General features: G+C 44.5%; 121 protein-coding genes and 1 tRNA gene (2 of these 122 cut by a window edge). 56 read left to right on the top strand and 66 right to left on the bottom strand.

All coding sequences use genetic code 11. The annotated features are described in order from the left end of the window. From E7X57_RS03565 to E7X57_RS03555, 3 genes are all read right to left on the bottom strand, one after another. Positions 1-320, bottom strand: partial view of a coenzyme F420-0:L-glutamate ligase gene (locus tag E7X57_RS03565; protein ID WP_371413155.1) — the start only. The gene continues 448 nt to the left of window position 1, outside the view; the window shows 320 of its 768 coding nt (coding positions 1-320); its start codon is at positions 318-320; the stop codon falls past the left edge of the window. 167 nt (positions 321-487) lie between these two features. Further along, positions 488-949, bottom strand: coding sequence for an Hsp20/alpha crystallin family protein (locus E7X57_RS03560; RefSeq protein ID WP_135610631.1), 462 nt, complete (start codon positions 947-949; stop codon positions 488-490). An 86-nt stretch (positions 950-1,035) separates the two neighbouring features. Next, positions 1,036-2,241: a cofactor-independent phosphoglycerate mutase gene (locus E7X57_RS03555; protein WP_135610629.1), complete on the bottom strand. Its 1,206-nt coding sequence runs from the start codon at positions 2,239-2,241 to the stop codon at positions 1,036-1,038. Between the two features lie 118 nt (positions 2,242-2,359). Here E7X57_RS03555 and E7X57_RS03550 point away from each other — a divergent pair, with 118 nt between their 5' ends. From E7X57_RS03550 to E7X57_RS03535, 4 genes are all read left to right on the top strand, one after another. Beyond that, complete coding sequence (locus E7X57_RS03550) at positions 2,360-3,565, top strand: S-layer protein domain-containing protein (protein WP_135610627.1); 1,206 nt, start codon at positions 2,360-2,362, stop codon at positions 3,563-3,565. Positions 3,566-3,694: 129 nt separating this feature from the next. Then, entirely contained in the window at positions 3,695-5,107 is a 1,413-nt protein-coding gene (locus E7X57_RS03545; RefSeq protein WP_135610625.1) for an aspartate kinase, read from the top strand. A gap of 16 nt (positions 5,108-5,123) precedes the next feature. Then, positions 5,124-6,125, top strand: a complete 1,002-nt coding sequence (purM, locus tag E7X57_RS03540) for a phosphoribosylformylglycinamidine cyclo-ligase (protein WP_135610623.1) — start codon at positions 5,124-5,126, stop codon at positions 6,123-6,125. A 1-nt stretch (position 6,126) separates the two neighbouring features. Further along, positions 6,127-6,405: a DUF1894 domain-containing protein gene (locus tag E7X57_RS03535; protein WP_135610621.1), complete on the top strand. Its 279-nt coding sequence runs from the start codon at positions 6,127-6,129 to the stop codon at positions 6,403-6,405. Here E7X57_RS03535 and E7X57_RS03530 read toward each other — a convergent pair whose 3' ends face one another. The 5 genes from E7X57_RS03530 to E7X57_RS12370 all read right to left on the bottom strand — a co-directional run bounded on the left by E7X57_RS03530 (position 6,406) and on the right by E7X57_RS12370 (position 11,354). Continuing rightward, a complete protein-coding gene (locus E7X57_RS03530) occupies positions 6,406-6,972 on the bottom strand; it encodes a hypothetical protein (protein WP_135610619.1) in 567 nt (188 codons plus the stop codon). It lies immediately after the preceding gene. A 170-nt stretch (positions 6,973-7,142) separates the two neighbouring features. Continuing rightward, positions 7,143-8,471, bottom strand: a complete 1,329-nt coding sequence (gene glnA / locus E7X57_RS03525; protein ID WP_135610617.1) for a type I glutamate--ammonia ligase — start codon at positions 8,469-8,471, stop codon at positions 7,143-7,145. 347 nt (positions 8,472-8,818) lie between these two features. Next, positions 8,819-9,547, bottom strand: a complete 729-nt coding sequence (locus tag E7X57_RS03520; protein ID WP_135610615.1) for an NAD(P)-binding domain-containing protein — start codon at positions 9,545-9,547, stop codon at positions 8,819-8,821. 134 nt (positions 9,548-9,681) lie between these two features. Beyond that, positions 9,682-10,932 carry a Glu/Leu/Phe/Val dehydrogenase gene (locus E7X57_RS03515; RefSeq protein ID WP_135610613.1) on the bottom strand — a complete coding sequence of 417 codons (1,251 nt, stop codon included), beginning with the start codon at positions 10,930-10,932 and terminating at the stop codon, positions 9,682-9,684. 248 nt (positions 10,933-11,180) lie between these two features. Then, complete coding sequence (locus tag E7X57_RS12370; protein ID WP_167880875.1) at positions 11,181-11,354, bottom strand: hypothetical protein; 174 nt, start codon at positions 11,352-11,354, stop codon at positions 11,181-11,183. Between the two features lie 258 nt (positions 11,355-11,612). Here E7X57_RS12370 and E7X57_RS03510 point away from each other — a divergent pair, with 258 nt between their 5' ends. The 5 genes from E7X57_RS03510 to E7X57_RS03490 all read left to right on the top strand — a co-directional run bounded on the left by E7X57_RS03510 (position 11,613) and on the right by E7X57_RS03490 (position 15,753). Further along, positions 11,613-11,930: a DUF167 domain-containing protein gene (locus tag E7X57_RS03510; protein ID WP_135610611.1), complete on the top strand. Its 318-nt coding sequence runs from the start codon at positions 11,613-11,615 to the stop codon at positions 11,928-11,930. A 64-nt stretch (positions 11,931-11,994) separates the two neighbouring features. Beyond that, positions 11,995-12,618, top strand: a complete 624-nt coding sequence (locus E7X57_RS03505; protein ID WP_135610609.1) for a YIP1 family protein — start codon at positions 11,995-11,997, stop codon at positions 12,616-12,618. Between the two features lies 1 nt (position 12,619). After that, entirely contained in the window at positions 12,620-13,906 is a 1,287-nt protein-coding gene (locus tag E7X57_RS03500; RefSeq protein ID WP_244603580.1) for a hypothetical protein, read from the top strand. Beyond that, entirely contained in the window at positions 13,890-14,603 is a 714-nt protein-coding gene (locus tag E7X57_RS03495) for an ABC transporter ATP-binding protein (RefSeq protein WP_244603579.1), read from the top strand. The genes E7X57_RS03500 and E7X57_RS03495 overlap by 17 nt, the downstream gene beginning before the upstream one ends. Next, positions 14,590-15,753, top strand: coding sequence for an ABC transporter permease (locus E7X57_RS03490; protein ID WP_167880874.1), 1,164 nt, complete (start codon positions 14,590-14,592; stop codon positions 15,751-15,753). Before E7X57_RS03495 ends, E7X57_RS03490 begins: the two co-directional genes overlap by 14 nt. 99 nt (positions 15,754-15,852) lie before the next feature. Here E7X57_RS03490 and E7X57_RS03485 read toward each other — a convergent pair whose 3' ends face one another. Next, complete coding sequence (locus tag E7X57_RS03485) at positions 15,853-16,164, bottom strand: hypothetical protein (protein WP_135610607.1); 312 nt, start codon at positions 16,162-16,164, stop codon at positions 15,853-15,855. 4 nt (positions 16,165-16,168) lie between these two features. Next, positions 16,169-16,960: a hypothetical protein gene (locus E7X57_RS03480; protein WP_135610605.1), complete on the bottom strand. Its 792-nt coding sequence runs from the start codon at positions 16,958-16,960 to the stop codon at positions 16,169-16,171. A 182-nt stretch (positions 16,961-17,142) separates the two neighbouring features. On the opposite strand from E7X57_RS03480, the gene E7X57_RS03475 reads away from it, so the two are divergent. Continuing rightward, positions 17,143-17,700 carry a YdeI family protein gene (locus E7X57_RS03475; RefSeq protein ID WP_135610603.1) on the top strand — a complete coding sequence of 186 codons (558 nt, stop codon included), beginning with the start codon at positions 17,143-17,145 and terminating at the stop codon, positions 17,698-17,700. A gap of 43 nt (positions 17,701-17,743) precedes the next feature. Here E7X57_RS03475 and E7X57_RS03470 read toward each other — a convergent pair whose 3' ends face one another. Next, the gene (locus tag E7X57_RS03470) at positions 17,744-18,883 is read right to left on the bottom strand and encodes a class II fructose-bisphosphate aldolase (RefSeq protein ID WP_135610600.1); all 1,140 of its coding nucleotides are present in this window, start codon (positions 18,881-18,883) and stop codon (positions 17,744-17,746) included. A 167-nt stretch (positions 18,884-19,050) separates the two neighbouring features. Here E7X57_RS03470 and E7X57_RS03465 point away from each other — a divergent pair, with 167 nt between their 5' ends. Continuing rightward, positions 19,051-19,233 carry a hypothetical protein gene (locus E7X57_RS03465; protein WP_091689327.1) on the top strand — a complete coding sequence of 61 codons (183 nt, stop codon included), beginning with the start codon at positions 19,051-19,053 and terminating at the stop codon, positions 19,231-19,233. 57 nt (positions 19,234-19,290) lie between these two features. Here the strand turns inward: E7X57_RS03465 and E7X57_RS12365 are convergent, their stop codons facing one another. Together E7X57_RS12365 and E7X57_RS03460 are read right to left on the bottom strand one after the other, a co-directional pair. Further along, positions 19,291-19,437 carry a hypothetical protein gene (locus E7X57_RS12365; RefSeq protein WP_167880873.1) on the bottom strand — a complete coding sequence of 49 codons (147 nt, stop codon included), beginning with the start codon at positions 19,435-19,437 and terminating at the stop codon, positions 19,291-19,293. A 185-nt stretch (positions 19,438-19,622) separates the two neighbouring features. Further along, positions 19,623-21,554 (bottom strand): hydantoinase/oxoprolinase N-terminal domain-containing protein, encoded by a 1,932-nt coding sequence (locus tag E7X57_RS03460; RefSeq protein WP_135610598.1) that lies wholly within the window; start codon positions 21,552-21,554, stop codon positions 19,623-19,625. A 549-nt stretch (positions 21,555-22,103) separates the two neighbouring features. Between E7X57_RS03460 and E7X57_RS03455 the strand changes: the two genes are divergently transcribed. Further along, positions 22,104-22,337: a hypothetical protein gene (locus tag E7X57_RS03455; RefSeq protein WP_135610596.1), complete on the top strand. Its 234-nt coding sequence runs from the start codon at positions 22,104-22,106 to the stop codon at positions 22,335-22,337. Between the two features lie 241 nt (positions 22,338-22,578). After that, entirely contained in the window at positions 22,579-22,806 is a 228-nt protein-coding gene (locus E7X57_RS03450; protein ID WP_135610594.1) for a hypothetical protein, read from the top strand. A gap of 19 nt (positions 22,807-22,825) precedes the next feature. Here E7X57_RS03450 and E7X57_RS03445 read toward each other — a convergent pair whose 3' ends face one another. The 8 genes from E7X57_RS03445 to E7X57_RS03410 all read right to left on the bottom strand — a co-directional run bounded on the left by E7X57_RS03445 (position 22,826) and on the right by E7X57_RS03410 (position 29,571). Beyond that, entirely contained in the window at positions 22,826-23,944 is a 1,119-nt protein-coding gene (locus E7X57_RS03445; protein WP_135610592.1) for an SO_0444 family Cu/Zn efflux transporter, read from the bottom strand. After that, the gene (locus E7X57_RS03440) at positions 23,941-24,297 is read right to left on the bottom strand and encodes a metalloregulator ArsR/SmtB family transcription factor (protein WP_135610590.1); all 357 of its coding nucleotides are present in this window, start codon (positions 24,295-24,297) and stop codon (positions 23,941-23,943) included. Before E7X57_RS03440 ends, E7X57_RS03445 begins: the two co-directional genes overlap by 4 nt. 18 nt (positions 24,298-24,315) lie before the next feature. After that, complete coding sequence (locus E7X57_RS03435; protein ID WP_135610588.1) at positions 24,316-25,086, bottom strand: energy-coupling factor transporter transmembrane protein EcfT; 771 nt, start codon at positions 25,084-25,086, stop codon at positions 24,316-24,318. Then, a complete protein-coding gene (locus E7X57_RS03430) occupies positions 25,086-25,910 on the bottom strand; it encodes an ATP-binding cassette domain-containing protein (protein WP_244603578.1) in 825 nt (274 codons plus the stop codon). The genes E7X57_RS03435 and E7X57_RS03430 overlap by 1 nt, the downstream gene beginning before the upstream one ends. Continuing rightward, on the bottom strand, positions 25,895-26,704 hold the full coding sequence (locus E7X57_RS03425) for an ATP-binding cassette domain-containing protein (protein ID WP_135610586.1): 810 nt from the start codon (positions 26,702-26,704) through the stop codon (positions 25,895-25,897). Before E7X57_RS03425 ends, E7X57_RS03430 begins: the two co-directional genes overlap by 16 nt. A gap of 52 nt (positions 26,705-26,756) precedes the next feature. After that, on the bottom strand, positions 26,757-27,314 hold the full coding sequence (locus E7X57_RS03420) for a biotin transporter BioY (protein WP_135610584.1): 558 nt from the start codon (positions 27,312-27,314) through the stop codon (positions 26,757-26,759). Between the two features lie 190 nt (positions 27,315-27,504). After that, positions 27,505-29,145 (bottom strand): thermosome subunit alpha, encoded by a 1,641-nt coding sequence (thsA, locus tag E7X57_RS03415; protein ID WP_371413161.1) that lies wholly within the window; start codon positions 29,143-29,145, stop codon positions 27,505-27,507. A gap of 354 nt (positions 29,146-29,499) precedes the next feature. Next, a tRNA-Arg gene (locus tag E7X57_RS03410) sits at positions 29,500-29,571 on the bottom strand. Between the two features lie 135 nt (positions 29,572-29,706). Between E7X57_RS03410 and E7X57_RS03405 the strand changes: the two genes are divergently transcribed. Continuing rightward, positions 29,707-30,894: a redox-regulated ATPase YchF gene (locus tag E7X57_RS03405; RefSeq protein ID WP_135610580.1), complete on the top strand. Its 1,188-nt coding sequence runs from the start codon at positions 29,707-29,709 to the stop codon at positions 30,892-30,894. 67 nt (positions 30,895-30,961) lie between these two features. Further along, positions 30,962-31,621, top strand: a complete 660-nt coding sequence (gene uppS, locus E7X57_RS03400) for a polyprenyl diphosphate synthase (protein WP_135610578.1) — start codon at positions 30,962-30,964, stop codon at positions 31,619-31,621. Here uppS and rimI read toward each other — a convergent pair whose 3' ends face one another. Further along, positions 31,622-32,047 (bottom strand): ribosomal protein S18-alanine N-acetyltransferase, encoded by a 426-nt coding sequence (gene rimI, locus E7X57_RS03395; protein WP_135610576.1) that lies wholly within the window; start codon positions 32,045-32,047, stop codon positions 31,622-31,624. Between rimI and E7X57_RS03390 the strand changes: the two genes are divergently transcribed. From E7X57_RS03390 to E7X57_RS03380, 3 genes are all read left to right on the top strand, one after another. Then, positions 32,046-32,636, top strand: coding sequence for a DUF5817 domain-containing protein (locus E7X57_RS03390; RefSeq protein ID WP_167880872.1), 591 nt, complete (start codon positions 32,046-32,048; stop codon positions 32,634-32,636). The two genes, rimI and E7X57_RS03390, sit on opposite strands and share 2 nt — an antisense overlap. Before the next feature lie 236 nt (positions 32,637-32,872). Continuing rightward, on the top strand, positions 32,873-34,165 hold the full coding sequence (locus E7X57_RS03385; RefSeq protein ID WP_135611215.1) for an ATP-binding protein: 1,293 nt from the start codon (positions 32,873-32,875) through the stop codon (positions 34,163-34,165). A 6-nt stretch (positions 34,166-34,171) separates the two neighbouring features. Further along, positions 34,172-34,918, top strand: coding sequence for an MBL fold metallo-hydrolase (locus tag E7X57_RS03380; RefSeq protein ID WP_135610572.1), 747 nt, complete (start codon positions 34,172-34,174; stop codon positions 34,916-34,918). A gap of 42 nt (positions 34,919-34,960) precedes the next feature. On the opposite strand, the gene E7X57_RS03375 is transcribed toward E7X57_RS03380, so the two are convergent. From E7X57_RS03375 to E7X57_RS03365, 3 genes are all read right to left on the bottom strand, one after another. Further along, on the bottom strand, positions 34,961-35,872 hold the full coding sequence (locus E7X57_RS03375; protein ID WP_135610570.1) for a DUF5803 family protein: 912 nt from the start codon (positions 35,870-35,872) through the stop codon (positions 34,961-34,963). A 107-nt stretch (positions 35,873-35,979) separates the two neighbouring features. After that, complete coding sequence (locus E7X57_RS03370; RefSeq protein ID WP_135610568.1) at positions 35,980-37,896, bottom strand: sodium:solute symporter; 1,917 nt, start codon at positions 37,894-37,896, stop codon at positions 35,980-35,982. 260 nt (positions 37,897-38,156) lie between these two features. Next, positions 38,157-39,131 (bottom strand): radical SAM protein, encoded by a 975-nt coding sequence (locus E7X57_RS03365; RefSeq protein ID WP_135610566.1) that lies wholly within the window; start codon positions 39,129-39,131, stop codon positions 38,157-38,159. 326 nt (positions 39,132-39,457) lie between these two features. On the opposite strand from E7X57_RS03365, the gene E7X57_RS03360 reads away from it, so the two are divergent. Together E7X57_RS03360 and E7X57_RS03355 are read left to right on the top strand one after the other, a co-directional pair. Continuing rightward, a complete protein-coding gene (locus E7X57_RS03360; protein WP_135610564.1) occupies positions 39,458-41,056 on the top strand; it encodes a DEAD/DEAH box helicase in 1,599 nt (532 codons plus the stop codon). A 43-nt stretch (positions 41,057-41,099) separates the two neighbouring features. Next, positions 41,100-42,122, top strand: a complete 1,023-nt coding sequence (locus E7X57_RS03355) for a hypothetical protein (protein WP_135610562.1) — start codon at positions 41,100-41,102, stop codon at positions 42,120-42,122. A 201-nt stretch (positions 42,123-42,323) separates the two neighbouring features. On the opposite strand, the gene rpl12p is transcribed toward E7X57_RS03355, so the two are convergent. From rpl12p to E7X57_RS03305, 10 genes are all read right to left on the bottom strand, one after another. Continuing rightward, on the bottom strand, positions 42,324-42,632 hold the full coding sequence (gene rpl12p, locus E7X57_RS03350; RefSeq protein ID WP_135610560.1) for a 50S ribosomal protein P1: 309 nt from the start codon (positions 42,630-42,632) through the stop codon (positions 42,324-42,326). 46 nt (positions 42,633-42,678) lie between these two features. Beyond that, on the bottom strand, positions 42,679-43,704 hold the full coding sequence (locus E7X57_RS03345) for a 50S ribosomal protein L10 (protein WP_135610558.1): 1,026 nt from the start codon (positions 43,702-43,704) through the stop codon (positions 42,679-42,681). After that, complete coding sequence (locus E7X57_RS03340) at positions 43,701-44,342, bottom strand: 50S ribosomal protein L1 (RefSeq protein ID WP_135610556.1); 642 nt, start codon at positions 44,340-44,342, stop codon at positions 43,701-43,703. Before E7X57_RS03340 ends, E7X57_RS03345 begins: the two co-directional genes overlap by 4 nt. 238 nt (positions 44,343-44,580) lie before the next feature. After that, on the bottom strand, positions 44,581-45,066 hold the full coding sequence (locus tag E7X57_RS03335) for a 50S ribosomal protein L11 (protein ID WP_135610553.1): 486 nt from the start codon (positions 45,064-45,066) through the stop codon (positions 44,581-44,583). 66 nt (positions 45,067-45,132) lie between these two features. Further along, positions 45,133-45,591, bottom strand: a complete 459-nt coding sequence (locus E7X57_RS03330; RefSeq protein WP_048193500.1) for a transcription elongation factor Spt5 — start codon at positions 45,589-45,591, stop codon at positions 45,133-45,135. A 4-nt stretch (positions 45,592-45,595) separates the two neighbouring features. After that, positions 45,596-45,793, bottom strand: coding sequence for a protein translocase SEC61 complex subunit gamma (locus E7X57_RS03325; protein ID WP_135610551.1), 198 nt, complete (start codon positions 45,791-45,793; stop codon positions 45,596-45,598). 200 nt (positions 45,794-45,993) lie between these two features. Next, positions 45,994-47,097: a cell division protein FtsZ gene (gene ftsZ / locus E7X57_RS03320; protein ID WP_135610545.1), complete on the bottom strand. Its 1,104-nt coding sequence runs from the start codon at positions 47,095-47,097 to the stop codon at positions 45,994-45,996. A gap of 106 nt (positions 47,098-47,203) precedes the next feature. Beyond that, complete coding sequence (locus E7X57_RS03315) at positions 47,204-48,640, bottom strand: D-aminoacyl-tRNA deacylase (protein WP_135610543.1); 1,437 nt, start codon at positions 48,638-48,640, stop codon at positions 47,204-47,206. A gap of 108 nt (positions 48,641-48,748) precedes the next feature. Further along, positions 48,749-49,543, bottom strand: a complete 795-nt coding sequence (locus E7X57_RS03310; protein WP_135610541.1) for a class I SAM-dependent methyltransferase family protein — start codon at positions 49,541-49,543, stop codon at positions 48,749-48,751. 59 nt (positions 49,544-49,602) lie between these two features. Then, entirely contained in the window at positions 49,603-50,967 is a 1,365-nt protein-coding gene (locus tag E7X57_RS03305; protein ID WP_135610540.1) for an NAD-dependent succinate-semialdehyde dehydrogenase, read from the bottom strand. A 92-nt stretch (positions 50,968-51,059) separates the two neighbouring features. Between E7X57_RS03305 and E7X57_RS03300 the strand changes: the two genes are divergently transcribed. Both E7X57_RS03300 and E7X57_RS03295 read left to right on the top strand, forming a co-directional pair. Further along, a complete protein-coding gene (locus E7X57_RS03300; RefSeq protein WP_135610538.1) occupies positions 51,060-51,461 on the top strand; it encodes a hypothetical protein in 402 nt (133 codons plus the stop codon). Positions 51,462-51,514: 53 nt separating this feature from the next. Then, complete coding sequence (locus E7X57_RS03295; RefSeq protein ID WP_135610536.1) at positions 51,515-52,441, top strand: ribose 1,5-bisphosphate isomerase; 927 nt, start codon at positions 51,515-51,517, stop codon at positions 52,439-52,441. A gap of 115 nt (positions 52,442-52,556) precedes the next feature. On the opposite strand, the gene sppA is transcribed toward E7X57_RS03295, so the two are convergent. Continuing rightward, the gene (gene sppA, locus E7X57_RS03290) at positions 52,557-53,798 is read right to left on the bottom strand and encodes a signal peptide peptidase SppA (protein WP_135610534.1); all 1,242 of its coding nucleotides are present in this window, start codon (positions 53,796-53,798) and stop codon (positions 52,557-52,559) included. A gap of 130 nt (positions 53,799-53,928) precedes the next feature. Between sppA and metG the strand changes: the two genes are divergently transcribed. After that, positions 53,929-55,974 carry a methionine--tRNA ligase gene (metG, locus tag E7X57_RS03285; protein WP_135610532.1) on the top strand — a complete coding sequence of 682 codons (2,046 nt, stop codon included), beginning with the start codon at positions 53,929-53,931 and terminating at the stop codon, positions 55,972-55,974. 942 nt (positions 55,975-56,916) lie between these two features. Here the strand turns inward: metG and cyaB are convergent. From cyaB to E7X57_RS03255, 5 genes are read right to left on the bottom strand one after another with little or no spacing between them, the layout of a single operon-like run. Further along, positions 56,917-57,435 carry a class IV adenylate cyclase gene (gene cyaB / locus E7X57_RS03275; RefSeq protein ID WP_135610528.1) on the bottom strand — a complete coding sequence of 173 codons (519 nt, stop codon included), beginning with the start codon at positions 57,433-57,435 and terminating at the stop codon, positions 56,917-56,919. 1 nt (position 57,436) lies between these two features. Then, positions 57,437-57,826 (bottom strand): Zn-ribbon domain-containing OB-fold protein, encoded by a 390-nt coding sequence (locus E7X57_RS03270; RefSeq protein WP_135610526.1) that lies wholly within the window; start codon positions 57,824-57,826, stop codon positions 57,437-57,439. Between the two features lie 6 nt (positions 57,827-57,832). Continuing rightward, positions 57,833-59,005, bottom strand: coding sequence for a thiolase domain-containing protein (locus E7X57_RS03265; protein ID WP_135610524.1), 1,173 nt, complete (start codon positions 59,003-59,005; stop codon positions 57,833-57,835). Positions 59,006-59,016: 11 nt separating this feature from the next. After that, positions 59,017-60,066, bottom strand: coding sequence for a hydroxymethylglutaryl-CoA synthase (locus E7X57_RS03260; RefSeq protein WP_135610522.1), 1,050 nt, complete (start codon positions 60,064-60,066; stop codon positions 59,017-59,019). Between the two features lie 59 nt (positions 60,067-60,125). Then, a complete protein-coding gene (locus E7X57_RS03255) occupies positions 60,126-60,866 on the bottom strand; it encodes a helix-turn-helix domain-containing protein (protein WP_048193489.1) in 741 nt (246 codons plus the stop codon). Between the two features lie 122 nt (positions 60,867-60,988). Here E7X57_RS03255 and E7X57_RS03250 point away from each other — a divergent pair, with 122 nt between their 5' ends. The 4 genes from E7X57_RS03250 (at position 60,989) to E7X57_RS03235 (ending at position 66,550) form a co-directional block, all read left to right on the top strand. Beyond that, complete coding sequence (locus E7X57_RS03250; RefSeq protein WP_135610520.1) at positions 60,989-61,810, top strand: Dna2/Cas4 domain-containing protein; 822 nt, start codon at positions 60,989-60,991, stop codon at positions 61,808-61,810. A 53-nt stretch (positions 61,811-61,863) separates the two neighbouring features. Then, positions 61,864-63,765: a phosphoadenosine phosphosulfate reductase family protein gene (locus tag E7X57_RS03245; RefSeq protein WP_135610518.1), complete on the top strand. Its 1,902-nt coding sequence runs from the start codon at positions 61,864-61,866 to the stop codon at positions 63,763-63,765. 76 nt (positions 63,766-63,841) lie between these two features. Further along, positions 63,842-65,458 carry a bifunctional phosphoribosylaminoimidazolecarboxamide formyltransferase/IMP cyclohydrolase gene (gene purH, locus E7X57_RS03240; RefSeq protein ID WP_135610515.1) on the top strand — a complete coding sequence of 539 codons (1,617 nt, stop codon included), beginning with the start codon at positions 63,842-63,844 and terminating at the stop codon, positions 65,456-65,458. A 300-nt stretch (positions 65,459-65,758) separates the two neighbouring features. Beyond that, positions 65,759-66,550, top strand: coding sequence for a helix-turn-helix transcriptional regulator (locus E7X57_RS03235; protein WP_371413154.1), 792 nt, complete (start codon positions 65,759-65,761; stop codon positions 66,548-66,550). Here E7X57_RS03235 and E7X57_RS03230 read toward each other — a convergent pair. Then, positions 66,537-67,469: a UbiA family prenyltransferase gene (locus tag E7X57_RS03230; RefSeq protein ID WP_135610513.1), complete on the bottom strand. Its 933-nt coding sequence runs from the start codon at positions 67,467-67,469 to the stop codon at positions 66,537-66,539. The two genes, E7X57_RS03235 and E7X57_RS03230, sit on opposite strands and share 14 nt — an antisense overlap. Positions 67,470-67,720: 251 nt before the next feature. Between E7X57_RS03230 and E7X57_RS03225 the strand changes: the two genes are divergently transcribed. Beyond that, positions 67,721-68,254, top strand: coding sequence for a hypothetical protein (locus E7X57_RS03225; RefSeq protein ID WP_135610511.1), 534 nt, complete (start codon positions 67,721-67,723; stop codon positions 68,252-68,254). A gap of 62 nt (positions 68,255-68,316) precedes the next feature. Next, complete coding sequence (locus E7X57_RS03220) at positions 68,317-69,672, top strand: MATE family efflux transporter (RefSeq protein WP_135610509.1); 1,356 nt, start codon at positions 68,317-68,319, stop codon at positions 69,670-69,672. Positions 69,673-69,696: 24 nt separating this feature from the next. Here E7X57_RS03220 and E7X57_RS03215 read toward each other — a convergent pair whose 3' ends face one another. Both E7X57_RS03215 and E7X57_RS03210 read right to left on the bottom strand, forming a co-directional pair. Further along, entirely contained in the window at positions 69,697-70,539 is an 843-nt protein-coding gene (locus E7X57_RS03215; RefSeq protein WP_135610507.1) for a class I SAM-dependent methyltransferase, read from the bottom strand. Between the two features lie 200 nt (positions 70,540-70,739). Beyond that, positions 70,740-71,732, bottom strand: a complete 993-nt coding sequence (locus E7X57_RS03210) for an aspartate-semialdehyde dehydrogenase (protein ID WP_135610505.1) — start codon at positions 71,730-71,732, stop codon at positions 70,740-70,742. A 261-nt stretch (positions 71,733-71,993) separates the two neighbouring features. Here E7X57_RS03210 and gpmI point away from each other — a divergent pair, with 261 nt between their 5' ends. Continuing rightward, positions 71,994-73,544 carry a 2,3-bisphosphoglycerate-independent phosphoglycerate mutase gene (gpmI, locus tag E7X57_RS03205; RefSeq protein WP_135610503.1) on the top strand — a complete coding sequence of 517 codons (1,551 nt, stop codon included), beginning with the start codon at positions 71,994-71,996 and terminating at the stop codon, positions 73,542-73,544. 64 nt (positions 73,545-73,608) lie between these two features. On the opposite strand, the gene fen is transcribed toward gpmI, so the two are convergent. The 3 genes from fen to E7X57_RS03190 form a co-directional block, all read right to left on the bottom strand. Next, a complete protein-coding gene (gene fen, locus E7X57_RS03200; RefSeq protein WP_135610501.1) occupies positions 73,609-74,625 on the bottom strand; it encodes a flap endonuclease-1 in 1,017 nt (338 codons plus the stop codon). 20 nt (positions 74,626-74,645) lie between these two features. Further along, positions 74,646-74,960: a hypothetical protein gene (locus E7X57_RS03195; RefSeq protein ID WP_135610499.1), complete on the bottom strand. Its 315-nt coding sequence runs from the start codon at positions 74,958-74,960 to the stop codon at positions 74,646-74,648. 169 nt (positions 74,961-75,129) lie between these two features. Next, the gene (locus E7X57_RS03190) at positions 75,130-75,453 is read right to left on the bottom strand and encodes a hypothetical protein (RefSeq protein ID WP_135610496.1); all 324 of its coding nucleotides are present in this window, start codon (positions 75,451-75,453) and stop codon (positions 75,130-75,132) included. Between the two features lie 132 nt (positions 75,454-75,585). Between E7X57_RS03190 and E7X57_RS03185 the strand changes: the two genes are divergently transcribed. Then, on the top strand, positions 75,586-76,485 hold the full coding sequence (locus tag E7X57_RS03185; protein ID WP_135610494.1) for a presenilin family intramembrane aspartyl protease PSH: 900 nt from the start codon (positions 75,586-75,588) through the stop codon (positions 76,483-76,485). 110 nt (positions 76,486-76,595) lie between these two features. On the opposite strand, the gene E7X57_RS03180 is transcribed toward E7X57_RS03185, so the two are convergent. The 10 genes from E7X57_RS03180 to E7X57_RS03135 all read right to left on the bottom strand — a co-directional run bounded on the left by E7X57_RS03180 (position 76,596) and on the right by E7X57_RS03135 (position 85,909). Further along, entirely contained in the window at positions 76,596-77,078 is a 483-nt protein-coding gene (locus tag E7X57_RS03180; RefSeq protein WP_135610492.1) for a carboxymuconolactone decarboxylase family protein, read from the bottom strand. 28 nt (positions 77,079-77,106) lie between these two features. Then, entirely contained in the window at positions 77,107-78,042 is a 936-nt protein-coding gene (locus E7X57_RS03175; protein WP_135610490.1) for a methanogenesis marker 7 protein, read from the bottom strand. After that, positions 78,026-78,637: a methanogenesis marker 17 protein gene (locus tag E7X57_RS03170; RefSeq protein WP_135610488.1), complete on the bottom strand. Its 612-nt coding sequence runs from the start codon at positions 78,635-78,637 to the stop codon at positions 78,026-78,028. The genes E7X57_RS03175 and E7X57_RS03170 overlap by 17 nt, the downstream gene beginning before the upstream one ends. A gap of 5 nt (positions 78,638-78,642) precedes the next feature. Then, entirely contained in the window at positions 78,643-79,884 is a 1,242-nt protein-coding gene (locus tag E7X57_RS03165; protein ID WP_135610486.1) for a methanogenesis marker 15 protein, read from the bottom strand. After that, entirely contained in the window at positions 79,881-80,336 is a 456-nt protein-coding gene (locus E7X57_RS03160) for a methanogenesis marker 5 protein (protein ID WP_135610484.1), read from the bottom strand. Before E7X57_RS03160 ends, E7X57_RS03165 begins: the two co-directional genes overlap by 4 nt. Positions 80,337-80,345: 9 nt before the next feature. Next, entirely contained in the window at positions 80,346-80,780 is a 435-nt protein-coding gene (locus E7X57_RS03155) for a methanogenesis marker 6 protein (RefSeq protein ID WP_135610482.1), read from the bottom strand. Further along, positions 80,780-82,345 carry a methanogenesis marker 3 protein gene (locus tag E7X57_RS03150; protein WP_135611211.1) on the bottom strand — a complete coding sequence of 522 codons (1,566 nt, stop codon included), beginning with the start codon at positions 82,343-82,345 and terminating at the stop codon, positions 80,780-80,782. Before E7X57_RS03150 ends, E7X57_RS03155 begins: the two co-directional genes overlap by 1 nt. Positions 82,346-82,374: 29 nt before the next feature. After that, a complete protein-coding gene (atwA, locus tag E7X57_RS03145; protein ID WP_135610480.1) occupies positions 82,375-83,991 on the bottom strand; it encodes a methyl coenzyme M reductase system, component A2 in 1,617 nt (538 codons plus the stop codon). Positions 83,992-84,261: 270 nt separating this feature from the next. Further along, positions 84,262-85,062: an HAD family hydrolase gene (locus E7X57_RS03140; RefSeq protein WP_135610477.1), complete on the bottom strand. Its 801-nt coding sequence runs from the start codon at positions 85,060-85,062 to the stop codon at positions 84,262-84,264. Positions 85,063-85,126: 64 nt separating this feature from the next. Next, positions 85,127-85,909 carry a thermonuclease family protein gene (locus E7X57_RS03135; RefSeq protein ID WP_135610475.1) on the bottom strand — a complete coding sequence of 261 codons (783 nt, stop codon included), beginning with the start codon at positions 85,907-85,909 and terminating at the stop codon, positions 85,127-85,129. A gap of 206 nt (positions 85,910-86,115) precedes the next feature. On the opposite strand from E7X57_RS03135, the gene E7X57_RS03130 reads away from it, so the two are divergent. The 12 genes from E7X57_RS03130 (at position 86,116) to E7X57_RS03075 (ending at position 95,748) form a co-directional block, all read left to right on the top strand. Beyond that, entirely contained in the window at positions 86,116-87,528 is a 1,413-nt protein-coding gene (locus tag E7X57_RS03130) for a response regulator (protein WP_167880871.1), read from the top strand. A 45-nt stretch (positions 87,529-87,573) separates the two neighbouring features. Further along, positions 87,574-88,275: a matrixin family metalloprotease gene (locus tag E7X57_RS03125; RefSeq protein WP_135610471.1), complete on the top strand. Its 702-nt coding sequence runs from the start codon at positions 87,574-87,576 to the stop codon at positions 88,273-88,275. A gap of 343 nt (positions 88,276-88,618) precedes the next feature. After that, the gene (locus tag E7X57_RS03120) at positions 88,619-89,002 is read left to right on the top strand and encodes a translation initiation factor IF-5A (RefSeq protein WP_135610469.1); all 384 of its coding nucleotides are present in this window, start codon (positions 88,619-88,621) and stop codon (positions 89,000-89,002) included. A gap of 18 nt (positions 89,003-89,020) precedes the next feature. Next, a complete protein-coding gene (gene speB, locus E7X57_RS03115) occupies positions 89,021-89,890 on the top strand; it encodes an agmatinase (protein WP_135610467.1) in 870 nt (289 codons plus the stop codon). A gap of 55 nt (positions 89,891-89,945) precedes the next feature. Beyond that, entirely contained in the window at positions 89,946-90,596 is a 651-nt protein-coding gene (locus tag E7X57_RS03110) for an HVO_0476 family zinc finger protein (protein WP_135610465.1), read from the top strand. Next, on the top strand, positions 90,566-91,204 hold the full coding sequence (locus E7X57_RS03105; protein WP_135610464.1) for a protein-L-isoaspartate O-methyltransferase: 639 nt from the start codon (positions 90,566-90,568) through the stop codon (positions 91,202-91,204). The genes E7X57_RS03110 and E7X57_RS03105 overlap by 31 nt, the downstream gene beginning before the upstream one ends. Positions 91,205-91,326: 122 nt before the next feature. Then, positions 91,327-92,343 (top strand): PhoU domain-containing protein, encoded by a 1,017-nt coding sequence (locus E7X57_RS03100; RefSeq protein ID WP_371413153.1) that lies wholly within the window; start codon positions 91,327-91,329, stop codon positions 92,341-92,343. A gap of 120 nt (positions 92,344-92,463) precedes the next feature. After that, positions 92,464-93,099 (top strand): Era-like GTP-binding protein, encoded by a 636-nt coding sequence (locus E7X57_RS03095; protein WP_135610462.1) that lies wholly within the window; start codon positions 92,464-92,466, stop codon positions 93,097-93,099. Between the two features lie 5 nt (positions 93,100-93,104). Beyond that, complete coding sequence (locus E7X57_RS03090; RefSeq protein WP_135610459.1) at positions 93,105-93,464, top strand: DUF2073 domain-containing protein; 360 nt, start codon at positions 93,105-93,107, stop codon at positions 93,462-93,464. 15 nt (positions 93,465-93,479) lie between these two features. After that, positions 93,480-93,965 (top strand): hypothetical protein, encoded by a 486-nt coding sequence (locus E7X57_RS03085; protein ID WP_135610457.1) that lies wholly within the window; start codon positions 93,480-93,482, stop codon positions 93,963-93,965. Between the two features lie 46 nt (positions 93,966-94,011). Beyond that, a complete protein-coding gene (gene hxlB, locus E7X57_RS03080; protein ID WP_135610455.1) occupies positions 94,012-94,623 on the top strand; it encodes a 6-phospho-3-hexuloisomerase in 612 nt (203 codons plus the stop codon). A 12-nt stretch (positions 94,624-94,635) separates the two neighbouring features. Next, positions 94,636-95,748 (top strand): pyridoxal phosphate-dependent aminotransferase, encoded by a 1,113-nt coding sequence (locus E7X57_RS03075; RefSeq protein WP_135610452.1) that lies wholly within the window; start codon positions 94,636-94,638, stop codon positions 95,746-95,748. On the opposite strand, the gene E7X57_RS03070 is transcribed toward E7X57_RS03075, so the two are convergent. Continuing rightward, positions 95,749-96,741, bottom strand: coding sequence for an NOG1 family protein (locus tag E7X57_RS03070; RefSeq protein ID WP_210409022.1), 993 nt, complete (start codon positions 96,739-96,741; stop codon positions 95,749-95,751). A gap of 149 nt (positions 96,742-96,890) precedes the next feature. Here E7X57_RS03070 and E7X57_RS03065 point away from each other — a divergent pair, with 149 nt between their 5' ends. Beyond that, a complete protein-coding gene (locus tag E7X57_RS03065; protein ID WP_135610448.1) occupies positions 96,891-97,766 on the top strand; it encodes a CBS domain-containing protein in 876 nt (291 codons plus the stop codon). A 7-nt stretch (positions 97,767-97,773) separates the two neighbouring features. On the opposite strand, the gene hisE is transcribed toward E7X57_RS03065, so the two are convergent. After that, positions 97,774-98,073 (bottom strand): phosphoribosyl-ATP diphosphatase, encoded by a 300-nt coding sequence (gene hisE, locus E7X57_RS03060; protein ID WP_135610446.1) that lies wholly within the window; start codon positions 98,071-98,073, stop codon positions 97,774-97,776. Positions 98,074-98,305: 232 nt separating this feature from the next. On the opposite strand from hisE, the gene E7X57_RS03055 reads away from it, so the two are divergent. Continuing rightward, complete coding sequence (locus E7X57_RS03055) at positions 98,306-98,710, top strand: cyclic nucleotide-binding/CBS domain-containing protein (protein WP_244603577.1); 405 nt, start codon at positions 98,306-98,308, stop codon at positions 98,708-98,710. A gap of 187 nt (positions 98,711-98,897) precedes the next feature. Here the strand turns inward: E7X57_RS03055 and E7X57_RS03050 are convergent, their stop codons facing one another. The 3 genes from E7X57_RS03050 to E7X57_RS03040 are packed head-to-tail and all read right to left on the bottom strand — an operon-like array spanning position 98,898 to position 102,466. Beyond that, positions 98,898-100,184: a 3-isopropylmalate dehydratase large subunit gene (locus E7X57_RS03050; RefSeq protein ID WP_210409021.1), complete on the bottom strand. Its 1,287-nt coding sequence runs from the start codon at positions 100,182-100,184 to the stop codon at positions 98,898-98,900. Positions 100,185-100,238: 54 nt separating this feature from the next. After that, complete coding sequence (locus E7X57_RS03045; protein ID WP_167880870.1) at positions 100,239-100,964, bottom strand: YkgJ family cysteine cluster protein; 726 nt, start codon at positions 100,962-100,964, stop codon at positions 100,239-100,241. Positions 100,965-101,017: 53 nt separating this feature from the next. Next, positions 101,018-102,466 (bottom strand): DHH family phosphoesterase, encoded by a 1,449-nt coding sequence (locus E7X57_RS03040; RefSeq protein ID WP_135610440.1) that lies wholly within the window; start codon positions 102,464-102,466, stop codon positions 101,018-101,020. Between the two features lie 197 nt (positions 102,467-102,663). Between E7X57_RS03040 and E7X57_RS03035 the strand changes: the two genes are divergently transcribed. The 7 genes from E7X57_RS03035 (at position 102,664) to E7X57_RS03005 (ending at position 107,808) form a co-directional block, all read left to right on the top strand. Further along, positions 102,664-104,109 carry an NAD(P)H-hydrate dehydratase gene (locus E7X57_RS03035; RefSeq protein ID WP_135610438.1) on the top strand — a complete coding sequence of 482 codons (1,446 nt, stop codon included), beginning with the start codon at positions 102,664-102,666 and terminating at the stop codon, positions 104,107-104,109. A 13-nt stretch (positions 104,110-104,122) separates the two neighbouring features. Further along, positions 104,123-104,302: a hypothetical protein gene (locus E7X57_RS03030; protein WP_048193452.1), complete on the top strand. Its 180-nt coding sequence runs from the start codon at positions 104,123-104,125 to the stop codon at positions 104,300-104,302. A gap of 17 nt (positions 104,303-104,319) precedes the next feature. Beyond that, positions 104,320-104,799 (top strand): cyclic pyranopterin monophosphate synthase MoaC, encoded by a 480-nt coding sequence (gene moaC, locus E7X57_RS03025; RefSeq protein WP_135610436.1) that lies wholly within the window; start codon positions 104,320-104,322, stop codon positions 104,797-104,799. Between the two features lie 87 nt (positions 104,800-104,886). After that, positions 104,887-105,735, top strand: a complete 849-nt coding sequence (locus E7X57_RS03020) for a ribose-phosphate diphosphokinase (RefSeq protein ID WP_135610434.1) — start codon at positions 104,887-104,889, stop codon at positions 105,733-105,735. Between the two features lie 27 nt (positions 105,736-105,762). After that, entirely contained in the window at positions 105,763-106,248 is a 486-nt protein-coding gene (locus tag E7X57_RS03015; protein WP_135610432.1) for a hypothetical protein, read from the top strand. Between the two features lie 137 nt (positions 106,249-106,385). Beyond that, positions 106,386-107,030, top strand: coding sequence for an endonuclease III domain-containing protein (locus E7X57_RS03010; protein WP_135610430.1), 645 nt, complete (start codon positions 106,386-106,388; stop codon positions 107,028-107,030). Then, positions 107,023-107,808 (top strand): C15orf41 family protein, encoded by a 786-nt coding sequence (locus E7X57_RS03005; protein ID WP_135610428.1) that lies wholly within the window; start codon positions 107,023-107,025, stop codon positions 107,806-107,808. The genes E7X57_RS03010 and E7X57_RS03005 overlap by 8 nt, the downstream gene beginning before the upstream one ends. A gap of 21 nt (positions 107,809-107,829) precedes the next feature. On the opposite strand, the gene E7X57_RS03000 is transcribed toward E7X57_RS03005, so the two are convergent. From E7X57_RS03000 to E7X57_RS02985, 4 genes are all read right to left on the bottom strand, one after another. Further along, positions 107,830-108,051, bottom strand: a complete 222-nt coding sequence (locus tag E7X57_RS03000) for a hypothetical protein (protein WP_135610426.1) — start codon at positions 108,049-108,051, stop codon at positions 107,830-107,832. Between the two features lie 76 nt (positions 108,052-108,127). Further along, positions 108,128-110,098 carry a ferrous iron transport protein B gene (feoB, locus tag E7X57_RS02995; protein WP_371413152.1) on the bottom strand — a complete coding sequence of 657 codons (1,971 nt, stop codon included), beginning with the start codon at positions 110,096-110,098 and terminating at the stop codon, positions 108,128-108,130. Continuing rightward, on the bottom strand, positions 110,085-110,765 hold the full coding sequence (locus E7X57_RS02990) for a metal-dependent transcriptional regulator (RefSeq protein ID WP_135610424.1): 681 nt from the start codon (positions 110,763-110,765) through the stop codon (positions 110,085-110,087). The genes feoB and E7X57_RS02990 overlap by 14 nt, the downstream gene beginning before the upstream one ends. A 100-nt stretch (positions 110,766-110,865) precedes the next feature. Then, positions 110,866-111,408: a pyruvoyl-dependent arginine decarboxylase gene (locus tag E7X57_RS02985; protein WP_135610422.1), complete on the bottom strand. Its 543-nt coding sequence runs from the start codon at positions 111,406-111,408 to the stop codon at positions 110,866-110,868. Between the two features lie 248 nt (positions 111,409-111,656). Between E7X57_RS02985 and E7X57_RS12650 the strand changes: the two genes are divergently transcribed. The 4 genes from E7X57_RS12650 to lysS form a co-directional block, all read left to right on the top strand. Further along, positions 111,657-111,923, top strand: a complete 267-nt coding sequence (locus E7X57_RS12650) for a hypothetical protein (protein ID WP_135610420.1) — start codon at positions 111,657-111,659, stop codon at positions 111,921-111,923. Between the two features lie 93 nt (positions 111,924-112,016). Further along, positions 112,017-112,994 (top strand): deoxyhypusine synthase family protein, encoded by a 978-nt coding sequence (locus E7X57_RS02975; RefSeq protein ID WP_135610418.1) that lies wholly within the window; start codon positions 112,017-112,019, stop codon positions 112,992-112,994. Beyond that, positions 112,991-114,043: a decarboxylase gene (locus tag E7X57_RS02970; protein WP_135610416.1), complete on the top strand. Its 1,053-nt coding sequence runs from the start codon at positions 112,991-112,993 to the stop codon at positions 114,041-114,043. The genes E7X57_RS02975 and E7X57_RS02970 overlap by 4 nt, the downstream gene beginning before the upstream one ends. Positions 114,044-114,279: 236 nt before the next feature. Then, positions 114,280-115,343 carry the 5' portion of a lysine--tRNA ligase gene (gene lysS, locus E7X57_RS02965; RefSeq protein WP_135610414.1) on the top strand. The gene runs 529 nt beyond the window's last position, so only the first 1,064 of its 1,593 coding nucleotides appear in the window; its start codon is at positions 114,280-114,282; its stop codon lies beyond the right edge, outside the window.

Here is a 115,343-nt window from a genome sequence, read left to right as displayed (position 1 = left end):
CCCGCATTGATGCTAACGTGCCCGTTTAGGTTCTCCACAAGTAACAAAGGGAATTCCACAATAACATCAGCACTTCTGTCGAGGACCAGCTGCACAAGTACAGGGTCTTTACCGAGCTTCTTTGCAATGCTTATGGCACGTTCAGAAGGCACCACATCACTTTTCAGTACCATTGCCCCTTCGGCCTTTGCCACAATAGTGGAAGCGATGACCACAACATCATGGTCTTCAAGTTCCGTACGTTCGCATACCATAGCCGCAAGGTCATCTCCCTTTTTGATAAGCGGCAAACCATCTACAGTAAACAGTTCCATCCTCAATATGATACCTCGGAAGATGAAATGGCATCAAAAATAAATAATACTATCCATATAGACAAACTCGCGGCGATGATGAGAGTTACCCCGACCGAGCAAAATATGACGAAAAACTCTGACTGATGCCGCAAACAAACCAATGCTCGAAATCAAAAAAGAAGAATGATCGATCACTCGATCATGATCTTCGGCTTTTCTTCGATCTTTGTCTTTGGAAGTGTGATCGTCAGCACACCATTTTCAAGTTTTGCCTTTGCGCCTTCATCAGTAACATTCGATGGAAGAACAGCAGATCTTGAGAAACGACTATAGGTACGCTCCCTCTGAGTATAACCTTCATCCTCAGACTCACTTTCCTTTTTGCACTCTGCACTGATCTCAATGATGTTTTCCTTCACACTTACATCGATATCTTTCTTGTCAACACCTGGAAGGTCAGTAGTAACTATGACATTGTCGCCTTCTTCCCTTATATCCATCAAGGGAGAAAACGATCTTCCCTCTGGCCAGCCTCCGAACGGGGAAACCTCCCTGAATAACTGGTTGAGATGTTCCTGTGTTTGCCGTATCTCTTCAAATGGATCCCAGCGGGATAATCCAGAGGGACCCCTACGCGTTAAACCAAATTTCATGTATTCCACTCCTTGAAATTTAATTAATAAAGTATATGACAAATAAAGTTAAAAAAGTGACGATATAAAACAAAGGAAACAGGGAATTATGCCTGTTTTGCCTTGTTTATCAGCATCTGGACGATATCGCATCCCCGGACAATCCCAAGGGAACCTTCTTTCATAGAATCCTCATCAAATGTTTCCACATTATCCACCTCGTTCTCCAGAGTTGAATAAATGAGGAACGGAACAGGATCAGATGTATGGGTCCTGAGCACGATCGGTGTGGGATGGTCCGGAAGCACGACTATCATGTAATCTTCATCGTCCTCTTTTGCAGCACGCAGAACGGTGCCCACGACCTTCTCATCGAAATCCTCGATCGCCTGCATCTTGGCATTCAGGTCACCCATATGACCTGCTTCATCAGGAGCTTCAACATGGACCACAACAATGTCCCTCTCTTTCAGGGATTCCATTGCATATTCAGCCTTACCCACATAATTGGTGTCAAGGTACCCGGTTGCACCCGGGACATCGATAATGTCAAGACCAGCATATATCCCAAGACCCTTTATCAGGTCCACAGCCGAGATAACGGAACCTGTGAGTCCGTAGAGCTCATCGAATGTACGGAAGGAGGGAGCATAACCCTGGCCCCAGAACCAGATGGCATTTGCAGGACTCTTGCCTTCTTTTACCCTCTGTTCATTGACAGGATGGTTCTCTAGTAGTGGTATCGACTCTTCTATCAGCCTGCACAGGACATCACTGCCTTCACCCTTTGGCATATGATCTTTCATTTCCCCGCCTATCACATCATGTGGTGGAGTACAGTCTGCTTTAGCGCCAAGATCATTGGACGCAACAAGCAGATGCCTGTAACTGATACCCGGATAGAATCTCAGCTCATTGGCACCAAGCTCACGATCAATGGTTTCCATAAGCTCCCGGGCTTCTTCGCTTGTTATGTGGCCTGCACTATGATCTGCAATATTGCCATCTTCTATTGTGATAAGGTTACACCTGAAGGCAACATCGTTCTTCTCCAGAGGAACACCCATGCTGGCTGCCTCAAGTGGAGCGCGGCCTGAATAATAGACATCCGGATCATACCCCATAACTGACATGTTCGCAACATCACTTCCCGGAGGTAGACCTTCAGGAACGTTGATAGCAAGTCCGGCCAGTCCCTTCCTGGCCATATAATCCATGTTCGGAGTGTTGGACTTCTGAAGAACAGTCTTACCACCCAGCTCATCCAGGCAAAAATCTGCCATTCCGTCGCCGATGAGAATAATATATTTCAATGATACACCTCTTTTTGTAATAAACACGGAACCTTCAAATGAAGGTATCGACAAAACTATAAAGATAATATGCTCATTTCTACAATGTTTAAATGTGCTTCGTGAATGGTGAGGTTTAATGAAATATATATATTTTGTACTTCTAGCAATATTTGTCATGCTGTTTGCAGCAACACCGGCAGCATCCCTTGATCCGAGCGAACCGATAATACATTACTCGGATAGTGTGGTGGAAAGGGATACAAAGCTCTCGTTAGCTCAGGGATATACACTTGAGATCGTTGATATCAATGAGGACAACGGGGATGTCTGGGTAGAGATACGACACAATGGGAAACTGGTCGAAGATGGAGAAGGATCCGGAAAGGAAAATGATCCTTTTGAATACATACTGACCATAGAAGCAGAGGATGACGACGATGAGGATGAGGAGTACCTGATCTTCCGTGTTACACCAAAAGAACTTGTTACAAGTGGTACGGACACAGCTACAAAGATAAGGATCGAGCAGTTCCGGGACCCTACCAGGGATACGAAGGATTTCCTGATATATGACAGATCGGATTCAGTCAATATTGGAGATGAGATGGAACTGGAAGAAGGCTACACTCTCTCTGCATCCGACCTTGATGTGGATGAAGAGACCATTACAGTAACGCTGAAAAAGAACGAACATGTTGTGAAAGAAGTAAAGGAAATGGAACCCGGAGATGTGTTCAGCTACTACAAGAACGTAGATGGGGAAGTCCGTACGATCTTCATTGCAAATGTCTATGACTTCTTTGAGAGCAGTGAAACGCATATACTCTTCCTGAAGGAGATCTCACAAAGAGAAGATGTGAACATTGAAAGTACTGTTGAGATCAGCATCCAGGGACTTTCTGGAAACGTTATCAAAGATGGAGAGAAAGCTATCATAGCCTATGAGCTTGATAAGGATGCATCCAAGGTAACGATATCTCTTGATGATGACATTATAGATGCCCGCAATGATGTGGATGCGGGAACCTACCAGACACTTACCGATGAACTGGACAGAGGGACGCATGATGTGATCATCGAAACCGTGTCAACAGATGGAAGTGTATCTTCAAAGGAGACATCATTCACAGTTGACGGAGCGAGTTCGACAGGAGATACCGCATCTGAAGATAACATGTCCGTACAGGATCAGGTTGAGGACATCATCAAGGATGGCGAAAATGCCGGTAGCGAAGTTTCCGATTCAGTTGAAGATATAACAAAGTCCACTGCATTCACCTATATTGTAGTCGCTGCCCTTCTTGCACTTACCGCATTTTTCTTCAAGAGAGAGTTTAGCTGATCAACTCTTTCTTTTAATTATCATAAGGAAAAATAAATACATTGACTCCATCGTTCATAATCTTTATATTACACTGCCGTGTTTATAGCCACATTCCAAATCAAGCCTAATACAGAACGTGATCAGACTATGAGATATGTAATGAAATTTGGCGGTACATCCATTGCTGATGGGAAGAAGATACGTCATGTTGCACAGCTTTTGATCAGTTACAGGGATGCCGGAGATCAGGTAGTTGCCATAACTTCTGCTCTCGGAGGCGTTACTGACGGACTGCTCACCAACGCAGCTGAAGCATCACAAAAAGGGAAGGTAGCCCAGATAAAGGAGTTCATGACAGAACTTGCCAAAAAGCACTATGATGCTATTGGCCATGCAATTGATGATGAGAGGATCGCTGATGATGTTATCGAAACCATCGACAGCCGTATAGATGAACTTGAAAAAGCACTTATCGGAATCTGTTATCTCGGTGAGCTGACACCACGTTCCATTGATTACATCTCATCATACGGAGAACGCCTGGCAGTGCCGATCATCAGTGGAGCAATACGCTCACTTGGAACGGACTCAATGCCGTTTACCGGTGGAGAAGCAGGCATTGTCACAACAAGTGATTACGGAAATGCCCAGCCACTTGAGAAAAGCTATGAGCAGGTGGAGAACAATATATCGACTCGGGTGGAAACCTCTATCCCCGTGATAACCGGTTTCATTGCAGAAGATAAGAAAGGCATCATCACAACCCTTGGACGTGGTGGTTCTGACTTTACGGCATCCATTGTGGGTGCTGCTATCCAGGCAGATGAGATCTGGCTCTGGAAAGAAGTACACGGGATCATGACAACAGATCCGAAGATAGTTCCTGAAGCCTCATGCATTCCGCAGATATCTTACATCGAAGCAATGGAATTGTCATATTTCGGTGCCAAGGTACTTCACCCACGTGCTATCGAACCTGCCATAAGACATGGCATCCCGGTTCGTGTTAAGAATACCTTTGATATAGAATATCCAGGTACACTTATCGTCTCAGACCAGACCCGAAAAGAAGATGTGGTAAAAGCAGTGACACTTATCAGGAAAGTGGCTGCAGTCAACATATCAGGAGCGGGGATGGTAGGAGCTATCGGTACAGCAGCAAGGATCTTTTCCGCACTTGCAAAAGCCGGTGTCAATATCATCATGATCAGCCAGAGCTCATCCGAAGCAAACATGTCCCTTGTTGTCGAGGATGCTCACCTTAAGAAAGCTGTGAAAGCATTAAGATCCGAGTTCAACAAGGGTGTTGTAGGGGAAGTAGCCTATGACAAGGATGTCTGTGTGGTCGCTGTGGTAGGTGCCGGAATGGACGGCATACCAGGCGTCGCAGGAAAAGTATTCGGAGCCCTCGGAAAGGGCAAGATCAACGTAATAATGATTAGCCAGGGTTCATCCCAGCACAACATCTCCTTCGCGATCAGTGAAAAGGATGCAGAGGAGGCAGTAAGAGTACTGCACCAGGAATTCGGTCTCGGATCAAAGAAAACATCCGGACAATAAAAGGAGGCCTTCAAAGTTGAGTGATAAACATCTTACATACGCAGATTCCGGAGTGGATATCGAGAAAGAGGAATCCACCATCAAAGCACTGACAAGTGGAATGACATACAGACGCGAAGGCCTTGGAGCTCCGCTCACTGATATTGGCCACTATGCAGGACTCATTGAATTCGGGGAGTATGCACTGGCAATGGCAACTGATGGCGTTGGTTCAAAGGTGCTCATTGCAAATGAGATGAAACGCTGGAACACGGTTGGTATCGACTGTATCGCCATGAACGTGAACGACCTTCTGGCCATCGGTGCAGAACCGATCAGTTTCGTAGATTACCTTGCACTTGAAGAGCATACTGATGAGTTTGCACGCCAGATCGGAGAAGGACTTACCAGAGGTGCAGAAATATCAAAGATGACCATCGTTGGTGGGGAAACAGCAACCCTTCCGGAAATCATAAATGGATTTGACCTTGCAGGAACCTGCCTTGGAATGGTAAAAAAGGATGAGATCATAACCGGTGAAAAGGTCCAGCTTGGTGATGTCCTTGTAGGAATTCCAAGTAGCGGCGTTCACAGCAATGGCTACACCCTTGTAAGGAATATAGTCGATCGATCAGAACACTCATATCACGACAAGTTCCCGTACAACCCTGAGACCACCATTGGTGACGAACTTCTGATACCGACCCGCATTTACATGGAAGTCCTCGATGTAATAAAAGAATGTGACGTACACGGACTTGCACATATTACCGGAAGCGGACTCCTGAAGCTCAAAAGAGTTACCGACCTTGGATTCGAGTTTACTGACCCCATAGAGCCAGGTAACATCTTTAAGTTCCTTCAGGAAGAAGGAAATGTTGACGAACTTGAGATGTACCGCACATTCAACATGGGAATGGGCTTTTTGATCATCCTTCCTGAAGAGGATGCTGAGAAGGCTGCAGAGATGACGGGCGGGAAGATCGTCGGAAAGATCGTCGAACGCGGAATTCGTGTTGGTGACCTCGAGATCGTATAATATGGCATGTATCAACGATATACCCTATGAGATCCTCCTGAAAGGAGGAACACCAAAACAATGTGAAGATTTCATCCAGAAAGAATGTGATGAGGTCTATCACGTCAAAGGCGGTTACAAGATACGTGGAGTACTCCTCCGCGGAGGGGATTCCATTCCCATAGGGATAAAAGGAAATGATCTCATTTTCCAGTTCATAAAACCATGCAGCGGTCTTTTCATCCTGAGGATCCCGGATGCACAGGATGAGATTGAAAAGATACGCAATGAGATAAAATGATCAGATCTTTGATCTTCTGGCATTGCCCGTGACACAACCAAGGAACCCCGGGGAAGGGAACTCGTGAACTGACGTGGCAATTATCATCCCATCACCCACTTTTTTTACCACCATTACAGCCTGATCATCGTCATTCTTTAAGATGACATTGCCATCTGTTTCAGAGAAGTAACCGTCACAATCCACCATCTGATCAGGATCCTCGACTATGCACTGTGCCTCATGCTCATCCACACTGTGAAGATGTGTTTCCCCGTGTTTTTCTATGTATGTAAGCTGCATTGGTAACCAGCTATGCTCATATTTTGTGACAAGTGCTCCAAAGACAACGAGTGAACCACCGGCACTTACGAACTTTTCAAATGCCTTGCTGTTCCTTTCAATTCCCGGAAGTATCTTCGTATATGCAGAATTGGCAAACCCTGTAGGGACGATGACACATTTACATGCAGGAAGAAAAGGTGTACCAATGGCTGTGGAAAGGACACGCTGGCATTTCAGGCCATTTTCTTCAAACAGTTTTTCAAAGAGAAGCGGATTATCCCAGATCAGCATCACATCTGTCATGAAAGGAACTAAACATTAAAGGCTCTTAAATTTTCCTGCCCGCTGGGGTGTAATCAATATCAATTACTCTTGTGTTGCAAGTATAATTCCACGCCATAAATTGAAAAAACAACAGCAAAAGAAACGAACACACCGAATAAAAAGATGAGAAAATGAGAGTTAAAGTACTCTCATATAGTGTTAAGATACCTTTCGACCTCCCAGTCGTGTACCTGAATACGATATGCATCCCAGTCAGCCCTTGCAAGCCGGAGGACGTTCTCGTGTACGTGCTCACCAAGAGCCTCACGAAGCAGATCGTTCTCGGCAAGGTAGTTTGCAGAATCTTTCAAGGTTGGTGGAAGTGTCTCAATACCAAGATCGCTAAGACCTTTGTCAGAAAGCTCGAAGATGTTCTCTTCCCTGTTCTCCCCCGGATCGATCTTGTTCCTGATACCATCCAGACCTGCTGCAAGGACAGCAGCGAAAGTTATGTATGGATTGCATGAAGGATCTGGGCTTCTGAGCTCCACACGAGTTCCCTTGCCTCTTGCAGCAGGGATACGGATAAGTGAGCTTCTGTTGGCACCGGACCATGCAATGTATACCGGAGCCTCATAGCCTGGTACGAGACGTTTGTATGAGTTAACAAGTGGATTGCAGATAGCTGTAATCGCCTTAACGTGTTTGAGCAATCCGCCAATAAAATAGCGTGCTTCATCACTGATCTGCATGTCCCCATCAGGATCGTAGAACACATTCTCCCCGTTCTTTGAAAGGGAAAGGTTCACATGCATACCAGAACCGTTCTCACCAAAGATAGGTTTTGGCATGAAGGTTGCATGTAATCCATTGAGCTTTGCAATGGTACGGGTAACATACTTGAAGGTCATTACATTGTCAGCAGTGGAAAGTGCACCGCCATACTTGAAATCGATCTCATGCTGACCGAAAGCAACCTCGTGGTGAGATGCCTCGATATCAAATCCAAGCTCCATGAGCGTCAGTACAATATCACGGCGTACATCCTCTGCAAGATCAGCAGGTGCAAACTCAAAGTACCTGCCGAAATCATGAGGTATTGTGGTTGCTTTGCCATTTTCCTTTTCGAACAGGAAGAATTCAAGCTCAGGGCCTACGTTAAGTGTAAAGCCCATATCCCCAGCTTCCTTTATAACTTTCTTGAGGACATATCTGGGATCTCCTACAAAAGGAGTTCCATCGGGCAGATAGACATCACACACCATCCTTGCAACAACGCCCTTAGCTTGATTCCATGGAAGTATTGCAAATGAGGAGACATCGGGCTTCAGGACCATATCCGATTCATTAATACGGACAAAGCCTTCAACAGAAGAGCCGTCAAAGGAAATTCCCGAAACAAGAGCTTTTTCTATTTGCGTCACCGGGATCTCAACATCTTTCACGACACCCTGGATGTCCGTGAACTGCAACCTGATAAACTTAACATTGTTTGCCTCAATGGCCTTGAGTACATCTTCTTTGGTATTAATATTCATTGAATCGCCCACATCAATGGATTGATTTATGCCTAATTGCTTACAGATAATATGATATTATTGTTTAAAACCTACCATTCATATATCATGTTTTTGGTAAAAAAATGGAAATTCCTTTGATATAAAAATGGATGGAACCTTTCATAATAGATATGTAAAAGGATAAGTAAAGGAAGGGAACTGGAGATCCCTATTTGAGGGGATATTTTTGAAATCCAATTATATTGACGGACGGAATCTTTCAGTTTCCCTTATCAGAAGCCAATCTATAATTGACAGGAGTAGGATATATAGTCACTGGTAAAAACCATCAACTTTTACACCATGGACCCCTGTTTAGGATCTTTTTAAACAAAGCGAATTCCTACATCATGCATCTTGTTGCGTATGGCAATGTTTATCACCAGAGGTGTCAGTGACTCCACCATACCGGAGGTCTCGATCGGACCAATATCAAGAGGACGCATATTCGGAATATCCCTTACAAGATCGAAGACTATTTTCTTGGAATGCATGCAGTTTCCACAAACCGCGATATCGTAATCAAGTTCAAGGTCAAGATCTGCAAGCTTCTTTGCAGGAACATTGTGGAAAGCTGACACCAGCTCAATGCTTTGTGGCAAGAGATGTACCATTTCCTCGGCCGCACTGCCTGCAGATGGACTTGTATAACAGAAATAATCAGCATTGTATTCTGAATCCTTCGCATTAATGGTCACAGGGTTATTGCTATGATCATCCTGCCGGATGTAACAGCGATCCTTCTCCATAGGAACTACCACGGAAACTACGATCTGGTCCTTCAGGACAGGAGTTATCAGCTCAATGACAGATGGCACCTGTTCATAGCGTATTGCAAAGAGAATTATATCTGCATCCTCTGCTGCGGACTTATTGTCCTTTCCCACGACAGTTGCATCAATGCCCCTATCACGCAGGATCTGAGTATATTCAGCTGCCACTTCCATAGCTTTTTCTGCACTTCTGGAGCCTATTATCACATCATGTTTAGGACCCCAGCGTAAAGCAAATCCTTTACCAATATTACCAGTTCCACCAAGTATTGCGATCTTCATAACAATCCCATTAATCTTCCAAGTTAGTTATATCTGTTTTGACGAGTAGAAAAGCAATACGGGCAAAAAGAGAGGGGATAAATAAACCCATCTCTTCAAAACCCAAGAGGTATTTTTGAATTCTTAAGCAATGCTTAGAATAACCATCCACGATCTGACATTGACTCAACAACACGGTTGATAGCTACAACGTATGCAGCAGTTCTCATGTTGATGTTGTATTCATTGGATGCATCGAGAACAGAATGGTATGCATTCTTCATCTTAGCATCAAGACGGTTGTGGACACGCTCTTCGCTCCAGCGGTACATGTAGAAGTTCTGGACCATTTCGAAGTAGGACACAGTAACTCCACCACCATTACAGAGGAAGTCAGGGATCAGGTGTACACCATTCTCGTAGAGGATCTCATCTGCTTCAGGTGTTGTTGGACCGTTTGCAAGTTCAGCAACGATCTTTGCTTTGATCTTGTCTGCGTTCTCATGTGTGATCACGTGCTCAAGAGCTGCTGGGATAAGTACATCGACATCAAGCTCAAGGAGATCTTCGTTGGAAATTAGCTCTGTTCCTGCGAGGCCGACAACGGAACCGGTTTCCATCTTGTGTGCATGTGCTGCTTCTGCACTGAGGCCGTCCATGTTCACGACACCGCCCCTGCTGTCACTGACAGCAACGACCTTGCATCCGAAGAGCTCTTCACAAAGAGTGCCTGCGAAGTAACCTGCGTTACCATATCCCTGAATAGCTACGGTTGCACCTTTGAGGTCAAGACCGATAACTTCTGCTGCTTCACGGACAGTGTAGAGACCACCACGAGCTGTTGCGTCGCCACGACCGAGTGAACCACCAATGCTGAGTGGCTTACCGGTGATGACACCAGCCTGGTTCTTTGCGGAGAACTTTGAGAACTCGTCCATCATCCATGCCATCATCTGTGGGTTGGTATAGACATCAGGTGCAGGTACATCTTTGTCAGGACCTACGATCATTGAGATGCTTGAAATGAACTTCCTTGAAAGACGCTCGAGCTCACCATTGGACATTTCCTTAGGGTTGCAGATAACTCCTCCCTTACCTCCACCGAGTGGGATGTCCATAACTGCACATTTCCAGGTCATCCATGCTGCAAGTGCCTTGACTGTGTCGACGGTCTCTTCTGGGTGGAAGCGGATACCACCTTTGGTTGGTCCTCTTGCATCGTTGTACTGTACCCTGAATCCCTGGAATACCTTGATGGAACCATCGTCCATGCGGATAGGAAGGGATACGTGCATCTCCCTCATTGGGTTTCTGAGGATCTCGTGGATACCTTCATCAAGCTCAAGGATGTCTGCGCATTTCTTTAACTGCTTTCTTGCATTTTCAAATGGGTTCTGTTCTGCCATGTGATTTACCTCGCATTTAATTTTAGATAATTATTCTATTTTTTAAAAAGGCCATGGAAAATATATAGCCTTTTTTGTTAACAATTTTTTGTGATCATCTCATTGGTACATATAAAGATGTTATCACCAGTGTGACGACTAGGCTAGCTATTACCGATAGGTAATATATAATGATTTTGGTTTTAAAATACCTCATAATTAATTAAAATAAGAACCGAAAATGCAATGCAGCGACTTTTATTATTAAATTACCTCTTTAAAATTGCCACCATACATTTCAAATTCGTCGTTTTTTCACAGACATTTCCGACAACCATTTCAAGGTCATAATCCAGCCGCATAAATTTTACTGACATACCAACAATATCCAGCAATGCAAACCCGGTCTCCGGAACAAGATCCTGCTGAATTATTACCACCACAGTACGACATCTTTATATTACCCTACCTTGTAGTACTCCATGGCGCATTGTAAGGTCCTTGCACGAGAATATGGCAGAGCCTTTCAGTGAATGTACAGACAACCTCAATGCGGCACATACGATAATGCAACATACGCCTGACACGAGGGAAACCGGAAGGGACAGCGGGGATCCCAATAGGATGATCTTTCGGAGTTAGTGGGCCAGGCTACAGCATTATCGACATCTTCTCGATCATATCACATAAAGGTCACAGACATGTCTTTTGAAAATGCGCTAAAGGATAAAGGAGATAGCATAACCATCGATCTGGAAGTGACACCAGGGTCAAAGAAAGTATGTTTCCCCGGAGGTTACAACCAGTGGAGAGAGCGCATAGAGATAAAGCTCAGATCCGCTGCACAAAAAGGGAAGGCCAACGATGAACTTATAGAAAGCATTGCAGACTTCTTTACAGTAAATACTTCCAGTGTCAGTATAAGGTCAGGTGCAAGAAGCACAAAAAAGACAGTAGAGATTGAAGGCCTTGATTATGATAAAGCGACAAGCATGCTGGAGGATGTTTTGAGCATATAAGATTATACTTGACGAAAAAACGAAACCATTATAAATATATACAATGCCCCGTACATAAATAAGAATGACACTTACTCAAGTTCTTACAAACCCAAACGGCTTTTTTGAAGAGAAAATGAAAACCGAAGTGGAAATGAAAAACCCGCTTCTGATAGTACTTTTCATTGCAATCCTAAGCGCAATTAACGCTGCAATAGTGACGAAACAGATCATGGAAATCCTACCCCCGGAAGCAGCAGCATTTGCAAGTATAGGGGCAATTGCAGGAGCAATAGGTGCATTTATTGGTGAAATCATCAGATGGGTGTTCTATGCCGGCGTATTCTATGCAATCTCATCCATCCTTGGAGGGGAAGGAACTTTCAAACGGGTGCTCGAAGTTGTTGCCTACGGATTAATCCCATTCATTGCAAGTGGTATCATAGGTATCATCGTGATGGCAACATCTTTCTCAGTAGAGAACTTTGACATGCAGAACCCGGAACTTCTGGAACAGGCAATGCTTAATGATCCCACAATGAAAATGTTAGCGATAGTGGGGATACTTTTCACACTATGGAGTGCTAACATCTGGATATTCGGACTTGTCCATGCAAGACACCTAAGCGTGAAGAACGCAGCGATATCCGTACTGGTGCCTGTAGGACTTTATGTATTATACACTGCAAGCAAATTCATAGGTGCATAAAGTGAAACTAAAGACCATTATAAGCATAACACTGTTGCTACTCCTGGCTCTTACAGCCCCGGCAGCAGCCGATACAGATATCAGGCCGACCGTAGTCGTGGACTACTCCATGGAGCCCGCAGTCCTCATGCCCGGAGATACCGGCACCATCACCATATCCATAGAGAATATGGCAAACGGCGAGATATATGTCAAGGAGGATGACAAGACATTCGACATGAATGCCTACATTGCCAGTATAGCTCTTGGAGGTAATGACGATATAGAGATCCTCAACAAAGAGCACACCGATATCGGCCTTCTGGGACCCCGGGACACCATAAAGCTGGCATTTAACATACGTGCAAAAGAAACAGCAGAGAACGGTGTTCACTTCCTGACCATGGAACTTGTAGGTGGCAGTGATATGAACGATCTTAACTACAACATACCGGTCAAGATCGATGGCAGGAACTTAAAGCTTATAATGGCAACAATGCCAACAACGGTGATGAACGAGATCTCAACGATAGAACTCGACATCATCAATACAAGACCAAATGAGGTCAGCAATGTAATTATCAAACCCGAAGGAGAAAATGTCTCTTTCAACCCCGCAGAAATTTTCGTTGGGAACATACCTGCAAGCAACAAATCCACAGTGGAGATCACGCTCAACACCATGGCATCTTCAAGTGGTCCGAAGAACATATCTTTCACAGCCTCATTTTTCAATGGCGATAACTACCATGTTTCCGAAAAGGAAGAAACAGAGATAAACGTGGTAGGCCAGCCATCACTGATCTTCACGAGCATTGAAGTGACAAAGATCGGAAACAGGTATTCATTTATTGGTGACATCAATAATTTCGGCACGACCGATGCAAAGAACGTACTGGTATCAGTCGCCGGATCCGAAGACATCACACCAATGCAGCCTTATGCGAACTACTTCGTAGGAACACTTGAGGCAGATGATTTCAGCAGTTTCGAGCTATCTGCTCGCGTCCTTTCCCCTGACATCAAAGAGATACCCATCCTTATCGAATTCCGCGACACTGATAACGTATATTCATCTGTGACAGGCTACATTGACCTTGAAACCACTTCGGCACCGGAAGGCGGGGATAAGGAGACACCCATATGGATGTGGGGGATCATCGCGATCATAACTATAGCAATTGCCGGAGTTATCGCCTATAGCTGGAAAAACAGGAAGACAGCGGAAGTAGAAGAAGCTGAAGACCCGGATGAAGAAGAATCAGATGATAACGATAATTACGACGAAGCTGATGAAGTCGAAGACTGATGGGGAACCTATGTCCGATCCGATAGTCCAGTTACAGAACGTCAGGAAGACCTATACCCTCGGAACAAGCGAGATACATGCACTCAATGGAGTAAGCATATCCATTGAAAGAGGGGACTTTGTCACGATAATGGGATCATCCGGTTCAGGAAAGTCCACACTTCTCAACATGGTAGGCTGCCTTGATACACCCACATCAGGTAAAGTGAAGATCAATGGAACGAACATAACAAAACTCGACGATGACAAGCTTACAACGATTCGCAGGGACAATATCGGATTTATTTTCCAGCAGTTCAACCTTATACCTACCCTGACTGCGATCGAGAATGTTGAGATCCCCATGATATTCAGCAGGATCACTCCGGCCATGCGGAAAAAGAGGGCCATGCACGCACTGGAACAGGCACAGCTTGATGCTGAATACGCAACCCATCGCCCAAATGAGCTATCGGGAGGACAACAACAAAGAGTTGCCATTGCCCGTGCTCTTGCAAATGAACCACCGATCCTTCTTGCAGATGAACCCACAGGAAACCTTGATTCAAAGACCGGGAAGAGCATCATGGAACTGCTGGTCCGGCTAAATGAAGAGGGTACGACCCTGATAGTCGTCACCCACGACCATAAACTTACTGAATACTCCAACAAGACCATCGTCCTGATGGACGGGGAGGTCTCCAATGATATCTATTAAAGATATCCAGAGCAACATGTACCTGCAGCTTGCAAAGAGAAATCTCAAGCGTCAGACCTTCCGAACGGTCCTTGCAGCCATAGGCATAATCATCGGGGTCATTGCCATCTCATCCATGGGGATCTTGGGAAACAGCCTGAAAATGTCGGTCACAGATTCATTCGGGGATATAGGAGATAAACTACTCATATATCCTGCACCCGGAGAGGACGGAGTGACAGAAAAGCAGATCCTGCAAATGAAAAAGGTGGATGGCATAGATGCCATAATTCCTGCCTATTCAACAGGGGACCGGGTCGAATACAAGAACAGCTATACCTTTGGGTCCATCTATAGCATCGAACGCGAGGATCTGGAAAAGCTGGTAGAGGTGGATGACGGACAGTTCTTCAAATCAGGCTCAACCGATTGTGTTATAGGATCCTCTGTTGCAGACAACCTTGAACTGAGGGTTGGAAGCAAGATCGAGATAGGAGATTCAAGGCTCAGGGTAGTAGGGATCCTGAAAGAACGTGGGATGGGATTCGATATCGATGCAGATACCGGCGTGTTCACATCGGCACAGATGTATGAGAAGATGTACCCCGGAGAGGGGAAAGAATATGACTTCGCAATCGTCCGGGCAGAAGAACTTGACAAGGTTGACGACATAAAAGAGGATATTGAGAAAATGCTGAACAAGCGAGAAGAGGTAGTAACCGTCTTCGCAACCAATATTATCCTCGAAAGTATCAATGAAGCATTTAAGTCCATCTCCCTTTTCCTTATGGGGATCGGTTCGATCTCACTTCTGGTAGCTGGCGTCAGCATATTGAACGTTATGCTTATGTCCACAATGGAACGCACCAAAGAGATCGGGGTGATGAAAGCAGTTGGTGCCTCACGAAAGGATGTGCTCACAATGTTCCTTCTGGAAGCCCTGCTTTTGGGGATCGTTGCAAGCCTTATCGGAGGTTTATTCACCATCGGAGCAGGATATCTTATCCTTTCACTTGTAATAAAGAACACATCGTACCTGTTCTCACTGGCAACCCTGATCTACATAATTGAAGGTATCCTGTTCGGTGTTGCTACAAGCCTTATTGGCGGAATGTACCCTGCATGGAAGGCATCGAATATGAGACCTCTTGATGCATTGCGTTATGAGTGAGAATCGAGCTAGAAACATACGCAGTTTCGTAAAAACACCGTTAAAGGTCGAATGAACACATCTGGGAAAAAGAGATATTAAAAAAAGAAGAAGAGGTGGTCAGTCCTCGGAAAGTCCACCCATGTCTTCGAACTCGAGCCCTTCAAGTTCTTCCTTTAATTTATCGAGCTCTTCCTGTGAGATCGGGGTCGTGTTATCAAGTTCTGTTGATGTACCTTCGTCCTCAGGAATGGCTTCTGCAGTATCATCCACATTTTCATCGATATTCTCATCGACACCCTCTGATCCGTCTGCAGTATCATCCAACACGACGTCATCCATTTCTTCTTCAGCCACAGCCCCATTCTGAGCACAGCCACTAACAAGCAACATTGCAGCTATGATTAAGATCGCAATTATCATTCGCTTCATTTTATCATTCTCCCCTGACGATCAGCCCATATGCCTCATTCAGGTATCCATGTGCTGAGAGCATATTTCCCCTGGCTATCCGGAGATAGTTGTTCCCGTTGGAGAACTTGATCAAGGGTTTCCCGGGAGTGCGTACTTGCTCGTATTCTTCCTCGGCGTTGTTGATGTTTGTTCTTGCATCCTCGATGTCGGCTTTTGCCATATCGAGTTTTTCAAGGATCAGATCATTGTCTTCCATATCCTCAGCCACTTCACGCAGCTTTGCCTCATAGTCCTCAAGAGTATCCGCATGCTCGTTTGCTGTATGGACCCACACAAACCCGCTGTTCCTTGCAACATCGGAAACAAGCTCAAAGTAGCTACCTACCATTTTCAGGAAAACTGCACCAAGCTCGAACCTGTTATCCACACCATCAACATCTGCCCTTAGCTCATCGATCTTCACAAGATTGGTATCGACATCCTCCTGAATTGACTCTTTCAGGTCATCAGGAATATCAGGATTATCTTCCACTTCAAGGTCTTTCCAGATCAGCCATGCTTCCACTTCATCAAGTGCAGCATTCAATGCATCTTTTCCAGTATCGATGACCTTTTGGTTATTTTCCTCGGTCTTGTCTGCTGCCCATTCAAGCTTGGCATCCCTGTGCTCGGCCTGAGCTTCTAAACTTGCCTGTTTTGCATCATGCCATGCCTGTTTTGCATCACCTGATGATAATGCGCTTACAGCTATTGGCTGCAAAAGGAGCATAGCCAGCACAAGTAATGCAATAAAAGATACTTTTTTTAATTTCATGTCCGATCTCCCGTACAATAGATGCATTCATCAGCAATATAACCATTTTGGAGTTTTTCTGACGAAATTATAGAGAATAACGATCACAATCAGAGTAAAAGAGTTGATGTGAATATGAGTGACTGAGAAGGAACTGACACCCCAACAAATGATATAAGTAACTTCTATTAAAAATAATACTGATGAACACCTTGCATGTGGTAAACCGGAAAGAGTGGAGAAAATGGCTGGAAAAACACCATTCCACTGAAAAGGACATCTGGCTGGTCCACTATAAGAAGCACACCGGCAAGCCTGTACTACCATATGATGATGCTGTTGAGGAAGCGATCTGTTTTGGCTGGATAGACACCCTTGTTCGCAAGATCGATGAGGAAAGATATGCCCAGAGATATACATCCCGAACTGAGAGGAGTAAATGGTCGGAAACGAACAAGCAACGGGCACGAAAAATGATAGAACAGGGCAAAATGACAGAGACCGGGTTGCAGAAACTTGGCAATGCACTCAATGAAAAACCAGCGCAACCAGGGATAAAAGCAACCGATATTCCGGCAGATATGAAAGCAGCCTTAAAGACAGATGAGCAGGCCTGGAAGAACTTTTCAGCCTTCGCACCGGGTTATAGAAGAAACTACATCGAGTGGGTGGTAAATGCTAAACGTGAAGAGACACGGATAAGAAGAATAGCCAGCGTTGTGGAAAGAGCACGGGAAAATAAAAAGCCCGGAATGATGTGACCAATAGTATCGATCACATCTCCGTAAATTAAAGATAAGGAACTTAGTTCATCGCACCCCTGACGGTCTGGGCTGTACCCTCACCGTTGAATGCCTTAATGAACAGAAGGGTCTCAGCATAGCACATTGCATCGATAGCAGCTTTTGTATCGTCGGACACAGAATATATCCTGTCAAAGAACTGCTTGACTGCAAACTTGCTGAACTTGCCGAATATCTCAGTGTCGTTCTTACCAGGTGCTTTCTCCTTATAGGTTTCAAGGGTCCAGTTACGGATATCCTGATAGAGTTCAGGCTCGTATACCTTGAAGATATCCCATACGATGTTCTGGTAGAAAGTTGCAACATTTCCTTTGACGATATCGCCATGAGGGAACTTGTTGTGGATAAGGTCACGAGGTGTTCCGGTGATACCGTGCTGTGCGACCCTCACATCCAGACCGTTGTCCTTCAATGCCTGTGCCACTGCAATTGTCTGGTCAATGTCGATGGATACCTGTTCAACAAGATGTCCGTTTGAATCATAGGTGTTGCCGTGTGCACTTCCGTTGGCGATCGCCAAAAAGTGAGGGAAGACACCGCTCTCGTTCAATGCCTTGATGAATGTGACTGCCTCTTCCGGACTGGTGAGCACCCTGCCGTGTTCATCCTCCCTGCCGATCTCGCCGACCTCTACCTCAAGACCATATTCTTTGTCCCCCATATTCTCCTTGATGTGAAGACCGATCTTTGTAGTGGCATCGATGTTGTCAGCAAGCTCTTCGCGCAGGTTGCCGCCCTGGAAGTTGAACAGGTGGGATGCATCAATGGCAAAGGATGTGAATCCTGCATCGATCTGTCCGCTTACAAGGGCCTTTGTGGACTCAATATCCTCATCGGTTCCTTTCTTGATACCGATGTGATCAGCGTGCAAAGCCCACATATCAAAACCTACTTCCTTTGCTGCCTCTCTTGCCATCCTTGAAAGGTCTGATGGCTTCAATCCGGCATATCCACCTTCGAGATTACACTCGGACCTTGCCAGCTCGAAAATGAGAGGAGCATCCATATCCTTAGCAGCACGCATGATACCATTCATGACAAGTGCGATCCTTGGATTAGCGGTCATTATGATAGTATCCTTGTCAAGCAGGCTCTTAAACATTAATGAACTTGGTATTGGCTCAAAATTATTATTGGTCATATTGTTACCTTCAAATTTCTTTCATCTATTTTTGATATATAATACACGTTTCAATTCATAATCATTTCTATTCGAAAATGGAAGCAACAAAATATGAAATAAAACACCAAAAACAATAAATACACAACATCCAATGAGTTTAAGATAAAATAAGGGGGGCTAAGCCAATGAAACATCTCTTGGAACTAGAAAATAAACTTTCAAATATGACAACTGATGAAATTTACAACTACGCAAAAGATAACTACCCGGAAGAACCCAACATGTGGATGGGAAAGAAAAAACTGGTAGTTCGCAGAATAGTCAATTATGAAAGGAACAAAATGAACATTGAAGAAACTACAGAGTAAACTAAGCTCTGCTTTTTTTGATATAGTATACCTCTTCAAATAACTACTTTGTAATATTCAGGAACCAGAGATAGTCTGGATCAACCTGACTATTACAAGTTCATAGATCAAAATACTCAGTATCACAAATACCAGTATAGAGATCAAACCAACTGTTGGACAGGTGATCCTGTCACCTTTATTTTTCTTGTAACACAATTTCATCCGCTTACACCCCACACTTTACAGAAGAAATTAGCATATAAAGATTGAACTTACATCTATTTTAATTTTTATAAGATAGAGGGGAATAAAACAATTTGACGAACCCCTGGAAAAATAAAATCATACAAAAGAAAAAGGAAAGAACAAAGATAAAAATGGAAGAAAAAGAAGAGATATTGTCTTAATTAGCACTCCTCTTCCACAAGACTGCCACCAACTCCCATCACACGTATTCTTGTCTCAAGCGGATGGTCCCAGCCGTCAGGGATGATCTCTTCCTTCTCCACATCGACCTTTACATGTTCAGGATCCAGACCTGCATCGACCATATACTGTATGATCGTTTCCTTTCCTGTCTTCGTGGCATATTCGAGAGCTTCTTCATACTCATAGAAATTCATTCGTCCTTTTTCAGAGAATACATAGAATTCCCAGTCCGGTGCTGCCATTGAGACCGGCCTGACAAGGAAATCCACCCTGCGGATACCTTTTGCTGCCAGCGCACCTGCTGCATTACCAACATTCGAGAATTCAGGAACCACTATATCTGCATCAAGTATTGCCTTGAGGTTATCAAGATAGGCCACCACAGGACCACCTATGAGGACCACCGGCATCTCGACCTTGAATTTTGTCGGAGACTCGATATCAAAGATCTTACGGATCTCTTTCTTGGGCACTCCCTCCAGGAAGAAGGACATAAGATCAGATGCCATGTTCTTGGCAAATTCCTGTTTTACAAACGCAGCAAACTCCTGAGCATCCCTCTTGCACAGGGAACCAAGATATTTTGCACCTATTTGCGCTGCTTCCACAGTGTGCTCTTCATAATCACCAAGCACGTGCAGGGCATCCGTAGGTGTAAAACCGATGGTCTGTATCAGGCGTTTCTGAATCAGAAGATCGATATGTTTGGCTGAAGGATACTTTTTCAGACGATACTTGATCTCCCTCAATGATGTAGGACTTTCAGATATTGCGGCAAGGACCTCTTTTTCCATGTCGGTTATATCTATCGGATCGTATCCGGTCCTGATGAAGAACTTGGTTGGCTGGAAATTCGTACTGATCAACCCTTTCGAAGGCATTGGGTTTGTCTTAAGCTGCTCAAGGAATTCGGGGTAAATATCGGCAGCACGACAAAGTGGGATAACCCTTCTTGGTCCGATGTTGACGTGATTGTCCTTGACCCATACATCACTGTCACCACCCATTGCAGAGGTCTCCATCTTGATGGCTTTGACCCTTGTCTTCCATCCGCCTACAACAGCACCAGACTCACTCATGTCCGGAACACCATCATTTATCACCGAAATATCAGTACTCGTTCCACCCACATCGATAACAGCACAGGTATCGTTGCCAGTCAGGAAAGATGCACCCACCAGGCTGCCCGCAGGACCTGAGAAGATGGACTCTATCGGTTTTTCAAGGGCACTTCTTATACCAATGACAGAACCATCACATTTAAGCATGAAAACATTTGCATCCACGCCTTTGGAAACAATATACTTTTCCACGGTAGACATGAAATTCTCAGTGATAGGAATAAGCTGGGCATTAAAAAATGCAGTAACTGCCCTTTCGAAGGCCCCAAGGTCCTGTGAGAGCTCATGAGCACATACAACAGGAAGCCCGGTAGTTTCCTTGACGATCTCTTTTACCCTCAGTTCATGGTCATGATTACGAATACTGAAATAAGAAGAAACCGCAAATGCTGCAACACGGTCTTTAATACCTGATGCAAAAGCCCTTACAGCATCCTCATCCAGAGGGGAGGTCTCTATACCATTATAGTTATGCCCACCATTTACCTGAGTAAAATGTTCAGTTGGAAGATCCTTGTTTACTTCATAGTTTCCAACGAGGATCAGACCTACAGGGAAACCTGTGCCTTCCAGAATACTATTAGTGGAAAGTGTAGTTGAAACGGATACAACCTTAATGTCCTCGAGATATTCCTGATCGATCCCATCGATCGCATTTCTTATACCCTCCAGAGGATCAGGATATGTTGTAAGTGCTTTGTTAGAAGCAATGATAACCTCATCTGAATCCCTCAGGAGTACCGCGTCTGTGTAAGTTCCACCTGCATCTATACCAAGACTGTATTTCATCCAAAACAACTCCTTTAACTCATGAAATGAACAATTTGAATACTGGCCTTTCAATCTGGCCTTTAACTAATCGATTAAAAAGGTGACTTATACATAAAGATATCGTATTTAATTATCACTGTTAACTTCTGAAAACAGGCACTGCCGGCACATTCACAATATAAATAACAAGAAAAGGAGGCAAGAATTGATCGAAACTTTCCATATATAAGAGTGAAGGATAGGAGTGCAATTAGAAAGAGAACGATGATACAACAAATTGTTATCTTCAAATTTTAATATATTAAGAGAATCCATTCAATCTTTCATCCATTGTCAATTCTGTAAGTCCGGGAATCGTAAAATTGAGAACGACCAAGGAATTTGTGAACCTGATCATTATTAGTTACACTCAAAAATATATAGGCAATTGATGAGAAATTCTCAATAAACGAACCATCCGAATGAATCTATAAATATATTAATTATTATTCGTGATGCATATATAGCAATAATTAGATAGTTAAACATGGGAATATATAGTCAAACAATGAGTTGGAAGTGGCTCAAATGAAAAAACATGATTTCTCATGGAAGAACAACGAAATAAAGTATCCTGAAAGTTTCGGAAAAATTGTTGCCATACCTATATCTGAAGAAGAAAAAGATGCTGTCGATGATCACACAATGCTCAATAACCGTATGATTCTCGACAATGAAGAAATAGGTGATATTATCATCGACGCTTTCAAAGAGCGTATGAGAACAATGTTATCTGATCACAGGCACAATCAGAATCATTGAAAGAGAGATGACAGCATAGCACTACTCTTCAGCATCCCTTTCCATTATACATGCCGTATCTAACATGTAGCAATAATACCACAATTCAGAAATATAGAACTCATGCTGGAAAATTCGCAATAAGATAACTATAAAAATTAAATCTAAATATATTAATTGCTAATCGTGAGGTATATATACTAATATTGACATAGTCGGACTTGAGGATATATCGCCAAGTTATTCGTTGGAAGTGACTCGAATGAAAAAACATGATTTCTCATGGAAGAACAACCACATAAAGTACCCTGAAAGTTTCGGAAAAATTGTTGCCATACCCATATCTGAAGAAAAAGACAATGTTTTCGATGATCACACAATGGTCAATAATCGTATGATGCTAAACGATGAGGAAATAGGTGACGTTATCATCGACAGTTTCAAAGAGCGTATGAGAACAATGTTATCTGATCACAGGCACAATCATTGAAACAAATAAAAGCATAGCATTACTTCCCAACACATCCTTTTCTACTGCACATACCATATACTAACAAAGGTAGTAGCAATACCGCAAAAATGTTCTTCACCTCATCAGGCATGATCTCACTGGCACTTCCTGCTATTAAAAGTGCATCAATGCCCAGATTTGAGTATATCTGATCGAGAACAAGTCCGCTAATAACTGCACACAATGCTATCGATGCAAGATAGACTACAGTGGTCCTTTTACCAAGGAATTTCAGGACCATAGTGATCGTGGCTGCATTAGTCGCAGGCCCTGCAAGCAGGAATACGAATGCAGCACCGGGACTCATCCCTTTTAAGATAAGAACTGCTGCAAGTGGAGTAGAAGCAGTTGCACAGATGTAAAGTGGGATCCCGACAACAAGAGCAAGCAACATGGATACAATTCCACCACCTAGATAGCTGCCCACCATATTCGCTGGTACGAAGTAAGAGATAATACCTGCAATTACGACTCCGACAATAAGCCAGGAACCGATATCCCCAAGTAATTCAATGTAAGCGTATTTCATACCAGACCTCACTTTCTGTACAAAATTTCCACCTTCAATTTCATGGCTATCACATGAACTACAGCCACAGGCATCTGCTTTAGCGGAGGTCATTGGAAGCACTATTAAAGGTACTGCTCTTTTAGATACCGGAGCCGGAGCTTCCTTTGAAAAATTCAATATATTCTCGGTCACGCCCGCGACAACAGCAGTAGCAAATGTTGCCACCGGTCTGAATACGGTCATTATAGGATCAAGAAGAGCATAGGTTATTGCAATAGAATCGACCCCGGTCTGTGGGGTCGAGATAAGGAATGAAAGAGTCGCACCTTTTGTAGCACCCCTGTTTCTGAGAGATAGTGCAGCAGGTACGACCCCACAAGAGCATAGTGGCAGCGGCACACCTAAAATAGATGCGTTGAGAACAGACCTGAATTTTCCTGCAGAACTGCCCAGGTACTGCATTACCTTATCATCCGGAACGAAAACATGCAAAACCCCCGCTATACCAAACCCCAGCAACAGGTAAGGAGCAGCTTCTGCAAAGATATGCCATGACTCGATCAGTATACCTGAGAGTGCTTCTGCAACAGGATCAGCAAAGCTCATCGTGTGCACCCCATGGCATGCTTGCGGGACAGCTCAAGGAGCATTTTCACGTGATCGTCAGCAACGGAATAGACAACAAAGCGACCTTTCTTTTTGGTCCTGACGAGGTCAAGCTGGCGAAGGGTGCGAAGATTATGTGATATCGCTGACTGGCTCATTTCAAGGGCAAATTCAAGCTCACATACACACATTTCTTTTTCCAGCAGGAGATACATGATCTTCAGGCGGGGACCTGATTGAAGTGCATGGAAGATATTGGACACCCTCACTATTGCATCGTCTTCAGGAAGGTTGAATATAAGAGAGTTTATAGCATCTTTATCTACCCGCTCACACGTCTGACCCTTTCCCATGAATATATGAACATGTGCTCATGTATATAGTATTAGCGCTGTTCCAAAAACTACGAGAATACAGACAAAGCGGTCAGATGTTGCCATTTTCATTTCAAAGAGAGACGTACGGTAATTTCCCTGATAACAACGGGACTCCATTGACAATGCAACATCATCGGCCATACGCATGGACCCCCTTAAAGCAGGTATTGCCAGTGACAGCATCCCGGATATAGGATGATGGCCGTACTTTAATCCACGAGACATCTGGGCATCCCTGATCTGCCCCACATACCAAAGCAGATGTGGAACAAAATGAATTGCCAGTGACATCATTGTTGCTACTTCAAAGGAGGTAGTCCCTAATATTCTTAAGGGAAAAGGACGAAGCAAATGTTCGATCCCACTGGTTATCAAAGCCGGTCTTGTGGTGGAAGTTAGCAGGGAACCAAAAAGGATCAAAAGGATGAAACGACCGGTGACAACTGTTCCCTTTTCAAGACCTTCGTATGTTGGTGAAAAAGCAAGAGAAAATATCGGACTTCCAGCTGTGAAGAACAGATGGATAAGAAAAATAAAACCAAAGAAGATGACCATTGGACGAAGGGATCGTATAGCTATGGAGATGCTCACACCTGCTATGTTTGTTAGCATCGCAAATAGAACTGCCAGAACGAACAGATGTGACAGCACGGAAACATTGAATATCAGAATGCTCAGACACATCACGGAAATTATCTTCGCTCGCGGGTCCATGTTGTGAAGAAAAGAGTTTCCCCTCACGTAGGAAAAAAGCGGTCCTGCCATTAGAGAGCACCTCTTTTTTCTGCCCAGACAGCATAGATCTCCTCAAAGGCATGATCCACGGAAAAGACATCATCCTTCACATCAATGCCGGACCTCTTCAGTCCCCTCATCAGTTCTGTGATATGTGGTACCGGCGAAGGCATAGATGCCAGATATTCCGAAGGCGTTCCTTCAAATACAACTTTTCCATTATCCAGATAGATCAGCCTGTCCACAACATCAAGTACGTCCTCCAGTTGATGGGACACAAGTACAATTCCAACCCCATTATTTTTCAGAGAGTCCAGAATTCTGAATAAATTGGCTTTTCCACTGCTGCTTAAGCCGGAAGTCGGCTCGTCCAGAACAATATAATCCGGAAATGAGGATAAGACACCTGCAAGAGCGACAAGGCGCATCTCACCACCACTCAAACCGAAAGGTGACCTTTCAAGTATTTCATCAGTAAGACCGACCTCCCTTATCGCTTCATGAACACAACGATCAAGTTCATCCCCACTTATCCCAAAATTCGTCGGACCATATGCAATGTCTTCAAAAACGGTATTGCAGAACAATTGCTTTGAAGGGTGCTGGAAGAGAATACCTACTTTTTTACACACTTCTTTTTTAGAAGAAGGCAAACCGTCAACATTAACCTTTCCGAAATCAGGAGTAAGGAGACCATTCAGATGCTTTATCAACGTGGTCTTACCGCATCCGACATTGCCAACAATTCCTACGGACTCGCTGCTATCGATGGAAAATGTGATATCGCTAAGGACCTGATCCTCAGTTTTTCCTTTCCCGTAAGAAAAGCACAGGCCATTCACATAGATCGACATATTTCCTCCATTAGATCATTTAGACCTACAGGCAGTACATCCTTCCCCAGTATTCCGGAATCCTGAAGCCTGAACACGAGTTCCATGAGCGGAGGGATGCGGTGTCCGGAATTGTAAAGTTCACGGAACACATCTGCCGGAGACCCATCAATGCTAATCGACCCACCCTCCATTACAATGACACGATCTGACGCCAGAGCCTCTTCCATATGATGGGTCACATAGACAATGGTCTTTCCCATCCGGTTAAGCTTCAGCGCAATTTCCAGTACCTGGGACCGGGAATCCTGGTCCAGCATTGATGTAACCTCATCGAACACAAGATATTCAGCATTCATTGCCAGCACACCGGCAAGTGCGGTCTTTTGCAACTGTCCGCCACTGAGATTCATCAACAGGTGTTCTTCGGATCCTTCAAGACCTACATCAAGGATAGAATTAGCTACACGACTGCGGATATCTTCACGCTCAAGTGCCAGGTTCTCCGGACCGAATGCAACATCCTCTTCCACAGTAGCCCCCACAGCCTGAGAATGAGGATCCTGGAACACCATCCCGACCACCTGGCGGATCTCCCAAAGGTTTTCAGGATCGGAAGTCTGCATCCCGCATACTGAAACAGTGCCTTCTGAAGGCTTAAGGAGACCGTTCATGTGACGTACAAGGGTAGACTTTCCACTACCATTATCACCTATTATCGTAGTGAACGTTCCCTTTTCTATCCGGAGGTCGATCCCATTTAGTACTGGGTGACCATCCGGATAACTGTAGCTTACACCTTCAAACCGTATCATGATTTCGTGAATTATTGAGCTAGTTTATAACTAACTACTTAGTTCTTTTTTATTAGATCTTATAAGTGGTAGCAATATAAGCAGCCACTGCGATCTTTACAAGAGCACCACCGATGAAAGGAAGAAAACCTACAGTTATCGCCTGCATGAAGGACATATCTGCTACGAGCATCAGATGTGTCAGACCGAAAGCATAGATCACAACTGATCCCATGAGAACGTAGATCGCATTGAAAAGAACCTTTTCAGACCTGTTCTTTTCGAACAGGAAACCTACAACAAATGCTGCTGCGATAAAACCAATGATATATCCGCCTGTAGGACCCAGGATCACGCCGATCCCTGAAGCACCGCCTGAGAATACCGGAAGGCCGGCAATTCCAAGAAAGGTGTAAACTATCATACTTATTGCACCCCATTTGCTTCCAAGCATTGCACCTGCCAGCAGGACGAACACAACCTGAAGGGTGAAAGGGATCGGGCCAAGCGGGATGGTGATGTAAGCCCCGATAGCAGTCAATGCTGCAAATAGGGACGCATAGACCATTTTCCTTATATCGGTCACAGGGCTGGACGGAGAGATAGAAGTATTAGTAATATTGTTAACCATATTTTCTTAACTGGTTAACGGCGAATAAATACTTTCCCCTTACAAGGTATTTCAGCTAAACAAACTGACAAACAGAAGAAGAACAATAGTAAAAAAGAGCACTACTAAAAGAGAACAGCTGTAAAATATGATCTGTAATAAAAAAAGAACAGTGTCGGGAAACCGACACGAGTAGTAAGGTTAGACTAAATTAGTATGCAGCTTCCATGTCCAGGTCAACATCAGGAACACCAGGTGTTGGACCTGCTGAGCCGCCACTTGATGCTACCAGATCGTCGATCCTAAGGATCATAACAGTAGCTTCAGTTGCAGCGTTGATAGCCTGTGTCTTGATACGCAGTGGTTCGATTACATCGTTCTCCCACATATCGACAACATCACCAGTGTAGACATTAAGACCTGCGTTCTTGTTGCCCTGCTCGTGCTGGGAACGTAGTTCAACCAATATGTCGATCGGGTCAAGACCTGCATTCTCTGCAAGTGTCTGTGGAATGACCTCAAGAGCTTCGGCAAATTTGCTGACTGCGAGCTGCTCCCTTCCCTTAAGGGTAGATGCGTACTCACTGAGCCTTAATGAGAGTTCGATCTCAGGTGAACCTCCACCTACTACGACCTTACCATCCTCAATAACAACTCCGACTACACGAATAGCATCGTGCATTGCGTGATCGAGTTCAGATACTACATGATCGGTTCCACCGTGAAGGAGGATTGTTACTGCCTTGGTGTTCTGGCATCCGGTCACATAGGTCATCTTTGCGCCCCTGATCTCCTTTTCCTCCACAAGATCTGCAGTTCCTGTGTCTTCAGGTACGATCTCGTCGAGATCCTGGATAAGTGTGCCGCCGGTAACCTTGCTGAGCATCTTAAGGTCGCTCTTCTTTACCCTTCTTACAGCGTAAATCCCAGCTTTCTCGATGTAGTACTGTGCCATATCATCGATACCTTTCTGGCAGAATACGACATTTGCACCGCTGTTGATCACTTTCTCAGCCATCTCCCTCATCATTTTCTCTTCCTGGTCCAGGAACATCTGCATCTGGTCAGGTGAGGTGATCTTGATCTCTGCATCCATTTCGGTCTTTCTGAATTCGATAGGGCAGGTCACGAGAAGGATCTTTGCATTCTCGACCATTTCAGGCATGTTTGGATGTGAGCGTTCCTTGTCGATAACAAGACCCTGCACAAGATCGGAATCTGTAATGCTTCCGCCTGCACGCTTTTCGATCTTGATGTTATCAGTATCGACCACTAAGGAACCGTCTTCCTCTTCGACTATGCCCGTAACTGCATCAACAGTAAGCTTGGAGAGTTTTTCCTTGTATGCCTCGGCACCCTTGCCTGTAATAGCAGTTGCTGCTATTTTCAGTAGAGCTTCGGTGTCTTCAGGAGTTACGTCAATTGTGATTGTCTCAAGGATCTCACGGCATTTCTCTGCAGCATGCCTGTAACCTTCAGATATAATAGTTGGGTGAACGCCTTTGTCAATAAGCTCTTCTGCCTTTGCGAGCAGCTCACCTGAAAGGATAGCTGCGGAGGTTGTTCCGTCCCCTACTTCATCATCCTGTGTCTTGGACACTTCGACGATCATCTTAGCTGCCGGGTGCTGAATGTCCATTTCTTTCAGAATGGTAGCTCCATCGTTGGTTATGACGATGTCTCCCATAGAGTCCACAAGCATCTTGTCCATTCCCTTTGGACCAAGTGTTGTACGAACTGAATTTGCAACGGCCTTTCCTGCAAGGATATTGATACTCTGAGCATCCTTGCCGCGGATACTTTGACTTCCATTTGGTAAGATATTTAGCCCTCCTAAATAGCATTGATAAATTAATTTTAATTATTTTGAAATGCAGATTGGGAATACATAGATATTACACATTATGTACTCAATCTGTTCGTTCTAAATGAATGAACTTCTATATAAGGATAACCAATGCTGAAAAGAAAACTTCCAATATAAAATGAGCTTGACAAACCCAACAATCGCCATTTCTACCAACAAATATGACAACAGATAATATGTAAATCAATGAAAATCAGCTGAACGAAAGTAGCATTCCTATTAAATGTACCCTCGGATCATGAACTATAATTGTAAATGCTCATAAAAAGAACTCCACAAAGGTTATTTAAGATCTAACCTTTGCGAAGTGAAGTTTCGGGTGTTAAACCCTAAATGGTACGTCCCGACCGAGAATTGAACTCGGGTCTAAGGCTCCGCAAGCCCCAAGGATATCCTCTACCCTACCGAGACACGTTGGACAGATTCCTAACAACCTACTGCAATATAAATATTACTGGTCAAGAGAAAATTACAGCTGATCCATGCATATCAAATAGAAACTCATCATGAATAAAAGTTAAATGCTTCAAGGATGATGTGTAAAGCATGTCAATGACCATAGGCCTTGCAGGAAAACCAAATGCAGGAAAATCAACTTTTTTCAAGGCGGCCACCCTTGCAGATGTGGAGATCGCAAACTATCCGTTCACCACCATCAATGCGAACAAGGGTGTAACATACGTAAGGACGGAATGTCCATGTACACAAAAGGATAAACGCTGTGGCAACTGTCAGGATGGGGTCAGGTTCGTGCCGATCGAAATGATCGATGTGGCCGGCCTTGTGCCCGATGCACACATGGGCCGTGGTTTGGGGAACGCTTTCCTTGATGAGCTCAGGCAGGCACAGGCAATAATTCATGTGATTGATGCAGCTGGTGCCACAGATATAGAAGGAAACCCTGTGGACATCGGGGATCACGACCCCCTTGAGGACGTGGATTTCCTTAACCGCGAGATCACCATGTGGATGACGGGGATTCTCAAACGCAACTGGGAAAAGCTGTCACGCAAGATCAAAGCAGAAGGACTCAAGATGTCAGAGGTGATTTCCGATCAGCTAATGGGTGCCGGAGTGAATGAATCACAGGCACATGAAGCACTTCTTTGCTGTGACATGCCATGCGAATGCACACAATGGACAGATGAGGAAATGATCAGACTCTGTGATGCCATCCGTGCCATCAGCAAGCCTACAATGATAGCTGCCAACAAGATCGATATCGCTCCGGAGGAAAACGTCAAAAAACTCAATGATCTCGATCTTATAGTAGTGCCCACCAGCGCTGCTGCAGAGCTTGCATTAAGGTCAGCTGCAAAGAATGAGATCATAAACTATCTCCCCGGAGATGAGGACTTCGAGATAGTCTCCGAGGACATAAACGATGCACAGAAAAAAGGTCTGAACAGCCTCAAGGACCTCATGAATAAGATGGGAACCGGTGGCGGCGGGATACAGGAGTGCATCAACCGGGCGGTATTTGACCTTCTCGACCTGATAGTAGTATATCCGGTAGAGGATGAAGGAAAATGGTCTGACAAGAACGACAGGATGTTACCTGACGCATTTCTCATGAAAAAGGGATCCACAGCCCACGACCTTGCCTACCGCGTACATAGTGATATCGGTGACAGGTTCCTTTATGCAGTGGACGGGAAAACAAAAATGAGACTTGGTGAAAAACACGAGCTTGAAGATGGTGATGTCATTAAGATAGTATCTACAGCCAAGTGATCACTGATTAGTGATCATTGTCCATTAAACATCATTTCAAAAAATAAACATTATAAGATGGCATTTTATGATAAGAACCCTATATGAAAGATATCTGCTCGGACAGGTGAACAGTTCGCCAGACCAGATACCGGAACATATAACAATAATACTCTCAGAATCCGACCTGCTTGATTCGAAAGGTGAAGATAAGTTCAGGTCCTTTATAAGCTGGTGTAAAAAGCTGGGCATCACCACCATCAGTGCTTACGTCGATGTACTGCATACAAAAGAAGAGATTCAGGCTGAGATGACAGCCATGCTTACGACAAGCATGCAGGAGATGCTAAGATCACTTACAGATGATGTGGGTTTTTTCATATACGACGAAAAAGGAAACCTCAAAGAGAAACGTGAAAGAACTTCGCTCACCGTTCACCTTTCAGTAGGTTTCGGAGGAAGAGCGGAGATCACAAAAGCCATCACATCGGTCCTTTCAGATGTGAAGGACGAAAAGATACAACCAGAAGAGATCGATGAGAGTGTTATTGAGTCATACCTTCTGGTTCAGGGAGAGCCAGACCTGATAATACGTGCCGGCGGCAAGCACCTGTCCGATTTCCTGCTCTGGCAATCCGCATATTCCGAGCTGTACTTTACGGATGTCAACTGGCACGACCTCAGGAAAATAGACCTATTGAGAGTTATACGGGATTTTCAGAAGAGGCAGCGGCGTTTCGGGAAATGATCAACGCTCCAGATCCAGCTCCATTACAATTGCATTGTCATCCGGATAGTAATCAGGAATTTTTCCTTTAACTTCAAAACCGTTCGAGAGATAGAATTCCTGAGCATTTCGGTTCTTCTCCCTCACTTCCAGGCGGATGAGAAAATACGAATTTTCTTTTGCAAGAATTACACATCCTTCGAGAAGAGCCGTTGCGACCCCCATTCTTCGATACTTTGAATGGGTTGCAATACTTGCCAGGTGTGCAGCCCTTTTAATAACCACAAGAACAGCATAGCCAAGAATAACACCATCCGACTCCATGACAATAAAACCAGGGTAATTCGCATAGGAACGGAACACACGTGAAGACCATGGAACGTCAAAGGAAATGTTCTCGATCTCTACGATCGAAGGAATATCCGATCTTGTAGCTACCCGTATCATGGGAGGAAGTTATGACATCATCGTTGATAAATTGAAGGCTATGCCTTTGGCAGGGTGCCATACTTATACGAGACAGTACAACCAGTCAGTGATGCCAGTTTATTCGGTCATAGTGTGTCCAAAATGCAGGAAGTCTGCACAGTTGATAGAACAAAAAGGTGCAAAGACCACGAAATGCCAGCGATGCGGAGCTACATTGCAGACAAGAAAATTGAGGATATTTCACACAACGGATGTCCTTGAAGATGCCATTGCAGTACGCACAAAGCTACAGGCAAACATACTGGGAAAAGGATATGACACAATATCGGACAAGTCCACGTTCTCAACTTTTGCATCCAGCTCCACAGGAGAGGACACAAACCTGACTTTTCAGGTAAACCCCCATCATGTTATGCCCAAACCTACAACGCATACACCTAACACAAATGATCATACTATTCAAACACCTGTAAAACATACATCTGCCACGAATAGACCTAAAAGGAAGGATCCTGTAAAGACCATATTATCCATTCTTGAAAAAGCACAGAGTGAAATGCAGATGATCGAACTTCACGACCATGCACTCAGGCAGGATCTTGATTAGGAAATCTTTGAAAGAACATTGGAAAAATTACTCCAAAAAGGAGAGATATATTTTCCGAAAAAAGGATATGTTCGAATTGTCCCATGAAAATAAGTGAGAGATCATAAAATTCGATCGGACTCAAACACATAAATTATATCTAAAAGAACCACATAATCGTATGGTTCACTTAACTGCTCAGGAACATGAGCAATACAAATTATTCATCAAATTATTCCCATTACACAGGTAAGAACATGTCCGACACGACAACCCTTGACATTGTAGAACTTCTATTGACAGCAGAAATATACAACAAGTATCCGGAAATGGATGTTAATGATCTTCCGAAGGATATCAGGAAGAATTACTGGAGCCGTACGCAAAAAGGTGTCCCAAAACCCATCAGCGTTTCCCGATCGGACATAAAAAAACTCTTTGGGATCGAGGAGATAAAAGGACAGGTATTCGCCCTTCCTTTTTTAGATATCGATGAACTCACTTCAAAGATAAAATTCACATCCTTTGATGTTGCTGCTGATTGGTTCCATAAGCAGGAGACTGCTTCAGGCAGGATCGATCAAAATCCTGCACTTGCATACTATTTTGAGGAAAAGAAGAATTTGACCGGTGCCAGCTATAAGAAAGCACGTGCTGCAACAAGACCAAAGGAGGTCGACAGGGAATGGATCGAATCCCTTGTCAGCGAGATCTCCGAAGAAGAGACTGGAGAGGACATGCTCAAGCTGGTACACATTATGGCCCCGGAGGACATTGTTCAGCCCCTGAGATCCCTTGTTCTTTCAGAAGAGCAGAAAGAAGAGGTCGAAAAAATAGTAAAGGCCATTGAGTACAGGGATTACCTCAAACGCATCGGCCTGTATGACATCGGGAAAATACTCCTTGTGGGACCACCGGGAACCGGCAAGACCTCTGTAGCAAAGGCAATGTCAGAGCGCCTTTCAATACCATTTGTAGAAGTCAAGCTTTCCATGATAACAGACCAGTACCTTGGTGAAACAGCGAAGAACATCGACAGGGTATTCGCACTTGCCAAGCGCTTAAGCCCATGTATACTATTCATAGATGAATTCGATTTCGTCGCCAAGACAAGGGCATCAGATGAACATGCAGCTTTAAAGAGAGCTGTTAATACCCTTCTCAAGGCCATTGATGAGATTAGCCTGACCAACGATGGAGTCCTTCTGATAGCCGCTACGAACCATCCCAGAATGCTGGACTCTGCAGCATGGAGAAGGTTCGATGAGATCATGGACTTCCCGCTGCCTGACGAAAAAATGAGGAAAGAGATCCTTGACATTGTAACCATGGAAATCGAAGGTGACTTCAAAACCGAAGGAATTGCACCGCTAACCGAGGGATACTCAGGATCAGACCTGCGTATGGTCATCCGCGAAAGCGTGCTCAATGCACTGGTCGAGGAGCGCACCACCATCAATCAGCAGGACCTAACTGAAGCAGTGACCAGGTTCAACAAGCGTGCTCACATAAAATCCGACGAATATGTTGTCAATACCGGGGGTTTCTAAAACCCCATGAAGATAACGCTCCTTGGAACAGGTGACGCACCCGGCACACCCATCATCGGCTGTGATTGCCGCACATGCAGGGATGCCCGCGACGGAGGCAAAAGCAACCGCACACGTTTTTCAGTCCTTGTCGAATCTGATGAAGGCAGAGTGCTCATTGACACAAGCCCGGATATGAGACAACAGATGCTCAGTAAAGGGATTCGGCATATTGACGGAGTTATCTGGACACATGGCCATTATGACCATTACACCGGTTTTGGCGAATTTCACCGCGTTCAGAGCCATGTGGATGTCTACGGAGTTACCGAAACACTGGACTACATACTTGATTATGTCTCATTCTTAAAACCAAGAAGACATGATATCCATCCCGGCGAGACTTTTGAGCTCATAGGACTTGAATTCACACTTTTCGAAGTGAATCACCCACCTGTGGAAAAGGCGATTGGCGTGATGATATGCGAAGGTGAGAAAAAGGTGGTCATCAGTGGTGATACTGATAACAACATACCGGAAGGCAGCCTTGAACTTATAAAGGAACCCGACCTGTTCATAGTAGATGCCATTATACCGGACGATGTCGGATTTCATGTAAAGAAACACATGGATGCAAAAGAAGCATTGGAAATGGCTGAAAATATCAGGGCAAAGGAGGTCGTTATGACACACCTGAGCCATTATTTCAGACCTCACGAAGAGGCATCCGAAACATACCCGTTAGGATATGACGGAATGGAGTTCATATTCTGAGATATGATCTGCAACACATCTCATTAAGATTCATCATTGCTTTCAGTTTCTCCGTTTCTCATCAAAACCTTCTTCGATCATTTCACGGGTCTTCCGAAGTTTTCTTCTTGTTGAAAGGTAGTTCCCGAGAACTATAAGCACGCCTGCACCAAGGATACTTGTACCTATAAGAAGCATACGTGGAGCAGATTTCTGATAGAACTTGACGATTATTGGTTTATATGGAAAGTCTTCAGCAGATACCTCAACTTTCAGGAAATCTCTTGCCATCTCTGTAAATGAGCCGGGCTTTGCACGCAGATCATACCATACAAGAACTTCCCTGTCGAGATCATCAAAATACCTCTCTGCAGGTTCGGGACTCACCTTGCCTACAAAGGGATTGCCCGTAGTATAGCCTTCGGGCAGAATGAACCTCACAACAGAATCATGGGCCGGAACGTACATGAAATCCTGTCCCTTAGGTGTTGCCAGGCTATATGATACAATACCTGTGATGCTCTCATTGAACCTTATGTAAATGTGTTTCTGCCCACGAAGGATCTCATCATCCATGGTGTAATTAAAAACAGGAACATCCTCTATTGAAGATGTTGAAAGCATCTCAAAGGTTTCAAAGGATGGTTCTGTGTCATTTGAACTACCTGCAAGGATCACAATATTTGAAATAGCTTCCTTGTTCGGGTTCAGCATATCTTCCAGAGGTATTACCTCAATAACAGAAGCATTCACGATCATATGGACGACATTTGCAGATCCGTCATCTGCAAGATAGAACGTAGTCGTATTAACGAAACCACCATCATACGAGGGATCGTTAAAGATCTCCAGCTCATATGTGGAAAGATTAGTTGACACCACTTCTTCGTCCACAGGTACAAGCTCGTCGATACAGCCTGACGCCAGTATTGCAAGAGCGAAGAGAAATACTACTGTTATAATTGGTTTTTTCATTGTACACATCACAAACAGTTTATCAAAAAAACAATGGAGCCCATTGGTAAAAAAGGTTATTGAAAAAAGAGATAGCACTCCCGAAGAACGGGAGTGAAACTTAAAATTTACTCATTGTTTGCCATTGTAAGGATAACACCTGTCTCTTCAAGAGCAGCTGCGACCTCTTTGTATGCGATGAAAAGTTCCCTTTTCTGCATCTCAACGGAATCTACAGGTGGTTCTGATGCAAACCAAATGTCTTTCTCGCCTTGACCACGTGTGATGGACACACATGCAAGCATGTCAGCCTGGATCAACCTGTAAACAGAATCAATACCAGTTGGTGTGACCCATGCAGGATATGATTCTTTCAGCTGTTCAACGAATTTGGTCCAATTAACTGTTGCAGAACCTTCAAGTCTCAAATGAAGGTGTGCACGTTCCCCTGTGATCTGCGCATCGACATTGTTGAGGAATTTCTTGTACTCTGCACTCTTCTCATCTACTGTCTGTGCCTCGTGGCTTGCCAGCTCTTCTGCTTCTTCTTTAAAGAATGGAGCAAGGTTGATGATGTTAGATGGCCTTGTCATAAATGAGACGCCAAAGAATGCAATTCCACTCAGTGCCATTCCGACAATGACACCATGACCCATAAGGACCGGGTGTACGGTCTCAAGATATGGAGGAGCCATAGGTGCGGTCATTGAAAGATCATAGACAGTAAAAGAGACCTGTGCAATAGCACCAACAAGAAGACCTGCCAGTGCACCTTCCTTTGTAGCACGTTTCCAGTAAAGTCCACCCATTAGAGGGAAGAAATATGATGCACTTGCAATGAAGGTCGCAATATGAATTGCATCGATGATACTGTTAATGAAGAAGGAACCTACAGTTGCTGCAGCGACAACGAAGAGGACACTGAGCCTGTTGATAGCAAGCATCTGCTTCATTGTTGCATCCGGTTTTACAAACCTCTGGTAGATATCTCGTGAGATACATGATGCACCGGATGTAGCAAAGGTATCAGCACAGGACATTGAAGCTGCTGCAAGACCAATTGCACTAAGACCGATCACCACAGGTGAGAAAGTACTGACTATGTAGGTCAGTAATGCAGGTTCTGCCTGAGCCATTCCCATTGGGAAACCTGCTGCTGCGATCTCCGGATACAATGCATTCAGTCCGATCGCAATAACTGCACATGCAGCAAATACGATAGTGACAAGGAGTGAACCAAGGACCAGACCATTCCTTGCGGAAGTTGAGTCCTTAGCTGCCCATACCTTCTGCCATGGGTCCTGTTCAGTGATCCATCCCGGAACGATCGCAAAGACGAAGATCAGTACCATCGGCATACCGATGATGAACGGATTCCACCAATCAGTAGGAACTCCGGAGAAAAGATCGGATGCTGTTGAAATTCCAGCAACACCTGATGTAGCTGAATCAACTGCAAGGAATGCCATTATAATTGCAAATATGGAAAGGAACACGAACTGGACAACATCGGTCCAGACAACAGCATGCAAACCACCAAGAGTAACATACACAGATACTGCAAGAGCAACAATTAGAGCTGCATATATCGGGTCAACCCCATAGAATATCTCCAGTACAAGAGCAAATCCCTTGATGTCAGCAACTGCGAAAAGTATCATCACGATCGTGATAATAATTCCCACCGGAGCACGGAGTGCGGAACTGTACCTCTGTTCGAGAAGTTCTGCCTGTGTGATAGCAGGAAGGTGCTTGATCCTTTTCACAAATATAGCGATAATAAGCAATGCAAGAATGTTCGGTGCTACGAACCCCCATATAGAGCCCATTCCAAGTAGCATGAAAAATCCTATTACAGCTAATATTCCACCAGCTGTCAGCCATGAAGCTGCCGATGAGAATCCAATCCCGATCGTACCGATCTTACGACCGGCAAGCCAGAAATCAGTTACTGTCTTTTGTCTTTTTGTAAAGTACCAGCCAATACCTATCAGTCCACAAAGATAGACTGCAAGCATTACCATAAACAATTGATAACCATCCATAATTAAACCTCAAAATAATATTATCCTATTTACCAAAATATATATTCAAATTACTGAAATTATCTAACACCATATACCCTATAAAAGTATACTAAGGACATATTTGATTTAATATATAAACTCTTTCAAAAAGAAAAACGATCATCTCTTCCAAAAATACATAATATTAATGGAGAAGAATACTGGAAAACACGATGGTAGCTGCAATATTTCATATATTGACATCTTTTTCTGACTGAACTAAAAATTATTCGAAAAATTCACATCCACTCATAATGCTGCAGGACCTCGAGGTTCATATCATACATCAGACTATTTTCAACATAACCAAAGAAGAAGCAACCTTCACATTTCTCGGTCAGTGCCTTTTGCCGATCTTTTGAGGACATCCATACATTAGCGATACCCTCATTAACATTTCCCAAAGGTTCCCTGTGAATACGACAGTTCTCAATAGAACCATCTGCAGTAACATCCAGGATCAGATTATTGACATGACAATTATATCCCTTTTTCAGCTCTTTTATCATTTTAAGATAGGTAAATGAATTTATAATGGGATAGCCAGCCTTTTTCATCTCGATTATGCGATCTACCGTACATCGGTATTTCTCCATATCACGAATGCCCATGTTGCCCCAGACATCCTCTTTGATCCCCCTGAACTCATACAAAGGCTCAAATGATATCTTCACATCGATATCTTGTGCCAGCTGGATAAGTTCTTCGATGTCATCAAGGTTCTTACCACTGATAACGCAGTTCATCAACAGAGGATTTTTCAGCTTGTCCTTGACAGACATAATGGCATCCAGTATTATCTCAAAATCGATCCCACGTATCTCTTTGTAGCTTTTTGTCCCATCCACAGAAACAGAAAGATAATCAAGATCATCCAGGTCATTTACCCTTTCTTTCAGCAATTTGCCGTTGGTGATCAGGGACGTGATCATTCCCAGCTTTTTAGCATACGAAAGGATCTGTGGCAGGTCCTCCCGAAGAAGAGGTTCAACTGTCCAGGCGTTATATGCCCCAATTCCGAAAGAGTGAGCATCATCAAGCATCCTGAAAATATCATCGAGACTCATCTCATCCCCCGGTTCCTTCCAGTATTCACAAAAGCTACAGCTCATGTTACATCTGGAATTGACCGCATGTGAGAGAACAAAGGGTCGTTTTCGCACCCTCATCTGCCAGATCGCACGTGCTGCAATGGTGGGAGAAAATTTAGACATGGTTACTCTTTGATCGAATGCTCATTAAGGTGCACTATATCTTCCATCGGTATTGATAAAACTTAGCATCTATCCGGCATATCCCATTCCACCATCTTTTTACAAGGATGTTACCAAAATTTTCTTTTTGCTTCTTATAGGACAATGTTTATAAGCAGAAAGATGTATGAAAGGGCATCTGAAACGAAATAGGTTAAAAACCCCCATCATAATTAACATAAAAATGATTTCTAACAAGATTTCCGGTGGGGATTTGCCAAGAACGAGAGACAAAGATGTTGCTCTTCTTCTTTTAAGAATTAGATATATACTAACAGGTAATCACCATGGAATCATTTAAAAACCTAGGGATCGAAGAAGCGATCCTAAGATCGATCGAAGAAAAGAATTTTGAAGCTCCGACAGAAATTCAGTCAATGGCAATTCCGCTCATTCTGGATGGAAAGGATATTATTGGAGGAGCTGCCACAGGCTCCGGTAAAACACTTGCTTTTGGGTGTGGAATTATCCAGAAGATTGAGACTGGGAGAGGAATAAAGGCCCTGGTCCTTACACCTACAAGAGAACTGGCAGAGCAGGTTCACAATTCACTTAAGGAATTTTCCCGTCATAAAAAATTAAAAATAGCATCCATTTACGGCGGAGTTGCAATTGGCCCACAGATGAGGCAGCTGGAAAAAGCAGATATTGTTGTTGCAACCCCTGGCAGACTCCTTGACCATATTGGAAGAGGTACAATAGACCTGGACAACGTAACGATGCTAGTCCTTGATGAAGCAGACAGAATGCTTGACATGGGATTCATCGATGATGTGGAAGACATCGTAAAAGAGTGTCCTGAGGACAGACAGACAATGCTTTTCTCAGCAACTGTTTCAAAGGACATAAAATACCTCTCACGCAAGTACATGAACGATCCTCAGAAAGTCTTTGCAAAAGCACATGTGGACCCTGAAAAACTTGAACAGGTATATTATGACGTTCCAAAACCCATTAAATTCTCCTTGCTTGTTCATCTCCTGAAAAGTGAGAAGTCAGGATTAGTGATGGTTTTCTGTAACACACGAAGCAATGTGGACTTCGTCCAGAAGAACCTCAGGAAAAATGATGTTGATGCGATCGCCATACACGGAGGTCACACACAGGCAAAGAGAAAGAGCACACTCAGCAAATTCCATTCAAGCGAAGCACATGCACTTGTTTGCACAGATGTTGCTGCACGTGGTCTGGATATTCCTCATGTATCACACGTCTACAATTATGATATCCCTGATGATGTGAATGAGTATGTACACAGAATAGGCCGAACTGCAAGAGCAGGTAAGGAAGGTAAAGTCATTAATGTTCTGACAGACAGGGAAGCAGATGCTTTCCAAAAGCTGGTCAGGCATCACCGCAAGTTCACGATCACAAAGGAAGAAGTGCCTGAAGTTGAAAGAGTAGTCATAAAGGACGAGAAGAACAAGCGTCATGATAAGAACAGCTTCAACAAATCCAGCGGCCGTGGCAGATCGAGCAGATCAGAAGGACGCGGGGGTCAAAAGAGGTCCGGAGGATATAGCGGATCTAAGCCGAAAAGTGGTGAAGGCTCCGGAAGATCAGAAGATCGTAGAGATTCAAAAAGATCTGAAGGATTTAGTGTATCAAGGAAGCCGAAAAGTGGCGAAGGCTCCGGAAAATCAGAAGGACGCGGAGGACCGAAGAGGTCAGGAGGATACAGCGCATCATCTAAGCCGAAAAGTGGCGAAGGCTCCGGAAAATCAGAAGGACGCGGAGGACCGAAGAGGTCAGGAGGATACAGCGCATCATCTAAGCCGAAAAGTGGTGGAGGCTCCGGAAGATCAGAAGAACGAGGCGGATCCAACAAATCGAATGCACGAAGCGGATTTAAGAAGAGATCAGGAGTTAAAAGACCAAAAGAGTGATCTTACCGGTCACCTTTTTATATAAATATCATTAGTTCTTTTTATGAACTGGTTTGTAGTAGATGCAGCAGGTGAAGCTCTCAGAAGAACGAGACGATGCCTGCTGGAACCGTTCGATTTAAAGAAGTGGCTGAAACTTGCTATAATAGTCGCTTTAGCAGGCGGAGGAAGCAGTTCAGGTTACAACGTTTCAACACCTAACACAGGCAACAGTGACTTACCAGGACACCCTTTTTCTTACATTCCGGATGGAAATGGTTTCTTTTATCAGATAACATCCATGGCCGATCTGCCCCTGATACTTGCAGTTGTGGGAACCATCGGGCTGTTTATACTAATATTGTGGTACATTTCATCAGTAATGGATTTTGTTTTTGTGGAATCCATCACAAAAAACGACGTTCGTTTTTGGGAATACTCTAAAAAATACATGAAAATGGGACTGAACCTTTTCATAATACGCTTTGTTCTGGCAATCGGTTTCTTTGCCATATTCATAATGGCAGCACTACCCCTGATCATTCAGATAATCAATGATCCATCCACAAGCTTCATGCCCATGCTTATTGCAGGAGGAATGAGCCTTGTTGCAGTAATATTGATAATATCTATATTTAGTGCCATCATATACTCTTTCATCTACCTATGCATCCCCATTGCCATGTATGATAAGATCGGGATTATTGAAGCCCTGGAAAAAGTAGTGGCAACATTCAGGCAGGACTGGAAACAAATGATAGGTTACTGGTTCGGAAGGTTCATTCTATGGACCGGAGGAGGGGTTGTCTTCGGCATCATTATACTCTCCCTAATACTGATCCCGGGATTGGTCTTCCTGTTCATTGACGGTATAATATACTTTGCTCTTTCAGGGATCCTTCAGCAGAGCATAATATGGCTGATCCTTGCACCGTTTGCTGCCATAGAGATAGCATTGTTAATCCTTTTCTCAATAATGGGAATGATGCCATTGCATATATTTATGAAATATCATATGCTACTATTCCTTGAAAAATGGCGTCCAGCAACTACAATTCCATTTTTTGAGCTTACCGATGAAAGCTAAAGATCAATGGTCAGTCGTTAATGACTTAAAAATAAGTTTATGATCGATCACAAAGTTGCCCTATTGGATTTATGACCATTGGTAGTTCTGATAGAGAGACCAAACAATAAGAAGTATAGTCCAGATTTTATTAAATTAAAGTAATTAAAGATAAAAAAAGATTGGTGATACCCGCATGATGCGAGTATCGTTTGAAAGAAATTATCCGAAGAGTGCTCCGAGACCAGCCATGCCGCTCTCTTCTTCTTCAGCTTTCTCTTCTTCTGCAGGAGCTTCTTCAGCTGCTGCCTCTGCTGCTGCAGGTGCTGCTGCTGATGCTGCTGCAGGTGCTGCGAATGCTGCGGTTGCCATTGCTTCTGCGATGTCAACATCTTCGAGTGCTGCAACAAGTGCCTTTGCACGTGCATCGTTAACGTCTACTCCAGCTGCAGTGAGTACTGCAGTAACTGCTTCTTCTGTAATGTCTTTCTCAGCGTTGTGTAGTAAAAGTGCTGCGTATATGTATTCCATTGTAAATCACCTTTTATGTTATTAATATTAATTTTTTAATAGTAGTTTATCCAAAGAGTGATCCAAGACCAGCAGCCATGCCGCCCTCTTCTTCCTCTTCTTTTTCTTCTTCCTTCTCTTCAACGACCTCTTCAGCTGCAGATTCAACTGGTGCTGCTGATGCAGCTGATCCAAGTGCCTCTTTCAGCTCATCGTCAACTGCGCCCTCATCCTTAGCAGATGCTGCTGATGCAACAGACATCATCTCGCCCTGTGCCTTGCCAAGCAGGATATCCATAACATCCGGCTCGAATACCACAGCGTTGACAGCAACGTTCTTTGATTCTGAAGCTGCTTTTGCAAGTAATGTGCTGATGTTTTCGGTTGTTGGGTACACTGCGTTGACAGACAGGTTGAATGCCTGCTGAGTAGCCTGTACGAAGTCTGCGAAGATCTGTCCCTCATCAATTGCGAGTACGTCAGGAGTAAAGATTGATCCTTCTTCCATAACAGCCCTTAGATCAAGACCCACTTCAAGTGGATAGATCTCCAGCCTTGTAAGCATAGCTGCGAGCTTCTGAGGTACGACCTCTCCGGCCTTTGCAACTGCCTTGGTCTCCTTGATAACGACCTTACCGCCGTCGATAGCAGCAGGAATTCCTGCAGCCTGCATATCGCCCAGTATAGGTCCTGGTGGGAAGCTTGTTGGACCTGCTTCCACAACAATGTCATTAGGGGTGACCATTCCACCTTTGATAGGGGAAGGACTCTTGCTCTTCTCAAGCAATTTGTAGAGTTTGAAAGGATTCTCTTCTGTGAATATCAGTGCAGTCTGAACCTCAACATAATCATCCATTTTCTTAATGTCATCGGATGACTCATCGAGTGCTCTTCTTATGAGAGTGTTTCTGGACACCTTCAGGACAGCAACGTCCTTAAGGCTCCTTCTCATTGCCTGAAGCTGTTTTGCAGGAATGCCTCCAATACCCACAACACCTAATAATGGATATGATGTGACGAGTTCCTTGATGTCGTCTACCTCATCTTTCTTCCATTTAGGGATATGTTCACTGTGGTGAAGTTCTGCCATTATACCAACCTCACAGATTTACCCATAGTAGTCGTAACATAGACCGATTTAAGGTTATGTTTACCTTTTTCGAGTGAGTGCTCGACCCTGCTCAGAACTGTCTCGACGTTCTCTGCCAGCTTTTCGACATCCATATCTCTGCGACCGATTGCTACGTGGAACGTAAGTCTGTCTTTTGACCTTATACGAATAGAGTTCTTCGTACTGTTGATAAGATCTGCAACGTTCTTATCGGGTGTCAAAGGTACAGGCATCTTTCCACGAGGACCGAGAATTGCACCGAGGGTCTTACCGATCAGAGGCATGTACTGCACTTCTGAAATGAAGAAGTCGCACTCATTTGCAAGACTTCTTGCCTTGGATTTATCCTCGCCAAGTTCTTTGATATCCTCTTCGGTCAGAACATAGTCTGAACCAGCATCTTTAGCATTGAGTCCAACTTCACCCTTTGCGAAAACAGCGATCTTAAGGGATTTGCCAAGACCATTGGGAAGAATTATCTCTTCGTCCACACGGTTCTTGGGTTGACTCATATCGAGGTTCTTTAAGTTAATTGCCAGATCCACACTTTCGGAGAACTTACGTTCAGGGGACCCTTCGACTAACTCTTTTACTAGATTTAAAGTAGTCTCTTCTACCATTCTATTCCTCCCGTAGTTAATGAACAAATGTTCAGATACAGGGTCTTAACCCCGTATCCGGCAGGCACACGAGATTGTATGCCAACCGATGCGACCGCTACGGCCTACTACGGTTAAAGTAAGGAGATTTTCATCTCAATTACGAGCACTTCAATAATGAAGCAATTATTTTAAACTTATCGGTCAGCCAGAGCGGCCGACCAGTTCATCTGATACTAAGATCAGAGATCAATCCTTATTACCATGCTTCTGCTGCAAGAGCTTCGTCAAACTTGCCCTCATCAACAGCTTTCTGGCATTCCCTTGGATCAAGACCTTCTACAGTAACACCCATTGGCACACATGTACCCATGACCTCTTTTACTGCAGCCTTGAGGGAATAGGAAAGGATATCGTCTTTCTTCATGCGAGCGACCTTTGCAGCCTGTGCAATTGAAAGATCACCAACATTGACAGTACCGGATTCACCGGAGCCTTTCTCAATGTTCAGTTCCTTAAGGATCAATGCGGATGTTGGTGGAGTACCCACTTCGATCTCGACATTCTTGTCGTCATCAACAATTACCTTAACAGGAACCTGCATTCCATTGTAATCTTTAGTTTTGTCATTGATCTTATCGATCACGTCTTTGATATTTACACCAAGAGGTCCCAATGCTGGACCAAGAGGAGGGCCCGGATTTGCTTTACCTCCAGGAACCAAGGCTTCTACAACACTTGCCATTAAAGATTCACCTTTTTAATTTTATAAATTTAGTTTTAGTTAATGAATATAATCATACAGTACAAATCAGGATTCTTCCTTCCTGAGTATCCGTACAGTATCACCACGTATAGTTATAGGTATTGGTACAACCGCATCGAATAGCTCGACCGTTATTTCCTCATGGCCTTCATCAACACGCTTTACACGTGCCTTTTCGCCCTTGAAAGGACCGGAGGTTACCTCGATGATCGCACCTTCCACGATACCTGTGACGGTTGGTTTTGGTGTAAGGAAATGCTCGATCTCCGCTATACTGGACTGGCCTTTAACAACGGTCCTTGCATGAGGAACCGTCTGAATAGCCTGTTCTACAGCACCGGAATCGGATGATTCCAGAAGTACATACCCTTTAAGCTCATCCGGAGCAATTATAGCACGGATGTCGAGATTGTCCTTCCTGGCAACCTGAGCCAGCATCCCGGCAACTGAGCGCTCCTGATTTGCAGTTGTCTTAACAACAAATATAGCGGCATCTTCACTCATAAAGTTACACCCACTTCGGTAATTCCGTCAGCAGTACGTAAATAATGAAACCAACAAAACCGATCACCAGAATACCGGCACCAGCGACCTTAGAGATCATGAGGAACTCCTCCTTTGAAGGCTTCTTGGACAATTTCAATACCCTCAGGTATGACTTAAGGACTTGACCGACATTACGGTTTATCTTAGGCGCTTCAAACATATTACCTGCCAAACTTCTCACAACCAGTTTCAGTATATTACATATGATTGACCGGGGTTGACCAAATTCAGAGTACCAACACCTCGATCATATTATAAATTCTAGCGGCGTTTAAATAACGTACTATATAAAATACCTTTCGATTGAACCCTACAAAAACAATTTGGTTCAAATTAGAAAGAGAAGGAGATAACTCCTTTTCATTTTACGAAATCAATACCGTATTTTCGAGTAACGTTCTGGGAACTTCCACTTCCATATATCTGCGGAGATTTCACACCTGTTACAACAAGCATTGTGCGGACAGAGTGCTCAAGCTCAGGATCTACCTGTGCTCCCCAGATCAGCCTTGCATTAGGGTCGATCCTGCTGTAGACTTCCTGTACAACACTCTCTGCTTCTGCAATGGTCATATCCGGACCACCTACAACGTTCACAAGAGCGGAAGTAGCACCTGAGATATCCACATCAAGAAGAGGGCTCCTCAATGCTTTCTGGACAGATTCCACAGCCTTGTTCTCACCGTCTGCCTCACCAAGACCTATCATTGCCACGCCACCGTTCTGCATGACGGTCCTTACATCAGCAAAATCGAGGTTTACAAGACCAGGTTTTGTAATAAGCTCGGTAATACCTTTTACAGCTCTCATCAAAACCTCATCTGAGACCTTGAAAGCAGCTTGTAATGGTAATCTTGGGACAACCTCAAGAAGCTTGTCATTAGGAACTACAATAACTGTGTCTGCAACATCCCTAAGCCTTTCAAGTCCTGCCTCGGCGTTTGTGCGCCTTACCTGACCTTCAACCGCGAACGGAAGAGTTACTACGGCAATTGTCAAAGCACCTGCATCACGTGCAGCCTCTGCAACAACCGGAGCGGAACCTGTACCGGTACCACCGCCAAGTCCTGCAGTAATGAACACCATATCAGTACCATCTACGATCCCACGCACCTCATCAATGCTTTCAAGTGCAGCATCTTCGCCGATCTGTGGCAGACTGCCAGCACCAAGACCTCTTGTCTTTTTCTTGCCGATAAGGATCTTGCTCTCGGTAGAAACATTCAAAAGATGTTGAGCATCTGTGTTTATTGCAACAAGCTCTGCGCCCTTGATGCCTTCCTGCGCCATGCGCTGAGCACTGTTCGAACCGCCGCCGCCGCAACCAATGACCTTGATGTTCGTCTGCAGATCTCTAAGCATCGCTTCGAGTTCCGCATTGATGTCATTCTGTTCCGGGACGCTGGAACGGATTTGTGTCTCTTCTACCGATCGTGCCAATGCCTCTTCTACTATGGATTTCATAATATATTCTCCACTATAGCAAAATGATCAAATGTATTATTGGAATTATACAATACTAATGCAATACACATGTTGGATATTCGTATTATACTTTACCATCTTTTACTCAAAGGATTGCGTTATTTAACACAAAACTTTTTTTTGTCCTTTCACGTACCATTTCTGGCCCGATGATCCTTCCGTCTATTGTAACCGACTCACCATTGGCCAGTTTCCCAAACATGGGACCCGGAGGAACTCCCATTTTTCGTGCGAGATCGGGATTGAACCTATCATCCGTAATACGCAACACGTTTTCATCGGAAACGTATTCAGTATCATAACGTCCTTTTAGTATTTTAATGCATTCGTTTACCAGAAAGGTAAGGAAATCCTCTGCATCCTGCTTCCAGAAAGTAAAGAACACATTTGAAACAGTAGCATCCTCTAATTCAAAATACACAATATTTGAGTTTTGAAGTACGTTCTTCAAAGCTACAATGTCCACTGATTTAACCAGTTTGATAAGTTCCCGGTCTGCCCTGACAGTTATGACAGAGATAATATCTTTACCTGACCCGGTTTGATCCAACTCACCCAACCTTTTCCGGATACCTTCGGAAAACTTTACCCGACCCGAGGGATCATGCTCCTTCACTTTATGCAGGAATATCCTGAAATCATCCCAATGGACACCCCTCATCTCCTTAATGTCACTCTCCCTTAGTAATTCAAGACCGGATGAATCCGTCAGATCACTTATCTTCTTCCGGTCGCCCGAAGACAACGATTTCCTGTCACAGTACACCAGGTCGGCACCTGACATCTCAACTGCCTGCCGGAACATATCCTCATCAACATTCTGTATCTGGTAATTCGGGAAATTGTGCCCGAATGTCACATCAGAACTAAAAATAAGGCCAGTCTGCCTTGCAGCATAATGCCCGCCACCAAAACCAATTGCAACCGGACATTTTATCGGATCCACAGCAAGGATAGCACGGGCAACTATATCACCAACAGCAGTATCGACCCATTCTGATTCCGAACTTCCGATCTCCGCATACACCGAAGGAACGTTCAGGTCTGAAGGACCATGATGCGTTGACTCCATAGAAACGTCATAGCCAGTGTCACCAACCATTTCAGACATTGACAGGAGAATTGAACGCAAAGCAAATGGAGCTGCTTTTGCCAGTTCGCCCGGATTTCCACCGAAATCGGCTGATCCTGGATTTCCGGTAAAATGAGACGTGAGCAAACGGCGTCCATCCGCACTCCTGTGCTTGGAAGCAAAAATCATGAGATCACAGGGGAACCCTGCTTTTTTTAGTTTCTCGTCTATATTTTCCAGATAGATATGATGTTTGTTAACTTCTACGATCCGGAAATTGCCACTCTCATATACCTCGGACAGGTCTCCAACTAGACCGGGTGGTAACTCCAACCTGCTCCATTTCCTGAGCCTGAGCAAATGATCTTTTATGTTCTGACCTGCCATATCGACAGTCGAACAGATAATGATGATATTTGTAGAACTTTCCTTATCCATAGTTGTCTGCATGATCAAAAGACCCCGGTAGTAAATTGTATTTAGTCACAAACTGTTCACAGCAATTAGAATAGCACAACTAATAACCTTTACCGCCTGCAGATGATGAGAGGGCGGAGGTCACACCTTAACCATATCGAATACCCACCTGCTAACACCAGGAGCAACATTCCCACACCTACGGTGACTGATAACGTTGAGTCCCATGTCGGAATATTTTCCCATCAGACCTTCGATCTGTTCCCGGGTCTTGAACGTACAGAAATGCAAATATCCACCACTCCTTACAAGCGGAAGCACATCCTCAAGGAAACGGTCCATTCCATAGGGGGTTGGAATTATTACCCTGTCAAACTTTGCATCCAGCATATTTTCAATAAATGATGCATCTGCAAGGACAGGACTTATATTATCGCCCACATGGTTCAATTTGATGTTCTCCCCCAGCCATTTGCAGGCTGCCGGGTTCTTCTCAAGAGCAACTACCTTTGCACCTTTTGCTGCAGCAGGGATCGCAAATGGACCGACACCGCAGAAAGGAACCAATACGTCCTCCCCCTGCTGAACCTGGGAAGAGACACGCTTTCTCTCAAATGCAAGCCTACCGTTGAAAAAAACGTCCTTCAGATCCATCTTATACAGCATCCCGAATTCCGTATGAGTTGTTAGCGAGCTATCACCAAGTAATAGCTCAAACCCAGCGACACGATGATCACCTTCCAGCTTCGTCACCTTGTTAAGGACCCCCCGAATATTGCCCCTCCTTGAAGCTACATACTCTGCGACAGAGAATTTATGATCCACTAATTCAGGAGGAATGGATACAACTGCAACATCCCCGATAACATCAAAACGTTTGGGAATAAGATCACGAAGATCTTCAGGAAAGTCATTGAGATCCTTAAAGGAAGTCATTGGAAGGATCACCGCCTGTAATGGACCACGCCTCATCAACCCTCATTAATTACAACTTATCAATACACTTTTGTGGACTTGATGTTCATGAACTCATAGAAGCCGAACCTTGAAAGCTCCCTTCCAATTCCACTCTTCTTCACACCACCAAATGGTAAATTTGCCTCGGGCCTGAAAAATCCATTCACGCCAACAACACCCGCCTGGACCTGGCATGCAAGTGAGGAAGCCTTTACCTCATCCCCGCTCCAGATACTGGCACCCAGGCCGAACTCCGTCGCATTGGCAACTCTTATGGCCTCAACCTCATCTTTAACTGCAATGATAGGAGCTATCGGGCCAAATGTTTCATCCCTCATGACTTCCATATCGGTTGTCACATTCGAGAGAACAACAGGTGAGAAGTAGTAGCCCTCGCCTTCTATACTGCCGCCATCAAGCTCTACTTTAGCACCCATCGAAACTGCTTCACGCACCTGCGCTTCAAGCAGTGCGATCTGATCCTCACGCACCAGCGGACCGAGGTCTGTTTCAGGGTCCATAGGGTCACCCAGCTTAAGTGCACGGGTCTTTTCCACAAAGAGAGCTGTAAACTCATCTGCGATTGCCTCATCCACAATGAAGCGTTTGGATGAAATGCATGTCTGACCGGTATTGATAAAACGACCTGAAACCGCGACCTTTACAGCCATTTCAATATCGGCATCATTCAATACGATGAAAGGATCACTGCCCCCAAGTTCAAGAACACATTTCTTCATGTTCCTACCCGCCGTTTCAGCCACTTTCTGACCTGAAGGAAGACCACCCGTAAATGAGACCGCAGCGATCTCCGGTCTTGATATCAATGAGGAAGCTGCAGGTCCGTCTACAAGAAGTGTCTGGAATACACCTTTTGGAACACCTGCTTTCTCAAATATATCCTCGATCTTTAGAGCACACATCGGAACATAACTGGAATGCTTCAAAACCATGGTATTCCCGCCTGCAAGTACATGGGAAGCAGCACTTAGTACCTGCCAGAGAGGGAAGTTCCAGGGTTTGATAGCAAGTATCGTGCCCATGGGCTCAAATGAAATGAAAGCTGACGGATCGTCATCCACAACGTCAGGCTCAAGAAGTGACTCGATATTGGAGGCAAAATAGTCGAACATGCTTGCACATTTCTCAACCTCCGGAAGCGACTGCTTTATGGGTTTACCCATTTCTTTTGTAATGGTCTCTGCAAGGTCTTGTTTCTCCTTTCGAAGCATAGCAGCGACCTCCTCAAGATAGACACCCCGCTCTGCAGCAGCAAGTGAACTCCATTCAAGGAACATTTCACCGGACCTTTTCAGTATCGAATCTACTTCTTCCGGAGAGTGAAATTCGAACTCACCATTGACCTTCCCGTTTGCAGGATCTATTGAGACCATTGCGTTCATGGTGGCTAATTTATCCTGATTTGATATAAGTGAGGCGGATTTGACATCAATATATAAGTGATAGCTCCGGATGATAATATAGAGGTACTTAAATGAGCTACAAACTATACCGAGCATTGAAAGCAATTGGATATTCACTCCTCATCTGGACGATCGGTTTTGTGTGGGGAACCGTTGTCTTCATGACCCCGGCATTATCTGAGATAGCAGCCATCGACTATATTTCTAAAATGCCGGCCATATCCATCCCGGTACTTATCGCATATTTGTTGTTAATACCATACCTTTCAAAGAGATATCTTGAAAATGCAGTGGACAAAATTGTGGAGGCAACTGCTCTCGGAGTGACCTTCCTCGCAATAAATGCACTTCTTGACCTTGTGATGTACCTGACCATCTATGATCAGGACTACTATGCATATGCATCAATATGGATCTCCTACGCATTGCTATTGATACTACCACCATACGTCGGAAAACGCATACAGGACTGAAGCCCGGCACATAACCAAATACATATAAATGCGTTCACTCCCAATGTATCTTTATGCAGCAATTACTTGATACCGCTGAAAAGATCAGGACCATGGAGATACGTGGAGCAGGAAGGATAGCTGAAGCCGCTTCTGCTGCACTTCGTGATTATGTACTGAGCCTCAAGGTCACCAATATAAAAGATTTTAACAAAAAAGTGGATGAGGCCGCAAATATCCTTATCCAGACACGTCCGACTGCCGTATCCTTACCAAATGCAGTGCAGATCACAAAACGTCACAGTTCCGATGATGTGGCAGGAGCGCGTGAGGAGATTATTCGAAACGCAGACGTCTTCCTCAAGCAGGCAGGAGAAGCTCTTGATAAAATGGGAAAGATCGGTGCCAAAAGGATACATGACGGGGATGTTATCATGACACACTGCAATTCCCATGCAGCACTTTCGGTCATATCCACAGCTTTCAAACAGGGCAAAGATATCTCGGTCATAGCAACCGAATCACGCCCGAGAAGACAGGGGTTGCTCACCATTAGGGAACTGAACGATTACGGCATTCCAACCACGTTTATAGTGGATTCTGCGGTCAGATATTCCATGAAAGAAGTCGATACCGTAATAGTTGGTGCTGATGCAATAACAGTCAATGGTGCTCTTGTCAACAAGGTAGGAACATCACAGCTGGCACATGCTGCACACGAAGCAAGGAAAAATGTCCTGAGCGTTGCTGAAACTTTCAAGTTCAGCCCGAACACGATACTTGGCGACATGATCGATATCGAAGAAAGGTCCGCAGAAGAAGTGATCGACCTGGAGATCCTTGCAAAAATGCCAAATGTGAAAGTGAAAAATCCTGCATTCGACATAACACCTGCCGAATACATTGACATGATAATAACAGAGGTCGGAGCATTCCCCCCACAGATGGCCTACACAATTATAAAGGAACATCTCGGATGGGAACTTTCCAACATCGGATGATGTTGATCAATAAAAATAAGAATTGGAATTATCGATAAGATCAGGTGTCCGGTACATGGATCACCTCTCTTTTTTACATTAATTTAGATCATCAACTAAAAAAATTGATCGCCGATCACTCGACGATCGTACCTACCGGACTTTCCTTATAGTAACTTGCCAGCTGCTCAACAGAATCTGTTGAAAAGGTTTTCTCGGTACCAAAAAGTATGCTCGAGAGAGAAGGCCTGTTAATATAGTATACTGTAGGCTCACCTTCGATACCTCCAAGTTCTGCAGCTGCATCAATGGCATCATACAGGTTACCAAAGTCATCGATCAGCCCGATCTCTTTTGCCTCCACAGCAATGTAAATGCGACCATCGGCAATATCCTTGACCTCACTCTTTGTCATATTACGGTGCTCTGCGACACTGGTAATGAACAGGTCATATACCTTGAGAACGACCGTGTCGGCATACTCCTTTTCCTCGGGGGTCAGGCCTCTCCAGTCGCCACCCATATCCTTGAACTCACCGGATTTGGATATGTAGAAATCTATCCCTTCATTATCGTAATATTCCGACCGGTTCGTGTAAACGCCGATCACACCTATGCTACCGGTTATCGTTGAAGGGTTTGCCAGTATAAGGTCTGCAGGTGCGGAAATATGATATGCAGCGCTTGCAGCCACATCGCCCATTGAAACAACTACCGGTATGCCCTGTGCCTGGACATTCTCGATCTCAGTTATGATCTCCTCTGCTGCTGCCGGAGAACCCCCTCCGCTGTTCACTCTGAGCACTATGGCCTTGACACCTTCATCGGCTGCAGCTTCACGCAGACTGTTGCATATATCCTCAGATGTTGCATACCCAAAGCCAGAGGGGAGATTGCCCGTCAGCATGGTTCCCTGCACATAGATAACTGCAACCTGATTATCAGAAGTATATATCTCACCACCGAAGGACAGGTAAATGGCTGCAAAGCTTCCACCGATTATCAACAGCAATGCGGAGAACAATGCAACATATTGCCATTTGTGGCTCTTTTTCGGAGCAGGCGGGCTTTGAGTAGCCTGTTTTACTTCCTTTACGTCCATTGCTTCCTTTGGAGGTGTTGTTGATTCACCTTCATTAACCTCCACAGGAGGATTATATGCTACAATATCTTCTTCCGGAGATTCTACTGAGGGCACAACAACATTATCTGTCATACCACCATCCTCATGAGCATTGTCCAGGATCTCAGTATAGTCAGGCTCCGGAGTCATCTCAAATGCCCCCAGATCCGGCACCTCCTCGGTGGATTCTTCCAGGACTTCATCCAGAAGGTCTTCATCATCTTTTAAAGTAAAAGGTTCTTCACTATTGGTCATCCAATACCTCTGATATATATTGTAGATTGACCTGAACATTCAAAAAGCTTCTCTTGTTGATAATATAAGCGAAATATATTTTATTATTGTAGACCATGCAAAAGGAAACTAATGATAATGGAGATAAAAGATGTCCAAATTCCCATCCAATGAACCAGTCCTCGTAACATGCGGACTGCCATATGCAAATGGAAAGGCACACGTCGGCCATTTGCGCACATATATCCCTGCAGATATATTCACACGATCCCTCCGTAAGACCGGACAGGAGGTCACTTTCGTATGTGGTTCCGACACTCATGGAACACCCATCGTCTTCAACGCGGAAGAGCTGAACACCACCCCCAAGGAACTTATCAAAATATACCATAAGCATTTCGATGAGACCTTCAAGGAAATGAGCGTGATGTTCGATGCATTCGGCACGACCGATGACCAGACAAATCACGACCGTACTACTGAAATTGTCAACAAGCTTATCGAAAACGATTATGTTTTCCCAAAGACCATCGAGATCGCATATTGCCCGGCATGTGACCGGTCCCTTCCCGACAGGTATGTGAAAGGAAAATGCCCTCACTGCAAGGAAGAGGCAAGAGGAGATGAGTGTGACCAGGGGTGCGGAAAGCATCTTGAACCGGGAGAACTTGAGAATCCGACCTGCACCACATGCAACGGACCTGCTGAATACAGGAGTCAGGAGCACTTCTTCTTCAAGCTGTCCCAGTTCAAGGATTTCCTTATAGAGCATCTTGAAAACCTCGGAGGGACCCTCAATGCAAGGAACTATGCCCTTGGATGGGTCAAGCAGGAGCTGACCGACTGGTGCATCACAAGGAACCTTGAATGGGGAGTGCGCTTCCCGGGTCACGATGACCTTGTTGTCTACGTATGGGTGGATGCACCTATCGGATATATCGCGTTCACCGAGGAATGGGCTGAGGCAAACAATGAGAGCTGGGAGAAGTTCTGGAAAGAAGATTCCCGTATCATCCACTTCATCGGCGGAGATATCATCTACCACCACTGCATCTTCTGGCCGGCCATGCTCAAAGGTGCCGGATACACCCAGCCCTGGGCAGTTGTTGCATCAGGAATGGTGAAGATCGAGGATAAGACGTTCTCAAAGAGCCGCGGATATGTCGTATGGGTCGGAGAAGACTACCTCGACCACGGGTTCCACCCGGACCTGCTCCGTTACTACCTCGCAAGCTATACATCCCACACCAAGGAACTGAACTTCTCATGGGAAGTATTCCAGGACAAGATCAATACCGAACTTGTAGGAGTTTTCGGAAACTTCCTGTACAGGACACTCCTGTTCACCCACAAGAACTTCAAGGAAATACCTGCAGGAGAGATCAAGCAGGAAACCCTGGATGAGATCAATTCAACTATTGAAGCTGCAAATGAGGCAATGGAGAACTATGAGTTCAAGAAATATGCCGACAGCGTAATGGCACTGGCATCATATGGAAACAGCTATTTCCAGTCCAACGAACCATGGAAGCTCATCAAAGAGAACAAGGAAGCATGTGGAGAAGTTGTTGCAAACTGCATACAGCTTGGAAAAGCACTGTGCCTGCTCTTTGAACCGATACTGCCAGGCAAGATGGAAGATGCATGGAAGCAGGTCGGAATGACAACAGATGTGCATGCCGCAGGATATGCTGAAGCCACTGAACTTGTTAAGAGTGGTACACCACTTGAAAAACCATCCATCCTCTTTGAGAAGATAGAGGATGAAAAGACAGAACAGATGGAAGCTATTGCATCTGCAAGAGTTAAGGAAGCCATTGCAAAAGAAAGTGGCAAGGAAGAAAAAGAAGAACCAAAGGAGATGAAAGAACTGATCACATTCGACGACTTTTCAAAGCTTGACCTGAGAATAGGAACCATCGTTTCTGCTGAAGAGATAAAGAAATCCAAGAAACTGCTTAAGCTGCAGGTCGACCTTGGCGAAGAAGAAGCACGCCAGATCGTCGCCGGCATCAAGGAATCACACTCACCGGAAGAATTACCCGGCAAGCAGGTCCTTGTACTTACAAACCTCGCACCTGCAAAGCTTTGCGGAGTGGAGTCCAACGGTATGATACTTGCAGGAACCGACGAGGACGGCAAAGCAATCCTGTTGCAGCCTGAGAAAGGAACCAATGCCGGAAACGGCATAATGTAAACTTGAATTTGCATTTGTAAAATTAAGTGCAAGTATCAATTAAAACCGAACAAAAATACAAGTGAGAGATCAGATTCAATGATAAATTTAATTTGATCTCAAACCTGATTTAAAAAAAAGGAGAGATGCTCTCCTTTTATCTATACCAAACTTTTGGCTCTGTAGGAGTCTTTTTCTCTAAATTCAGCTAAGCTGATACAATTTTAATAATAAGAAGTTTCATGTTTCTGCTTGCAAAAAGGGATGTGAACTCCATGATACCAAAGAAAAAGATGAAGAACTATAAGACAGTTAAGTCTGACTTTTTACATAGCCGATATACAGGCACATTATGCCAACCGGCAAAAAACAGAGATTTAGATTAATCCCCCTTATTAAATTTCCAACTTAATAACAATCCAGCAGACAAGATACCCAATAATAAAAAATCCCATAAGTAAAATTTGGATTAAACGATCATCATGTACTATATTTTTAGCCACAACTCCACTAAGTACGTTCAAAGCAATGACTATAAAAACTGGAATTAAAATCCTTGACATCTTTTTCCTTTCCATGTTATCACCAAATAAAAAAAGCTAATCATAAATCAGCCTATACCAAATTCGAACCCTATATACTACTATTAACACTATCCATGAGATCATTATATATATTTTATCTTCAAATCATCAAAATATCAAAAAGAAAGCTGAATTTGTAATTACTTTTTTAGTAATAGCATATAATGGATGAAATATAAATTCGATGAAAATATCTATCCTCGACGTAATTTAGCTGAAACAATATTTTCAATTCTGAAGAGAAAGTATGGAGAGAATCCGTGCAAAAAGTATAGAACTTAAGTAAAAAAAGTGAAGCTAAAGTTATTGATACACAATCCTGAAAGGTATGTCAGTATCATGTGTTTTACCTGGTTGAGGATTTCCACATCGCCATCTTTTATTTCCCCATCAGCATCTCAAGATAGGATGTCCGGATGGAATCCTCTTTTTTTATCCCGATGCTTTCAAGGAACTCGAACAACCGTTCCCTGTGAAGATCAATATCCGAATCTGCCACTAATTCTACTTCCACGAACTCACCCAGGCCTTCAACTGAATCAAGGCAGATGGTGATATCATCGTATCGGTAGATATCCCGTGTTTTTTTTACAATTCCGGATTCAAAAAAACCAAGGGAGACAAGAATGTCCTTTGCTGCCTCTCCATCCACAGGAGTTTCAAATTCCTCCCTTGTCTTAGAGACGCTGTCGAGCTTCCTGCCCTTGTAGGTCATGCGCGTGCCACCGTTGACACTGCGCAATCTCAATGCTTCGTCAGTTTCTGCAAAATCACGATGAGGTGCATTGTAATACACATCAAGGTGCTCTTCAGTTCGGACCTTTAGTGCACCCATTACCAGGATCCTGTCCATGACAGGACCATGGTCAGCGCGCACCTTGATCTCGATCTCGATCATCTTATGCAGGAACGTATTTGGTTCCGTAATAGATCATACCATTGTCGCCGCTCTCACCGAGCTTCCTGAACACTGGCTTGACCTTCATCCCGATATGCGCATCCACAGGGTTACAAACTATCTGGCTTGTGAACCTTGGACCCTCTTCCAGCTGGACGATTCCAAGCACATAAGGAGCCTGATGTTCAAACCCTTCTGCTGCTGTGTGGATGATAGTGTAGGTCACTATCTCGCCGGGACCTGAAAACTTGTGAGACTCTATCTCACCATCACGCCTGCATTTAGGGCAGACGTTACGTGGGGGATAATAGTATGAATCACAGGTCTTGCAGTGTGTTCCAACCAGATTATACCTGTTTATCTGCTTTCTCCAGAATCTTGCTACAGACATCTAATATCACCTCTCCCTCGCTAAAATGTGTACAACTGCTGTCGCGCCGGAACCTCCGACGTTGTGAGTCATTCCAACCTCAGCACCGTCGACCTGACGTCCGCCAGCCTCTCCACGCAACTGCTGGGTTACCTCTACGACCTGCTTGATACCGGTAGCACCAACAGGATGACCACATGACTTCAGACCACCGGAAGTGTTCACAGCTACTTTTCCGCCGATCGCAGTCTCTCCCTCTTCAGTCATCTTTCCACCCTCGCCTTTCTTTGCAAAGCCAAGGTCCTCGATAGCACATATCTCTGCAATGGTGAAACAGTCATGGACCTCAACAAGATCGATGTCCTTAGTTGTCATCTTTGCCATCTCGAATGCACGCTTTCCTGCTGAAACGGATGCATCCAGTGTTGTGATGTCGCGGCGGTCATGCAGTGCAATGGTATCGCTTGCCTGTGCTGTTGCTTTTATGTATATAGGAGTGTCCGTGTACTCGTGTGCAACATCCGCAGGAGCCAGGACAACTGCCGCAGCACCATCTGTTATCGGAGAACAATCGAATATGTGTAATGGGTCTGCCACCATGATGGAGTTCAGTACACTGTCCACGGTTATAGGGCTCTTGTATTGTGCAATAGGATTCATGGAACCGTTCTTGTGGTTCTTGACCGCCACAGATGCCATCTGTTCGCTGGTAGTGCCATACTGATGCATGTGCATCCTTGCGATCATTGCATAAAGACCGGGGAACGTTGCCCCCATTATGCCTTCCCACTCACGATCTGCCGCTGCTGCCAGAGCTGAAGACGCTGCTGTGGATGAAACATCGGTCATCTTTTCAACACCTGCTGCCATCACAATATCCTCATGGCCTGAAGCAACTGCCATCACAGCCTGCCTGAATGCAAGACCACCTGAGGCACAGGCTGCTTCCACACGGGTTGAAGGAATATGAAGGTCCAATGCCAGACCTGAATAATCAGCGATCAAAGCACCAATGTGCTCCTGCTCAACGAATTGTCCGCCACTCATGTTACCGACATACATACCATCCAGCCTGTCGCCGCTAACTCCTGAATCCTCAATAGCTCCGATACCTGCTTCCACAACGATATCCCTGAAGGAGCGTTCCCACATCTCACCGAACTTTGTGTTCTTTACACCAATAATTGCTACGTCTCTCATATCAACACCCCTCATCCAAGCCTGATCTTTCCTTTATGCTTGGCATACATTGCATAGTCCATATAGATCGGATCTGCCAGCAGTCCTTCAACTGTAGGTGCAGCATCGCGGACCTCATCGATCTTGTCGGTCACTCTGAAACTGAAGGCATCTCCGCCAGCTCCTGAACCGAATGCTGTTGCGAATATCCTGTCACCTGGTTTTGCCTGGTCAAGTGTTGCGGCAATACCCATCATGCATGAACCGGAGTAGGTGTTGCCCAGCCTTGGAACGACCAGACCGGGTTTGATCTGCTCCTTGCTGAATCCCAGCATCTTGGCGACCCTTGAAGGGAACTTGCCGTTTGGCTGGTGAAAAACAGCATTATCATAATCAGAAGGTGATGTACCCATCTTTTCCATCAGGCCCTTTGCAGCACCGCTAACGTGCTTGAAATATCCTGGCTCTCCGGTGAACCTTCCACCGTGTTCAGGATAGGGCATACCCTCACGTCTCCAGAAATCAGGGGTATCAGTAGTAAATGAGTAAGTATCCTCAATGACCGCCACCATCTCAGATTCCTTGCTACCGATGATACAGGCGACACCACCTGCTGCTGCAGTGTATTCCAGTGCATCGCCAGGAGCTCCCTGGGAAACATCGGCACCAATGGCCAGTCCAAGATCTACCATTCCACTGGAGACCAGACCCATACATGCCTGGATCGCAGCCGTACCTGCCTTACAGGCAAATTCAAAATCAGCTGCTGTCATAACTGGTGTTGCCTCAATGGCCTCAGCTACAATAGTACTGGTAGGCTTTACAGCATAAGGGTGGCTTTCAGAACCCGTATAAACGGCCCCTATACGTTTGGGATCTATGTTGTTTCGTGCTACTGCGGACCTTGCAGCCTCCACTGCAATCGTAGCAGTATCCTCATCCATGTCAGGTACTGATTTTTCATTTACCATCAGGCCTGCACTGAGAATATCTGCGTCATCTCCCCATACACGGGCGATATCTTCTACTTTTATCCTGTATTTAGGAATATAAGCACCATACGAGACAATCCCTACACTCATTTTTATTCACCTTTTGATGTATTAAAAGTTTTCAAGATGTATCTAAAAGAGATACTCTTTCACTCGATTATATGATACTGGCTGTACTTTTTCAGGACATCCACCAGTTCATCAATATCCATTGTCGTTGCAAGAAGTGGTATCCGATCTATCTCTGCCATCTTCCTGGCCATCGGATCTACCTGATTACCCCTTATTCCGTGAATGACCACTGCACCTGGTTTCAGATTCGTGACGCGGATAGCCACCATTGGTGATTTTCCGGTAGAGACCTTTGTGAATATCATTGCACGCTCGGTACTCCAGCCATACAATTTCTGGAACTCATGGGATGAAAGCTCAAGAATGGCCTTTTTACTGTCCACAACAGTGAAACCGTAAAGCGGCTTTTCAACTCCTTTGTTCACAACATCTGCTTCGATCAGGGTTGCAAGCTTTGCAAGCTGTATAGGATACGTATATTCATACGTGGCATACACTGCCTTGGCACCCGGATCAGTATAAAGCATACCTTCATAGCTATGGATCTTCTGTCCACCTTTGGAGGTATCGATCTCCAGAAGTGCGTCTACGATCTTACTTACAATAAGAGTACCGGGAGATTTCCTTCTGCCACTTTCATAATCACTTATCACAGAAGGAGATACACCAAGATAACCAGACAGATCGGTTTGGGCAATATCAAAGTTCAATCGCCACTTCTTCAAAGCCTCTCCGGGCTTCTCAGATAAAGTGATCTCACCTGCCATCTTTTCAGCCAAACGCTGACGGATGTTCTCATGGGCCATATCTTCGGTCATGCTTCGTTAGTCAAGAGGATTAATCTACATATATATTTAGCGTATGGTATTACGACAATTGACGAATAAAAATCCTTATGTTGTTCAAGTATTTATAAAATGCCGATAATGTTCTATAAATCATGCCCTTGATAGATCTCAAACTGCATGCAAATGTTTCTGAACTGACCCTGTACCTAAAGTGTCCCCGACAGGTCTACTATGCTTACCGAAACCATAAGCTTGCTCCGGAAATAACCCCAGAATACCTTGAGCACATGATGCTAAAGGAACTTTCCCTTGGATATCCTGATGCTATTGAGAGAGCTACGGGTGAAAAACAGAATATCCATGACGAACTTAACATCGAAATGGAGCGTGTAAAGACCGAGCTGGAACTAATATATTCGACCGAGCTGCGAGACCTGCCTTTCAAAGTGCTGGAAACTGCTGAAAATGTTGTTTCTGAGCAGATCGACAGCATTGCCATGAACCTTTCGGAAACTATCAGACAACATGGTCGGGAAGAGATCATACAGATGATCAGGCCATGCCGCACAGAGCCGGTATTGCACTCCGACAAACTGAAGATGACCGGGATACCTTCTGCAATTGTGCACTACAAAGAAAAGATGGTACCGCTTAGTATCAGAACAGGTAAATGCCCGGATTCCGGTGTTTGGGGAAATGACAGGATCCACATTGCAGCCATTGCAATGCTTCTCGAAGACAACTACGAGGATAGTGTCGAGCATGGTTTTGTTCAATATGCAAGACATGGAAATATCCGAAAAGTAAAGATCAGACCGGAAGACCGCCGACAAGTTCTGAAAATACGAAAGCGTGTTGACACTATAAAGGAAGGGGTCCTGCCTGAAAGAAAAGAAGGCACCATCTGCAAATATTGCAATTTTAAAAAATTCTGCACTACTGCGAAGTCATCTCTTGCTTCCAAACTCTTTTGAAAAGGTTCCAGCACCCAAAACCTATTTATGCATTCTTCCAGTGACCAACTACGATGTCAAAACCTGTATATCTTGGAAAACTGCTTCTCCACTGGTGCAGTCATTGCAATGTGCCCGTACTTGGGAAAAAATGCAGTTGTGGGGAAAGCACTCAAAAGGTTGAGGTCACCCCTCCCGGCGATATACGTCCGGCATTCCAGTATGACATCGATCATATCAATGCCGTTTCACTAAAACAGTTCAACGCACCGCTTATACCGGAAGGTCATCTTGTTGTAATGAACAAGGCCCCATACGATGACAGGATGGAAGAGATCATCGTTGACGGAGAGGTTCTCGCAAGCATTCGTTTTGAGATAGAAAAGCTGCAGTGGGTATTGTTGCCAAGACTACCCGGCGCAAGACGTCTTTTCGAAGGAAAGGACCTCAAGGACATGAAGGGATGGGTCGTACTGGACAGCGGAGCTGTGAGTTTCATATTAAAGGGTGCAAGCGTACTTGCACCGGGGATCGTTGATGCCGACCCGGAGATACAGATTTCCGATGAGGCGGTCGTACTTACTCCCGAAGGAGATATAATAGCTGCCGGTCGAGCACGCATGTCAGGTGCCGATATGCTGGAACACAAGCGTGGTGTCGGTGTCAAGACCCGCTGGAAAGGCAAGCCTGAAAAACTGAGCGTTCCTGAAGGTGGCCAGACCTGGGACGATGCCGTTGAGGCGAACTCTATCATCCTCGAGCGTTTTGAGGAGAAAGCACATTCATTTATCAAAAACGTAAACGAGACCGTTAAAAAACCGGTCACTGTCTCATATTCCGGTGGCAAGGACAGTCTTGCGGTACTACAACTGACAAGTGAATGCCTGGAAGATTTTGATCTTCTCTTTGCAGACACCGGACTGGAATTCCCTGAAACCGTCGAGAATGTAAAAGAGATCGAGAAATTATACAATAAGCCCCTCAGGACAAAAGATGCAAAGGAAGCATTCTGGGACAGCGTTGATAATTTCGGACCGCCATCTGTGGAAGCACGCTGGTGCTGCAAGGTATGTAAGCTCGGCCCCATCACACAGATAATCGAAGAGAACTACGAGAACGGATGTCTCACTTTTATCGGCCAGAGAAAGTATGAGTCCGATGCCCGGGCAAAGAGCGAACGTGTGTGGAAGAACCCATGGGTAGGGAACCAGGTGGGGGCATCCCCAATACAGGACTGGACCGCAATGCACGTCTGGCTTTATATTTTCAAGACCGGGGTACCATACAACGTGATGTATGAACGCGGTTTTGACAGGATAGGATGCTGGTTGTGCCCGTCCTCATCACTGGCAGACATTGTGCGTTTAAAGGAAACACACCCACAGATGGAAAAGAGACTTAATGACTACCTGCTGGAATATGCAGAGCGTATGGGACTCTCGAAAGAGTGGGTGGACCATGGATTATGGAGATGGCAGACCCTGCCGCCTGCCATTGCAGAAGTGGCAAAACAGAAAGGGATCAATATCATACCAAAGAGCGAAGTAAAGGGTAACCTGAACTTTGCTGTGACCTCCGGATACAGGCCATGCCGCGAAGGTGGAATGTCTGCAGAAGGCAGCTTTGGCATTGCACTTGACATGGAGCTTATTGAAAATACCGGACAGCTTCGTGCTGCCGGAAAGCCTGCTTATATTGAGGGGGTCGCTTCAGTACAGCATGACGATGACCGTGCACAGATCTTTGCCTCAGGAACGATCACTGCAAGAGGCAATGACGAGAAGAGTGCACGCAAGTTCATGACAAATGTGGAAAGATCGGTCAGACGTGCCCTGAAATGCATGGGCTGTGGCGTCTGTGTGGGAAAATGCCCAAACAACTCCATTACCGTCAAAAACGAGAAAGCAGTCATTGGAAAGACATGCACCCACTGTGGTGCCTGTATTGAAATTTGTCCGATCGTGAAATTTGGATGATGAAGCGGACCAATGTATTAAATTGGCCAACCAGAACGTTTATACATAATATATAACAACATAATTTGGTGATTTTTTGGTAAAAAGAGCACTGCTGAGCGTCTCTGACAAAACTGGAATCGTAGAGTTTGCAAGAGGACTGGAGCAACTGAACATAGAGATCATATCGACCGGCGGAACTGCAAGGATGCTCCGTGATGCGGGTATTGAGACTACCGATGTCTCAGAAGTGACCGGATTCCCTGAAATGATGGGAGGCCGTGTAAAGACCTTGCATCCAAGGATACACGGTGGCCTTTTGTGCCTGAGAGAAAATGCTTCACACATGGGAGAGGCAGAAAAGGAATCTATAGAACTTATCGACATGGTTGCAGTCAACCTTTATCCCTTTGAGATAACAGTATCAAAGGAAGGTGTTAACCTTGAAGAAGCGATCGAGAATATAGATATCGGCGGACCTACATTGTTACGCTCTGCTGCAAAGAACTACTCATCTGTCGCCGTGGTATGTGACCCGGAGGATTATGGACACATACTCAAGGAATTAAGGTCAACAGGCATAGTTTCTGACAAGACAAGGGAAAACCTTGCAGTCAAGGCATTCCGCCACACTGCAAACTATGACAGCACCATTGACACATACCTGAGCAAAACACTGCTCGGCGAGGACGTTCTTCGTATGAGCTTCACCGATGGCGTCAAACTGCGTTATGGTGAGAACTGGCATCAAGAAGCAACATTTTACAAAGAGAAAGGAATTGAAGGACCTGCACTCTCAAATACAAAACAACTGCATGGAAAAGAGCTTTCCTATAACAACTATGTTGATGCCGACAATGCACTCCAGACCATCAAAGAGGTCGGGAACAGGAAACCTGCTGTTGCTATTGTCAAGCACAATAACCCCTGCGGACTTGCAACCGGAAATACCCTTACTGAAGCATTGCAGCATGCATGGGACGGCGACCCCATATCCGCCTTTGGCAGTATAATCTGCACTAACACCGTATTCGACATGGAATCTGCAGAATTCCTCAAAGGAAAGTTCGTCGAGATCATCCTTGCACCGGGATTCGAGCATGATGCGCTGCAATACCTGAAGGATAAGAGCGCGAACCTTCGCTTGCTTGAGCTTCCACAGTTCAATGAGAGCTTTGACACAGACAGCACCTACAAGTATGTCATTGGAGGTATGCTAAAACAGCAAAGGAATGTCGGCCTCTATGAGAAGTGGGAATGTGTAACAGATGCACAATATCCTGAAGACAAGCGTGAACTATCCGAGTTCTGTATCGCTGCCTGTAAGAGTACAAAGTCAAACTCAGTAACTCTGGCATATGAATACAGCGAAGAATGTTTTGTGATGGTCTCAATGGGTGCAGGACAACCAAACCGTGTTGATTCTATCCGCAAGCTTGCAACCACAAAAGCAAGAGAGAACCTGGAAATGATCTACGAAAGGGAGAAGCCGGAGATATCCTTTGAAGAGTACTGGGAATCCATACTTTCCGAATGTGTTATGGCATCGGATGCTTTCTTCCCGTTCGACGACAGCATAATCCATGCTGACGAAAGCAACATCAAATATATCATATCCCCAGGCGGATCGATCAGAGATGATGAAGTCATCAATACTGCAAATCGCCTGAACATATCGATGGTATTCACAGGAATGAGACACTTCCTGCACTGAAAGACAAAAAAGAATGCATGTAACTGCATACATTCTTTTAAATTCCCTTTTTAATATCTTTTCTTGCATCTGATCCAGCTGGAGGAATTCCTTACAGAAGATGTTCAATAACATCAATTTGTATTTCAGTAAAAATATTAGAAAAATATAGATTTAATTAATAATTTCGATTTCATTAGCCATCTTACAATAGAAAATAGTACTGTGTCTCTTTGGGTCAATTCAATTAAAATATAGAAACACTTAAATAATACATCCCGAACTATATATACAATTGATACAGAATCCACCTTGGAGTTGGTGCAACTGAAATCTACAGGGTTACTGAGCATATTAACATTTTCCGAAAAAAGAAAGGATCTTCTGTTCTTGTTAGAAAAGGAACCTCGATCATTATCCCAGATCAGGGAATATTTTAATGTCAGTTCGCCAGAGATATCTCCCCGACTGAAAGAGATGGAAGCTGCAAATTTTATCTACAAGGATGAAAAAGAATATCACATAACCCCCATCGGCAGAGTTGCAGCTAAACACCTGAAACCACTGATCGATACCCTTTGTTCAATAGAAAAAAATGAGACATTCTGGAAAGAACACATTCTTGAAGGCATCCCACAGCATCTTCTTGACAGGATAAATGAACTTGGCGAATGTACCATCCATGAAGAAGGTCTTGAGAACATATATGATTCCCATAAGAACTTCCTGAATAGCATTGCAGAATCAAAAGAGATCTACGGGGTTTCTTCAATATTCATACCCAGATACCCCGAATTCTTCGCAAACCTTGCAAAGAATAATGTCCCCACGTCTCTGATACTAACCAGAAATGTATTTGAAAAAGTTAAAAATGAGTACACAGAAACGATGCAGATGTACCTGGATTCAGATAACACAAACCTTTACCTGATCGAAAGCTCCAGGGTTGCATTCGTCGCGACAGATAACTTCTTTTCCATGTCACTCTTTTTCAAGAATGGGAGCTATGACCCACAGAGAGATCTGATGGGGACCGGCCAAACCGTTGCAAACTGGGGAAAAGAACTCTTTGAGCATTACAAAAAAGAGGCCAGGGAAATTACATCCCTGTAAATGCCTTTAATCCTACTATCATACTCGATTCACCATCTACAGCAAACAAGCGTTTGTGCATTCTACCCTTTGATTCATTTTCCGTAGGCACTGTGAACCTGCTTATGCAGATCATTCCTGCAATGAAGCTGTAAACCAGAATAACAGGCTCATAGGCAATGGTCTCTGAAAGTATCAAAAGTCCCAGAAGAGAGTGGGAGAACAGATGCATACCCAACAGGAGATCACGGGTCCTCTGTGGCCCAAGACTCACGGGAAGGGTCTTGATGCCTGCAAGAGCATCACCTTTGATATCCTTGAAATCATAGATGGATGAATTAACGAAAAGTTTGATGCCAAAGAAAAGGAAGACTGCGACCACAGGGAAAAGGCTTTCAGCATACCATCCCGCAATACCGGCAATAAAAGCACCCCATGTCGTACCTACAACAAGATTCTTTACTCCAAGACCACCTTTTAGTTTCAGATGATGCTTGCCTACCTTCAGACCTTTACTGTAAAGATAACCGGTAACCAGAGGAAGGAAAGCAAGAAGCAATATTCCATCGAGGAACAGGAAATAGGCACCTGCTAAAAATGCAAGCAACGAAACGAAGAGTGCTACATCCCTTCTCGCCCCTGTAAGCTCGGACCTGTTGACAGTATCTTCTTCTGAATCAAGTGCACGATCCAGTGTATATACAGCATATACGACAAGACCACCTGCTATGCAGGAAAGAATGTTAAATTGCATCTGAAGCAGAATAAAAGCAAGATATATCCTTAAAGCCCCGGATATCGAGACCAGTGTGGAACTGTTCAACAAATGAAGGGTTGGCCACAGCCCTGAAATGTCTGGGAAAACAAAATTATTGTTGTTACTGTTGTTGTTTTTCGGATAGCTCAACTGATTTGTGGAAATAACTGTTTTTTCAGCCATGCATATAATAGTAGTGGACTTGCTGATATTATTAAAGTAAAAGAGGATTATACTATTGGACTAATTTAGACTACCTAACTAAAAAATAACTAAATCACTAATATATACTCTTGATAAAATAACTACCAATTACATTACACTATCCGGATGAAGTATCTGGAAATGATCTAAAAGAGCAGAAAAACGAAGAGTTCAGAATGTTCGAATTGATGTTTGAACAACTATATCCTAAGAACTCAAGAGGCTGAAAAATGAAAAACTGTTGTCTTGCAATACTTACAACGGCTGAAAGCCATACAGATATAGAGCAGCATGGATATGCCATAACCTGCTGCAAAGAATCTTCCAACCTGAAGAGCATGTGGAAACTAAAGATGATGGACATTCGATTCAGATCTACCACCCCTCTAAAAACATCCATGAACCTCTCATTCGAGGAACATTCACATTACTGGACAGATACGGAAGGTCTGAACATACACATCGGTTTCTGCGACACAAATGTGATCGGACATTCAAAAAAAGTGATAAGTAAATTTATTTCCAACATATTTCTAGAAGAATTTCCCGATATGGAACCTTCAAATGCCATATCTTTTGGTTATGATCTTTCAGATAAGATCACCATGTTAGACCGTATGAATCCAGGAAAGGACAACTTCAGACGGGTCCGGATCGAATGGTCATCCATGGCACTTGTTTTTTTCTACAATGAAACACAACCTAATGATATCATCCCCTTATTGATAGACGACCGGTACCACAATATCCATAAAAAGAGATAATACGGAACTGATTTATAAGGTGTTTTCTTTCTCACCACCAAACCTTCTCGAGGAAAACACCAATGAACGCCAGAGCCCGGATGCTTGCAGAAGAGAGCATCTCAAAGGTCCTTTTCAAACTATCAGTACCAGCAACCATAGGAATGGTAGTTCAGGCACTGTACAGCCTTGTGGACACAATATTTGTCGGGAGGGCACTTGGGGTTGAGAGTGTACAGGGAATAGCAGGTATTACAATAGCATTCCCGATCCAGATGATAATAATGGGAGTTGCACTTACAATTGGAATTGGAAGTGCGTCCATAATATCAAGAAGCCTTGGCTCAAAGGACTACAAACGTGCGGATATTGCACTTGGTAATGCCATTTCTGCGATACTGGCACTCAGCATACTTATCACAGTACTTGGAAGCATTTACATCATCCCCCTTCTGAAACTGTTCGGTGCTACTGAGACCATACTGCCATTCGCATTTGACTATACGAGAATAATATTGTATGGAACAATCGTTTTTGCATTCTCAATGACAGTCAATAATATAGTTCGTGCAGAAGGCAATGCAAAGGTTGCCATGCTGACAATGCTCATATCTGCCGGACTGAACATAATACTTGACCCGATATTTATTTTTGGGCTTGATATGGGAATAGAAGGTGCTGCCATAGCAACCGTAATATCACAGGCTATCAGCGCCATCTACCTGGTACATTATTTCAGTAGTGGAATGAGCGGCCTGAATTTTCATGCAAGCAACCTCATCCCCCATTCCGACGTATTCAAGGAAACCGTTACCATCGGGGCATCCTCTTTTGCAAGAAGTGCATCCAGTAGCCTGATGATAATTGTAATAAACAACGCACTGGCGATCTATGGAGGAGACATACCCATAGCAGTCTTTGGTGTTGTTAACCGCCTTTTCATGTTCACTTTCATGCCAATGATAGGCATAGTGCAGGGATTACAACCTATTGTAGGATTTAATTATGGTGCAAAGAACTTTGACAGGGTCATTAGCTCAACGTTACTTGCAATTAAGGTCACCACCGTAATATCGATGGCAGGATTCCTGCTGCTGTTCCTATTTCCATCCCAGCTTTTCAGCATCTTTACCACAGACCAGCAATTGATAGATGCAGGCACGTCTGCCACACGCATCATGGTGCTTGCAGTACCATTTGTCGGATTCCAGATAGTAGGAGCATCAATCTACCAGACACTTGGAAAAGCCAGACCTGCATTCATCCTTTCTATCAGCCGTCAGGTCCTGTTCCTGATACCCCTTGTATTGATACTACCACGATTTTTCCAGCTGGAAGGGATCTGGATAGCATTTCCGATATCGGATGGACTTTCCTTCCTTGTTACCTTTGTAATGCTGGCAAAGGAATATAGTGCTTTTAAGAGCACCAGCGCATAATGTAACGAGGGAACGTCCAGAAAATTATTTGTTGTTGTCCCACCACATCCTGACCCGCATAGTATCACCAAGGTGCAGTATAGAGCCATCTTCGTTCTGAGGCAGGACAGTCCCCAGATATTCCCTCAGGATCCCCAGTTTTTCAGGAGTATATGCCCGGTAGTGCGGAATGTAGTGTTTTACAGCATCCTCCAGTGAAGAGAAGAACATGCTTCGCTCTATCGGGAACACGTTCATGTTAGGATAGATGCCCATATCGTAGAGAACGTTGTACATTATGTTGCACTTGGGAGAGCTATGATATTCCTCATTGTGAAGGGCAGGCCATATGGCACTATATTGTTCATCCCATGATGTTTCCCCTGCAAACCAGTAAATGTAGACGGAGCCGCTGGAAACTGCCTGTATCTTTTCAAAGGCCTGCCTGATATCGGGGACGCTAAGTGAATAGGAAGCAATGACAACATCATAGTCATCACCCACCTCTTCGATATTGATGTCTTCCCAGCCTTTGTGTATGCACCGGATGTTGTCGAGGTTCATCTCATCAATATTTTCCTGCAGAACAGACATCATACCATCAGATGGTTCAACAGCAACAACTTCCCTGACAAGCTTTGAGATAGGAATGGCAAGTGCTCCCGGTCCTGCACCGACATCAAGAACTCGCGAATCCGGCTTAAGATTGATCTCGGCCAAAGTATGCTCAACCCTGGCAGCACCCTTGTCCCTGGACATTTCCCAGTAACGTCTGGCACTTTCTTTGGTCCCCCAGATATCCACCTTTTCCGATGAACCATCAACTTCATTATAAAGTCTCATCTGTTCCTTCCATACTTCGTTCCAGTCGATGTCCCTGATATCCATAGACAGGAATATGAGAAGTTATCAAAAAAAGATTATGCTCCAAAAAATAAAAAGAGCAAATCAAAAAATGTCAATATTCAGAAAATAAGGAAACTTAGAAGAATGAGGATTAAAAGAACAAAATGAGTGGAAAACGAAGAAGGAAGAGGAAAGAGAACTACACATGAGTCCCCTTTCCCCAGCAAATACAAGATGCTTTATTAAAGTTTTTCAGCGATCTGCACAGCATTCAAAGCGGCGCCCTTAAGGATCTGGTCACCACATACGAAGAACTCAAGGCCATGGTCACCGAATACAAGGTTCCGCCTGATCCTGCCAACTTCCACGTCATACTTTTTGGTGGCGGTAAGTGGCATTGGGTAAACGTTGTTCCCGATGTCATCTTTTAGTTCAATGCCCTCGGTTTCACCCAATAATTTCTTTGCATCCTCGGGAGAGATCGGCTTTTCGGTCTCGATAACTATGCTTTCCCCATGTACCCTCATGGTAGGGATCCTTACACAGGTGCAGCTGATAGCCATATCAGGTTCACTGAATATTTTCCTGGTTTCCCAGACCACTTTCATTTCCTCACGGGTGTAATCGTTGTCCTGGAAACTGTCGATATGCGGAATTGTGTTAAAGACAATAGGATGAGCAAAGACCTCGTTCTTAGCCTCTTTGCCTTCCAGGTAATTTCTGGTTTCCTCTGTCAGTTCACTCATTCCGGCAGCTCCGGCTCCGCTGGTAGCCTGGTAGGTACTGATAATGACCTTCTTCAGACCATATTCCTTGTGGAGGTTGTAAAGAGGGATGGCTGCAATGGCTGTCGTACAGTTAGGATTCGCGATGAGCTTTGAGTCACCAATGGCATCGGTGTTGATCTCAGGAACTACCAGTGGCACTTCATCATCATACCTGAAAGCACTGCTGTTGTCGATCACATAGCAGCCTGCATCTGTTGCCTTTTTGGCATTTTCCTTGCTCCAGCTTCCACTGATAGCAAAAAATGCAATGTCAAGCTGTGAATAATCTGCCGAGCCGGCATTTTCAATAGTGATGTCACCGAAAGGTGTCTCGATCGTTTTACCTGCACTTCTTTCTGATGCGTAGAGCCTTAAGCTTTCCACAGGAAAGTTCCTGTCATGAAGAACTTCAATAATTTCCCTGCCCACTGCACCAGTAGCACCCATAATTCCTATCTTGTAACTCATTTTTCTTCATCCATTAGTTGCTGAGAGTCCATGAAAACCCTGAGTTTCTTTATTAGCATCAATTATATTATGTGAAATTGTGTGAATCCTGCTTTTTTGGAGATATCAAAATTACCCAAATTGGTCAGCAATTCCACTTGTAAGTCTGGCTTTTGCTATATACCATACATATAGAAATAGCCTATCCTTGTTTTCAGTTACATTATTGGACATGAAAATAAAATCCGTGCATTTAATTATCATCAATACATTCTAACCCCCATGAAATTCACTAAAAGACCACTTCTTTTGATGATACTGGACGGTTGGGGATACTCACCGGAAGATAAAGGAAATGCCATAGCATTGGCTGACACCAGCAACCTTGATCGGCTTGTAGAAGAGTATCCTGATACACTACTCACTGCATCAGGAGAGGACGTCGGGCTTCCTGAAGGGCAGATGGGTAACTCCGAGGTCGGCCACCTGAACATAGGAGCAGGTCGTGTTGTCTATCAGGATCTTACCCGCATTAACAGGGATATTGCGAACGGAGATTTCTTCAGGAACCCTGTGTTGCTGGAAGCCATCAATAATGCAAAGGAGAAAGGTTCAGCTCTTCATTTGATGGGACTTTTTTCTTATGGAGGGGTACATAGCCATATGAACCACCTGCGTGCACTAATTGAGTTTGCAAAGAACAAAGGACTTGACAGGATCTACATACATGCATTCCTGGACGGTCGCGATGTTCCGCCAAGAGCAGCTCTTGAGGATATGAAAGAACACGTCAGGCTCTGCGAATCTACAGGATGTGCAAAAACAGCAACCGTTGCCGGAAGATACTATGCAATGGACAGGGATAACCGCTGGGATCGTGTACAGGCAGCATACGATGCTATCACTCAGGGAATTGGATTCCAGTCTAAAGACCCCGTATCCGCGGTTTCAGAAGGTTACGAAAGAAATGAGGATGACGAGTTCATCAAACCTACGGTAATTGTCGATGAGAACGGAGAAGCTGTTGCCACTATCAAGGATAATGATTCCGTGGTCTTTTTCAATTTCAGACCTGACCGCGCAAGAGAGCTTACATATGCTTTTGTAAACGATGAATTCAAAGGATTCGAACGCAAGGTGCGCCCTAATGTTCACTACGTATGCATGTCCGAATACGATGAGAAGCTGACATTGCCCGTTGCATTTCCTTCAGAGGAACTTAAGAACACACTCGGAGAGGTCCTCAGCAAGGCAGGCATTAAACAGTTGCGTATTGCAGAGACAGAAAAGTATGCCCATGTGACATTCTTCTTCAATGGAGGTGTGGAAAAACAGAATGAAGGTGAGGAAAGATGCCTTATACCGTCACCAAAGGTCGCCACCTATGATCTCAAGCCCGAAATGAGTGCATACGAAGTCACTGAGGAGCTCATCAAAAGAATAGACTCCGACGCATATGACGTGATCGTACTGAATCTCGCGAACATGGACATGGTCGGACACACCGGAATAATGGAAGCAGCCATCAAAGCAGTGGAAGCTGTTGACGATTGTGTTGGAAAGATAGTCGACCGGGTCCTGAAAGCAGGAGGGGAAGCAATGATCATGGCTGACCATGGAAATGCGGAAAAGATGATGGATCACTCCACAAAGGAAGGACACGTCCACACTGCACATACGAGCAACCCCGTTCGATTTGTGTATGTCACAAAAGAGAACGGCATTTCGCTATCAAAAGGCAGGCTTTCGGATGTGGCACCCACGATACTGAGCATTATGAACATAGAACAGCCAGCCGAAATGACAGGCCATCCCCTGATACTAAAAGAATAATCAGAACTGCCGTAATTAAAAGCAAAATAATTACAAAACTGACAAACTAATTAAAATACTAAAATCAGAACCACTGGTCAAGGGTACTCTGTCCGCCACCCATGCTGGCTTCAAGGCGGTCGAGTGCCTTATTGACCCTATCTTCCGAAAAATCGTGCTGCTTGCAAAGGAAATCAATAACTCCGGCACGATCCGGCTTTTTCCAGTTCATCTCATAATCGTCAGTTACCGGAGGGTTCATAAAGAACTGCTTTTTAGCATCAAGCTCCTCGATCTCCTTGCCTGTTTTGGACAGGACACCTTCGATACTACCGTGTTCTTTCACAAATTTGACTGCCCTTTTCGGACCGATATTCTCAAGCCCGGGGTTGTAATCAGTACCGATACACATGGCAATATCGATGAGTTGTGAGCGTGTCACTCCAAGCCCTTCAAGGCTTTCCTCAAGAGAGATCATCTCAGGCTTCACATCCACGTAGATGTTCTTGCGAGGGAGTTTTCTCTTACCGGTTATTGTCAGATTCCGTACAACAGAAGGGGCTCCGAAGAGCAGTGAATCATAATCCTGCGAACCGATCAGATCAGCATCCCCCTTACGTACCATATAGGAAGCCTGTGCCTCCCCTTCAGAAGGTGCTTTCACATAGGGAATGCCCATTAGCTCCAGAAGTTTCATCGAATCTTCAATGATCTCCTTTGTCACCTTTGATGACGCCTGCGCATACTTGTATGCCTCTTCCTCGAAGCCCTGTGCTTTGGCATCTTCCCATTTCGCACTTGCAGCTTCACGAATTTCGTGACGTTTTTCAAGGGTACCGGATTTGAACTCAGGGGGCTTGCCATCAAAAACAAAAACAGGCTTTACACCGCTCTCAATGAGATTTGTGAACCTGTAAAGGATACCTGAAAGATGGGATGTTACATGCCCGCTTGAGTCTTTTAGAGGAGTACCATCACGTTGCCTGATTATACTCAGGAACTGGTAAAGTGTATTATAGGCATCAATAGCGACTACCTTGTTTGAAAGCTCAGCTATTTCAACAGTGTGTTTCTGAAGCAGATCACCAATATCCGTACCCATGTTACCTTATTAAAAACAGATCAGCTATGCCTTGAAATATCTTCATTTATATCGATACGCACATCTATTACTGAATCATCATGTGCATTGATCCTGCCAATCTTGAGAACATTGCCTGCACGTTCGAGAACTGTTGTTTTAGTTATTTCCACCTGATGTACATCATCACCTTTACCGTTCTTATGCACTATCAGTAGTTCCTGACCACAAACAGGATTTTTACCAATTTTAGAAACAAGATTCTTTACAATCTGTTCAAATTCAGAGTATATAAGCACCTCTGAATATTTCCCAGCTTTTTTGATAATGCCGATCGGTTCTAAATTAATGCGCATATACGCAATCCCCTATAACGTAACAATCTAATAAAGTCCAGCACTCTAACACAGTTCACATAATACTGCCATATTAATATGCTTTACGGCATCTGTCGACTGTCACAATAAGTGAATACTGTTTTCAGATAACAACTTCAGCCTAATAAGAGAATAGAAAGATAGGAGATCAACGGTATGCTCTCCTATTCATTGAATCCATTGCTTCATCTACCACAGTGATAACTTCGTTCATCTTCTTATCCATTGAAGTTTCAATGCTCTGCACGTTTATGCGAAGAGAACGTTCCTTCTCATCCAGCGTCTTTTCGATCCTCCGAAGCCTTATGTCCACAGAAAGGATCATAGCAGCCAATGCCCCTACCATGACAATAGCGGACAATATGATCAGAGAGTTTGCAGGACTATATTTGAACCTACCCAACCATTCATAGGTCAGCACAAAGGACGATACAACCATCACAAGTGAAAATACAATGTCCCGAGTATCCATCATTTTACCTCATTTACAAATGCTTGCAGCAATATTTTGCTGATGATACGTATTATAATTCTTACATACTATTAAATACTGTGCAGATATTTAGAATTCCAGAGAAATTTTGATAGAAAGGGAGCATTTATTGTGAGTTCTGAAAAAGACACATTCAGGGATTACCTCCCAATGTTAGTAATGGCTGGATTGATACTGGTGATACAGTCCTTAGCACTTTTCCTGGCATCCCCTATGGATGAACTGGGGATGAGGGCTGTGGAAAATCCCGAATCCACTGCAAATTCATTGTATTACATCGGATTTATTCTCGTATTCACGTTCCTGCTGCTTATGGCCATTAAAAGGAACATGAAATGGGTCATACAACTCACAATACTTCTTGCGGTGGCAGCAACCGTCTATTATGGATTTTATCCAATGTTCTTCATTCTCGGATTCAACGAGGCAATGAGCAATGCCATAGCTATTCCACTTGCAATAGCCCTGACAGCACTTCTTTACAAGTACCCTGAATGGTATGTCATCGACATTACAGGCATTATAATCGCAGCCGCCGCAAGCTCAATTTTCGGAATATCGTTCGGGATAGCACCCGCCATAGTGCTTCTGAGCCTGCTGGCAATATACGATGCCATTTCCGTTTACAAGACAAAGCACATGATAGCTCTTGCAGAAGGAGTGATGGACCTGAAACTGCCCATCCTGTTTGTCATCCCAAAGAAACTGAACTATTCTTTCATAAAAGACAGCCTTAAAGCAGAAGGTGAAAGGGATGCATTCTTCATGGGTCTGGGGGATGCGGTCATGCCCACAGTTCTTGTTGTATCAGCAAATGTGTTCATCGAGCATACCGGATTTATCTCATATCCTGCCCTTGGAGCAATGGCAGGCACAATTATAGGGTTCTTTGCACTGACCATCTTCGTCATGAAAGGAAAGCCACAGGCAGGACTGCCATTCCTAAATGGAGGAGTTATCCTTGGATACATTGCAGGCGCTCTTCTCTCAGGAACACCAATTCTTGGATAAGAAATAAAGGATAAGATAAAAAAATAGAAATAACGAAAAGTGATGCCAAATGCCAAAGTAGACATCACTAATTGTTGAGACTCATTTTTTGTTCAGGATATTATTGACAGTTAATCTTCATTGTTGACCTTACCGCCATTGTCATTATTACCAGGAGCGATGTTACAGACATCACATTCCTCTTCGGCATCAGGTTTCGAGCCATTGAACTCAAGATCAAGAGCCCTGGTACCTTCTGCAAGAACAGAGGCATTTGACATTGCACCACCGATCAGGACAGCATCGAAGATCTCTTCTTTTGTCAGACCGAGCCTGTGTGCCACACGGATATGCATCTTCATGCAGTGATCACAGCGAATAGCTGAAGAAACACCGATACATATCAGTTCGATGGTCTTGGGATCAAGTCTTTCGAATTCCCTCATGATGGAATTGTCATACATCACTTTTGGTATCAGAAGGTCAGGCATATCCTTCATGAAGTTCAGGATATATGGTATCTCACCATACCTTTCTTTAACCCCTTCCAGTATTTCTGAAACCGCCTCATCAGGCTCCTTTTCCACGATCTCTCTGATCTTTTCGATCTCCATAATGATCCTCACTAATTTACTAATATTATTAAATTTTTGATCCTACCTCAGACCTGCGTTTGATCTTTATAAGGACATAATCTTTCATCTTTGAAGGCATTATATCAGCAATATCCGAAAGCCTGAAGCCTTCATCGAACTCGATATTACCAATAGCTTCATGATATTCATCAAAAGGCAACTTGACCCTCATCCCATCGAGCTGAAGTGTGATCGGTGCAGGGGTCAGAACATCATGGATATCAGGAATCTGCTCCTGTACCTCTTTCATCAGCCTTGCAGGAAGAACAACAAGCGGATCTTTTGAGATCCTTTCCCTCTTGAGATTTATCATCTCACCGACCTTTTCATTAAGCACGTCCATTGCATCAAGTTCAGGACCTTTCCTCATCCTGTGAGCAACACGACCAATGCATCCCACATACATATCACACCCGGGAACATCGCCAGTTTCAAGGTCCGGGCCACCAGTAACTATTATTGGAATATCGATCCCTTCAAAGAGCTTTGGCTTCTTGTTGATAATGCAATCCTTGAAAGTACCAAAAGAGAACACTGCAACATCATGCTCGTTGATAAGTCTCCTCTCGTAGTCTGCAGAAAGTGCTACCCGTCTTCCCATCCCCCTTGCAAGGCCTATCATGTTGGTGTTCGCACCTCCACGACGCAGGTACTCCGCAATATCACATGCTGAGTGCGGAAGATGATGTGAAGCAAGGGTCGGGGACACCACTGCGATCTCGGTACCTGTCAGAGGTGCAGGAGTAAGTTTTCCCAGCAACTTATTGCAAAGCTCTTCCACAAGAGGAACATCTTTTTTCGGGATAAGCATTACAAGGGTCACTTCTGTGGAAGCAGGTGTCTTTTGCACAAGATAACCACCAAGGTCTTCCAGCAACTCGAGAATCAGACTGTGTTTGTGGATACCGCCTTCATAGATATATGGTTCAAGCACTGCTGCCATTAACATCATCTCCTGTCAGATCTTCAAGCATTACACGAGCCTCATCTATCCATTCCTGTTGCATAGTATCCTCAGATGCCACAAATATGAACCTGCCATTATCAAAAGAGTGATAACGTATCCTGAACCCCTCGGGAGTGGCACGTATTGCCATATCCGCAAGCCTTTCACGAAGAGATTTTTCCGGATCATCCACAACGATATCACCGATGGAATCTTCGGCTGCTTTCAGGTCATCAGAGATCACCTCGATCAGATTCCTCTGGGGCTGTATGACATTCGCCCTTCCAAATTGTGCCCATAGTTTTTCGAGGAATTGAGGGATCGTCTTCTCATCCGTTACAGTGATGATCACTTTTGATCCGGGCCTGTCTATCTCAGTATCAGAGATCTCCTTCGCCTTTATAGGTGGAAGGCCTCTACGAAGGATGAGGGCCATCATGAACAATGAATCCTCAGGCCTTATCCTCACTTTTATCCTTCCGATGGTCCTCACAAAAGCAAGCTCGGAAATAACATCCTTCATGATGCTTTCGTATGCTTTTGCCTCAGAAGGCTCGGTAGTCTCTACAATGAATATCTCAAGGGGTTCCATGAAGATCACCCCTTTACAAAACCGGATGCAAGAAGTGCTGCACCCACAGCACCGATAAGCTGCGAATGTGGAGGCACGAGCACATCGATCTTCAAGAGATCGCCAAGGGCCTTTGGAACACCTGCAATAAGAGAAGAACCGCCCACAAGGATGAGTGGTTCCTTAACTTCCACTTCCTGAAGCTGCTGTTCAAATATCTGCTCCACCACGCTATGGCAGGCTGCAGCGGCTACATCCTCAGGGATCGAGCCTTTTGCAAGGGAGTTCACAAGGGACTGGATACCGAAAACAATACAGTAACTGTTCATCTCCACGTTCTTTTCCATACCCCGCACAGCAAGGTCACCAAGTTCTGTGATCTCAACACCAAGACGTTTAGAGGTCATCTCGAGGAAACGACCGGAAGCACCGGCACAGATACCGCCCATTGTGAACATTCCGGGAATGCCATCCTGTACGGATATGGCCTTGTTGTCCATTCCGCCAATATCGATGACTGTTGCACTGCCCTGTTGCTTGCCTGCAAGATAGACGGCGCCTTTTGAGTTTACAGTGATCTCTTCCTGCACAAGGTCAGCATTGAAATGCTCACCTATCAGGAAACGACCGTATCCTGTAGTGCCTATTGCCTGGATATCCTCCCTCTTCAATCCTGCCTGGTCCAGTGCCTGCTGCAGAGCAGTATCAGCACTTTCAAGGACCTTGATGGTCGGGACCCAGCCCTCACCGATGATCTTATCGTCCTTCATCACAACTGCCTTGGTTGTGGTAGAACCGGAATCGATTCCGGCAGTAATGCCAACCTGATGTTCTCTTGCAAGTAAGTGCTTCCTTCTCGCAATGGTGGTCAGTGCTTCCAGACGGGTCAGCAGAGTAGCTGCCGTGGTACGTTCCGTAAATGAATAACTGATGACAGGAAGACCTGAGTTCTGGAAAATATACCTGCGTATCTCGTTCCTGACAATAGCAGCTTCTGCACAGCGGAAACATGATGTTACGAACACACCATCCACCTTGGCAACGCCTTCAACTACTGCCTTTGCCCTTGCCATCATGAGTTTCAGGTCAGGGCTTGCGACTTCCAGCCCAAAATCCATACCTATGGTGTCAAGTGATGCAACATCCATCTCCGGATAGACCAGCTTTGCATTCAGGGTGCTTGCAGCATTTTCCAGCTCTTTCTGGACACCTGCATATTCACTTCCACAGGAAACAAGTGCTATCAATACCTGATCTTTTTCAGTCATTCATCATCACTTCCGGTTGGCAGGGCTTTCAGGAACTCTGCTATATTATACACGAAGGCCTTTCCTTCCTCTTCCGTGTGAGGATATTGTATTTCAAGAACAGGAATCTCCTTCTCCCTTATGAGAAACTTCGTAAGCTCATTTGTACGAGCGCAGCCCATGCAGCCAAAGCTTATGGACGCATCACCGACAATAATTGCAGCTTCCGCGATATCGATAAGCGGACCAATAATGGACATCCTGCCCCTGACACCTGCCGGAACTTCTACCGCTGCATATTTCAGACCATGTTTTGGTCCCTCAGGAGTTATGTTCAAAGGAGGGGAATCCACACCCACTGTAGTGATCTTCTCGCGTATCTTCTCCATCATAGCAAGAGGTTCATGCCCGAATCTCTCTACCATGTCGGAAAGGATAAGGCTGTTTGTTGGATAAATGATAACTTTTGCCAAAATAACACCTCATAATTCTGAATCAATGATCTTTTTCAACTTCAATACATCAAGTTTTCCAGGAGTTTCTTTTTCTTCAAGCGGTTCACCGGCATCATACTCATCCAGTGCCCTGCCGATCATTGGAAGCATGCTCACCTCTTCCCTCAGGAAATGGAACCCGGGTCTAGGACCGCCGCCCCTTCCGGCACGACAGCGTACTTCCGCACCAGGCTTAAAACCCCTGTCCTTTACAAATATGTGATTGCGGTCCATGGACCGGAGAGTTTCCACAACCCTGTTAACAGCATCCCTGGGGCCATTCACCATTGTCCCGAAACAGGTCTCTTTGATGGTGATAGCGTCCTCTGACTCATAGACCTTCATGGCAGCATCCATTGGCAGGACACTGTCAGAGCTTATCACAACGATCCTGGTGATGTTATCCTCAGTACCTTCAGCCATCATTGATCACTTCCTGTATATTCAATAACATACATTACATCCCCATCCTTCATGCCCTTGAGTTTTTCAGGCTCAAGGATGCGACCTATGATATTCGTACTTGTGAACTTCTCACCTGTAGGACCGAACAGATCGTCATCCTCAAGTTTCACACCGACCATACCATGCCTTTTTGCTGCCTGGTTAGTAACACCAAGCTCTCCTGCTGCAACCTTGCCCTGAGGGACATTCTCAGGAAAGATCTCCTTGTATTTTTCAGCGGATTTCTCTGCCTTGAAGATGTAGGTATTCTCATACGTCATCATTATTGGCAGTGCGCCTACCGGTTTGAACTGGAGGTCGATGGCATGCCTGAAGAAATCAAGCGTCTTCGGGGCAAGTTCGTCATAAAGTTCAACACTCACAAGCTTTGAATCCGGGACACCTAAAGCTTCTACCTTACCTTCCCTCAGGACATCAATACTATGTGCAGGCTTCTGCTCAACAATAACAGCATCGTCTTCAGTATAACCCTGCTTTACAAGCTCAATGCCAAGAGCTGAAAGTTTCTCTTCGGCTTCCTTAAAGGACAGACCCAGTAGCCAGATCGGTTCAGGAGATGTCCTGACCATCAGCTTCTGGTCGGCCTCTGCCATCTGGACAAGCTCTGTTCCAATGGAAAGATGTCCTACAACCGAATGCATGATGCTGGCAGGCCTGTCATCCTTAGCGATGAACACCTTTCCGGTACCGTAACCCACAGTTCGTACCCATACCGAACCTCTTGTTCGGGGATCGAAATTCTCGAATTTGCACGCCTCACCGTGCAATGAATGATCAGAAATGAATGAACTTGAAACAAATTCCACATCAAAGGTACCATCACGTGTCAACGCAAAGAAATGTTCTGCGCCCTCAGGTGCTTCAGGGTCGACCTCAACCTCTATATAGGTGAATATCCGGGAACCATCCTCAATGACCGTAGTCAGGTCAGTGGTACATATGTGCTCTCCGGTCTCCTCCCATTCAAGGATCGGTTCAATGCTGTCTATAGTGTCACCGCTGCCAAGCTCGGGCAGGATATTGATCCCGCTTACTACTTTTCCAAAAATGCCATCTTCCGGAGTACCATATTCCGAAGAATGGGCCTCCAGTGCAATTATCATATGAGTATTGTTCGGATCAAGGCCGCCCGCTCCGAACACAACATCATATTTGTTTAGTGATAATAAAGAATGAGTTGGCACAATGTCAGCTTTGAAGGGACCAAATGCCACTGCATCCCTGGAATCCCAACGAACCTTTGTACCTTCGTATTCATTAAAATTATCTGCCCATACATCAGCAGATGATGAATCGCCTTCCAGTTCTATCCTGAAGTCCCCTTTCGAGGTCTTCACGACATAATCTATTATAGCACCGCTTTTGCGACCTTCGTCCTTCTTAAGAATACCTATAGCGGTACCTTCCCTGTAAGGAGCCTGCGATGCTTTAATAGCATCCCCCAGAGTTGAACCCGGGGGCAATGCTACCTGATTATCATTGACCTCAACACTAATCTTACCGCTCAGGATTATCGCCTCCACTACATAATATAGGGAGCTCAATTTTAAACTTATGCTTCCTGAGCAACAAGTAAGCGTTCTTCTTCGGTAAGCTGGGAAAGAACGTCGTTTGGTTCGCCAACAGCTACTATCTTAGCATCCCTCATTAGTGCGACGCGATCACATGCTTCCTGCAGGAAGTCCATGTCGTGTGACACGATAACGAATGTGTCACCCATCTCATCACGTGCCTTAAGGATAGACCTTGTAACTTCGATCTTTGTGATCGGGTCCATTGTACCCGTAGGCTCATCCATCACAATGATGTTAGGCTCTTTCATAAGGATCTGTGCAAGAGCAACCCTGTGCCTCTCACCCTCACTTATGTCATCAGCCATCTTTGGCAGGATCGACTTTGCTTTCTCTTCAGAGAAACCAGTAGCAATTAGTGTCTTTATTGCCTTGCGAACTGCAAGCTCATAAGGAAGGTCGATACCAATGGACTCTGTAAGATTATCAATGATACTTCTGTGAGTGTAGAGTCCGTATTCCTGATGCAGGATACCCATGTATTTGGTAGCCCGACCTCTGTTGTCAGGACCCGGAATTGTCATATCGATCCATTCATCGCCCACACGCACGCGAATATCACCTTTTGTAGGTTGCACGATACCCATGAGGATCTCAGAGGTTGTTGTCTTCCCTGCACCACTGGTACCTGCAAGACCAAAGATCTCTCCTTCCTTTACCTCAAAAGAAACGTCATTGACAGCATGTACGACACCCCTGGTAACAGAGATGTATTTTTTAACGAGGTTCTTGACATCGATAATTGGTTCACCAAGAACGATATTCTCGTTCTTTTCAATGTGTGATACCATCTTCATGAACTCAGTGGCAACCTCATGAGGATCACCCTCCATGACAACCTCGCCATCGTCGAGGATGATAGCCTTATCTGCAAGCTCCTCGATAACATCTGACCAGTGAGATGTAATGACCATGGTCATATTGTAAGCTTTAACAGCCCTTTCGATGACATCGTGGACAACATCTGCAGTCCTTGGGTCAAGGGTACCCGTAGGTTCATCGGCAAGAAGCAGCATTGGGTTTCTTACAAGTTGTCTTGCAAGGACTACCCTCTGTTTTTCTCCACCACTTAAGTCACGTGCAACATGCATCATGCGATGGGACAATCGTACGTCCTCAAGAAGCTCCATTGCCCTTGACATAGCATCATTACCAGTGTAACCGATCTCAGTAAGAGAGTTCATGACGTTTGCAACTACCTGGTCATCGCCATACAGTGCGAACGTACGCTGGAGCATGATCGCGATCCTTTTGGAAACATTTCTGCGTTCGTTAGCATGAAGGGACAATGCAACAAAGTCCGCATCAAATGCTTTCATCACGTCATCCTTACAGTGACGGCATGTTTCACCTACCTTGCTGGGCGGATCGATATGACCACATTTATTACATCGTGCCAGATGATAGATGATCGAACCGGAGATATTCTCATATTCCTCGGCTCCCCTCAAAGCGTGCATCAAGATTGTCTTTCCTGCACCGCTTCGACCCAAAACTCCAATGACCTCACCTTCATTGATGTTAAGATTGATGTTTTTCAGAACATTAACACCATCATAAGATATGGTCAGGTCTTTGACCTCAATGAACAATGACATTTGATTTCCTCCGATATGGTTGAGAGTAAGTACCTAGTTATTATATGATATTTTATGCTACTTAACAGATTTGTACTTTCTGTACAAAACCGCTAAAGTGTCGCTTATACTATGTTTGAAATTTAAACATTATTAAGATTTTATCCTCTACGGACATATCAGCATTACATAATGCAGTACATAAACATAACGCATTGGCATATCGCCGTTAACATTCAAAAACAATATCTAACGAAGCAATATCACATTCAGACAACAGTAAAAATTGCATTAAAGAGAATCAACTATGTCCAGAACTTCCCTGATATCCCTGATCACTATATCTGCAGACCTCTCCAGTTTTTCAGGGCGTTCATCCCCCTGTTGAAGGGTTACAACACCAATATCCGCAGCCCTTAAGGCAAGAATATCATTAAGACCATCACCAACCATCAAAACCCGGTCATATTTCTCTTTCAGGTCAAGGATTATACGTGCCTTTTCGCGGGTAGTGGCAATATCATAAACCCGCCCCATCGGTACATCGATGCATTCCGCAAGCTGCCTGAGATTTCGTCGGCTGTCACCTGATGCAATATAGACATCCGCCCCCCGTGCTCTCAATTGATCGACAGTATCCTTAGTATCATGGAACATGCGACCTCCTGTACTTAGTACATATGGAACAGAGTGATCGTTGCTATCAACGATAATGCCTGCTGCCACATAGAATATTTTTGGACAATGCGCCTTCACCACATCGACCACCTGAAGGATATCCCCCACCTTAATATTGCTATCCTTGATTATGTCATAAGCTTCGTCCAAAGAAAAAGGAATACTTGCACAACTGATATCGATAGTTATACCATGATCATCAATGAAATCAATGACCCGCATATTGCGGTCAACACTAAGGATCACAGCCGGCTCAGTGTGAAGCACTATCAGTGCACGACCTTTGCGCTGAGCTACAAGAGCGGTACTTTCCACACCAGTGATCATTTCGCCGCTGCCAATATCCTTGGCCACACGATACATGTGTAACAGGGTGCCTGCACTATCAAAAACTACAGCTATGCTTTTTTGCATGTTGATATGATTCGACATAACCAATTATTAATCTTATGTTCTCAAAAAAGAATAATGATCTTTTTCAATCACTTACGATCACAATTTCAGTATGATCCTCAACAATTATCTCAGGACTGCCTTTGTACTCAATTACCTTCCCGGTCACCAGCACATGCTTACCATCATAGTAAAGCTCAGGACTCTGAGGGAATCTGTCCCAATCGTCCGACCAGATCACTACAGTAAAATATCCATCATAAGGATCATGGAAATTGAGGTAAACAATACCATTCCCATCGTGTTTTGCCGTGCGGACCACAGTGCCCTCAACCGTTACTACCTGCCCCACATATCTTCCTGCATCAAGATACGAAATAATGGTCTTTGTTACTTGCTGGGAGGAATCCCCGGACCATAGCCCCACGCCCATTTCCCTTGCATAGGATTCAGACCCATCCAATTGATCCTGGTAGTATGTATCCGGTTCATATGTTTTTGAAACCGCCAGTCCCGAAAGTACCAGATCATTGTTCACCATACTACCATCAATCCAGACATATCTTAACAGACGTCCATATCGATCCGTATCGCTTACATCTGCTTCAAGTCTGACCGTTCTACCAGGAAGATTATCGACCATATACTGCTTTGCTTCTTCATAATATGGTTCCCCCCGTTCAGGAGTGTCCACTCCGATAAGACGGACCTTTTCACCAGTGGATATGACAAATGTATCCCCATCGATTACCTCCGTCACATTTGCAAAAGTAACGGTTAGCTCCGGAGCGGGTTCATCCGGCCCAACGCATCCCGATAGTGAAAGGACAGAACATAGAAAGAACAGAATAACAATGATATTACGCATAGGTGGAAGTTTTCGCCAACATATTTCAAGGTTTCCTGCATTATATGGCACTGCTGAAAATAGAAAAGACAGAGACCATACTATTCAAAAAAATATGCATCCCGGAAGATAATAGTTTACTATATATACAAGCTTAGCAAAGGAAACCTGTTACGTGAGTAAATATCCTTCGATATAACAATTTTGTCCACAGGAAGGTAACCAGATTGCAGAACCATGCTTTACAAAAAATACTGGTTGTAGATGACAATCAGAGGATCTTAGAACTGATGGAGGCCTACCTGGATCCTGACTATGAGGTACTGACTGCTTACAATGGAAAAGAGGGCCTTGATATCACTAAAAAAGAAGATATCGACCTTGTTCTGATAGACGTAATGATGCCTGATATAGAAGGATACGAAGTTTGCAACATATTGAAAAATGATCCACGTACCCAATTAATACCTATAATAATAGTATCCGCCCTTTCAAACAGGAAAGACCGCATAAAAGGGTTTGAAGCCGGTGCTGATGAGTTCCTGACAAAACCCGTCGATCAGCTGGAGCTTAAAACAAGGATCCGATCACTTCTTAAGATCAAGGAGCTTAACGAGAAGAACGAATCTGAACGCAACCTTGCACGCAATTACCTGGACATTGCCGGAGTTATGCTCACTGTTTTCGATACTAACCGAAAGATACAGCTCTTAAACAAAAAAGGATGCGAGATCATCGGTTGTGACGATGGCTCTTTGATCGGAGAGGACTTTTGCGAAACACTGGTGCCCGAAAGATACAGAGAAGAGGGAAGACGACAATTCCACCAGTTCATCGAGGGAAACACAAGAGATATGGAAAGCTTCGAAGCCCCGATACTGAGATTAGATGGTAAGGAGAAAGACATACAGTGGCACAACTCACCCCTACGTAACAGAGAGGGAGAGATCATCGGCGCCTTATGCTCAGGCGAAGATATAACGGAAAGGAAAAGAGCTGAAGAGGCCCTTATCAAAGCAGAGGAGATCCATGAGAAAGAAATACATCATCGGATCAAGAACAATCTACAGATAATTTCCAGCCTTCTTGACCTTGAATCATCCAAGTTCGAGGACCCGGCGATCGTTGACGCATTCGAGAAAAGCAGGGACAGAGTCCATTCAATAGCAATTGCCAATGAGAAACTTTACCGTTCAAAAGAGATGGGGAAGATCAATTTTTGTAATTATGTACAGGATGTAGTAAACTACCTGTCCCACATGAACGAACATCAGACCGAGTTCATAGATATAAATATCGAATCTGAGGATATTTTCATGAGCTTTGATACCGCAACGCACCTGGGGTTGATATTAAATGAGATCATCATAAACAGTTTCAAATATGCTTTCCCGGATGGAAGGGGAACCATCTCCATTAGTTCCCAGCAATTTGATGATCAGTTCACTCTTGTGGTAGAAGATGACGGGATTGGACTTCCTGTGAAGGACATATTAGAAATAGATACACTTGGCCTGAAAATAGTAAATGAACTTGTGGAACAGATCCATGGTGAGATCCATATTGATGGAAGTTCAGGTACAAAGTATACAATTAACTTCCAGAATTTGCAACCTCCCAAAAAGGACATATCCTTTTAAAATAAACTCTAATGTAGCAAGCAACCTTGCAACGAATGAGAGATTATGAACACCAGAAAAGCAATTATCACGATACTGCTCTTAATTGCACTTGTAATTCCAGGATCAACCCTGCTAGGTGAAAAGGAATATCCTAAATTCTTAGAGGAACCATGGGATCATTCACCAATTACAGTATATATAGATGAGCAGAACATACCAACCCATTACAGCCCCTCATATCAGCCCACAGTGATCAGGGCGCTCCAATATTGGGAAAGCGGTGGAAACGGGAAGCTTAGTTATACACCTGTTTTTGAACTTACCAATACTTCTGATGCAGACATCTACATAATGTGGGTGGAGAACATGGAAGAAGTTACCGGTGCAGAAGAAGGAGTTGCCGGTTTTTGCAGACCCATGATCGCTAATGGCCGATACATACACGCAGACATTGTCCTGGAGGTAGGGGATTACAAAGGTTTTTCCTGGCAACAATACGGTGATGCCAATATGGAGCAACTTGTTACCCATGAACTTGGTCATGCCCTGGGACTTGGACATAGCAATGACATACGAGATATAATGTATCCCACTTATGAGCAAAGGGAGAATCTCAACCCGCTTCTTGTCGAAACAACCTATCCACTCATAGTCATAGCCATATTGATAGCCATTGGGATCTCAGGATATCTTGGAGTAGGATGGTTACGATATCGCAATAGAAGGAAGAGACTTGAGAACGAACTTCTCAAAGAGATGAAGTGACCTTTTTGTGGTACAAAATGAGCTAAACAATAACTTTATGAGCTGAAAATGAAAGGATGGAACGGAAGTTCTTGGCAAACCGGTTATTTTTGACCGCACAAGCTTTCCTAGAATGGTATCAAAATGGAAAGCTTCAAAAAGAAAGCTTGAAGACCCCGGACTTTAAAAAGAAAATTGACACAGATAGCTATCGGAAGGACAGGATTTTAAATACTTTTGAAACATCCATCCATTTGAAAGGCTTTATACGTTAACTTCTTATACAGAACGTAGAATTATAAGCACAGATTTATCCATTAATAAAAAACTTGACGCTTTTTTACGAGTGACAGGAGGATCATAAATGAAACAGCAGGTAGAGGTTAAAGAACTTAAAGAAGGTAAGTACGTACTTGTAGATGATGAGCCATGTGTAATCAAAGGCATCACAAAATCAAAACCAGGTAAGCATGGTTCTGCAAAGGCAAGGATCGAAGCAATTGGTATCTTCGATGGCCAGAAGCGTTCCATTATAAGCTCAGTTTCCGCTAAGACATACGTTCCAATCGTAGAACGTAAGACAGCACAGGTATTATCCATTTCAGGAGATGTTGCTCAACTCATGGATATGGAAGATTACTCCACATTCGAACTTTCGATCCCTGAACAGTTCAAGGACAGGATCGTTGAAGGCGGAGATATCACATACCTTACATCTATGGGCAAAATGAAGATCGACCTTAGATAAACCCATTTAAGGGATATTATGTTCTACCAGCCTGGCATGATGGATGCGCTGGCGGATTACGAATCTGCCAGATACGTCATTTTTGGAGTACCATTTGATCGTACATCCTCATTCCGTGCTGGGAGCAGATGGGCTCCGGATGCTATGCGGAGTACCTCTGCAAACTTTGAAAGTTATAACTCTTTTTTTGATATTGATCTTGCCGAACTTCCTATACACGATGCAGGAAACTTCGAGGCAGGAGTTCTTATTGATGATGTGCTTAGTGAGCTCTATCTGGATGTCATCGGAATTACTGATGAAAGAAAGATACCCATTATGATGGGGGGAGAACACTCACTTACCCTGCCATGTGTCAAAGCCTGTGCGAAAAACGCAGAGGACAACTTTGGTGTTGTCGTACTGGATGCACATTTTGATCTTCGCGACGAATTTGAAGGTGTGAAATACAATCATGCCTGCGTGTCAAGACATATACTTGACGAGGTCACTGATAATTACGTGACCATAGGAGTACGAAGCGGCCCAAAGGAAGAATGGGATTTCGCAAAAGATAACGACATCTGTTATTATACACCTGAGGACGTTACCAAAAAAGGACCGGAAGTACTTGTCCGGGAAATAAAGGAATACCTTGACTGCGAAAGCATATACCTGTCACTGGACATGGATGTCCTTGATCCGGCATATGCACCTGCACTGGGAACACCGGAACCATTCGGCCTTAGCTCTGTGGAAGTACGGGACATCGTAAGAGGATTGGCTCCCCTGTCCACAGGTTTCGATCTGGTGGAGATCGCACCGGAATATGACAGCGGTCAAACTGCTATCCTTGGTACAAAACTTATCCGCGAATTCATTGCTGCACACGCTGCTTCAATGAGCTGATCATTCTTCATGGTTAAGTTTATACACACCCCCAACAATCATAAGGACAGAGACCATGACAGAGGAAGTAATAGTAGTTTGCCCAATGTGTTCACCAAAGGATGCAGTGGGACATGATGTTTTAAGACCAGGGCAGAACCCTGTAGTCCAATGCCACGAATGCGGAGCAGTGCATCCCGCTACCATCGAAGAAAAAAAGCCCGTTAAAGTTAAGGTTATCGTCAGCAAGGATGACGTTTCATTCACACTTCACACAAATATCGACGCCGGTGAAATGATCTATGTCGATGATGAACTTGTGGTAGACGATGAAGATGCAGATGAAGTATACCCGATCATCGTCACTGCGCTCGAATCAGGCGGCCGCCGGTTGGACCGCGAGGAGATCGAGAATATCGATGTAATATGGGGACGTGCCACCGATGAAGTGACCACAAAGATCTCAATAAAGGTCCGCAACGGATCCACTTCTGTGGAAAAACGAGTGTCTGGAGAATTCGAGTTCATTGTAGGCCAGAACTACAATGCTGAAAGGAAGGATTTCCACATAACCAAGATCAAGATAAGGGATGGAGGATTCCAGTCCCGTAAAGGGGATCGAGTTCCTGCTAAGTATATCAAGCGTATCTTTGCTACCGAAGCACATAAAAGAGGATGGGGAGAGGCAAAGACTTCATGGAGTTCGAAGAGAGAAGAAAGATACTGATCGATTCACTGAAAGTAAACAGGATAAGTGACAGAGTACTTGACGCGATGATGCGCGTCCCAAGGCATTTTTTTGTACCAGAGGAACTGCAGGACTCCGCATACATAGACCTGCCGCTTCCGATCGGACATAACCAGACCATCTCGGCACCGCACATGGTCGCGATCATGTGTGAACTGCTGGAGATTTCCAAGGGAATGAAGATCCTGGAAGTTGGAAGTGGTTCGGGCTACAATGCTGCTGTAATGGCAGAACTTGTCGGGGATGAAGGTCACATCTATACAGTAGAACGCATACCCGACCTGGCCTATTTTGCAGAGAAGAACCTCGAAAAAGCAGGATACAGAAATGTCACCGTCCTTCAGGATGATGGTTCCTGTGGTCTGACCGAACATGCACCATATGAACGGATCAGTGTGACCTCTGCAGCACCGGACGTTCCACGACCACTTATTGAGCAACTGGCAGCTGAAGGCATAATGGTAATCCCTGTTGGCAACGATGAGCAGCAGCTTGTCGTCGTAAGAAAGGACAGTGAAGGCAATGTCAGCTACAAGGGTTGGGGAGCTGTTATTTTTGTACCACTTATTGGGAAGTATGGGTATTGAGGGTCACATCAATATCCCTTATAATTCATAAATAATTTTATATGCATTAACTGGTTCGTGCTGTAAAGCTATATACGAACAGTGTAATATATATCACTATATATAATAACGCGTCAGTATAGGTGATTTTTATCGAAACCAGGAAGATACAGCAAACCGGCGGTTCTACATATATTGTATCCCTGCCAAAGAAGTGGGCTGAGCGTGTCGGAATTACAACCGGCTCACAGGTAACGCTCCAACCACAGCAAGACGGAACCCTCAACATTGCAGCCGAAGGAAGTTCCAGGAACCCTAAAAAAAAGAAAATAATTGATGTTAACGCATGTTTTGGAGATGAACTTGTAAGACTTCTGATAGCGGCCTATCTATCTGGTCCTGACAGGATAGAGATCCGGGCCAACCGGATACAGGCTGATCAGAAGAAGATCATAAGGAATATCTGTTACAAGCTCATTGGACCGGAGATCATCGAAGAGACCGCAAACTCTGTGCTGATCCAGGACCTTTTGAACCCCAGCGAGGTTTCAATTAAGAAGAGTGTCAGAAGAATGTTCCTGATCTCAAATTCAATGTTAAAGGATGCAATGCAGGCACTGAAAAATCAGGACCGTGACCTTGCGCTTGATGTTATCGAACGTGATGATGAAGTGGACAGGCTTTTCCTGCTTATTTCAAAACAATTCAGGACAGTACTTAGGGGAAGTCGCCTTCCTGACACATCAGAAACCACAATTGATGAGTACCACGACCTCCGCCTTTCTGCAAGTTCACTGGAACGTATCGCAGACCATGCACTTAAGATCGCAAAGATAGCAGCAACCCTTGAAATCCCGATCCCGGAAGAGACCATGACACTCATCGAAAGCTCCAGCACTACTTCGAGAGATATGGTGGAAGATGCCATAGATGCATTATACAACCAGAACACTGATCTTGCCAACCAGGTGATCTCAAAGGTAGATGGTACGAAAGCAAGGATCAATGAACTAAATGCATCACTTCTTGATCTTGAGTCTCCTGAAGCTATTGTGGCCCTGGGGACAGTGGCAGACAGTATCGACAGAATAGGAGAGTACGGAGCAAATATTGCAGAATTTGCGATCAATCTGTCAATGGCAATTGTACAGAACAAATAATGATCTAAATGTCAGGAAGGAACAGGATCATGGAGATTTAAGCGATTATTTATAAGGTATGAGTAATATCAAATCATCATAGATTTTAATAGATATCACTATCTAAGTCGGAGGAAATGGATGGGCGTAATAAGATCTTTTAGGAAAAATTTTTCAAGCTTCTTCAAAAAGTTGTTTAACAAAAAGAATGCAAGGATAGGAATATATGGTCCACCCAATGCTGGAAAGACAACTCTTGCAAACAGGATAGTCAGGGACTGGACCGGTGACGCAATGGGTTCTGTTTCACACATTGCTCACGAAACACGTCGTGCAAGGCGTCGAGAAGGTGTGACCATACAGTCCAACGGCGGATCCATCAGCCTGGATATCATTGATACCCCCGGTCTTGCTACTAAGATCGATTTCCATGAGTTCATGGAACAGGGTATGAACGAAGCAGAATCCAAGAGAAGAGCAAAGGAAGCTACCGAAGGTGTTATTGAAGCTGTTAAATGGCTGGAGAACCTTGACGGAGTCATCCTTGTGATGGATGCTACAGAGGACCCTTACACCCAGGTCAACGTAACTGTCATAGGCAACATGGAGGCACGGAGCCTGCCTCTGCTGATCGTTGCGAACAAGGTAGACCTGCCGGAGTCATCCCCTTCCACAATAAGGGAAGCATTCCCACAGCACCCAATGGTAGCAATATCCGCCCTTGAAGGAAAGAACATAGAAACTTTCTATGACGAGATCGCTAAGAGGTTCGGGTGATTGCAATGCAGGGTATTCAAATGGATCTGGTCTCAGAGGACAGGCTTGCAAAGATGCCGCCTGTTGAGAAGATCAGATTTATTATAGATGAGGTCAAGAGTGGAAAGATCCTTGTTCTTGAGAAAGGACTTACCCCTGAGGAGGAGGCAACTCTTATCGAAATGACCATGACACAGATCCAGCCGGATGATTTTGCAGGTATTGAAATGGAGAGCTACCCTTCACAGATAGATGGGTCATTGATAGGAAAGCTGTTCAAGAAGAACGTAGTACGCACCCGGCTTACTGTAATCGGTCCTGCAAATAAGTTAAAAACGCTGAAAAAAGATCGCGACATGATAAGTGCACTTGTGTCAAACAAATAACCGCGTGGTACATTAATGGAAAACTCTTACGATAGATCCAGGACCAACGTCCCGGTCCATTCCCTTTCATCCTATGAGATGGGAAGTGATGACGTGAACGTTGTCTGCACTTATGGTAAGATATCGGTATGGTTTGGCCGTCAGACCCCTGATGTCGTAGTAGGCCAGACTCTTATTGCCATCTCAAAAGTAGACAAATCAGCAGTATACGAAACCGAGCTTATATGTGATTTTGATTCCATAACCAACTATGAAAGCAATGGATATGTGCTGGTATCATATGCTAAAGCAAATAATGGATATCGCGCCATGTTCAATGTGCCATTCCACAGCAACAAAGCACTTTTCCATCTGGCAGAGAATATTATCAAAGAACTGAAGACTGATGATGCCAGCCTGGACATCTACTGGAACGGCGACGATTCAGATATTACCAAGCTTTCAGATGAATTCAAAAAGATAGAAGGATGGAACATAAAAGAAATTATATACAAAGACTGAGGTAACCGCTGATACTTGCCCTTGAGATAAGGGAGGAATATAGCTAATGAAAGATATAATATCTTCAACAAAGTGCGAACATTTGATCTCATCCATTGAGCTTATGGCACATCATCTCGAAAGTGTAGCCGAAAGCATTGACATAGAAGACATCAGACAGATGATAACGCACATAATGGAAGCAGACAGCATCTTTGTCATGGGTGCAGGTCGTTCCGGTCTCGTAGGAAAAGCATTTGCAATGCGCCTGATGCACCTTGGCCTTCGATCCTATGTGGTCGGAGAATCAACTACCCCTGCAGTCCGTAAAGGAGATGCAGTAATTGCAATATCAGGATCAGGAGAAACGAGATCGATCTCAGACCTTGGCAGGATCACAAAAGATATCGGTGCAACACTTATCACAGTAACATCGAACAAGGACTCAACACTTGGCAATCTTTCTGACAACACTATGGAGATCAAAGGAAGAACAAAGGACGATGTCGGGGGCTACCTCGAAAGGCATATGCGTGGAGAATATTCACACCTGACGCCTCTTGGAACATCCTTTGAAATATCATCACTTGTTTTCCTGGATGCACTGGTGGCAGAACTAATTTCCATCACCGGAGCTTCCGAGGACGATCTGAAATCACGTCACGCCAAGCTTGAGTGAAAAGGAGTTATCATGAGTTCCAAAGAATTTGCGCAAAGGGTTCTCAATGTAGATATCTCCGGCATCAGGAAGATGTTCGAAGCTGCCGGCTCAGACGCTATCAACCTTGGCCTTGGCCAGCCCGACTTTGACACACCTGCACATATACGGCAGGCAGCTATCGATGCTATTAATGAGGGCTTTACAGGATATACCTACGGATCAGGCATTGTAGAATTAAGAGAAGCATTGAGCCGCAAGTTCGAACGGGACAATGGATTCAAGGTCAGCCCGGACGGCATCATAGTAACATCAGGAGCATCCGAAGCACTCGAGATAGCTCTTGCAGCACTTGTCAACCCCGGTGACGAGGTCATGATCGCAGATCCCGGATTTGTATCATACAATGCACTAACGGGATTCATGGGAGGAAAAGTGGTCGGAGTTCCGCTCGGTGAAGACCTGACCATGAGACCGGAGGACGTCCTTGAGAGGATCACACCGAAAACAAAAGCAATTATCGTTAACTCACCATGCAATCCCACCGGCGGAGTACTTTCAAAGGCCGACATGAAGGCTTATGCCGATATTGCAGACGACCATAATGTAACTCTCATTTCTGACGAGGTATATGAGTACTTCATCTATGAAGGCGAACACGTCAGCCCTGCACAGTTCACTGATAATGTGATCACCATCAATGCAGTTTCCAAGACATACTCTATGACCGGATGGCGAGTAGGTTATACCGCTGCCAATCAGGAGTACACGGAACAGATGCTGAAAGTTCACCAGTATGTGCAGGCCTGTGCGAACTCAATTGCACAAAAGGCAGCACTTGCAGCTATCACCGGACCACAGGAGTCAGTATTTGAAATGCGTGATGAGTTTAAAAGACGCCGGGATGTCCTCGTTAAAGGCGTTAATGAGCTCGGAATGGAATGTGAAACCCCAAAAGGTGCATTTTACATGTTCCCAAAAGTGGATGACAGTGCAGAAGTTGCTGCAAAACTGATATCCAACGGTGTTGTAGTTGTACCGGGAACCGCCTTTGGACAGAACGGTGACGGATATATAAGGATCTCTTATGCCACATCCATGGAGGATATCAACAGGGCACTTGAGATAATGAAAAAAGTGCTTTGATCAGTCAAAGAGAGACTGATCATCTTCATTTTCTTTTTTGTTCTCGTCAATCATTTCGACAAGCCTGTCTACAATGGAATCAATATTCTCACCGGTAGCAGTAGACATCTTCACATCTACGAAATCCGGCATCTCGAACCTGTCATGATCAGATTTGTTTGCCACCACATAGACCGGCAGTTCGAAGTTCTGGACAACTTCATCAAGCAAACGCTTCTGGTCTTCGATCTCATAGCCACAGGTCTCACTTGCATCAAGGATAAAGAGCACAACAGCATCCAGATATTTTATAGCAGTTACTGCCTGCCTTTCAACATCATTTCGATCAGCCATCGGCCTGTCCAGAAGACCAGGAGTATCGATCACCTGATAACGTTCAAGACCTCGCATGAAATGACCTATCAGAACACCTTTGGTAGTGAAAGGATAGGATGCAACTTCCGGACTTGCACCGGTAACCATTGAAACAAAGCTGGATTTTCCCACGTTCGGATAGCCAGCCACAACAATGGTAGGCTCATCACGCACATCAGGAAGCTTTCTTAGCAAATTGCGGGCTTCATTCAGGAAAATAAGATGTTTACTGACAGTTGATATTATAGATGCCATACGCCCAAACGCCTCTTTGCGTGTTGAAACCGGATCCTTGCTACTACGAATCTTACCAACATACTCCCTGGAGATCTCATGAAGCTTGTTACTTGCCCAGTCAACCGACCCAAGAGCTAAACGCAGATCATCAACACCGACCACTATGTCAGCGAGCTCATAGTAAAAATCAGGGAGATCATCAAAATTCGGGAAACGCCTGACTATGTTAGACAGGTTATCAGAAAGAATATTGCCGGAGGTCATGATCATTGATTCATGCGCCCTCATGGCACTATCCTTGTCCCTTACGGTCTTGCCTGCTTTTGCACGCGTAGCTCTTCGAAATGCCTTATCTAAAAGTTCATCAGAAGTAGGGACAGTATGGATCTTCTCAAATATCATAATTTTTACCTTTATATTCAGGCTGAAACTCCCATAAGCTATATAGTTTTGTTCCTTGAGAGGTATTTTTCATTATCATCCATTTCAAATCCTACAACATGTATATATACTTCTTTTGAGTAAGTTTATCGGAATAAAACGGTGATCTCATGGAACTTACACCTATTCAAAAAGAGATAATTATCGAATTGATCAACCTTCAACGTCAGAAGGATTCAGCAGTAAAGGGCGAAGAGATCGCTGAGCTTATAGACAGGAACCCAGGCACCGTAAGGAACCAGATGCAATCGCTCAAAATGCTGGGACTAGTCGAAGGAGTACCCGGCCCAAAAGGTGGTTATCGTGCCACAGGTGCAGCATATGAAGCACTGAATGTTACAAGCATGGACAAAGAAGCCGAAGTTCCACTATACAGAAATGAGGATATTGTAAAAGGAGCGACTGTTGCAGAGATCAGTTTTACAACGGTAAGACACCCTGAAATGTGCAGCGGCAGACTAAAAGTGCTTGGAAATATCAAGGAATTCACCGGAGGAGACCTTGTTCAGGTAGGACCCACACCGGTAAACCGCCTGATAGTAAGAGGTGAGGTAGTTGGGCGAGATGATACAGAAAATCTGTTACTGTTCAAGATCACCGAAATGGTATCCCTGCCAAAGAAATCTGTTAAACATTATATAAAGAAAGATACTATTTCTGTCGATGCAAATGCAACCATTCAGGAAGCTGCACGTGTATTTATCAAAAACAAGATACATGGTGCTCCGGTAGAAGAGCACGGAAGGATCGTAGGCATAGCAACTTTCATGGATATCGGGGAAACTCTTGCAAGTGGCAAGATCAACCTCAAAGTAAAAGATATCATGACAAAGAACATCATCACGATCGACGGTGAATTATCCCTTAGTGATGCTGTGAAAATGTTCGATGATCACAACATCGGCAGACTAATTGTCACAGTTGAGGGAGTTCCAAAAGGAATGATCTCAAAAACAGACGTATTGCATGAACTGGTCGTATACTGATACGACCTTAATGCCTTCTTTTTTTCATTTCTTCTGAGATGTCTTCAAGACTTACACCTGTTGCCGCCAGCATGACAAGAAGATGGAACAAAAGGTCAGAAGTCTCGTAGATGATCTCTTTTTTGTCATTGTCCTTTACAGCAAGAATAGTTTCTGCGGTCTCTTCACCTACTTTTTCAAGGATCTTATTGATACCTTTCCTGTGTTCAAGAAGAGAACAAACATATGATCCCTCCACAGGATTGTTCTTGCGATCCATTATCACATCAAATACTTCGTTCAGAACAGACATATCTGCATCAGTCATTGGGAAAACTCCATTATAAAATCTTTTCTACTGTAAACTTGATTATTAAACATTTATCCGAAACATAAGATCGGATAACTTAGCTATTGTGCTACTCCTTTAAAAAGGATTTCAATTACCCGATGCTTATTTATAGCTAGCTATTCAAAAATAAATATTGTAACAGTAACCATATGCTGTAGGTATCGAACGCTGAATACTGAATATTCTGGAGATATAGGGAGGAATGCAATTGATAGCAGAAAACATACAGGTCAAAGACGTTATGACAAGGGGAGTAGTAACAGTACCAATGGACTCAAATGCTGTTGAAATAGCCAGAACAATGGCAGATAATAATGTCTCCGCTATAGTAGCTATAGAAGAAAACGGTGAGACCTTTGGTGTCATATCTGATGTGGATATCCTACGCAAGATGAAGGACAAGAATTGGGAGATCTCTTCCGTTGAAGACATTATGTCCGATTTAGTAGAAACGATCAATCCATCCTCTACCGTTCGTGATGCTGCAGACCTGATGGTGAACAAAAAAGTACACCGCTTGATCGTCATGTCTGAAGAAACCGTAGGTGCTTCCTACCGACCGGTAGGAATACTCAGTGCAAGAGACATAATAAAACAGCTGTTCCAGAAATAACGGACCAGCTTTCTTTTTGGAAAATAATGACGTGAAGAATGAGAAGCAATGTGACGTTGGCTTGTAATCCTACAAAATATGACGGAATCTTTGTTGGTTTATAATCCAACGTCTTGATTCACTAATCAATATTCAGATATATCTGTTTTGGTCACCGCGTAAAAAAAAGAGAACTGAGAGACGTCTCTCAGATCTTTCTTGGATCAGTGATCTCACCTGTAAGTGCAGATGCTGCAGCGGTTGCAGGTGAACTGAGATATACGAATGATTCCGGACTGCCTTCCCTACCCTTGAAGTTACGGTTGGAAGTAGCCAGACCTACCTCACCATCACCGAGCAGACCAAAGGACCCACCCATACATGGTCCACAGCATGGAGACTCGACCATTGCACCAGCTTCCATGAACTGCTCTACGTATCCTGCACGCAGCACCTTCATGTATTCTGTCCTTGATGCAGGGATAATGAGCAGACGTACGCCTTTTGCAACTGGTTCATCGCCCATCATCTCAGCTACGATCTTGATATCCTCAAAGCGACCATTGGTACAGGAACCAACAAAGATCTGGTCAAGCTTGGTACCTTCAACTTCAGTTACCGGCTTTACATTGTCAACATTATGAGGACATGCGACCTGTGGTTCAAGATCAGATACATCATAATCGTGGAACTCTGCGTATTCCGCTTCCTCATCGGATTTCCAGTATGGGTCCAGTTTGTAATCAGGGATACGTTCCTGAAGGTATGCCTCTGTTACCTTGTCAGGCTCAATTATACCTGCTTTCCCGCCCATTTCAATAGCCATGTTGGAAACTGTCATACGTTCTGAAATGGAAAGACCTTCGATGGTGGAACCAGCATATTCAGCTGCCATGTACCTGGCACCCTCTGCACCGACATCACCGATCAGGTGCAGGATGAGATCCTTGGAATAGACGTGTTTTGGCAACTTGCCATTGACCTCGAACCTGATCGTGTCAGGAACCTTGAACCAGAGCTTTCCGGATGCGAAAACTGCAGCCATATCGGTCGATCCGACACCGGTAGAGAAAGCACCAAGGGAACCATATGCACATGTGTGTGAATCTGAACCCACGATAAGATCACCGGGTCTTACATGTCCCATCTCAGGCATAACCTGATGACAGACACCTTCATAAACGTCATAGTTCAGTATGCCCTGCTCCTTTGCAAATTTCCTGAGCATAATATGGTTTGCAGATGCATGGAGGGAATCTGCAGGGACCTGATGGTCAAAAACGATCACTATCTTGCTTGGGTCCCACACCTTTTTTTCGTCCTTGTCACGCATGATATCGTAGAAACCATCTACTGCAAGCGGTCCTGTGATGTCGTGGGTCATTGCACGATCAATGTTCGCAAGTACAAACTCTCCTGCTTTTACCGTTTTTCCTGAAGCTTTGGAAAAGATCTTCTCTGAGATCGTCATTGGATGATCATTACTATTGGCCATGGTAATCACTGCAAGTAAGGTTTATCTTATAAATAAAACAATCGATGAAGATGATTACTTATATAAATTAAGTGAAAAGACGGAACTCCCATTACTATCGTGAATAACAAATACAAGATCCCCATTAGCAAGGTTATTATTGAAAATATCGAGTGAATCAGAAGAGTTTTGGATCCCCTCAAAGTTCTCATAAAGGTGGATAGTATCATTTATTTCTGTGATATACCTGTCAATCAGATCCCTCGCAAGAACAACGGAATCCTCATGAGATATGTCATCTCCCAAACCCTCACACTCAGAAGTATTCAACTCTCCGTTGTCAATATAGAAAGGATATGTTCTGCAAAGCATCGACCTGTTAGCATAGATACTGCAACGGTTCGATTCGCCAACTCCCCCCGCTTTAGCCTCATGATCCGCTTCATCCCCAACAAAGAAGCAATCTCCACACCCCTTCCTTTTAAGCATCCAGCCAAAAGTGTTCAGCCGTCCTTTCGAGTCGATCTCGAACTCATGAAGATGTTCACGAACAGAAGAGGAAGAATACATATCCATCCCATCCGGAAGCATTGGAATTGCAGCATCTTCCGGACATACCGAACAACTTTTAAGCATTTCCTTGTCCGCAGATGTAAGAAAAACACGGTTGTCCCCACCGGATCTTTTGCAACAGCTTCCACACATCCGGCATGAGAAACCGATCTCACGTATCCGTAATGCAATATCTTCAATTAAAATAGAGCCGGCAGCTTCAAGTTCTTCCTGAAGGCCTTTGATCAAAGACTGCCGGTAGTTAGAGAACATGGTCTTATTCGTATTAGGGATATGAAGACTTATTCTACAGTCTCGTCAACACCTATTGCATTAAGGAACTTCTTAACAACGGCTTCGTTGACAAGCCTCAGAAGTGTTTGACGATCCTTTATATCACTGAACACTCCAAGCGGGATCTGGGCCCCGGCAGCATTTGAATGACCGCCAGCAGCTTCCTCTCCGAATGCCTTTCTGAGCACTTCGCCAAGGTTGACCCTGATGTCATTGCTTCTGCCTGAAAGGAATATCCTGTCTTCGGAAACCCCGAAAACAATTGATGTTGAAACACCTTCTAGATTAAGCAGATAATCAGATGCTTGCGGAAGTGTATCACGGTCACGGACGACACCGACATTGGTCAGAAGATAACTGCCTATCACCTGCCGGTTCATAATGGCTTCACCAAGGATATCAAGTGTTTCAAGGGACATGGATGGCCTTTCAAGCTGGTCCAGTATCTCATGGTCAGCCAGAGGATAGAGGAATGCTGCTGCAGAGAGGTCTGCGGAGTCCGTGTTCCTCCTGAAGTCCAGTGTATCGGTCCTGATACCATAAAGCAGCGCCGTTGCGAGCTCGCTTTCAATTTCGAGATTAAGCTCCTGAAGGTACTTGGTAAGTATTGTAGCGGATGCTCCCACGTTCGGGCGTATATCTACAAAATCAGCATCAATCTCTATTTCTCCCAGAGGATGGTGATCAAGGACGATTCCAAGATGTGTACCCGAAGAGAGTATGTTATTAGCACCAGGCACAGCGCAATCAACCATTGCAATGTCATCGAATTCAGAGATATCGTGCTCTTCCATCCTGTTAAGATCAATACCCAGGAGGTTTACGAATGCTTTGTTCTCCTGATGACCGATCTCACCATGGTACAGGATCGATGACCTCACATCAAACGACTCCGCGATCTTTTGCAGCGCAAGCGCACTTGCAATTGCATCCGGGTCAGGATTATCATGAACTACAATAGCAAGGTCTTTACCGGAAATTCCTTTGAACCACTGGGATAATTTGTTTCCACGGCGCAGGGATTCTGCACGACCCAGTGATCTTGCAACCGATCTTGCAACAAGCCTTGAAGGCATCACAACAAGATCTGCACCGAGTCCGTCCATCTCCTGCATACTTATGACATCAGATGCCCTTGCAACACAGTAAGTATCGTCCAGTTCCAGACGGGATATATTCTCAAGTGCCTTTTTGTTGGCCTCATTATCAGAACTCAGAACAAGTATCCCGGAAAGTTCCTTTGGATTTACATGCTGGAAGATATCCGGATCTGAAATATCACCTGCGAAGGCCTCATATGCCTCTTCACGCAGTGTTTCTACCTTTTGTGTATCCCTGTCAATGATAATAAGGTCTTTATCGAGCTCACGAAGCTCCTTTGCAACAGCAAATCCGATACTTCCACTTCCAAGTATCAGATATGTTGGATTCAACCATTTCTTGACCGGGGCATCCATTTCTTTTAAAGCGGGTATTGCTATACCTCCTTGTAAGCTATAATTCTTTATCCAGTATTAAGGTTCTTTCGGTGAATAAATTTACAGGAATAAAAGTTCATCGGGAACAAGATCGAACTTATCCCTGACCTCATCCATAAGCAGTAACATTATTGATACATCTAAATACAATGCAAACTAAAGAATAATAGAGGAAAATGAGGTCGATAACATCTTCGCGAATGCGGGCAATCGATGCCAACTGTGAATATCTTGGACTCAAAGGACTGCAACTGATGGAAAATGCAGGAGCTGCCATTGCACGCGAAGTAAAGGAGAGTATCGGTAGCGGGAAGGTCCTCTTCATTGCAGGCAGGGGGAACAACGGAGGTGATGCGTTCGTTGCTGCGAGACATCTGGCATCAGATCCGGATGTAACGGTATATGTATCACTTGTAGGACAGTCGACCCGTATAAGGACAGATGATGCAAGACACAACTTCAATATCCTCAAACACTGCAGTATCAAAGGGATCCTTGAGATAACTGATGCATCACAGCTTAAGAAGAGCAAATGGATCGATGATTCCGATATTATCGTGGATGCACTACTTGGAACCGGGATCAGTGGAAAACTGAGAGAAACTGAATCCATTTTGATCGATATGATCAACGACTCAGATAAACCGGTAATCTCTGTCGATGTGCCATCAGGATTTGATCCCGACGGAGGAGATATTGACAAAGCGGTGATCGCAGATATTACCCTCACTTTTCATGAAATGAAGACAGGACTTACAACCCCCCTTGCCAGAGAATATACTTCCGAGATTAAAGTTGTCAACATCGGAGTGTGTACCGATGCAGAAAAATATGTAGGCTCAGGTGACCTAAAAGTCCTTCAAAGACGCCGTGCAGATAGCCATAAAGGCAATTCCGGCAGGATACTTATCATTGGCGGCGGGCCTTATTCAGGTGCCCCGGCACTTGCAGCCATGGCAGCGTTGCGAACAGGTGCTGACATTGTTACCGTCGCTGCACCTGCAAGTGTTGCAGGAACTATTGCATCATATTCTCCAAATATAATAGTAAGATCTCTTTCATCAGATGTCCTCTGTGAAGAGGATGTGGGAACGATCGCTGAACTGATAGTATCTCATGAGGTAGTTGTCATTGGAATGGGGCTTGGAAGAGCGGAACGAACAAAAGCAGCGATCTCAAAGATAATACCTCTCTGTAAGAAGGTGGTTGTGGATGCAGATGGCCTCTACGGCATCGAACTTCCTGTGCCCGGGGATACAACAATGATCATCACCCCGCATGCAGAGGAATTCAGATCACTCGGAGGGCAAGGGGCAGATAATGTACAGGCATTTTCCAGGGAAAACGGCCTGACCGTACTTCTTAAGGGTAAGGAAGACACCATCAGCAACGGAGAAAGGGTTGCCATCAATAGGACCGGAAATGCAGGAATGACGGTCGGTGGCACTGGCGATGTGCTCGCAGGCATTTCAGGAGCACTCTTTGCGATCAGTTCTCCAATGGAAGCAGCATGTTGTGCAGCTTTTATCAATGGCGCAGCAGGAGACATCGCACTTGAAGAGAAGGGGTATAGTCTGCTTGCTACTGATGTCATCGACAGGATCACAGATGTGATGAAATAAAGGGAGTGGTAAAATGGATAAAAGCAGAAATATAACAGTAGATATTGAAAGGAACAGGGTACGCATAGTTGTCAGCCATGGTGAGGACGAAGAGATCGTGAAACTTTCCATCGCTGAGGCAAAGGATCTGCTCACAAAAGTGGGAGATGCTGTCGAGGACTATGACCAGAGAAAACAGGTTCGTATCGACTAAGTGGAGAGAAGTAACATATGCAGGAATTTAGCCATATAAAAGATGACCGTGCATACATGGTCGACATTAGCAACAAGGACATTGTGAGCAGGTATGCAACGGCTTCCGGAAGTATCAGTCTTACGAGCCCGACCATCGAGAGTATCAGAAGTGGAACTGTTGAAAAGGGAAATGTCCTTGCAACTGCAAGGACTGCTGCCATATTAGCAGTAAAGAAAGTGCCTGAAATGATACCTATGTGCCATCAGATACCCATCACCTCAGTAGATGTGAAATTTGAGGTTGGAGATTCGGAAGTTACAGCTGATGTTGAAGTCAGATCAGTGGGAAAAACAGGAGTTGAAATGGAAGCCCTTACGGGAGTTTCCGTAGCCCTTCTTACTATATGGGATATGGTCAAATCCGCTGAAAAGGACGATACAGGAAATTATCCTTCTACTGCTATCAAAGACATACGTGTTGTAAAGAAGGTCAAGGAACAACTGACAAACCAATGACTTTTAATGGTTCAATGTAATAAAGAGGAATTATTGTTAATAACACTTGATCACTATTAATAAAATTATACTGGAGAGGTACATTCTTTGAAAATCATAGCAGGACCTGCATCACAGTTGCTCGCATCACGGGTTGCAAGAGAACTAAATATGGAACCGTCACTTTGCGAGTTCAACCGTTTCCCCGATGGAGAGGTTTACACAAGAGTACTTGAAGATATAGTCGATGATGTCACGATCATCCAGAGCACACCCACTGATTCGGACCTGATCTCACTGCTGCAGTTGATAGATGCGTGTGAAGATGCACCTACTATTACTGTTGTAATACCCTACATGGGCTATGCCAGACAGGATCGAATATTCAAATCCGGAGAGGCCATTAGTGCACGTGCCATTGCCCGCACCATCAAAGCGGACAGGGTCATCACCGTCAATATTCACGAAAAAAGCGTCCTTGAACATTTCAGTGCTGATTCTTTCGATCTTGATGCGTCCCACCTTCTGGGCAACTACATCAGGTCACTTAATCTGGAAAACCCCCTGATAGTTTCCCCTGATGCCGGTGCTATCGCACTTGCAGAAAGTGCGTCCGAAGATGTTGGCATCGAGTACGATTATCTTGAGAAGACAAGACTTTCCGGAGATACGGTCACCATCAAAACAAAGAATATCGATGTTACCGGCAGGGATGTCATACTGATAGATGATATGATCGCAACCGGCGGGACCATGGCAGAATCTATCAAACTACTACGCAGCCAGGGTGCAAAGGACGTGTACATCGCATGCGTACACCCGGTGCTCACCAAGAACGGTGTCCTGAGACTTTACAATGCAGGTGTACATGAGGTCATTGCAACCGACACGCTGGAAAAAGCACAAAGTCACATCAGTGTTGCACCTCTTATTGCAGATTTCCTGAAGAAACTATAAAAAACAACAGAACCGGAGTGGTTTTACATGGTGTTACCCGAAATATGCCCATTAAACAACGAATTGCAATGCAAGGGAAAGAGCTGCTACCTATTCCATGTGGATTGGAGGACAGGCGAGGAGAACTGTACCATCGGATACCGTTCAACTCACAAACAAGGCAACCATTCAGACATCGTGTCCGACACCTATGCCGAAGAAACCCGCATGCGTCTTGGATATAAACCGGAACCTTCCCCGGAAAGGGAATATGAAAGGGAACCTGTACAGCCAGTTGCCAGAACTGAAAAGGAAGAAACGATCCCATTCAAACCTGTGATCGAAGAAGAAGTTGTGATGGAAACCGAACATACGACGGTGATCCACTCTCATGAAACTGTTATGGCAGAACAGGCAAATGAAGATCTGAATGGTACTTCCGAAAAGGAAGATAATGCAGCAAAAAACAAGCTTGACAAAATGATGAAGCTTGATGACCTTCCTGAAGATTATGAGAAGGAATTCTGGAATTGAAGTTTGCGGATAACTTTAACCTACATCGTATAGCAGAGAAGCAAATATTATAATTTGCCCTCAGCTTCTTCCTACTTTTTAATATTTTTTTAACCAAACGCCCATATTATATAATAAGAAAACATCTTTCAAGGCAGATGCAAAACGAATTGGTCAGTGATATCTACGAGACGCTTCTCGGGATGAACGGTCATCTTCAATGGTGGCCCGCTGATACACCTTTTGAGGTAGTGGTCGGTACAATACTGACACAACAGACAAAATGGACAAATGTTGAGAAGGCGATAACTGCTCTTAAAAGGTCCGATCTGATAGAACCTGAACAACTGGCAAATGCAGATGTAGAGCATATTGAAGAACTTGTCAGATGCTGTGGTTTCTACCACCAGAAAGCAAGACGCCTTAAAGAAATTGCACAGTTCTTTGCTACAAGAGGAATAGATAACATATTCCAGTTGCCCACGGATGAGCTGAGAGAACTTATGCTTTCCCTGAACGGAGTGGGAAACGAAACCGCAGACAGTATTGTTCTCTATGCTGCGGATAAGCCGAAGTTCGTTATCGATGCCTACACCACCCGCATCATGAAATGCATCGGAATTGAAGGCAGTTATATGCAACTTCAAAAACTGTTCGAGACAGAACTTCCGTCAGATGTGCCACTATACAAAGAATACCATGCCTTGATAGTAGAATATGCCAAGAACTACTGTGGAAAGAAACAATGTGATGATTGTGTTCTCCTGCATAGCTTCAAAGACAAAGAGGTAAAGAATGGATAAAAGAACATATCTCCAGATATATGAAAATGTAAATGATCCGGAAAACATCGATGGTCTGGCGATGAAGTTCAATGAGCCTGCAGGAGTTATTGCTGCAATACTTAACCAAAAAGTAGTCTCGAAGGTCAAGAGGAAGATGCATGGTCTCCAGAGCAAGAGCAGGAACTATCTCTACTTATGGAACAAAGGCATAAGCATAATTGTGCTGGCAAAGGACAACGAAGTTCCAGCTACCCTCATGGCTTCTGTGATCATCAAGGAACTTGGCTATTCTAAAAAATATATCCTGAAACACCTCGATTCACTGGAAGATAAGCGTCTGGCCAGAGAGATAGGCGAAGCGATCAATGAGGACCATTTCTTTTCCCCTGAAGCACACAAGGCCCAGTCCATCAGAGGTCAAATGGGAGAGGAAATTATTGAAAAATGGCTTAAGTACAAGGAACTTGGCTACAGCACCGAAGAGGACCTGAGAGAAATAGGAATGCAAAAGACCCCGGATTTCCTGCTGGATGAGCCGATCTACGTTGATGATGTAGAGATCCTCTGGATAGAGAGCAAAGCAATGTTCGGGGATGAAAGGGAGCATGCCCATTATCTTAAAAAACAATTCCAGTATTACGAAAGGGATTATGGTACAGGAATGGTGATATATTGGTATGGCCACCTTGATAGCGTCACAATGGATGGGAATATAATACGTGACCACCGTTTTTATAGGGGTTCCACCCCTGAGATCAATATGGACATTGAAGAACTGTTAAATTCGAGCATTTAAGCTCATATTCTTTTCGAGAACTCACTTTTTCTTCAGAGGTGCCATGATGCTCATTGTGTGAACATGATAGATCTCTTCATCTTCATATGCCACAGCTCCTTCTGTGATCGAACCATGGGTACCCATCAACTCAAGCATGCTACCTACCTCATCAAGGAAAGGTTCGCGCATGTTGCTCATTTCAAAGATATCGATCAGAGCACTTATAGAGTTCTTTTGTGGAGTAGCTGTAATACGAGTCATTATAGTAAACTTCGCTTAGGTACTATTAATATCTGCCGAAAAAGGAAATTAAGGATATCCTGATAAAAACAGGATTTTAAAGCATCATGCCTGCTATATGTATCAGGAAACCTGCCAGCAGTGCCAGACTAATAGTGAACATTGAGATGACAGCAGTATCTTTCCAGCCAAGTTCGTGTTTTAGTATTGCAATGGTTGCAACACATGGGATATAGATCGTGGTTATCACCGCAAAGGAGTACATCTGTATCGGGGTCAGCACCTGGGCAAAATTTGCAGTACCGGCAAGCACCGCCAGTATTTGCAATGCCATTTCCTTTCGGAGTACACCAAAGATAAGGGCAGTTGCTGCAAACGCAGGCAATCCAAATACGCCCACAGATACTGGCTCTACCACAGTCTGGAATATATCCAGTACACCTATTGCATCAAGCAACCCGAGCAAGGCACTTCCTGCCACCAGCAAAGGGAATGCTACGTAAATGAACTCACGCACACGTAACCAGGTCTTCTGCAAAGTGGCCTTCTGGTCAGGCCTGCGCAGTGGTGCCATCTCCATTATCAGACCAGTCTTTTCACCTGAAAGTCCTTTACCAAGGACCCAACCGGTACCGAAGATTATCACAAGTTCAAGCACGTATATTGAGATCGCTGCCCAGTAACCCACAAAGGTTCCCACAAGTCCCAGGATTATCACAGTTCTTGCAGAGCATGGAGTAAGAGCTATCAATACCGATGCGATCCTTCTTTCGCGCATGGTATTAAGAGCACGGGTGGACATGATCGCAGGTACATTGCATCCAAGACCAAGGATCAATGGAATGACCGCCCTGCCGTGAAGACCCACTTTGTGAGTCCAGTTATCCAGAAGGAAGGACGCTCTTGTCAGATATCCGGAATCCTCGAACAATGAGAGGATAATGTAGAACACTGCAATGTAGGGAATCGCTATAGCAAACCCTGCCTCAATTCCCAGAAGGGAATAGATAATAACGTTCCTGAAGATAGGAGATGAGTCTGCCAGCATCTCCTCCACAGGGAAGATAAGGTAGGTTTCGAACAGAGAGACTATTCCCTCTTCAAGGAAACCACCCAGTGTAAAAACAACAAAGAATGTTAGTAAAATAGCAACGATAAGACCAGTTATTCCCACATATTCAGAGGTTAGCAGGGAATCGATCTTTTCCTTGAACGTTATCTTGTGCTCGGACTGGGTCCTCACCCGGTCAACAATGTATCCTGCTTCCCCATAAAGATCGCGTGCAATGGTATCCGAGATCTGCATCTCGTGGGCTTTTTCGATATCTTCGGTGATGGATTCGGAAGTCGCAAGCAAAAGGTCGGCATCGTGGGGACGGCAGCTCAATTTAACGAACTCTTCATCCCTTTCAAGTGCCCTGACCTTGATCCCATACCCGATCTCCGGGAAATCTGCATCAAGCCTTTCAATAGCACGACGAATATGATTGTCATAATGTACCCTGCGTCTTTTCTCAGTTGAAAGTTCCTCTTCAAGCGCTGAAAGAACAACATCATCAAGCCCAAGTCCTTTGGTAGCAACCGTTGGAATTACAGGCACACCCAGATAATCTGAAAGCTTTTCAATATCTATCTCGATACCCATCTCTTTTGCAGAATCCATCTGGTTCAGGGCCACCACCATTGGGATATCCAGTTCCAGAAGCTGCAACGTAAGGTAGAGGTTCCTTTCAAGTCGGGTGGCATCCACCACATTGATGATCACATCGGGATATTCCCTCAGAAGGTACCTTTTTGAGACCTTCTCATCTTCCGTGGAAGCTCCAAGGGAGTATATTCCCGGCAGGTCCACAACATCCACTTTCTTAGAGCCTGCATTGATACTGCCATGGGTCAGTTCCACTGTGGTACCGGGATAGTTCGCAACAACAACGCCAATGCCTGTAAGGCGTGAAAAGAATGCACTTTTGCCCACACTTGGATTGCCCACAAAGGCCATGGTCATATCATATTTGGAAGAAATAGCCCTTTCAGTAACAGTGTCAGAACCGGATTTAATTTCTACCACTTCCGCGTGGATACCTCTTTCTTGCACCCAGGCGCACAAAGATCTTCTTGGCGATCTCATTTCCAAGAGCTATCTCTGTTCCGCGTGTCAGTATAGAAGTTGAACCCTGCTTCTGCTTGCGCTTGACGTCCACACTTTCACCGGCGATCAGGCCAAGGCATGTCAGACGTTCTTTAGAAGAATCAGGCAAGGTCATCATGACCACTGTTCCGCTGTCACCTTCCTTAAGATCGGACAATGCAACATAGCTCTCCTTGAAAAGACAGCACTCTTCCTCATCAACCGGAGTACAGTCAATATTGTTGCTTCCCATGAACCTGCACATGCTTTCCACAACAATATCGGATACCGCATGTTCAAGACCACACGCCTCGTTGTGTGAGACTTCAGGATCTACCTCCAGGACATCCGAGAGGAACTTCTCGATCACATGATGCTTGCGTTTTAACTTTTTTGCCTTCAGCAAACCTACATTGGTCAGCCGGACACCATGGTATGGCTGGTGATCGACAAATCCTTCGTCGTTAAGTTTTTGGACCATTTCGGAAACTGCAGCCTGTGATACGCCAAGCTCCTCGGCTATATCTTTGTTCTTAACAGAAAGTTCGCCGTTGTTACTAAGAGAGAGTATTGTTTCAAGATATTCTTCAATGCGATCTGCAGTCATTTTCGTTCACACAATAATGTAATGAGTGGCTATAATCCATGATTTGGATATATAAATTTTGGTTCGGCATGCCGAAAATTATTCGGATTTTGCAACCATCTCAGATAACAAAGACCATTGCAACAACAACAGTGGTCCACAGGCCATTTTCATCTCCCTGGGCACACTGGCAATAGTGTGTGGTATCAAATATGTGACCACTTGCCTTATAGACCTGCTCACGCTCTTCCCAGGCAGAGTCCGCATCGAACTCAACTCCCAGGGTCGTAGCAAGCATGGTTGCTGCCAGGTCCTCGGCATAGACTCCTGCGGTCCTCTCGTCCTCCCCGAAGGAATGGTGCTCGGAAATGTAACCATAGTCCTTCCTGTTGACAGGAACAGCATTCCCGATGGCTGCTGCGATCTGGCGTCTTGGTTCATCCGTCTGGTTCTTTGCCATGACGCAGTAAACGATCTGCCCGGGCTTGAGATCAGCAAGACCTTCTTCCTGTGGGACCACATCACAATTTGGAGGCAATATGCTTGAAACCGTCACAAGATTGAACTTCTCGATCCCACCGTCCCTTAACGCAAGCTCAAATGAAGCCAGCTTGTCCTTATGGACACCGGTACCTTTTACCACAAACGCTTTTTTCGGGATCATAGAGAAGCCTATTAGAGAGAAAGATAAATATGTTTCGATAGACGGAGGATGATAAAATTTATTTATAAATTATAGCTATTATTTCATAGAGTGCAATGAGAAAAATCGCGAGCAATTTAATTTTGTGTATAATCCTGTGCAGTGCAGTAGTATATTCTGGTTGCATATCAGAACAACCTCGGGACAAAAGACTTGAATTGACAGACATCGATCAATATACAATTACAAAAGTCTCTATCAGGAACGGAATGAGTGGAGAACTGACCACAACAAATGATAGCCTCAAAATAGAAGATTTGATCGACCAACTTGATAGATATTCACTGGAAAAAAAGGATAATCAAGAATCTTTGGTTGGATGTCGTTATTTCATCGATTTTTATAGTGATTCCAATAAAATTTCAAGGATAACTATTGTAGGGCCTAAAACTATAGAAATCGATGGAATCTACTATGATGTCACTAATCCGCCTGTTGATCTGGAAGAAATTGACGAGCTTGTCGATTCAATGTAACGATTGATCCACCATACAGGACTCCTAAAAAACAGACCAACATTTATATATGATTTCGGAATTCCATCACCCCATACTTAACGGTGATCTTTAATGGTAAAAGTGAAGGACCTAAAATGGAAACAGGATATGCGAGTGTCTGAGCTTGTCGATTCCTACGAATTCATCGGATTCCAGAGCGTTGAGCTCCAGCGGGCATCCGAAGTAATAGTTAAGATGAAAAAGGATTCTGCAAAGGTATTCCTGACATTTACCTCCAACATGGTCACCTCCGGTCTGAGAGGGTTCTTTGCCCAGCTTATCGAGCTGGGAATTGCCGATGTCATCGTCACCACTGTAGGTGGTCTTGAAGAAGATATCATGAAGGCCACGGGAGAGGATTTCCAGATCGGCTCGTTCCAGACCGATGATGTGGAACTGCATGAAAAAGGCATTAACCGTGTGGGAAACCTGCTCATTAAGAACGAGAGCTACATGAACTTCGAGAGCCTCATCGAGAGGATCCTCAAGAAACTTTATGAAAAACAAAAACGCTGGGCTGTTTCCGAGATGCTGCGTGAGATCGGACTAATGCTCGATGACGAGAACTCGATCCTTTACCAAGCAGCAAAGAACAACGTACCGATATTCTGCCCGGCCATCACCGACGGTGCATTCGGTTTCCACTTATACCTGTTCCAGCAGGACCATCCTGATTTCATGGTAGATGTTGTCAAGGATTTCGGCAACATTCTGTTCGCAAGCAGCTTCGATGACCGCAAGGGTGTCATCGCACTGGGCGGATCAATATCAAAGCACCATGCTATCCTGAGCACACTCCTCAACGGAGGTGCCGAATACGCAGTATATATGACAACTGCCCACCGCACCTCGGGAAGCATGTCCGGTGCCAACACCAACGAAGCAAAGTCATGGGGAAAGGTCAAGGACGAGAGCGATGTTGCAACTGTCATCGGGGACGTGAGTATCACATTCCCGCTTGCCATGATACATGCACTTGATGAGCTCGCAGAGGACGGTCTGCTGGAAAGCCTGAAAAAGAATACTGAGGACAGCGGAGTGAGCAAATGACCAATTCAACCGTCCCGTCCCCGAAATTCACATTATCAAAAAAGGTAGTTCTTGAGCAATACAACAAGGTAAAGGAAGTCGTGGACATCCCCGCCTTTAGCTCCAAGACGAACCCCAGGATCAGCCCGATGATCGAAGAGAACACCGACGGTTTCCTTAGCGTGCATATGATCAACGAGCTCAAGCACGTAAAGGACATGTCAAGGGTGCTTTTCCTGGCACAGGGATGGACCTCGGAGATCGTGGAAGATCTCTATAAGAGAGGCATTCGCTCCTTTGCCGTTGACAATGAGTTCGACCTCGATATTTTACTTTCAACAATGGAGCTCACCGACTGGAAGATCACACTTCTGCTCCGCCTGAAGCTCAAGGAGCATTCCCTGAGGACTGAGAGATATTTCGTTTTCGGAATGAGGTCCGATGTTATCAATGAAAGGGTAGCACAACTGAAAGACAACTCCCACATCGAACAGCTCGGAGTGCACTTTCACAGGAAGACACAGAACGTCAACGAGTGGAAGATCCAGCAGGACATCGAGGACGTCCTGTCAGAAGAGACACTTGAGGCCATCGATATCCTCAACATCGGAGGAGGCCTGCCTTCAGAATATGCCAACACCAACGTCGATGTCATCGGTGGGATATTCAGAAGACTTACAGAGCTTAGGGAATGGCTTCATGAGAAGGACATACAGCTCATGATAGAGCCAGGAAGGTTCATCTCAGCACCTGCAGGCAAGCTCATCACCTACATCACAGGCGTCTATGACAACAACATCATCGTGAACGCTTCCGTCTACAACAGTGACATGGATGCTATACTGGTACCTGTGAAACTGAGAGTTGAAGGCGAGGTTGGCAACAATGTCGGCAATCCGTATGTTATCAAGGGCTGCACCCCATGCTCAATGGACCTTTTCAGGTACCGTGTGTACCTTAAGGAAGATCCGAAGATCGGGGATGAGATCGTGTTCATCAATGCAGGAGCTTACAATTTCACGTCGAACTTCTGTGACCTGGAAGAGATCCCTACGGAAATAATAGAATGATGAACAATTGTCTGACACATCCGCGGTCAGACCGATAATTTACGAATGTAAGTATGGCCACTGCGGTGGTCTACTATCCTTTTTTACATCAGGTTGCTGTACCGTGGCAGCAAGATCTTCGGCAAAAGGAAACATGTTATATATAAAAGAGAACATGCAGATATTCCTCAGATCCGAAGATAGATCTAAAGATTTCAACACTTATACTGATCAGATAATACACATGGTGATAATTAATGGCAGAGATCAAACACTGGGCAGAAGTCGTTGCTGACGAAGCTCTGGAAAATGGGACAAAACACAGGATATCCACAGGGATCACACCTTCCGGCCACATCCATATTGGAAATATGAGAGAGGTCGTAACCGCAGATGCAGCATACAGGACGCTTGTGGAAAAAGGTGCTGAAACCGATTTCATCTACATGGCCGACAACTTCGACCCGCTTCGAAAGGTCTACCCTTTCCTTCCGGAAAGCTATGCAGAACACGTCGGAAAACCAATTTCCGAGATACCCTGCCCATGCGGGGAATGTGAAAGCTACGCAGAGCACTTCCTCAAACCTTTCCTTGAAGGACTTGAGAAACTTGGCATCCACCCGAAGGTCTACCGTGCAGACCAGCTTTACAAGAGCGGCAGGTTCGTTGAGGCTATCAAGACAGCACTTATCAAAAGGGATGATATCGCAAAGATCCTCAAGGAAGTATCAGGAAAGGATGTGTTACCTGAATGGAGCCCGTTCAACCCTATCTGCCAGGAATGTAAAAAGATCAATACAGCAGTAGTCACCGGATTCGATGCAGATGCTGAGACCGTGGACTACGAATGTTCCTGTGGTCATTCCGGCACAGTTCCAATGGCTGGTGGCGGAAAGCTCACATGGCGTGTGGACTGGCCTGCAAAATGGAAGATGATGAATGTAACAGTCGAACCATTTGGAAAGGACCATGCATCAAGAGGCGGCTCATATGATACAGGAAAGAGGATCGTACGCGAGATATTCGACCACGAGCCACCGCAGCCTATCGTCTACGAGTGGATCATGCTGGGACAGAAAGGTGCAATGTCATCATCAACCGGTGTAGTAGTCTCAATTTCCGATATGCTCAAGGTCGTACCGCCTGAGGTACTGCGCTACCTGATCATGCGCACAAAACCTGAAAAACACATCAAGTTCGACCCGGGACAGCCACTGCTGACACTTGTGGACGAGTACGAACGTCTCAATGCCAATACTGAGATCGAAGGTCTCAACAAGCGTGTGCTGGAACTCTCACATGCAAAGGGTATCTGCCACAC

This window comes from Methanococcoides sp. AM1 (assembly GCF_900774055.1).
Classification (GTDB): domain Archaea; phylum Halobacteriota; class Methanosarcinia; order Methanosarcinales; family Methanosarcinaceae; genus Methanococcoides.
Note: the sequence above shows the minus strand (reverse complement) of the source record. Positions and strands in the feature narration are given on the sequence as shown.

Bases quoted from the DNA above. Each gene is read 5' to 3' on its own strand.
- E7X57_RS03010 (WP_135610430.1), top strand. From the start codon at position 106,386: ATGCAAAACGAATTGGTCAGTGATATCTACGAGACGCTTCTCGGGATG.
- E7X57_RS03340 (WP_135610556.1), bottom strand. From the start codon at position 44,342: ATGGTAGAAGAGACTACTTTAAATCTAGTAAAAGAGTTAGTCGAAGGG.
- E7X57_RS03385 (WP_135611215.1), top strand. From the start codon at position 32,873: ATGTCCGACACGACAACCCTTGACATTGTAGAACTTCTATTGACAGCA.
- E7X57_RS03530 (WP_135610619.1), bottom strand. From the start codon at position 6,972: ATGACAGATGTGATGCTGATCTGGGATAATCCGCTTCTCTTTGAAAAA.
- E7X57_RS03485 (WP_135610607.1), bottom strand. From the start codon at position 16,164: ATGAAGCGAATGATAATTGCGATCTTAATCATAGCTGCAATGTTGCTT.
- E7X57_RS03095 (WP_135610462.1), top strand. From the start codon at position 92,464: ATGGGCGTAATAAGATCTTTTAGGAAAAATTTTTCAAGCTTCTTCAAA.
- E7X57_RS03125 (WP_135610471.1), top strand. From the start codon at position 87,574: ATGAACACCAGAAAAGCAATTATCACGATACTGCTCTTAATTGCACTT.
- E7X57_RS03270 (WP_135610526.1), bottom strand. From the start codon at position 57,826: ATGTCTGTAGCAAGATTCTGGAGAAAGCAGATAAACAGGTATAATCTG.
- E7X57_RS03230 (WP_135610513.1), bottom strand. From the start codon at position 67,469: ATGGCTGAAAAAACAGTTATTTCCACAAATCAGTTGAGCTATCCGAAA.
- E7X57_RS03110 (WP_135610465.1), top strand. From the start codon at position 89,946: ATGACAGAGGAAGTAATAGTAGTTTGCCCAATGTGTTCACCAAAGGAT.
- E7X57_RS02990 (WP_135610424.1), bottom strand. From the start codon at position 110,765: ATGACTGCAGATCGCATTGAAGAATATCTTGAAACAATACTCTCTCTT.
- E7X57_RS03050 (WP_210409021.1), bottom strand. From the start codon at position 100,184: ATGGCCAATAGTAATGATCATCCAATGACGATCTCAGAGAAGATCTTT.
- gpmI (WP_135610503.1), top strand. From the start codon at position 71,994: ATGAAATTCACTAAAAGACCACTTCTTTTGATGATACTGGACGGTTGG.
- E7X57_RS03305 (WP_135610540.1), bottom strand. From the start codon at position 50,967: ATGAACGCAATGGTCTCAATAGATCCTGCAAACGGGAAGGTCAATGGT.
- E7X57_RS03405 (WP_135610580.1), top strand. From the start codon at position 29,707: ATGTCAATGACCATAGGCCTTGCAGGAAAACCAAATGCAGGAAAATCA.
- E7X57_RS02970 (WP_135610416.1), top strand. From the start codon at position 112,991: ATGACCAATTCAACCGTCCCGTCCCCGAAATTCACATTATCAAAAAAG.
- E7X57_RS03140 (WP_135610477.1), bottom strand. From the start codon at position 85,062: ATGCAAAAAAGCATAGCTGTAGTTTTTGATAGTGCAGGCACCCTGTTA.
- cyaB (WP_135610528.1), bottom strand. From the start codon at position 57,435: ATGATCGAGATCGAGATCAAGGTGCGCGCTGACCATGGTCCTGTCATG.
- E7X57_RS03390 (WP_167880872.1), top strand. From the start codon at position 32,046: ATGGGAGGAAGTTATGACATCATCGTTGATAAATTGAAGGCTATGCCT.
- E7X57_RS03015 (WP_135610432.1), top strand. From the start codon at position 105,763: ATGGTGTTACCCGAAATATGCCCATTAAACAACGAATTGCAATGCAAG.
- E7X57_RS03135 (WP_135610475.1), bottom strand. From the start codon at position 85,909: ATGCGTAATATCATTGTTATTCTGTTCTTTCTATGTTCTGTCCTTTCA.
- E7X57_RS03225 (WP_135610511.1), top strand. From the start codon at position 67,721: ATGAAAAACTGTTGTCTTGCAATACTTACAACGGCTGAAAGCCATACA.
- E7X57_RS03535 (WP_135610621.1), top strand. From the start codon at position 6,127: ATGGCATGTATCAACGATATACCCTATGAGATCCTCCTGAAAGGAGGA.
- ftsZ (WP_135610545.1), bottom strand. From the start codon at position 47,097: ATGAAATCCATAGTAGAAGAGGCATTGGCACGATCGGTAGAAGAGACA.
- E7X57_RS03105 (WP_135610464.1), top strand. From the start codon at position 90,566: ATGGAGTTCGAAGAGAGAAGAAAGATACTGATCGATTCACTGAAAGTA.
- E7X57_RS03470 (WP_135610600.1), bottom strand. From the start codon at position 18,883: ATGACCAATAATAATTTTGAGCCAATACCAAGTTCATTAATGTTTAAG.
- E7X57_RS02985 (WP_135610422.1), bottom strand. From the start codon at position 111,408: ATGATCCCGAAAAAAGCGTTTGTGGTAAAAGGTACCGGTGTCCATAAG.
- E7X57_RS03370 (WP_135610568.1), bottom strand. From the start codon at position 37,896: ATGGATGGTTATCAATTGTTTATGGTAATGCTTGCAGTCTATCTTTGT.
- rpl12p (WP_135610560.1), bottom strand. From the start codon at position 42,632: ATGGAATACATATACGCAGCACTTTTACTACACAACGCTGAGAAAGAC.
- E7X57_RS03190 (WP_135610496.1), bottom strand. From the start codon at position 75,453: ATGGATACTCGGGACATTGTATTTTCACTTGTGATGGTTGTATCGTCC.
- E7X57_RS03355 (WP_135610562.1), top strand. From the start codon at position 41,100: ATGAACTGGTTTGTAGTAGATGCAGCAGGTGAAGCTCTCAGAAGAACG.
- E7X57_RS03215 (WP_135610507.1), bottom strand. From the start codon at position 70,539: ATGGATATCAGGGACATCGACTGGAACGAAGTATGGAAGGAACAGATG.
- E7X57_RS03475 (WP_135610603.1), top strand. From the start codon at position 17,143: ATGAACACCTTGCATGTGGTAAACCGGAAAGAGTGGAGAAAATGGCTG.
- E7X57_RS03085 (WP_135610457.1), top strand. From the start codon at position 93,480: ATGGAAAACTCTTACGATAGATCCAGGACCAACGTCCCGGTCCATTCC.
- speB (WP_135610467.1), top strand. From the start codon at position 89,021: ATGTTCTACCAGCCTGGCATGATGGATGCGCTGGCGGATTACGAATCT.
- E7X57_RS03440 (WP_135610590.1), bottom strand. From the start codon at position 24,297: ATGGGAAAGGGTCAGACGTGTGAGCGGGTAGATAAAGATGCTATAAAC.
- E7X57_RS03420 (WP_135610584.1), bottom strand. From the start codon at position 27,314: ATGGTTAACAATATTACTAATACTTCTATCTCTCCGTCCAGCCCTGTG.
- rimI (WP_135610576.1), bottom strand. From the start codon at position 32,047: ATGATACGGGTAGCTACAAGATCGGATATTCCTTCGATCGTAGAGATC.
- E7X57_RS03300 (WP_135610538.1), top strand. From the start codon at position 51,060: ATGAGCTACAAACTATACCGAGCATTGAAAGCAATTGGATATTCACTC.
- E7X57_RS03560 (WP_135610631.1), bottom strand. From the start codon at position 949: ATGAAATTTGGTTTAACGCGTAGGGGTCCCTCTGGATTATCCCGCTGG.
- E7X57_RS03425 (WP_135610586.1), bottom strand. From the start codon at position 26,704: ATGATACGGTTTGAAGGTGTAAGCTACAGTTATCCGGATGGTCACCCA.
- E7X57_RS03090 (WP_135610459.1), top strand. From the start codon at position 93,105: ATGCAGGGTATTCAAATGGATCTGGTCTCAGAGGACAGGCTTGCAAAG.
- E7X57_RS03315 (WP_135610543.1), bottom strand. From the start codon at position 48,640: ATGCAGACAACTATGGATAAGGAAAGTTCTACAAATATCATCATTATC.
- atwA (WP_135610480.1), bottom strand. From the start codon at position 83,991: ATGTCATTGTTCATTGAGGTCAAAGACCTGACCATATCTTATGATGGT.
- E7X57_RS03255 (WP_048193489.1), bottom strand. From the start codon at position 60,866: ATGACCGAAGATATGGCCCATGAGAACATCCGTCAGCGTTTGGCTGAA.
- E7X57_RS03065 (WP_135610448.1), top strand. From the start codon at position 96,891: ATGGAACTTACACCTATTCAAAAAGAGATAATTATCGAATTGATCAAC.
- E7X57_RS03490 (WP_167880874.1), top strand. From the start codon at position 14,590: ATGATATCTATTAAAGATATCCAGAGCAACATGTACCTGCAGCTTGCA.
- E7X57_RS03515 (WP_135610613.1), bottom strand. From the start codon at position 10,932: ATGGCAGAACAGAACCCATTTGAAAATGCAAGAAAGCAGTTAAAGAAA.
- E7X57_RS03040 (WP_135610440.1), bottom strand. From the start codon at position 102,466: ATGGATGCCCCGGTCAAGAAATGGTTGAATCCAACATATCTGATACTT.
- E7X57_RS03265 (WP_135610524.1), bottom strand. From the start codon at position 59,005: ATGAGAGACGTAGCAATTATTGGTGTAAAGAACACAAAGTTCGGTGAG.
- E7X57_RS03325 (WP_135610551.1), bottom strand. From the start codon at position 45,793: ATGTTTGAAGCGCCTAAGATAAACCGTAATGTCGGTCAAGTCCTTAAG.
- E7X57_RS12365 (WP_167880873.1), bottom strand. From the start codon at position 19,437: ATGAAATTGTGTTACAAGAAAAATAAAGGTGACAGGATCACCTGTCCA.
- E7X57_RS03365 (WP_135610566.1), bottom strand. From the start codon at position 39,131: ATGTCTAAATTTTCTCCCACCATTGCAGCACGTGCGATCTGGCAGATG.
- E7X57_RS03335 (WP_135610553.1), bottom strand. From the start codon at position 45,066: ATGGCAAGTGTTGTAGAAGCCTTGGTTCCTGGAGGTAAAGCAAATCCG.
- E7X57_RS03465 (WP_091689327.1), top strand. From the start codon at position 19,051: ATGAAACATCTCTTGGAACTAGAAAATAAACTTTCAAATATGACAACT.
- E7X57_RS03520 (WP_135610615.1), bottom strand. From the start codon at position 9,547: ATGAAGATCGCAATACTTGGTGGAACTGGTAATATTGGTAAAGGATTT.
- uppS (WP_135610578.1), top strand. From the start codon at position 30,962: ATGATAAGAACCCTATATGAAAGATATCTGCTCGGACAGGTGAACAGT.
- E7X57_RS03220 (WP_135610509.1), top strand. From the start codon at position 68,317: ATGAACGCCAGAGCCCGGATGCTTGCAGAAGAGAGCATCTCAAAGGTC.
- E7X57_RS03260 (WP_135610522.1), bottom strand. From the start codon at position 60,066: ATGAGTGTAGGGATTGTCTCGTATGGTGCTTATATTCCTAAATACAGG.
- E7X57_RS03250 (WP_135610520.1), top strand. From the start codon at position 60,989: ATGCCCTTGATAGATCTCAAACTGCATGCAAATGTTTCTGAACTGACC.
- E7X57_RS03070 (WP_210409022.1), bottom strand. From the start codon at position 96,741: ATGATATTTGAGAAGATCCATACTGTCCCTACTTCTGATGAACTTTTA.
- E7X57_RS03295 (WP_135610536.1), top strand. From the start codon at position 51,515: ATGCAGCAATTACTTGATACCGCTGAAAAGATCAGGACCATGGAGATA.
- hisE (WP_135610446.1), bottom strand. From the start codon at position 98,073: ATGACTGATGCAGATATGTCTGTTCTGAACGAAGTATTTGATGTGATA.
- E7X57_RS03545 (WP_135610625.1), top strand. From the start codon at position 3,695: ATGAGATATGTAATGAAATTTGGCGGTACATCCATTGCTGATGGGAAG.
- E7X57_RS03180 (WP_135610492.1), bottom strand. From the start codon at position 77,078: ATGGAGATCGAAAAGATCAGAGAGATCGTGGAAAAGGAGCCTGATGAG.
- E7X57_RS03075 (WP_135610452.1), top strand. From the start codon at position 94,636: ATGAGTTCCAAAGAATTTGCGCAAAGGGTTCTCAATGTAGATATCTCC.
- moaC (WP_135610436.1), top strand. From the start codon at position 104,320: ATGCAGGAATTTAGCCATATAAAAGATGACCGTGCATACATGGTCGAC.
- E7X57_RS03245 (WP_135610518.1), top strand. From the start codon at position 61,864: ATGTCAAAACCTGTATATCTTGGAAAACTGCTTCTCCACTGGTGCAGT.
- E7X57_RS03455 (WP_135610596.1), top strand. From the start codon at position 22,104: ATGAAAAAACATGATTTCTCATGGAAGAACAACGAAATAAAGTATCCT.
- E7X57_RS03035 (WP_135610438.1), top strand. From the start codon at position 102,664: ATGAGGTCGATAACATCTTCGCGAATGCGGGCAATCGATGCCAACTGT.
- E7X57_RS03550 (WP_135610627.1), top strand. From the start codon at position 2,360: ATGAAATATATATATTTTGTACTTCTAGCAATATTTGTCATGCTGTTT.
- E7X57_RS03380 (WP_135610572.1), top strand. From the start codon at position 34,172: ATGAAGATAACGCTCCTTGGAACAGGTGACGCACCCGGCACACCCATC.
- E7X57_RS03375 (WP_135610570.1), bottom strand. From the start codon at position 35,872: ATGAAAAAACCAATTATAACAGTAGTATTTCTCTTCGCTCTTGCAATA.
- E7X57_RS03310 (WP_135610541.1), bottom strand. From the start codon at position 49,543: ATGACTTCCTTTAAGGATCTCAATGACTTTCCTGAAGATCTTCGTGAT.
- E7X57_RS03435 (WP_135610588.1), bottom strand. From the start codon at position 25,086: ATGGCAGGACCGCTTTTTTCCTACGTGAGGGGAAACTCTTTTCTTCAC.
- E7X57_RS03165 (WP_135610486.1), bottom strand. From the start codon at position 79,884: ATGACTGAAAAAGATCAGGTATTGATAGCACTTGTTTCCTGTGGAAGT.
- metG (WP_135610532.1), top strand. From the start codon at position 53,929: ATGTCCAAATTCCCATCCAATGAACCAGTCCTCGTAACATGCGGACTG.
- E7X57_RS03120 (WP_135610469.1), top strand. From the start codon at position 88,619: ATGAAACAGCAGGTAGAGGTTAAAGAACTTAAAGAAGGTAAGTACGTA.
- E7X57_RS03195 (WP_135610499.1), bottom strand. From the start codon at position 74,960: ATGCGCATTAATTTAGAACCGATCGGCATTATCAAAAAAGCTGGGAAA.
- E7X57_RS03450 (WP_135610594.1), top strand. From the start codon at position 22,579: ATGAAAAAACATGATTTCTCATGGAAGAACAACCACATAAAGTACCCT.
- hxlB (WP_135610455.1), top strand. From the start codon at position 94,012: ATGAAAGATATAATATCTTCAACAAAGTGCGAACATTTGATCTCATCC.
- fen (WP_135610501.1), bottom strand. From the start codon at position 74,625: ATGGGTACGGATATTGGTGATCTGCTTCAGAAACACACTGTTGAAATA.
- E7X57_RS03360 (WP_135610564.1), top strand. From the start codon at position 39,458: ATGGAATCATTTAAAAACCTAGGGATCGAAGAAGCGATCCTAAGATCG.
- E7X57_RS03170 (WP_135610488.1), bottom strand. From the start codon at position 78,637: ATGGAACCCCTTGAGATATTCATTGTAGAGACTACCGAGCCTTCTGAG.
- E7X57_RS03460 (WP_135610598.1), bottom strand. From the start codon at position 21,554: ATGAAATACAGTCTTGGTATAGATGCAGGTGGAACTTACACAGACGCG.
- E7X57_RS03510 (WP_135610611.1), top strand. From the start codon at position 11,613: ATGTCTTTTGAAAATGCGCTAAAGGATAAAGGAGATAGCATAACCATC.
- E7X57_RS03155 (WP_135610482.1), bottom strand. From the start codon at position 80,780: ATGGCTGAAGGTACTGAGGATAACATCACCAGGATCGTTGTGATAAGC.
- E7X57_RS03030 (WP_048193452.1), top strand. From the start codon at position 104,123: ATGGATAAAAGCAGAAATATAACAGTAGATATTGAAAGGAACAGGGTA.
- E7X57_RS03175 (WP_135610490.1), bottom strand. From the start codon at position 78,042: ATGGCAGCAGTGCTTGAACCATATATCTATGAAGGCGGTATCCACAAA.
- E7X57_RS03330 (WP_048193500.1), bottom strand. From the start codon at position 45,591: ATGAGTGAAGATGCCGCTATATTTGTTGTTAAGACAACTGCAAATCAG.
- E7X57_RS03000 (WP_135610426.1), bottom strand. From the start codon at position 108,051: ATGACTCGTATTACAGCTACTCCACAAAAGAACTCTATAAGTGCTCTG.
- E7X57_RS03495 (WP_244603579.1), top strand. From the start codon at position 13,890: ATGAAGTCGAAGACTGATGGGGAACCTATGTCCGATCCGATAGTCCAG.
- glnA (WP_135610617.1), bottom strand. From the start codon at position 8,471: ATGAATATTAATACCAAAGAAGATGTACTCAAGGCCATTGAGGCAAAC.
- E7X57_RS02975 (WP_135610418.1), top strand. From the start codon at position 112,017: ATGGTAAAAGTGAAGGACCTAAAATGGAAACAGGATATGCGAGTGTCT.
- E7X57_RS03430 (WP_244603578.1), bottom strand. From the start codon at position 25,910: ATGTCGATCTATGTGAATGGCCTGTGCTTTTCTTACGGGAAAGGAAAA.
- E7X57_RS03210 (WP_135610505.1), bottom strand. From the start codon at position 71,732: ATGAGTTACAAGATAGGAATTATGGGTGCTACTGGTGCAGTGGGCAGG.
- E7X57_RS03480 (WP_135610605.1), bottom strand. From the start codon at position 16,960: ATGAAATTAAAAAAAGTATCTTTTATTGCATTACTTGTGCTGGCTATG.
- E7X57_RS03505 (WP_135610609.1), top strand. From the start codon at position 11,995: ATGACACTTACTCAAGTTCTTACAAACCCAAACGGCTTTTTTGAAGAG.
- E7X57_RS12650 (WP_135610420.1), top strand. From the start codon at position 111,657: ATGAGTGGAGAACTGACCACAACAAATGATAGCCTCAAAATAGAAGAT.
- E7X57_RS03445 (WP_135610592.1), bottom strand. From the start codon at position 23,944: ATGAGCTTTGCTGATCCTGTTGCAGAAGCACTCTCAGGTATACTGATC.
- sppA (WP_135610534.1), bottom strand. From the start codon at position 53,798: ATGACCAATAGTGAAGAACCTTTTACTTTAAAAGATGATGAAGACCTT.
- E7X57_RS03005 (WP_135610428.1), top strand. From the start codon at position 107,023: ATGGATAAAAGAACATATCTCCAGATATATGAAAATGTAAATGATCCG.